The following is a 115,343-nucleotide window of genomic DNA, read 5'->3' as shown; positions in this document are numbered from 1 at the left end:
TCGCGCCCGTGCCTGCAGTACCAGATCGGGCGCTGCAGCGGGCCGTGCGTGGGGCTGGTGGAAGAGGCGGACTACGCGGAATCGGTACGCCGCGCGGCATTGTTCCTGGACGGGCGCAGCGACGAACTCACGCGCGAGCTCGGCACGGCGATGGAGCAGGCGAGCGCGGAACTCGAATTCGAGAAGGCGGCCCGCCTGCGCGACCTGGTGGCGTCGATCCGCACATTGCAGGCGCGCCAGTACGTGGACGGGCATGCCGCCGACCTGGACGTGCTCGCCTGCGCCATGCAGGGCAGCCACGCCTGTGTGCTGCTGCTGGCCTTCCGCGACGGCCGCAACCTGGGCACGCGCACGTTCTTCCCGAAAACCAATGGCGAGGACAGCGCGGAGGAGGTGCTGGGCGCGTTCGTGTCGCAGTACTACGCCGAACAGCCCGCGCCGCAGGAGATCGTCCTCGATCGCGAGATTGCGGAAGCGGAACTGATCGAGCATGCGCTGGCCTCGGCGGCGGGTCGCAAGGTCCAGTTGAAGTGGAGCGTCCGCAGCGAACGCGCCGGTTACCTGGATCTCGCGAAGCGCAACGCCGAAATCGCCCTGGTGACCGAGCTGGGCAGCCGCAACGCCCAGACCGCGCGCAGCGAAGCGCTGAAGGAGCTGCTCGCGTTGCCCGACGTCGCCAAGCGCATCGAGTGCTTCGACATCAGCCACACGATGGGCGAAGCCACGGTCGCTTCATGTGTGGTCTTCGATGCCAACGGTGCGGTGCGTTCCCAGTACCGGCGCTACAACATCACCGGCATCACGCCGGGGGATGATTTCGCGGCCATGCACCAGGCCATCGAGCGCCGTTTCCGGCGTGCGGTGGAGGAGGGCGGGGTACTGCCCGATGTCCTGCTCATCGACGGCGGAGCGGGTCAGCTGGCCCAGGCCCAGGCCGCGCTCGCCGACCTGGGCGTGGACGGGGTGGTGCTGGTCGGTGTCGCCAAGGGCGTCGAGCGTCGGGCCGGCCACGAGACGCTGGTGCTGCCTGATGGCCGGGAAATACGGCCAGGCGCCGCGTCGCCGGCGTTGCAGCTGATCCAGCAGGTGCGCGACGAGGCGCACCGTTTTGCGATCACCGGTCATCGCGGCAAGCGACAAAAGGCGCGCATGACCAGCAAGCTGGAAGACATTCCCGGCATCGGTCCGCGGCGGCGCGCCAGCCTACTCAAGCATTTCGGAGGATTGGCGGGCCTCAAGGCCGCCGGTGCCGACGAGATCGCGCGCGTGGAAGGCGTGAATGCCGCACTGGCCGAGCGAATCTACGCTAACCTGCACGGGCTGCCGATGCCCGAGGCCGGAACCGAGTAAGCCTGCGATGAAGTTGACCGTCCCCACCTGGCTCACGTTGCTGCGGATCGTGCTGATCCCGGTGCTGGTGCTGGTGTTCTACCTACCGTATTCGTGGACCAACTTCGCGGCTGCGTTCATCTTCGTCCTGGCGGCGGTCACCGACTGGCTGGATGGCTGGATCGCGCGCCGCTACCACCTGTACTCGGCCTTCGGCGCGTTCCTCGATCCGGTGGCCGACAAGCTGATGGTGGCGGTGTCGCTGTTCCTGATCGTGCAGGACAATCCGACCATGTGGATGGCCATCTGGGCTGCCGTCATCGTCGGTCGCGAGATCGCGGTGTCCGCGTTGCGTGAATGGATGGCCGAACTCGGCCAGCGCGCCACGGTGAAGGTGGCTGCCCTCGGCAAGATCAAGACCATCGTGCAGATGGTGGCGCTGTCCTGCCTGCTGTATGCGTCCACCCCCGGCAAGCAGGTGCTGGGCGACATCTGGATGGGCCGCTGGGTGTTCCTGCTGGGCGACTGGTTGCTCGCCATTGCGGCCCTGCTGACACTGTGGTCGGGCATCCAGTACCTGCTCGCGGCGTGGCCCATCCTGCGCGACGGCGAGGAAAAGAGTGTTGACATGCCGAAACAAGACGCTACAATTTCGACCTTCTCGACGCGGGAATAGCTCAGTTGGTAGAGCACGACCTTGCCAAGGTCGGGGTCGAGGGTTCGAGTCCCTTTTCCCGCTCCAGATTTCGTCCTGAGAAGGATGGTTCCCAAAGCCCCGTTCGCGGGGCTTTGTGTTGCAGGACGCTTGAAAAGGCGTCGTGATTGCGCCAGTCTGGTGCGGTCGCCACCGGCCTGGTGGCAGAGTGGTTATGCAGCGGACTGCAAATCCGCGTACGCCGGTTCAATTCCGACCCAGGCCTCCAAATCCGGAGATCGCCACGATCTCCCAACGCGGGAATAGCTCAGTTGGTAGAGCACGACCTTGCCAAGGTCGGGGTCGAGGGTTCGAGTCCCTTTTCCCGCTCCATATACGCTCCCTGGTGAGCACGGAAGAAGCCCCGCATGCGGGGCTTCTTCTTTTCCGGTCTGTCCATCGGCACATTCGGGCGCTTTCCAATGCGGCGTGACTGAGGCAGGCTATCCGCATGCCCGGATGGCGAAACTGGTAGACGCATCGGACTTAAAATCCGCCGGCCGCGAGGCCATGCCGGTTCGATTCCGGCTCCGGGCACCATCGCGCCGCTGTTGCCTCAGCGCTGCCGCTTCTTCTCTTCCTCGCGCACCTTGCGGCGCACGAACAGCGCCACGAAGACGCTGATGCCCACCATGATGATGCTGCCGCCGATGGCCAGCCAGCCCACCGGCTCCATCAGGATCTCGCGCAGGATCGGATGCATGTCGTGTTCTCCCCGGTTGTGGTGGCGCCAACGTCGCACCGTGCGTTTCGGCCGGCATTGATCCGGATCAACCCTGCGCGGTGGCTGCGGCATGCGGTCGCAGGGCATGGCATAGAATCGTGGCTGGCCCACGGGAGACTGCCGGATGCAGCGTTACCTCGCCTTTGCTGTCTGCGTGTTGCTGGCTGCCGCTTCACTGGCGTTCGCGTCGATGTGGCCGGGAGCGTGGTGGGGTGTCGCGGTGTTCGGTGCGCTGGCACTGCTGGGCACGTGGGACGTCCTGCAGACGCGCAGCACGCTGCGGCGCAACTATCCGGTGCTGGCGCACTTCCGTTACGGGCTGGAATCGGTCGGTCCCGAGATCCGCCAGTACTTCATCGAGGGCGACACGGCGGAAGTGCCGTTCTCGCGCCAGCAGCGCGCACTGGTCTACCAGCGCGCGAAAGGTGTCAGTGACGTGGTGCCGTTCGGCAGCCAGCAGGACGTCTACGGCGTCGACTATGAATGGATCAATCATTCGATGGCGCCGGCGCACGTGGATTCCCACGACTTCCGCGTGGTGATCGGCGCCGGCACCGCGCAGCCGTATTCGGCCAGCGTGTTCAATATTTCGGCGTTGAGTTTCGGTTCGTTGTCGGCCAATGCCGTGCGCGCGCTGAACGAAGGCGCGCGACGCGGCAATTTCTACCACGACACTGGCGAAGGTTCGATCTCGCCCTATCACCGCGAGAAGGGCGGGGACCTGGTGTGGGAAATCGGCTCGGGCTACTTCGGTTGCCGCGACGAGCAGGGGCGCTTCAGCGAGGCGCGCTTCATCGAGAACGCGCATTCGCCGCAGGTGAAGATGATCGAGCTGAAGCTGTCCCAGGGCGCCAAGCCGGGTCACGGTGGCGTGTTGCCGGCGGCCAAGGTCAGCGCGGAGATCTCTGCGACACGCGGGGTGCCGATGGGGCACGACTGCGTCTCGCCAGCGAAGCACTCCGCGTTCTCCACGCCGGTCGAGCTGCTGCAGTTCGTCGCCCGCCTGCGCGAACTTTCGGGCGGCAAGCCGACGGGTTTCAAGCTGGCGATCGGCCACCCGTGGGAATGGTTCGGCATCGCCAAGGCCATGCACGAGACCGGGCTGCTCCCGGATTTCATCGTCGTGGACGGTGCGGAAGGCGGTACCGGCGCGGCCCCCGCGGAGTTCATCGACCACGTTGGCGTGCCGATGCACGAGGCGCTGCTGCTGGTGCACAACACGCTGGTCGGGCTGAATCTGCGTGACCGCATCCGGATCGGCGCGGCAGGCAAGATCATCAGTGCCTTCGACATCGCCCGCACCATGGCGATGGGTGCGGACTGGTGCAACGCCGCGCGCGGCTTCATGTTCGCGCTGGGCTGCATCCAGTCGCAGAGCTGCCACAACGATCGCTGTCCGACCGGCGTGGCCACCCAGGATCCCGCGCGCTGGAAGCACCTGGACGTGGGCGACAAGTCGGTGCGCGTGCAGCAGTTCCACGACAATACCTTGAAGGCGCTGCGCGACATGCTGTGCGCGGCGGGGCTGGAGCATCCCCAGCAGCTGGGGCCGGAGCACATCCTGCGGCGGGTGTCGCCGATCGAAGTGCGGTCGCTGGCGGCGCTGTACCGCTTCCTGGAGCCGGGCGAACTGCTGGGCCGCGTGCCGTCCCATGCGGTGTTCCGCGATTTCTGGCCGGAGGCGCGCAGCGACGCCTTCGCGCCGCCCAGGCGGGTCAGTGCGCTGTGCGATACCAAGGATCGCTGAAGGCGGGCGCGTTGACCGGGCGCCCGGTCCGCGCTTATCATTCGCGCCCCGATGATTTCGGGCGGTTAGCTCAGCGGTAGAGCACTGCTTTCACACGGCAGGGGTCACAAGTTCGAAACTTGTACCGCCCACCAGTTCCATCGGAAAAGCCCGGCCTTGGCCGGGCTTTTCCGTTTCCGGTCCGCCACGGTCCGGGCAGTCGTCGCCCCGGTGCTCCCGCGCGCCGGCAGGTGCAGCCATAAGTGCTTGTTTCTCTGGGTGAAACGGTCCGCTGGATGGGGTGTCTGTGATACACTCCGCAGGCTGCAGAACCTGCCGGAATCCCCGCCCGATCCTGCCCCGCCGGACTTGTCCCGGCCGGGAAGGTGTGGGCCCGGATTCGGGCCCGAGACAACCAAAGAAACACGGAACCCGAATGGCCGATACCGCCAAGGAAATCATCCCCGTCAACCTCGAAGACGAGATGCGACGCAGCTATCTCGATTACGCGATGAGCGTGATCGTGGGGCGCGCGCTTCCGGATGTCCGCGACGGTCTCAAGCCTGTCCACCGGCGCGTCCTGTTCGCGATGAACGAACTGGGCAACCACGCCAACAAGCCGCACGTGAAGTCCGCCCGTATCGTCGGCGACGTGATCGGCAAGTACCACCCGCACGGCGACCAGTCGGTCTACGACACGCTGGTGCGCATGGCGCAACCGTTCTCGCTGCGCTACATGCTGGTCGATGGCCAGGGCAACTTCGGTTCGGTCGACGGCGACTCCGCGGCCGCCATGCGTTACACCGAAGCCCGCATGGCCAAGCTCACCCATGAGCTGCTGGCCGACATCGACAAGGAAACCGTCGATTTCCAGCCCAACTACGACGAGAAGGAACAGGAGCCGACGGTCCTGCCGACGCGCTTCCCGAACCTGCTGGTCAATGGCTCGGCCGGTATCGCGGTGGGCATGGCGACCAACATCCCGCCGCACAACCTGTCGGAAGTGGTCAACGGCCTGATCGCGCTGATCGACAATCCGGAACTGGATGTCGACGGCCTGATGCAGTACATCCCCGGCCCGGATTTCCCCACCGGCGGCATCATCAATGGCACCGCCGGCATCATCGCCGGCTACCGCACCGGCCGTGGCCGCGTGCGCATGCGCGCCAAGGCCGATATCGAGGTCAACGACGACAACGGCCGCGAGTCGATCATCGTTACCGAGATCCCGTACCAGGTGAACAAGGCACGGCTGATCGAGAAGATCGCCGAGCTGGTGAAGGAAAAGAAGCTCGAAGGCATCAGCGAGCTGCGCGACGAGTCCGACAAGGACGGCATGCGCATCTACATCGAGGTCAAGCGCGGCGAATCCGCCGAGGTCGTCCTCAACAACCTGTACCTGCAGACGCCGATGGAATCGGTGTTCGGCATCAACATGGTCGCGCTGGTCGATGGCCGCCCGCAGCTGCTCAATCTGAAGCAGATGCTGGAAGCGTTCGTGCGCCACCGTCGCGAAGTGGTGACCCGTCGGACCATCTTCGAACTGCGCAAGGCGCGCAACCGCGCCCACATCCTGGAAGGCCTGACGGTCGCGCTCGCCAACATCGACGAGATGATCGAGCTGATCAAGACGTCGGCCAATCCGCAGGAAGCGCGCGAGCGCATGCTGGCCAAGACCTGGGAGCCGGGCCTGGTCGGTGCGCTGCTGGCAGCCACCGGCGCCGAAGCCTCGCGTCCGGAAGACCTGCCGGCCGCGATCGGTTTCGTCGACGGCCGCTACCAGCTCAGCGAGGCGCAGGCCACGCAGATCCTGGAAATGCGCCTGCACCGCCTGACCGGCCTGGAGCAGGAAAAGCTGACCGAGGAATACCGGCAGTTGCTGGAGGTCATCGCCGGCCTGATCCGCATCCTGGAAAACCCGGACGTGCTGCTGCAGGTGATCCGCGACGAACTGCTGAACGTCAAGGCCGAGTTCGGCGACGAGCGCCGCAGCGAGATCCGCCACAGCGAAGAAGACCTGGACATCCTCGACCTGATCGCGCCGGAAGACATGGTGGTCACGCTGTCGCATGCGGGTTACGCCAAGCGCCAGCCGGCCAGTGCCTATCGCGCGCAGAAGCGTGGCGGCCGTGGCCGCAGCGCGGCGGCGACCAAGGAAGAGGATTTCATCGACCAGCTGTGGCTGGTCAATACGCACGACACGTTGCTGACCTTCACCAGCAGCGGCAAGGTGTTCTGGCTGCCGGTGTACCAGTTGCCGGAAGCCGGCTCCAACGCGCGTGGCCGTCCGATCATCAACTGGATCCCGCTGGAAGCAGGCGAGAAGGTGCAGGCGGTGGTGCCGGTGCGTGCCTACGAAGAAGGCCGCTACGTCTTCTTCGCCACCAGGAACGGCACGGTCAAGAAGACCCCGTTGACGGAATTCGCCTTCAAGCTGGCGCGCGGCAAGATCGCGATCAACCTCGACGAAGGGGACGCGCTGGTCGGCGTGGCCCTGACCGACGGCGAGCGCGACGTGATGCTGTTCGCGTCCAACGGCCGTGCCGTGCGCTTCTCCGAGTCGCTGGTCCGCGCGATGGGCCGCACTGCGACCGGCGTGCGTGGCATGCGCCTTGCCGCGGGCGTCGATGCCGAAATCGAGGGTGAGCAGGACGAAGGAGAGGCGGGCGATGCCGATGGCGTGCCTGCGTTGCCCGAGGCCGGCTCCGAGGTCGTCAGCCTGGTCGTGGTCGATGGCGAAGGCGATATCCTGACCGCCAGCGAGCGCGGCTATGGCAAGCGCACCCCGGTGGCCGACTACCCGCGCAAGGGGCGTGGTACCCGCGGCGTGATTGCGCTGAAGACCACCGAGCGCAACGGCCGCCTGGTCGGTGCCATCCAGCTGTCCGACCACCACGAAGTCCTGCTGATCTCCGATGGCGGCACGCTGGTGCGTACGCGTGCGGCGGAAATCTCGCAGGTCGGACGCAATACCCAGGGCGTTACCCTGATCCGCCTGTCCGATGGCGAGACGTTGCAGGCGGTGGAACGCCTGGATGCCTCGCTCGACGAGGATGAGGTCATCGACGGCGTCGGCATCACACCTGCCGCGCCGGACGCCACCGAGGCGCCGCCGGAAGCATGATCCGGCGGTGAGTCATGGAGACGCGCGGCATTGACCCCGCCGTCTCCATTCCCGCGTTCTATACTGCCTGTACGACCAAGGCAGGGAATGGCACATGGGATCGCTCTATCGGAACTGGACGAACGCGCGCGGCCACTGGGTGCGCGCGTTTTTTGTTGTCTTGCTGGCGGCAGCGGCGTTGGCCGGCTGCAAGCGCAACGAGACCGGGCAACTTCCCGACATCAGTGGCGAACCCATCAAGGCGAAGGCCGAGAAGGTGGAAGGCTTCGCGCTGGTCGGCGCGTATCCAGACCAGCATGACGGTGACCTGGCCATCGCGCTGGAGTTCAGCCGGCCGCTGGTGAGCTCGCAGGATTTCGACACGCTGCTGGTGGTGAAGGACGCCAACGGCGCGGCCGTCAAGGGCAGCTGGGTGCTGGACGACAAGGGCCTCGTCCTGCGCTTCCCCTCGGTGGAAGCCGCGAAGGACTACGAGGTCACGCTGAAAGCGGGTCTTTCCGCTGCGGACGGTACGCGACTTGGCAAGGACGACACGCGCAAGGTGCATACCGGTGAACTCGACCCGGCGGTGGGCTTCGCCTCGCAGGGCAGCGTGTTGCCGGCGCGCGAGAGTCGCGGCTTGCCGGTGGTGTCGATCAATGTCCCGGAAGTGGACGTGGAGTTCCTCCGGGTCAGCGAGAAGCAGCTGCCCAAGTTCTTCGCCGAGTACCAGCGCGGCGGTCGCCGTGGCAGCTGGGACCTGGACAGCGACTACGGCGACAGCACGCCGCTGGGCCAGCTGGCCGAACCGGTCTATCTCAACCGCTTCGTGCTGGGCGGCAAGCCCAACGAGCGCGTGCTGACCTACCTGCCGATCCAGGACATCCGCGAACTGCAGGATCCGGGCCTCTACTTCGCGGTGATGAAGCGTACCGGCAAGTTCGCGGGCGAGTTCGAGACCGCCTTCTTCACCGTCAGCGACATCGGCCTGCATACGCGCGCCTACAAGGACAAGCTGTTCGTCCACACTGCGTCGCTGCAGGACGGCACCGCCACCGGCAGCGTCGAATTGAAGGTGCTGGATGCGCGCGGCGAAAGCATCCTGGCTGGCAAGACCGACGGCAATGGCAATGCGCTGCTGAACTACACGCTGGACGCCGGACACGTGCTGGTCGCCACGCGCGGCAAGGACGTGTCGATGCTGCCGTTCAACCAGCCGGCGCTCGACCTGTCGGAGTTCGCCGTCGCCGGTCGCGAACAGGCGTGGTTCGACGTGTTCGCGTGGTCCGGGCGCGACCTGTACCGCCCCGGTGAAACGGTGCGGATCTCCGCGCTGCTGCGCGACAACGACGGCAAGCCCGTGCCTGCACCGAAGCAGGGCGGCGGACAATCCGTGTTCCTGCGCCTGAAGCAGCCGGACGGCAAGGTGTTCCGCGAGACGCGCTTGCAGCCAGGCGCGCAGGGCTACTTCAACTTCGAACAGGTGATCCCGGTGGAAGCGCCGACCGGGCGCTGGCAGGTGGAGTTCCGTACCGACCCGGCCAGCAAGGAAGCCGTGCAGGGCATGACGCTGCGCATCGAGGAGTTCCTGCCCGAGCGCATGAAGCTGGACCTGGACACCGCGCAGTCCGTGCTGAAGCCGGGAGAGCCGTTCAAGCTGAAGGCGACGGCCGCCTACCTGTACGGGGCGCCAGCCAGCGGCAACCGTTTCACCGCCAAGCTGGCGGTGGCGGTGGAACAGCACCCGCTGGAGCAATTGCCCGGTTACTTCTTTGGCGACCCGACGCTGGAACTGCCGAAGGAGGCCAAGGACGTCATCGATACCACGCTGCCCGAGAGCGGCGTGGTGCAAGAAGACATCGCATTACCGGCGGAGGCCAAGCCGCGCAGCACCATCGCCGCCATCGTATCGGGCAGCGTGTACGAGACCGGTGGTCGCACGGTGAACCGCACGCTCAAGCGCGTGCTGTGGCCGGCCAACGCACTGGTCGGCATCCGCCCACTGTTCGACGACAAGGACGGTGCCGATGCCAACGCCAACGCCGGATTCGAACTGGTGCGCGTGGATGCCGCCGGCAAACCGCAGCCCGGCAAGGGCCTGAAGGCGACGTTGGTTCGCGAGCTGCGCGACTACCACTGGAACTACGACGAGGATGGCGGCTGGGACTACGACTTCACCCGTCGGTTCGAGAACAAGGACACGCGCACGCTGGACGTGGGCGCGGGCGCGTCGAAGATCGATTTTCCGGTGGAATGGGGCGAGTACCGGCTGGATGTGTTCGATCCGGCCACCGGCCTGACCACGCGCTATCCGTTCCGTGCCGGCTGGAGCTGGGACGACCAGAACCGCGGCCTGGATGCGCGCCCCGACAAGGTCAAGCTGGCGCTGGACAAGACCGGTTACAAAGTCGGCGATACGCTGCAGGTCACCATCACCCCGCCGCACGCGGGCAAGGGCCTGCTGATGGTGGAGAGCGACCGCATGCTGTACGTGCAGGCGATCGACGCCAAGCCGGGCAGCACGTTCTCCATCCCGGTGACCAAGGACTGGGAGCGGCATGACGTCTACATCACCGCGCTGGTCTTCCGCGGAGGGTCGGCACCCAGCAAGATCACGCCGGCGCGCGCCGTGGGCGTGGCCCACGTGCCGATGGACCGCCGCGAGCGTCGCGTCGCCGTCGGGTTGTCGGTGCCGAAACAGATGCGCCCCGAGCAGAACCTGCCGGTAACGGTCAGTGTTCCCGAGCTCGCGGGACAGGCCGCGCACGTCACCGTGTCGGCGGTGGATGTCGGCATCCTCAACATCACCCGCTTCCCCGTGCCCGACGCGAACGCGCAGTTCTTCGCCCAGCGCCGGTTTGGTGTCGATGCCTACGACATCTACGGCCGCGTGATCGAGAGCTTCGAAGGCGGCAGTGCGAAGATGCGCTTCGGTGGCGACATGGCATTGGCGGCCTTGCCGCAGGCCAAGCGGCCGACCTCGCGCGTGCAGACCGTGGACCTGTTCTCCGGTCCGGTAAAGCTGGACGGCAAGGGCAATGCACGCATCGCGCTGAAGGTGCCGGACTTCAACGGCACGCTGCGCGTGTCGGCGCTGGTCTACTCGGACACGCGCTACGGCAACCGCGATCGCGAGACCGTGGTGCGCGCGCCCATCGTGGCCGAAGCCAGCCTGCCGCGCGTGCTGGCGCCTGGCGACAGGAGCACGGTGACGCTGGACGTGCAGAACTTCACCGGCAGGACGGGCGCCTTCAAGGTGCTGGTGAGCAATGAAGGGCCGCTCGCCATCGGCGAGGGCAGCAGGACGGCCGATCTTCCGGTTGATGCCAAGCGCACCCTGACGTTCCCGATCACCGCGGGTGAGGGCTACACCACGGCGCAGGTGCGCGTGCGCGTGGAAGGCAATGGCTTCAAGGTCGACCGCCGCTACGACGTGCCCGTGCGTGCCGGCTGGCCGGCGGTGCTGCGCTCGCGCACGCAGGTGCTGGACAGCCTGGGGCCGGTGGAAATGGGCGCGGGCTTCGCGGATGGACTGATGCCCGGTTCGGTCACCGCGCGCATGACAGTCAGTGCGCTGCCCCCGATTCCGTTCGCCAGTGCGTTGAAGGGCGCACTGGAGTATCCGTACGGCTGCGCCGAGCAGACCACCAGCAAGGGCTACGCCGCGCTGGAACTGGATGATGCGACGGCCAGGCTGTTGGGCATCGATGGGCTGGAGGCGAAGAAGCGCCGCGAGCGCATGGAGGGCGCCTTCGGGCGGTTGGCGTCGATGCAGGTGGCGAACGGCCACTTCTCGATGTGGGGCGACGACGACTACGTCAACCCGGGCCTGACGCCCTACATCGCCGAGTTCCTGCTGGATGCGCGCGAAGGCGGCTTCGCGGTCCCGGATGCGGTGCTGCAGAAGGCGCTGGCGCGCCTCAACGAAGACCTGCTGGCCGGCGGCGCGCAGTTCTACGGCTACGACCGGCGCGATCACCTCAAGTTCGCCAACCAGGCCTATGCAGGTTACGTGCTGGCACGCGTGAACCGGGCGCCGCTGGGTACGCTGCGTGCGTTGTACGACAACGAGCGCGGCAAGAGCCTGACCGGCCTGCCGCTGGTGCACCTGGGTATCGCGTTGTCGCTGCAGGGCGACAAGAACCGTGGCGCCAAGGCGATCACCGAAGGGTTCGCCAAGACGGGCGACCGCCCGGAATACCTGGGCGACTACGGGACGAAACTGCGCGACGACGCCTTGATGATCGCGCTGGTACACGAGCGCAAGCTGGCCAAGCCGGAGTTCGACCGTCGCGCCATCTCGCTGGGACGCGAACTGGACGCGCGCCGCAACAGTGGCTGGCTGTGGTTGAGTACCCAGGAGCAGGTGGCGCTGGCAAGGCTGGGCAAGGCGTTGATGGTCGACCAGAAGAAACTGGTCTCGGGCCAATGGAGCATCGGCGGCGATGCGCAGGCGGTGGCGCCCGTGCGCCTGTTCGGGCGCAGCGTGGACCATGCCGCGCTGGCGCGCGGCGTGCGTTTCGTACCCGAGGGTTCGCCGCCGCTGTACGCATCGCTCGACGTGGCCGGCATCCCGCGCAGTGCGCCAGCGCCGGACAACCGCCAGATCGGCATCGAGCGTCGCTACTACACGACCGATGGAAAGGAATGGAAAGGCGGCACGCTGAAGGAGGGCGAAGCCTTGATCGTGCGCGTCGGCATCACCGCCAATGTCGCCATGCCGGATGCATTGTTCACCGACCTGCTGCCGGCGGGGCTGGAGATCGAGAACTTCAACCTCGGCGATGCCAAGCAATGGGCCGAAGTGGTGGTGGATGGCATCTCGATCAGCGACCGTGGTGGCGCGGCCGACGTGAAGCACGAGGAGTTCCGCGACGACCGCTACGTGGCCGCACTGAAACTGGATCGCGGCGACACCGCCAAGGTGTTCTATCTGGTGCGCGCGGTGACGCCGGGCACGTACACCGTGCCGCCCTCGCTGGTGGAGGACATGTACCGTCCGGACATCCGCGGTGTCGGCAAGGCGTCGCCGGCGACGATCACGGTGGTGCAGCCGTAGCAAGGTCGGTCTTCTTTCGTCATCCCGGCGCGAGCCGGGATTCCTCCTGGTCTTCAGCCGTTTCCGGTCAATGACGCTGCGGACCGGGACCCAATAGGATTCCAGCATGCGCTGGAATGACGATGTGGATCGAGCGGGAGTTCGTCCGGCCGTCATCCCGGCGAACGCCGGGATCCATCTTGATCTTCAGCCATCTACGGCCAATGACACAGCGGATCAAAAGCAGAATGGATTCCAGCGTGTGCTGGAATGACGGGGTTGGAGTTGGCGAGAAGTTTCCCGGACGTCATCCCGGCGAACGCCGGGATCCATCTTGATTTTCAGCCATCTACGGTCAATGACACAGCGGATCAGAAGCGAAATGGATTCCAGCATGCGCTGGAATGACGAAGGTCGGAAACGACGCTGGTTGTCCTGCCTGCGATGGTCGACGGTGGTCCTGCTCGTCGCGCTGCTGGTGGCGGATCTTGCATTCCCACCGCCGCTGCCAAAGACCCGTGACACCAGCACGCTGGTGGTCGCACGCGACGGCACGCCGCTGCGCGCCTTCGCGGACCGCGACGGCGTCTGGCGCTATCCCGCATCACCCGACACGGTATCGCCGCTCTACCTGCAGGCGCTGCTGAACTACGAAGACCGTTGGTTCTGGAGGCATCCCGGCATCAATCCGTGGGCCCTGGTGCGCGCGGCAGGCCAGTTCGTCAGGCATGGACGCGTGGTCTCCGGCGGCTCCACGCTGACCATGCAGGTCGCGCGCATGCTGGACCGGCATTCGCGCACGCCATGGGGCAAAGCCAAGCAGATGCTGCGCGCGCTACAGCTGGAAGCGCACCTGTCCAAGTGCGAGATCCTGACGCTCTACCTGGAGCGCGCGCCGTTCGGCGGCACCATCGAAGGCGTGGATGCGGCGAGCTGGGCCTATCTCGGCAAGCCTGCAGCACGGCTTTCGCATGCCGAGGCGGCGCTGCTCGCGGTGCTGCCGCAGTCGCCCAGCCGGCTGCGCCCGGATCGCCATCCTGAGGCGGCACGGGTGGCACGCGACAAGGTGCTGCAGCGCATGGCCGATCTCGGCGTCTGGTCGAAGGCCGAGGTCGATGATGCGCGTGTCGAGCCCGTCGTCGCCCGTAGCCTGCAGGCGCCGTTGAGCGCCGCACTACTGGCCGAACGTCTGCGCCGCCAGCAACCGCGAGCATCGCGTATCACGTCCACCTTGGATGCCGGCCTGCAGCGCACACTGGAAGAGCGCGTACAGAGCTACTTCTCCACGCTGCCTGCACGGACATCCGCGGCGCTGCTGGTGATCGACAACGCCACGATGGAAGCGCGCGCCTATGTGGGCTCGGTGGCGTTCGGTGACCGCGAACGGCTGGGACATGTCGACATGGTGCAGGCATGGCGTTCGCCTGGTTCGACACTCAAGCCGTTCCTGTACGGCCTGGCGTTGGACGACGGACTGATCCATTCCGAGAGCCTGCTGATCGACGCGCCGCAGTCCTTCGGTGGCTACCGGCCCGGCAACTTCGACGCGGCCTTCAATGGACCCGTCAGTGCCGCTGATGCGCTGCGCCTGTCGCTCAACGTGCCCGCAGTGGACCTGCTGGACCGCGTCGGACCGGCGCGTTTCTCAGCGCGTCTGGCGAACAATGGTCTCGTGCTGCGCTATCCGCGTGGTGCGCAGCCCAACCTGTCGCTGATCCTCGGCGGCACGGGTGCGCGCCTGGAGGATCTGGTGGGCGCATACGCAGGATTGAACCGTGGCGGACTGTCGGGCCGCGTGCGTTACACCGCAGAGGACCCAGCCTCCGATCGGCGCCTGCTGTCGCCCGGCGCGGCATGGATCATTCGCGAAGTACTGGAGGCGCATCCGCGTCCCGGTTACGGCAGTGGCGTGCTCGACACCGCGAACCGCCCGCGCGTAGCGTGGAAAACCGGCACCAGCTATGGCTTCCGCGATGCGTGGGCGCTCGGCAGCACCCGTCGCCATACCGTCGGGGTGTGGGTGGGCAGGCCCGACGGCACGCCGCTGCCTGGCCAGTACGGCGCGGTCACCGCGCTCCCGTTGATGTTCGAAGTGATCGACAGCCTGCCGCGTGCGCAGGGCGATGCGGGTCCGATGCCGCCACCTGCCGACGTGGCGGAACAGGCGATCTGCTGGCCGCTGGGCACCCGGGCGGAAGCGGAGTCACCGCAGCTGTGCCAGCGCAAGCGCGCTGCATGGACGCTGGGCGGAAACGTGCCGCCGACATTCGCCGAACGCGATGCTCGCCTGTGGAATGCAGGCCGCGAACGTTTCGAGGTGGACGCGCGCACCGGTCTCCGGCTGTCGAGTGAATGTGCCCGTGCACATGAAGCAAGAAGCACGGAGATCGCACGCTGGCCCGCGTTGGCTTCGCCCTGGCTGCCTGCACGCGAGCGGATCGCTTCACGGCTGCCGTCGCTGTCGCCCGATTGCCAGCCCGACGGCCGTGATGCCGCCGAGGAACTGCGCATCGACGGCCTCAATGACCTCGCCACGCTGGCCCGTGCTCCCGGCAGTCAACATGGCGTCCGGTTGCAGTTGCGCGCACTGGGCACGGATACCCGCGTGCAGTGGCTGCTCGACGGTCGCTGGATCGCGGAAACGCACGGTACACAGGCGTTCCAGCAGGATTTCACCGAGACGGGGGAGCACCAGCTCACCGCACTGGCCGACAGCGGCGCGTGGGCAAGGGTTCGGTTCAACGTACTGAGGTGACTGCGATGCCTGCAGGAGGGGCTGAAGCCCCTCCTGCACTGGTGTCAGGGCATCCGTCAGCCGATGTGTTCCAGCACATGCTCCGCGCCGGAGACCTTGTACTCGCCGGGCGCTTCCACGAACACGTTCTTCACCACGCCGTCTTCCACATACAGTGCGAAGCGCTTGGCGCGGATGCCCATGCCGTAGGCGCTGGCGTCCATCTCCAGGCCCAGTGCCTTGGCCAGGTCGGCATTGCCGTCGGCGAGCATCTGCAGGCCATCCGGCACGTGCTGGGTCTTGCCCCAGGCCTGCATGACGAAGGGATCGTTGACCGACACGCAGAAGACCTCGATGCCGCGGCTGCGGAAATCGTCGAAGTGCTGCACGTAGCTGGGCAGGTGCTTCTCCGAGCAGGTCGGGGTGAAGGCGCCGGGGACAGCGAACAGCACGGCCTTGCGGCCATCGAACAGGGTGACGGTGTCGACCGTCTCCACGCCCTCGCGGATCCGCTTGAGAGTTACTTCGGGAATGCGCTCGCCAACCTGGATGCTCATGGAAATGCCTTGTGTGGAGGGAAACTGAATGCAGTTTAGCGTGTCGGTGTGGTGTGGCCGTGACGGTCTTGAAATGACCTGGCAAGCGCCTATTTCCGGGGCATCGGCGCCCGGCAGGACCGGCGCCACTTCCAGAGGAGCTACCGACATGAGCATCGTGCAGTACAACCCTTGGGGCAATGCCCGCGGCCTGCAGGACGAGATCAAGCAGGTCTTCGACCGTTTCCTGGGCGAGGCCGACGCCGACCAGTCCAACGTGGTGACCAGCCAGTGGGCGCCGCGCGTGGACATCCGCGAGGACAACGACCGTTTCGTGATCCTGGCCGACATTCCGGGCGTGGATCCCAAGGACATCGAGATCCACATGGACAAGGGCATCCTGACCTTGCGGGGCGAACGGGTGTCGGAGAAGGAAGAGGGGGCGCGCTATTCCCGCATGGAACGCGTCCACGGCACCTTCTACCGCCGCTTCTCGCTGCCGGACAGCGCCAACGCCGACGGCATCACCGCCACCGGCAGGCATGGCGTCCTGCAGATCGACATCCCCAAGAAGCCTGAAACCACGCCACGCCGCATCCAGGTGCAGTAAGCCGTGCCGGGGCCCCGCCGGTCGACACGGCGGGGCAGCGGGCGGAGCGATAGAATCGGCCCGTGGCGCCCGCGTCGCGGGCCTTTTCTTTTTTCCGGATGCCTCCCCGCCATGGTGGATGGCATTCCGCGTGATCGTGCGGAGATTCCATGCAGTTCAAGGACTATTACGCGGTACTGGGCGTCGAGCCCACGGCCGGCGACGCCGAGATCAAGACGGCGTACCGTCGTCTGGCCCGCAAGTACCACCCGGACGTCAGCAAGGAGTCCGGCGCCGAGGATCAGTTCAAGGCCGTCAACGAGGCTTACGAAGCGCTGCGCGACCCGCAGAAGCGGGCAGCCTACGACCAGCTGCGCGCGCGCGGCTATCGGCCCGGAGAGGAGTTCCGCCCGCCGCCTGATTTCGGGCGCGGCGGGCCGGGATCGCAGGACTTCGATTACGAGGAGATCTTCGGTGGTGCGGGCGGGGGCACTGGCGGGTTCAGTGATTTCTTCGAGGGGTTGTTCGGCAGGCGCGCCCGCGCGGAGCAGGCGCAGTCGCGCGGACCGCAGCCGATGCGGGATTCGCGCGCGAAGCTGTCGGTGCCGTTGCAGGCGGTGCATGACGGCGGCAGCGTGCGGGTGAACGTCAACGGACGGCAGCTCGATGTCCGCGTGCCGACAGGGGTGAAGCCGGGGCAGGTGATCCGGCTGGCCGGGCAGGGTACGCAAGGTGGAAACCTGCTGCTGGAAGTGGAGTACGCGCCACATCCGCAGTTCGAGGTGGACGGCCGCAACATCATCCATGTGCTGTCGTTGACGCCCTGGCAAGCGGCGCTCGGCGCAACCGTCAGTGTCCCCACGCTGGGTGGCGCAGTGGACCTGAAGATCCCGGCGGACTCGGATTCCGGCCGCAAGCTGCGCCTGCGCGGGCGCGGCCTGCCCGGCACGCCACCCGGTGACCAGATCGTGGAACTGGAGATCACGGCGCCGCGTGCGGAGACCGATGAGCAGCGTCAGGCCTACGCGGCACTGGGCAAGGCCTTCGACGCCTGATCCCATCCGCGAAACGTAGGGTGCGCCCTGGCGTGCCACGCTCTCGATCAACCTCAAGGCATCGAGGGCGCCGTGATGGTGCGCCAGGGCACATCCGATGTTCGGCAGTGCGGAGTGGCGAAATTTTCGCCACCCGTCTTGACATGTCCGCCGCACAAGGCGGCCAGAGGGTTATCCACAGTTTCGTGCAGGTTCCATCCACACGCATTGTGGAAAACCCTGCGCGTCACCCGTGGATTCCAGCCCCCTGAAAGCACCACGCCACCCGAAGGTGGCGTGGGAAACATCATGCAACCTGGCAGGTCCGCTTACTTGACCTGCTTGGCCGCCGGCGCAGCGCTGGCGGGTGCCGTCAGGCCGCGCTTCTCCAGCAAGGGCTCGATCCTGGGATCGTGGCCGGCGAAGTCGCGGAACAGCTTCATCGCATCCTGGCTGCCGCCCTGCGACAGCAGCGTCTTGCGGAAGTGGTCGCCGTTCTCGCGCTTCAGGCCGCCGTTGTTCTTGAACCATTCCACGCTGTTGGCGTCCAGCACTTCCGACCAGATGTAGGCGTAGTAGCCGGCCGAGTAGCCGCCCATGATGTGGCTGAAGTACGGGGTCTTGTAGCGCGGCGGCACCGGCTTGTAGTTGATTCCGTCGGCGGTCAGCGCGGCGGCTTCGAACTTCATCACGCCCGCGGCATCCGGCACCTGGTCGGCAGTGATCTGGTGCCAGCGCTGGTCCAGCATGGCGGCGCCCAGGTACTCGGTCGTGGCGAAGCCCTGGTTGAACTTGGACGCAGCAATCACCTTGTCCAGCAGTGCCTGCGGCATCGCCTCGCCGGTCTTGTGGTGCTTGGCGTAGTTGGCCAGGATCGACGGCCAGTCGGCCCACATCTCGTTGACCTGCGACGGGTATTCCACGAAGTCGCGCGGCACGCTGGTACCGCTGAAGTACGGGTACTTCACGTCGGAGAACATGCCGTGCAGCGCATGCCCGAACTCGTGGAACGTGGTGGTGACTTCATCCCACGTCATCAGCGTGGGCTCGCCGGCCGGCGGCTTCGGTACGTTCAGGTGGTTGGCGACCACCGGCTTGTCGCCGGTCAGGCCGGACTGCGACACGTACGAGTTCATCCACGCGCCGCCGCGCTTGGAGTCGCGCGCATACGGGTCGAAGATGAAGATCGCCAGCTGCGAACCGTCGGCGTTGAACACGTCGTAGGTCCAGGTGTCGGCGTGGTACTTCGGCAGGTCGGTGCGTTCCTTGAACGTCAGGCCGTACAGCTGCGTCGCGGCGTAGAACACGCCGTTTTCCAGCACGTTCTTCATCTCGAAGTACGGCTTGAGCTGCGACTCGTCGAAGTTGTACTTCGCCGCGCGTACCTTCTCGGTGTAGAACGCCCAGTCCCACGGCTCAAGCGCGAAGGTCGGCTGGCCCTTGGCCTTCTGCTCCTGGTCGATCATCGCCTGCAGGTCGGCGGCCTCGCGCTTGGCGTTGGCCACGGCGGCCGGCGCCAGCTTGCCGAGCATCGCGTTGACGGCTTCCGGCGTGCGCGCGGTCTGGTCTTCCAGGCCGTACGCGGCGTGATTGGGGTAGCCCAGCAGTTTCGCGCGGTCGGCGCGCAGCTTCATGATGCGCGAGACCAGCGCGGTGGTATCGAACTCGCCACCACGGCTGCCGCGCACGACGGAGGCTTCGTGCAGGCGCTGGCGCAGGGCGCGGTTGGTCAGCTGCGACTCCGGCGGCTGGCCCGTGGTGTTGAGCAGGGTCAGGACGTACTTGCCTTCGAGGCCACGCTTCTTGGCGGCTTCGGCAGCGGTGGCGATCTGGCCATCGGTCAGGCCGTCGAGTTGCTTCACGTCGTCAACGACGACGGCCGAGGCGTTGACTTCCTTCAGCACGTTGTCGCTGAAGGTGGTGCCCAGCGACGCCAGTTCACCGTTCATTTTCTTCAGCGTCGCCTTGTCGGCTTCGTTGAGGTTGGCGCCGGAGCGCACGAAGCTGGTGTGGTAGCGCTCGATCAGGCGCACGCCCTGCGCGTCCAGGCCCAGGTCGTTGCGCTTGTCGAACAGCGCCTTGATGCGGGCGAACAGCTTCGGATTCAGGCTGATGGCGTCGCCATGCGCGGCGAACTTCGCCGAGTAATCGGCGCGCAGCTTGTTGCGCGCATCGTTGGTGTCGGTGCCCACCAGGTTGAAGAACACGGTGGTGGCGCGGTCCAGCACCTGGCCGGATTTCTCCATCGCGATGATGGTGTTCTCGAAGGTGGGCGCGGCCGGGTCGTTGGCGATGGCGTCCATCTCCTTCAGCTGCTCGGCCATGCCGGCGTCGAAGGCGGGGGCGAAGTCGCTGTCCTTGATCTTGTCGAACTGCGGGTAATGCAGCGGCAGCGGGCTTTCGGCGAAGAAGGGATTGGCGACCTGGGCGGTCTGGGTGGCCGGGGTGGCGGCTTGGCTGTAGGCGGGCATGGCGAGTCCGAGGGTCGCGGCGAGCGCGATGGCGAGGCGGGTGGTCATGTAGCGCAACGTCCTGACAGAGTGGATTCCCAAGGGTAACCCAGGGGGGCGGACCGGACCCATGACGAAAGGCATGGGCGACGGACCCGGCGGGGCCTCAATCTGCGGGAGAATCGCATCGTGCGTCCCTTGCCGGAGAGTCCTGTGAAGCCTGTCCTTGCGTTCTGCTGTGCGCTGCTGCTGGCCCCGTCGGCGCTGGCCGCCGAGACCCTGAAGTACATCGCGCTGGTCGATGGCGGCAAGAAGGCCGGGGAACAGACCGTGACGGTCGGGAATGACGGCGTCACCCGGGTGGACTTCATCTTCAAGGACAACGGGCGCGGGCCGGAGCTGAAGGAAGAGTACCGGCTCTCGGCCGACGGTACATTCGAGCGTTACCAGGTGAAAGGCGTATCCACGTTCGGTGCGCCGGTGGACGAGACGTTCACCCGTGACGGCGATCGTGGCCAATGGAAGAGCACCTCCGACGCAGGCACGCATACCTTCACCGGCACGGCGCTGTACACGCCACTCGGTGGCACGCCCGCCACGACATCGGTGGCGCTGGCGGCGCTGGCCAGGCAGGCGGATGGCAAGTTGCCGCTGGTTCCCAGCGGCACGCTGACGCAACGCAAGCTCGCGTCGATGGACATCCGCACTGGCACGCAATCGCGCACGGTCGACCTGCTGGCGCTGACCGGCATCGGCTTCACGCCGAGCTTCGTATGGGTAACGCGTGATGCCGAGCCGCGCTTGTTCGCTTACATCTATCCGGGCTTCCTGCAGCTCATCGAAGACGGTTGGCAGGGCACGGCCGACACGCTGGAAGCCCGCCAGAAGATCGCCGAGCGCGAGGCACTGGTGGCACTGCAGCAGCGCCTGGCGCATCCGTTGCCAGGTACTACGCTCATCCGGAATGCGCGCGTCTTCGACAGCGAAAAGGCCGTGCTCGGGGCTTCCTCCGACGTGGTCGTGCGCGATGGCAGGATCGTGTCGGTGTCGCCGGCCGGACAGGTGACGGTGGAGGCGCAACAGGTCGTCGACGCCGGCAACCGCGTGCTGCTGCCGGGGCTTTACGACATGCATGTGCACGCCGGCAGCTGGGAAGGCGGCCTGCACCTGGCGGCGGGCGTCACCAGCGCACGCGACATGGGCAACGACAACGCGACGCTGCAACAGCTGATGGCCGAGGAGAAGGCCGGCACGCTGATGCATCCGCGCGTGATTCCCGCCGGCTACATCGAAGGCCAGAGCCCGCATTCCTCGCAGGGCGGCTTCGTGGTGAAGGACCTGCCCGGCGCGAAGCAGGCCATCGACTGGTACGCCGACCATGGTTACCCGCAGATCAAGATCTACAATTCCTTCCCGAAAGAGATCCTGCGCGACACCGCCGCCTACGCCCACCAGCGCGGCATCCGCGTCAGCGGCCACGTGCCTGCCTTCATGCGGGCGCAGGACGTGGTGGAACAGGGCTATGACGAGATCCAGCACATCAACCAGGTGATGCTGAACTTCTTCGTCACCCCGGAAACCGACACGCGCACGCTGGCGCGTTTCTACCTGGTCGCCGACAAGACCGACGGGCTGGATTTCGACAGCAAGCCGGTACAGGACTTCATCGCCGAACTGGCGGAGAAGCAGGTCGTCGTCGATCCGACGCTGGCGACGTTCGAGTTCCTGCACCAGCGCGAGGGCCAGTTGTCGCCGATCGTCGCCGACGTGGCCGATCACCTCCCGCCGGACGTGCAACGCGGCCGCCGCGCTGCGGAACTGAACATTCCTGACGACGTCACCGGCGCCCGCTACAAGCGCAGCTTCGACAAGCTGGTCGACTTCACCGGGCGCATGTATCGCGCAGGTGTCCCGCTGGTCGCGGGCACGGACGAACTGCCCGGCTTCACCCTGCAGCGCGAGCTGGAACTGTATGTGCAGGCGGGGCTGACGCCCTCGCAGGTGCTGCAGGTGGCGACCTGGAACGGCGCGAAGTACAGCCGCACGCTGGACGACGCCGGCTCCATCGCGCCCGGCAAGCGCGCCGACCTGGTACTTGTGGATGGCGACCCGACGGAGAACATCAGCGACATCCGCAAGCTCGCGCTGGTGATCAAGGACGGGCGTGCGTACTACCCGGCCGAGATCCACGAAGCGCTGGGGATCAGGCCGTTTGCGCCTGCACTGAAAGTGCAATCCGCTCGCTGACCCAGCTGTTGTAGGAGCGACGTCAGTCGCGACCGCAGACTGGGAATCCTCAAGGTATACGGTCGCGACTGACGTCGCTCCTACAGGAGGACAGGGCTACGTCAGGATCTCGTAACGCCGCCAGATCCACGACAACTCGTACAGCAGTGCCATCACCGCGAACGTGCCGTGGAAGCGCGGGTTGCGCGTGGCGATGGCCACCAGGCTGCCGGCGACATACACGGTGTTGCGCACCCAGTACTCCGGTCCCAGCTGCTGGGCATAGGCCGTGCCCTTGATCAGGGTGTCGCCGATATCGACGACGAACATCAACGCCAGCAGACCGAAGAACCAGTGCCGTCGCCCGTAGTAGTACTCGCGGTAGCCACCGCCTTCCGGCAGCGATTCCGGGAACACCAGCGCGCACAGCAGGTACAGCAGCAGCGCGTACAGCGTGACGTACAGGTAGAGGTTGAAGTTCCAGTGCGCCTGGTGGGACAGGCTGAATTCCCACCACCAGAAGTGCAGGAGGTAGACGAACATGAAGGCGACCCAGACAAGGTGGACGCCATGGATGCGGTGAGCGTTCGGTCGCTCCACCAGACGCGCGACGTGGCGCAGCAGGTGGGTCAGGCCTAGGCCGACGATCATGCCCAGCAGGATGCGGACATGGATGTAGAGGCTGGCGTGGCTGGCGGGATCGGCAGCTTCTTGCATGGGCAGCATCCTGGACCGGGTGCGCGGCCACGTTAGCCGATCATCGGAGGCTTGGACAGCCGCCGGGCGCATGCCTTGCCCTGCGCGCGCGCGCGGTGTCTGATAGCGTCTTTCCCGGAGCGCGCGCATGACCACCGCCTACGACTTTTCCGCCCAGGACCTCGATGGCCAGGAGCGTTCCCTGTCCGAGTACCAGGGCAAGGCCCTGCTGATCGTCAATGTGGCCTCCAAGTGCGGCTTCACGCCGCAATACACCGGCCTGGAGGCGCTGTGGCGCGAGTTCGGACCGCAGGGGCTGGTGGTACTGGGATTCCCGTGCGACCAGTTCGGCCACCAGGAACCGGGCGATGAAGCCGAGATCCGCAGCTTCTGTTCGTTGAATTACGACGTGACGTTCCCGATGTTCGCCAAGATCGACGTCAACGGCGAGGGTGCGCATCCGCTGTGGAAGTGGCTGAAGCAGGAGAAGAGCGGGCTGCTCGGCATCAGTGCGATCAAGTGGAATTTCAGCAAGTTCCTCGTAGGCCGCGACGGCAAGGTGATCAAGCGTTATGCGCCGACCGATGCGCCGGCGTCGCTGGCGGGCGACGTCCGCGCTGCATTGGCCTGAAACAGTGGGCGAGGGCGTGGACAACCGGCTGTTCCATATCGAGTTCGCCACCACCGACTACGGATTGCGCGCGTGGGTGACCGGCGTCAATGGCACGCTCGAGACCACGCTGGCCTACTGGCAGGTCATCGCGGGAGAGATCCGCCGGTTGACGCCACGTGCACTGCTGGTGGTGGATGACATGGAAGGCGAGCCACCGCCGCCGGGACAACTGCTGGAGTTCGTGCAGGCGATGCAGGGGCAGGGCATGGAGGCCGTGCGTATCGCCTACGTTGAACGGCATGCGGACCAGCTGCCACAGGTGGAATTCGCGGGCCTGCTGGCCAACGAACACGGGTTCAACGCGCAGGTGTTCGCGGATGAGGCGGCGGCCGTGATCTGGCTGCGCTACGGGGGAGGCTGAGAGGGGACGCGCCGTTGCAGCGCCTCTTCGGGCAGCAGCGCGAGCAACTCCCGGGAGAAGGATTCCAGCACGGCCTCCGAGTAACCTCGATGGGTGCGCACGATGAGGCCATCCTGGCCGATGACGAACATGTTCGGCAGCGCAGTCACGCCGTAACGGTCCGTCACCACGCCGCGGACGTCGTGGACGAAGGTCAGGTCCAGATCCTTGTTGGCACGAAGGACGCCGAGGTAGTCGCTGCGCGGTTCCTTCATGTTGATGGCGATGACTTCCAGGTGCTCCCGGCCGACGATCTTCTGCATGTGGCCGAGCATCGGCAGCTCGCGCCGGCAGGGGCCGCACCACGATGCCCAGAACGTCACCACGACCACTTTGCCCTTGAGGGCATCCAGATCGACGGGATTGCCCTCGCGATCCTTCAGTGTGATGGGGGGCGGCACGTCGCCCACGCCAGGCTGCCGGACGGCATCGGCGGCGTGCACATGCGGGACAGCGGCCAAGAGCATGGCCAGCAGCAGATTCCGGATCACGGCTCGTCCTCCCCAGGACCTCGTGTCGGCAGCGTAGCAGCTGACGGCGCGATCGTCCCGCGTGGCCTGTTCCCGATGCGCGCCGGGCGTGGCCCGGGCGCGCGCCTCGCGCCTATTTCTCGACGAAGGCGCGCTCGAACACATACTGCCCGGCGGTGCCGATGCGTGGTGCGGCGGTGAAGCCGCGACTGTCCAGCAGGGTGCGGAAATCGGCCAGCATCTGCGGGCTGCCGCAGATCATCGCGCGGTCGTGCTCCGCATCCAGTGCGTCGATGCCGAGGCTCTCCATCATCCTGCCGCTGGCCATCAGGTCGGTCAGGCGGCCCTGGTGGGGGAAGTCCTCGCGGGTGACGGCAGGGTAGTACAGCAGCTTCTCGCGGATGGTCTCGCCGAGGAATTCGTGCTGCGGCAATTCCTTCTCGAAATAGTCGCGATAGGCCAGGTCTTCCGCATGGCGCACGCCATGGGTCAGGATGACTTTGTCGAAGCGCTCGTAGGTCGCCGGGTCCTTGATGATCGACAGCCACGGCGCCAGTCCGGTCCCCGTGCCCAGCAGATAGAGATTGCGGCCGGGGTGCAGGTCGCTGATCAGCAGTGTGCCGGTGGGCTTGCGCCCGATCAGCACGCTGTCGCCCGGCTTGATGTGCTGCAGTCGCGAGGTCAGCGGACCGTTCTGCACCTTGATGCTGAAGAACTCGAGCTGTTCTTCCCAGTTCGCACTGGCGATCGAGTAGGCGCGCAACAGCGGCTTGCCTTCGACTTCCAGCCCGATCATGACGAACTGGCCGTTCTCGAAGCGGAAACCGTCGTCGCGGGTGGTGGTGAAGCTGAAGTAGGCGTCCGTCCAGTGACGGACGTCGAGCACCGTCTCGGTGCCGAACGCAGAGGACATGGGGGAGTCTGGGCTATCGAATCAACGGCGCATTGTAGCCGACCGCCGCGATGCGGCCTTGATCGTGCTCAATCCGCGCGCTCCGGGTCGGGCATCGGACCGCCACGCCGATGGAAGCAGAGTTGCTCCACCATGCGACGCATGGGGCGCGCGGTCAGCAGCAGGTTCACCGGGGCATCGAACTGCGCGTGGTCGAAGGCCCATCGCAGCATGCGCTTGAAGGCGAAGGCGGGTACGGCAGGCGTGGCGGGGGGCATGGGCATGGCATCGTCCTGCAGCCGATGGGCGAGCATGCGCCCGATCGTCGCACCGTGCCGCAGGCCCGCGTGTATGCCACCGGCCGAGAGCGGGGACACCATGCCGGCCGCGTCGCCCGCCAGCAGCACGCCATCGCGCTGCCAGGGCTGCACGGGGCCGCCGCAGGGGATCAATCCAGCGCGAATGCTGTCCGGTCGACGTCCGCCCGGCAGTCCCGTCATCGGAGCGACATGCCGCAGGAAGCCTTCGATGTCGGGCGGTGAGCGCGTGCCGGCATGGTGCCGCACGGCGAGTCCGGCCTGTACGCCGGTGGGCGTCTGCGCCACCCAACCCAGGTAGCCAGGCGCGAACCGTTTGCTGAGGAAGCAGTGCAGGGCATCGGGTTCGCGCAGGGCGACGCCATCGAATTCGTGCTCGACGCCGTAAAGGAACTGGCGTGCGCGACCCAGCCCCATGCGTTCTGCGACCCGTGAACGCGCGCCATCCGCGCCGACAAGAAAGCGCGCGTGTCCCATACCCGGCACGTGCCACCCGTTGGCGGTCCGCACGGCATCGCGGAAGGCCCGTCCCAGCCGCAGGTCGATGCCGGCAGCCCGCGCTTGTTCGCCCATCCAGCGCATCAGGGCGGGCGTGTCGGTGGTGTAGAACCGGTAGTCTTTCGCACCCAGCCGCACGCTGCGCAAGTTCGGCGCGTACAGCCGGATGTGCGGTACGGCGCGCACCAGCGCTGCCGGCAAGCCGGCGAGCAGGGGGGATTCGCAAGCCTCCTTCACCAGGATGCCTGTCGTATGCAGGCGTTCGCCGAGATCGTGCTTGCGATCGATCACGCACACACGCAAGCCGCCGGAGGCCAGCTCGCGCGCGCACGCAAGGCCGGCGAATCCCGCACCCACCACGATCACGTCATAGCGGTTGTCCTGCATGGTGGGGCAAGCGCTCCGTCATCGGTCTGGAGGCGCAGCGTGCAGACCGAGCAGGGAGTGACGATGAAGTCGCGATGAAGTCGTCTGGTCGCGAACCGGCAACCGGAAAAGAAGAAGGCGCCGAGGGCGCCTTCTCCGTGTTGCTTCAACCGTGGCCGCCGCCGCCGCGAGGGCCACGCTGCCCGCCGCCGCCACCGGGCCGGCCACCGGGCCCACGCCCGCCGGCCGGGCGACCACCGGGGCGCGGACCCGCCTGCTGCGGACGGTTGCCACCGCCACCGGGACGTCCCTGCGGACGCGGACCGCGCGGCTGCTGGCCGTAGGGACTGAACCCTGGATTGGCGTGATCGGAGGGGAAGCTAGGTGCGCTGGCGGGGTGGCCGTACGGGCGCGCTGCGCGCTGCGGCTTGCCCGCACCTTGCGCACCGCGCGGACCACGTTCGGCACCCGGGCCGGCGCGGTCACTGCCGAAGCGGTCGCCACCGAAGCCACCGGGACCACCGCCCGGGCCGCGCTTGCCCATGCCGCCACCCGGCTTGCCACCGGCACCCGGACGACCGCCCGGCTTGCCGCCGTAAGGCTTCTTCGGGCCACCGGGGCCGGCGTTGCGGTGTCCGGCCGGGCCGGTATCCACGCCGTCCGGCACGTACCAGCTGCGGAACGCCGCCGGATTGCCGTCCGGCAACGGCTTGGGGCCCTTCTGCGTACGCTGCTTGAACGGCCGCTGCGACTGCTTCGCGGCTTGCTCGCCACTGACGGTCAGCCCGCCATGCGGCTTCTTGCCGCGACCACCGCGGCCACGGTCTTCACGGACATGATCGAAGCGGCGCAGTTCGCGGCCTTCGTCGGCGCTGTTGTGGCCGTTGACGTAGGCGCTGCCGCTGCGTCCCCCGCCCACGTGCACGGTGGACTTGGATGCCTTGCGCTGGCCGATGACCGGCTGCAGCGTCAGCGCGGCGGGCGTGCCGTCTTCAAGGCCCAGTTCCTTGCGCAACGCCAGCACCTGCGCGTCGGGCAGTTCCTGCGACTGGCCGCGCAGCAACGGCTGCGGCAGGCTGACCTTGCCGTAGCGCACGCGCTTCAGGCGGCTGACCTGGCAGCCCTGCGATTCCCACAGGCGGCGCACTTCGCGGTTGCGGCCTTCCTTGACCACCACGCTGAACCAGTCGTGCGAGTCGGTGCCGCCGATGCGCTCGATGCTGTCGAACTTGGCCGGGCCGTCTTCCAGCGCCACGCCGCGGCGCAGGCGGTCGACGACGTTGTCCGGCACGCTCTCCTGGCCTTCCGGCGCACGCACGCGTACCACGTACTCGCGTTCGACTTCGTAGGACGGATGCATCATCGCGTTGGCGAGTTCGCCATCGGTGGTCAGCAGCAGCAGGCCGGTGGTGTTGATGTCCAGGCGGCCGATGGCGATCCAGCGCGCGCCCTTCAGGGCCGGCAGCGCTTCGAAGATCGTCGGGCGGCCTTCGGGGTCTTCGCGGGTGGTCACTTCGCCTTCCGGCTTGTTGTAGATCAGTACGCGGGAAGGCTCGGTCAGCGCGCTGGCAACGAAAGTCTTGCCGTCGAGCTCGATGCGGTCGCCGCCCTTGACCGACATGCCGGTCTGCGCGATTTCGCCGTTGACCTTGACCAGGCCGTCGGCGATGCGCTGTTCCAGCGCACGGCGCGAACCCAGGCCGGCCTGCGCCAGTACCTTGTGCAGTCGCTCTTCAAGGCGTTGGGTGTCGGGGGTTTCGGCGCCTTCGCCGCGCTTCAGCGACAGCTTGCCGAGGGAGGGTTTTTTCGGGGTGTTGCTCATTGTTTCTGCTCCGACGGTGCCTGGTGTTCCTCGTCGGAAACTGCGGCGTCGTCATCTTGGGGTTGAGGTTCATCGCTGGAAGCGTGTGCGGCGTCATGGCCGGCTTCCGTCGGGGTGTCGTCATTGGCGGCATCGTCCTGCGACGCGTCCGCGTGGTCCTGCGTATCGGTATCCGTTCCGTCGTCCCTGTCGCCTGCGTCGTCGTCCGACGGCGTGGCCTGCTGGTGTTCGTCCTGTGCCTCATCCACGGCATCGCCGCTTGCGATGCTGACCGGCAGCGGCGCGCCGTCCAGCGGCAGTTGCGGCTCCAGTTCGCCGATGTCCTTGAGTTCGGACAGGGGCGGCAGTTCGTCCAGGCGCTTCAGGCCGAAATAATCGAGGAAGCCCTTGGTGGTGCCGAACAGCGCCGGTTTGCCCGGCACGTCGCGGTGGCCCACCACGCGGATCCATTCGCGCTCTTCCAGGGCCTGGATGATGTTGCTGCTCACCGCGACGCCACGGACCTGCTCGATCTCGCCACGCGTGATCGGCTGGCGGTAGGCGATCAACGCCAGGGTTTCCAGCGTGGCGCGGGTGTACTTGGTCTTGCGTTCCGTCCACAGCCGGGCGACCCAGGCATGCACGTCGGCCTTGACCTGGTAGCGGTAGCCGGAGGCGACTTCGACCAGTTCCACGCCGCGGTCGGCGCAGGCGTCGGCAAGCTGTTGCAGTGCCTGCTCGACACTGCCTTCCGGTGCCGGCTCGTCCTCGGGGAACAGGCCGTGCAGCTGCGCGAGTGTCAGCGGCTGGGTCGCCGCCAGCAGGGCGGCTTCCACGATGCGGTTGATGAGCGATTGATCCATGCGGTCCTGTCGTTCGGGCATGCGGCGCGGGCGGGTCGGCCCGGCTGCGTCAGGGGGTGTCGTTGGCAGCGTCGCTGTCGTCGAACTCGCTGTTGAACTGCAGCGGTTCGTTGGTGTTGTTCAGCGCCAGCGACTTGATGTAGATCGGTGCCAGCGGGGCTTCCTGCACGATGTCCAGCAACTGTTCCTTGGCCAGTTCCAGCATGGCCAGGAACGTCACCAGCACGCCCAGCTTGCCTTCCTCCGGCGTGAACATGCTTTCGAAACGGTGGAACTTGCCGTCCTCCAGCCGCGTCAGCACATCGCCCATGCGCTGGCGCACGCTGAGCGCCTCGCGCTTGATCGCGTGGCCGCTGAACAGCTCGGCGCGCTTGAGCACATCGTGCAGCGCCAGCAGCATTTCCTTCAGTTCCACCGGCGGCGGCAGCCTGACCGCCGCCCGGTCCGGAACGTCCGCGCTGACCGGCGTGGTGTCGCGGTCCTGGCGTGGCAGGGCGTCCAGGTCCTCGGCCGCCTGCTTGAAGCGTTCGTACTCCTGCAGGCGACGCACCAGCTCGGCGCGCGGATCGCCTTCCTCGCCATCCTCGCTCACCGGCCGGGGCAACAGCATGCGGGACTTGATCTCGGCCAGGATGGCCGCCATCAGCAGGTACTCGGCGGCCAGTTCGAACCGCAGCTCCTGCATCACGTTGATGTAGTCCACGTACTGCCGGGTGATCTCGGCGACGGGGATGTCCAGGATGTCCAGGTTCTGCCGGCGGATCAGGTACAGCAGCAGGTCCAGCGGCCCCTCGAACGCGTCCAGGATGACTTCCAGCGCATCCGGCGGGATGTACAGGTCCTGCGGGATCTGCAGTACCGGCTGGCCATGCACCATCGCCAGCGGCATTTCCTGCTGCTGCGGATGCGTGGACGGGGATTGTGGGTTCGCGTCGGACGCGAGTTCTGGGCTCATCAAGAAACAGTCATCGTGCTAACCACCGATCCATCCTGCACGCGGCAGGGCCGGCTTGGTGCCGTCATTCCGCAAACCAACATCATGCGTCGCAGGGCGAACGCTTCCCTTGAAGCAACCAGCAAAGCACACCGCAGAATGCGGCGGTGGACAGCGAGAGGTCGTCGGGCGCGGGCGGGTATGGGCAGCGAATCGAACGTCCCGGTGGTCCCCGTGCCGGGGATCGGGGAGGGCGGCGTGGCCGGGTCTTCCCCTGGACGGGCCGCTGCTTCCGGCCGTGCAATGAATGACAGGGTAAGGCTTGGCCGGGAGCGTGTCCAGCACCCGCCCAGGGGAGGGCACGTACAATTCAGGCTCAGCCCCAGGAGTGAACAGCATGTGGTATGCCATTGAAGGGCATGACGCCCCCGACGCCCTTCCCAAGCGCCTGGCTTCGCGGCCTGCGCACCTGGCCCGCCTGACCGCGCTGCGCGACGAGGGTCGCCTGCTGCTGGCGGGCCCGTGTCCGGCCATTGATGCGGAGGATCCGGGTCCGGCCGGCTTCAGCGGCAGCATCGTGATCGCCGAGTTCGACTCGCTGGAAGACGCCCGCGCCTGGGCCGATGCCGATCCCTACGCAACCGCCGGCGTGTACGTGCGCACGGACGTCCGGCCCTTCCGCAAGGTCCTGCCGTGAACCGGATCGAGCGCATCCGGGCAGCCCTCGAGTCCGCCCTGCAGCCGGTGTCGCTGGATGTTCTGGACGACAGCCACAAGCACGCGGGCCATGAGGGGGCCCGTGATGGGCGAGGGCACTTCACGGTTCGCATCACCAGCGCCGCCTTCGCCGGCAAGCCCCCGCTGGCCCGCCATCGTGCCGTCTACGCCGCCCTGGGCGAGATGATGCAGACCGATATCCACGCCCTGGCCATCGACGCGCGGACACCCGACGAGGCCCGCTGAGCACCGCCGGCCTTTCCGGCGCTGCCGCATGCAGTCGCCGATGAAAACGTTTACATTCGCGCCCTTCGCTATGCCGGGAGGGCGCCATGAAGCATCACAATCCCCGAATCCCCCACGCACTGCTGGCCGGACTGGTGGCTACCCTGCTGGCCGGGACCGCCGCCGCCAGGCCGCCGGTCTACGCGACGCCGGCCGAAAAAACGTTCGTTGACGCCCTGCTGGCGAAGATGACGGTGGAGGAGAAGCTCGGCCAGCTGAACCAGCCGCCCGGCGTGGGCAACAACACGGGGCCGGCCGCGATGGCGGGCAGCGAGGACCAGATCCGTCGTGGCGAGATCGGCTCCTACCTCGGCACCCAGGGCGCGGTGCTGACCTGCCGCCTGCAGCGCATCGCCGTGGAGCAGTCGCGGCTCGGCATTCCCCTGCTGTTCGGGTACGACGTCATCCACGGACACCGCACGGTATTCCCGGTGCCGCTGGGCGAATCGGCGAGTTTCGACCCGGCCGAAGTGCAGCACGCTGCCCGCGTCGCGGCGATCGAGGCGTCGGCGCACGGCATCCACTGGACCTACGCTCCGATGGTCGACATTTCGCGCGATCCACGCTGGGGCCGCGTCGTGGAAGGCGCAGGCGAAGACCCGTACCTGGGCTCCGTGCTGGCTGCGGCACGGGTGCGGGGCTTCCAGGGCGAAGACCTGCGCGCACCGGATGCGGTGCTCGCCACCGCCAAGCATTTCGTCGCCTACGGTGCAGCGGAGGCGGGACGCGACTACAACGTCGCCGACATCTCCGAGCGCACGCTGCACGAACTCTACCTGCCGCCGTTCAAGGCTGCCGTCGATGCGGGCGCGCAATCGATCATGGCCGCATTCAACGAGATCGCCGGCGTGCCGATGCACGCGCACCAGCCGCTGATCGAGGATCTGCTGCGCAAGCAGTGGGGCTGGGACGGCCTGCTGGTCAGCGATTACACCGGCGTGATGGAACTCATGCCGCACGGCGTGGCCGCCGACCGCGAACAGGCCGGCATCCTCGGCCTGCGCGCGGGCGTGGATGTCGACATGGTCAGCCAGATCTACGTGAAGGATCTTCCGGCAGCGGTGAAAGCGGGGCGTATCCCGATGGCGCAGCTGGATGCATCGGTGCGTCGCGTGCTCAACGCGAAGTATCGCCTGGGCCTGTTCGATGATCCCTATCGCTCCTGCACCGACGACGGCGCCCGTGAGCGCGCGCTGACCCTGACGCCGCAGCACCGTGCCGACGCACGCCGGATGGCGCAGAAGTCGCTGGTGCTGCTGGAGAACGACAACCAGGTGCTGCCGCTCTCCAAGGCGGTGCGAACGCTGGCGGTGATCGGGCCGCTGGCCGACCATCGCCGCGCCATGCTGGGCAACTGGGCGGTGGCAGGGCGCGAGGAAGATGCGGTCACGCCGCTCGAAGGCTTGAAGGCCGCGCTCGGCGACAGGACGCGCCTTGTCGTGGCGAAGGGTGCCGACATCGACAGCCAGGACACCCGTGGTATCGCCGATGCGGTCGCCGCCGCGAAACAGGCCGACGCGGTGGTGATGTTCCTCGGCGAACACCCGGACATGAGCGCGGAGGCGAACAACCGCACCTCGCTGGACCTGCCGGGCGTGCAGGAGCAGCTCGCGCTTGCGGTCGCGGCCACCGGCAAGCCCGTGGTCGTCGTGCTGTTGAATGGCCGGCCGCTGTCGATCGGCGGGCTGAAAGGCAAGGTGCCGGCGATCCTGGAGGCCTGGTTCCCGGGCATCGAGGGCGGGCACGCGATCGCCGACGTGCTGTTCGGCGACGTGAATCCCTCCGCGAAATTGCCGATCACCTTCCCGCACAACGTGGGCCAGGTGCCGATCTACTACGCACACAAGAACACCGGCCGCCCGCCGCGCACGGAAGAGAAGTACACCAGCAAGTACCTCGACGTCCCGTGGACGCCTTTGTACGCCTTCGGCCACGGCCTGAGCTACACCACGTTCCGCTATGACGTACCGGTCGTGTCATCGGCGACGCTGAAGCCGGATGCCCTGGAGCAGCAGGTCAGCGTGCGCGTCACCAATGCCGGCAAGCGCGCAGGCGACGAAGTGGTGCAGCTCTACGTGCGCGACGATGTGGCCAGCATCACCCGGCCGGTGAAGCAGTTGCGCGGGTTCCAGCGCGTGGCGCTGCAGCCGGGTGAATCGAAGACCGTGACGTTCACGCTCGGCTTCGATGACCTGGCCATGTACGACGCGCGCATGCAGCAGGTCGTGGAGCCGGGCACGTTCACGGTCTTCGTGGGCGGCAGTTCGGACCGTACGCAGCAGGCCACGTTCACGGTCGGGGCGCGCTGAGGCGAGCCGGCCGCACCCCGTCATCGATGCTGCGCCGCAATATGTTTCGCGGGCAGCGCGAGGCGTGCAAGTCGTTGAAAGAGAAATATTTTTGCCACCAACTAACGCGCGCTTTACACGTTTCCGTGAAAACGGTTACAGTCCGCGCCACTTGCAGCAGTCATCACCGCGGAGGGGCGGGGAATGGCGCGAACCTCGGTCACCATCAAGGACGTCGCACGTGAGGCCCGGGTATCCGTGGCCACCGTGTCGCGTGCCTTGAACGGGCACGAGAACGTGGCCGAATCCGTGCGCCAGCAGGTCCTGGCCACGGCAGACCGCCTGCGCTACCAGCCGCACGCCGCCGCGCGCAGCCTCAGCAGCCGCCGCACCCAGACCATCGGCGTGGTGCTGCCCGACCTGTATGGCGAGTTCTTCTCCGAACTGATCCGCGGCGTCGACCAGGTCGCCCGCGCGCGCCGCCAGCACCTGCTGGTGTCCAGCTATCACGGCCACCCGGAAGAGCAGGGCGAAGCCCTGCGTGCGATGCGCGGCCGCGTGGACGGACTGCTGGTGCTGTCTCCCTACACCGACCAGCCGGGTTTCCTGGTGGACAACCTGCCGTCGTCGTTGCCTGTCGTGCTCATCAACAGCGACGTGCAGGACGCGACATATCCCACGCTGACCATCGACAACTACAGCGCCGCCGTGGCGATGGTGGAACATCTGGCACAGGCTGGTCACGCCAGGATCGCGTTCATCGGCGGCCCGGAAGGCAACTTCGATGCGCGCGAACGCCTGCGGGGGTATCGCGATGCATTGGCGCGTTTCGTGCCGGATGCGTCGCCCTTGGAGTTCCGCGGTGATTTCAGTGAATCCACCGGCTATGAGGCCGGCAAGCGCATCGCGCAGATGGCCGAGAAGCCGCAAGCCGTGTTCGCGGCCAACGACATGATGGCGCTGGGTTGCCTGTATGCCTTCAACGAGGCCGGCGTGCGTGTACCGCAGGACGTCGCGCTGGCGGGCTTCGACGACATCCCGCTGGCGCGATTCGTTCACCCGACCTTGACCACGATGCGCGTCAGTATTGCCGAGTTGGGTGGTCAGGCCATGAGCCGCCTGCTGGATGCCATCGACTCGGATGGCGCGCGCGTGGCGCCATCGGCGATGTTGACCCCCGAATTGATCGTCAGGGCTTCGAGTGTGGGAGAGGGCCGCCACGCGAAAAGATAGGCAATGTTCGACCGCTTTTTTTTGAGCGGAGATGTAATCGATTACAAGCGGCACCAATGCCGATATGCAGTACATCAATCTTTGGAGGGAGAGCCAATGAAACATCGCAACCGCACCACGTTCCAACCCAATCGCAAGTTGTTGTCCTGCGCCCTGGCCAGCTGCCTGGCCATGGCGGCACCGCACGTGATGGCGCAGTCCACGTCGGCCACGCTGCGTGGCGTTGTCGCACAGGACGCAACGGTCACTGTCACCAACGTGGACACGGGCCTGACGCGTACATCGAAGGCTGCCAATGGCAGCTACAACATCGGTGGCCTGCCGCCGGGCACCTATCGCATTGAAGTGAACGCGGGTGGCCAGACCAGCAGCCGCGCCGTGACACTGGCCGTAGGCCAGACCGCCACGCTGAACCTGCAGGATGCACCGCCTGTCGTTGCACCCACGGGTGATGCGACGACGCTGGAAACCATCCGTGTCACTGCACCGATACTGGTGGAGACCAAGACGTCGGAAGTGGCGACGTACGTCAGCCAGAAGCAGATAGATTCGCTGCCGCAGAATTCGCGCAATTTCCTGGCGTTCGCAGATACCGTGCCGGGCATGCAGTTCATCTCCAGCGTCAACGGAGACGAGTCACAACTGCGAAGTGGTGCGCAGGGTTCCAGCCAGATCAACGTCTTCATCGATGGCGTTGGGCAGAAGAACTACGTGACACCCGGCGGTATCACTGGCCAGGACGACAGCCGCGGCAACCCGTTCCCGCAGTCGGCGATCGGCGAGTACAAGGTCATCACATCCAACTACAAGGCCGAGTACGACCAGATCAGCAGCGCGGCGGTCACTGCCGTGACCAAGTCCGGCACGAACGAGTTCACCGGTAGCTTCTTCTGGGACCGCACCTCCGACGACTGGCGCAAGTCCACGCCGCGTGAAGATGCAGCAGGCGCCAAGACGCCCGAAACGACGGAGCAGTACGGTGTGTCGTTCGGTGGCCCGATCATCAAGGACAAGCTGCACTTCTTCGTGTCGTATGAGGCGAAGGACTTCGTGGTCCCGGCGGACATCATTCCACCCAACCAGGTCAATCCCGCCACACTGCCTGCCGCCATCACGTCGCAGTACGTCAGCGCCACTCGCCCCTTCAATCAGGATCTCTACTTTGGCAAGTTGAGTTGGCAGGCGTCGGATGCCCACCTGATCGAGCTCAGCATTCGCCAGCGCGACGAAACAGGCACGCTGGACATCGGTGGGCAGAATTCCGTCAGCCGCGCTACGCAGCTTGTGAACGACGAGACGCGGTACGATCTGCGTTCGGTTTATTCGGCCGAAAACTGGATGAACGATGCACACATCACGTTCGAAGAGTCGGCGTACAACCCGCAGCCATTGACCAACGCACCGAGCAACGCCTACACCGTCGTCGATCCCAGCAACCCGGGCAACCTTTCGTTGATCGTGCTGAACACGGGTGGCGGCGGCAACTTCCAGGACAAGGGCCAGGAAGGCTGGGGCATCCAGAATGACTTCACGTTCTATGGTTGGGACCGCCATACGATCAAGGCAGGTGTTAAGTACAAGGACGTCGAACTGAAGGCTTTCCAGCAGTTCCCCCCGTATCCACGCTACTGGTACGACGTCAACGAAAGCATGACCCAGCCATACCGGGTCCAGTACACGACGCCTTTCACCGGCCGCACGCCGTTCGTGGAATCCAACAATCGTCAATTCGGCATCTACGTGCAGGATGACTGGGAAGTCACCGACAAGTTGACGCTGAACCTCGGTATCCGCTGGGATTATGAGCAGACCCCGAGCTATACCGATTACGTCGTGGACCCGGGCATTGCCGCGGCACTGCGTGGATGGACCAACATCCAGAACACCGATTTCGATGTCGAGGACTACATCAGCAATGGTTCCAACCGCGACGACGACAAGGATAACTTTGCGCCGCGTTTCGGCTTCTCCTACGATCTCAATGGCGACCAGCGCCACGTGATCTTCGGCGGCGCCGGCCGGGCGTACGACCGCAATCTATTCGACTACATGGCCAGCGAATACTACGCTGGTGCGTTCACCACCTACGAGCTCAATTTCGCCACGCCGATCCACGGCTGCAGCGGCACCAACTGCATCCCGTTCAATCCGGCTCTGCTCACGCCGGAAGGTCTGGCAGCCTACGCTGCGGCCAACCCGCGCTCGGGTGGTGAGGTCCGCCTGCTGAACAATGATCTGGAGACGCCGTATTCCGACCAGTTCAGTCTGGGTATGCGTAATGCGGTGACATTGTGGGGCCAGGAGTGGAATACGTCGGTCGCCCTGTCGCACATCCGTGGACATGACGGCATCTACTTCCGTCTGGGTAACCGCTACTCCGACGGTCGTTACTACAACGTCCCGGGCGCAACGTGGGGTGGACAGCCGTGGGGCCAGGCGATTCCCGGCTACGGTTCCCTCATCCTCGGTGACAACGGCATCGAGACGCGGCTGAATTCACTGCTGTTATCCATCGACAAGCCGTTCACCGAAGCCTCGGGCTGGGGCGCCACCCTGGCATACACGTATAGCGATGCCGAAGAGAACCTGATCGATTCTGCACAGAACAATGGCAATTTCGTGGGCGACTATCCGGTCATCCCCGACACGTTGATCACGTCGACGGGCGTACCCAAGCATCGCCTGGTGATGTCGGGCATCGTCGATCTGGGATGGGACGTGACGCTGAGCAGCAAGCTGACCCTGGCCAGCCAGCGTCCGCGTTACGCCATCAATTGCAACGACGCACCGAGCAGCAACAATTGCTTCTTCGATCCCTTCGAGCCGGAAGGCACGCTGGGCTACAAGCAATTCGACCTGGCCCTGGAAAAGCGTTGGAGCACGGGCACCGACATCGGCTTCAAGGTGCGGGCTGATCTGATCAATGCATTCAACTGGCGTAACTGGAACCAGTACACCGATTGGCGAGGCGGCGCAGGCGAAGTCCAGAATCCGAATTTCGGCCGCCGCAACGGCAACGAGATTCTGTGGCCCACGCGCACATTCAAGCTGTCTTTCGGCTTCGACTGGTAATACTCACCCGCCCTCAGGCGGCGCCTCGTGCGCCGTCTGACCGGCGGGTTTGTTTCATGTGGTCCTGTAAACGATTACAACGGAACGACGTTTTGAAAAAGATCACCCAAGCCTCGCGTTCGTCCTGGTTCACCGGCGTAGCGCTGACTCTGTTGATCGCGGGCTGCCAGAAGGCACCCGAGCAGGTTGCGGCGCCTGTCGCCAAGCCTGCCGCGCCTGCGGTCGCCGCCAAGCCCGAGCCACCCGCGAAGCCGGAACTGCCCCCGCTGTTCCGCGACATCGAACGCCGCACGTTCCAGTTCTTCTGGGACACCACCAATGAAGTGAACGGCCTCACGCCGGACCGCTATCCGTCGCGTCCGTTCGCCAGCATCGCGTCGATGGGCTATGCGCTGACCGCGTATCCGATCGGCATCGAGAATGGCTGGGTGAGCCGTACCCAGGCAGTGGACCGCACGCTGACCACGCTGAAGTTCCTGCGCGACGTGCCGCAAGGTCCGCAGAAGGAAGGCAAAGGTGGTCACAAAGGCTTCTACTACCACTTCCTCGACATGCAGAATGGCCACCGCTTCGACAGCTGGGTCGAGCTGTCCAGCGTGGACACGTCGCTGCTGTTGATGGGCGTGCTGTTCGCGCAGTCGTACTACGACCGGGACGACGCGCGCGAGAAGGAGATCCGCGACATCGCCGACACGCTGTACCGGCGCGTGGACTGGACGTTCCTGCAGAAGAACAAGCCGCTCATCTCGATGGGCTGGTTCCCCGAAAGCGGCATCATCCCGCATGACTGGAAGGGCTACAACGAAGCCATGCTGGTGTACGTATTGGCGATGGCGTCGCCCACGCACCCGGTCGGACCCGAGGCGTGGGAAGTGTGGACGCGCAGCTATGGTGAGCTGTGGGGCGTGTTCCAGGGCCAGGAATACCTGACGTTCGCACCGCATTTCGGCCACCAGTACAGCCACGTCTGGATCGACTTCCGCGGCATCCAGGATGCCTACATGCGCGAGCGCGGCATGGATTACTTCGAGAACAGCCGCCGCGCCACGTACGCACAGCGCGCGTATGCGATCGAAAACCCAATGAAGTGGAAGGACTACGGCGAGAACGTGTGGGGCCTGACCGCGTCCGACGGTCCGCAGCAGACCACGCAGGAGTATCGCGGCGAACAGCGCCAGTTCCGCCACTACTCCGCACGCGGGGCCGGCTTCCGTGAAAACTTCGACGACGGCACCATCGCACCGACCGCTGCCGTGGCCTCGCTGCCGTTCGCACCGGAGGTCGTCATCCCGGCCACCGAGGAAATGCACCGTCGCTACGGCGACTATCTGTATTCGAGCTACGGCTTCCTGGATTCGTTCAATCCGAGCTTCGACTACGACATCCCGCTGAAGACCGGACGCATCGTGCCGGGCAAGGGCTGGGTCTCCAGCGACTACATCGGCATCGACCAGGGTCCGATCCTGGCGATGATCGCGAACTACCGCAGCGATTTCGTCTGGAGCGTGATGAAGAAGAACCCCTACATCCGCGAGGGCTTGCGGAAGGCGGGGTTCCAGGGCGGCTGGCTGGATGCGAAGACCGACAAGGCGGTTGCCGCCGCCACCACAGAACCGGCAGCGCCGGCGGATCCCGACGCTGCGGCCGCACGTGCGCTGGGCTCGGCGGAGTCGCGTGCCAACCAGGCCGCACAGCCTGAGGCGGCGCGTCCGCAGCAGCCAGAGTAAGCTGCGCACATGGATGAGCGTGCGCCAGCATGGGTCTCTCCAGCACGCATCAGGGTCTTCTCCGGTGGAAGGAGGGCCCTGGTGCGCTGCTGTTCTCTGGCGTTCCTGCTGTTCGCGATGACCGTCGCCGGCTGCGCGGACACGCGGGACGAGCGCACGGTGGTGCGCTTCTGGGTGATGGGGTACGAGGGCGAGGTGGTGGCGAAGCTGCTGCCGGAGTTCGAACGCCAGCACCCCGATGTCCATGTCGACCTGCAGATCGTGCCCTGGCTGTCCGCTCATGAAAAGCTGCTGACGGCTTTCGCGGGCGAATCGCTGCCGGATGTCAGCCCGATCGGCAATACCTGGATACCCGAATTCGCCGCGCTCGGTGCACTGGAGCCGCTGGACGACGAGATCGCCGCGACACCGGGTTTCGATCAGGGCGATTTCTTCCCCGGTGTCTGGGATACCGGCGTGATCGAAGGCCGCGCGTACGCAGTGCCGTGGTATGTGGAGACGCGCCTGCCGTTCTATCGGCGCGACATGCTGGCCAAGGCCGGCGTGGAGACCTTGCCGGCGAGCTGGGATGAGTGGCGCGTGGCGCTGCGGCAGGTGAAGCAGGTCGCGGGGCAGGGCAACTACTCGATCCTGCTGCCGCTCAACGAATTCGAGCCGCTGCTCAGCCTCGCCATCCAGCAGCCCGAACCGCTGCTGCGCGATGGCGGCCGTTACGGCAACTTCCGCAGCGAGGGCTTCCGCCAGGCGCTCGGTTTCTACAAAGAGATGTTCGAACAGGGATGGGCGCCGATCGTCACCAACAACCAGATATCCAATGTCTGGGACGAGTTCGGCAAGGGGTTCTATTCGTTCTACATCTCAGGCCCCTGGAACATCGCCAAGTTCAAGGAGCGCCTGCCTGCCGCGCAGCAGGACGACTGGATGACGATGCCGCTGCCGGGTCCCGAAGGTCCCGGTGCCTCGCTGGCCAATGGCACCAGCTTCGTCGTGTTCAAGGATTCGCCGAACAAGGCGGCGGCGTGGAAGCTGATCGCATGGTTGTCGTCGCCGTCGGTGCAGGCGGAATTCCATGCGCTGACCGGAGATCTGCCGCCGCGTCGCTCGCCGTGGCAGACACCGGCGCTTGCGGGTGATCCGTATGCCCGTGCATTCCGCGAGCAGCTGGAACGTGCCGTCTCCACTCCCAAGGTGCCGGAGTGGGAGCGCATCGCCACCGAGATGCGGCTGGTCGGCGAGCAGGTGGCGAACGGCCGCATGACCGTGGACCAGGCGGCCGAGGAACTGGACCGCCGCGCCGACCGGATCCTCGAGAAGCGTCGCTGGATGCTGGATCAGGCCGCGAAGTCCGGAGCGGCACCATGAGGTCGTCGCATTCGCTTGCGGGCTGGCTGTTCGCCGCTCCCGCCATCATCGTGATCGTGGTGTTCTTCGGTCTGCCGGTGCTGGCCGCGCTCGCGCTCAGCCTGACCGATTTCGACATCTATGCATTGGCCGATCTCGACAACCTGCGCTTCGTCGGCGTGGACAACTATGTCGGCCTGCTGCAGAACCCGCTGTTCTGGAAGTCGCTCGGCAATACGGTGTACTTCGTCGCCGCAGGCGTGCCGTTATCGGTGGCGCTGTCGCTCGGCGCCGCGCTGCTGCTGCATTCGAAGCTTGGCCGCTTCAAGGGCTTCTTCCGTACCGCCTTCTTTGCGCCGGTGGTCACGACCGTGGTCGCCGTCGCGGTGATCTGGCGCTACCTGTTCCACACCCGATACGGGCTGGTGAACTGGGCCCTGTCCTGGGTGGGCATCGATCCGGTCGACTGGCTGGGCGATCCGGCCTGGGCCATGCCGACGATCATCCTGTTCGCGGTCTGGAAGAACTTCGGCTACAACATGATCATCTTCCTCGCCGGCCTGCAGAGCATCCCGGAAGACCTGTACGAAGCCGCACGCATCGACGGCGCTTCGCGCTGGGCGCAGTTCCGCCACATCACCCTGCCGCAGCTGGGCCCGGTGCTGCTGCTGGTCGGCATCCTGACCATGGCCGGCTACTTCCAGCTGTTCGCCGAACCCTACGTGATGACGCAGGGTGGCCCGCTGGAGAGCACCAAGAGCGTGCTGTACCTGATGTATGACGAAGGCTTCAAGTGGTGGAACCTGGGCAACGCGTCCGCCGTGGCATTCCTGCTGTTCGTGCTGATGACGGCGGTCACCAGCGGGCTGCTGTGGTTCGCACGCAGGCGGGGTGTCGAATGAACACGCGCGTCGCCGCCGTGGCCGTCAATGCGCTGCTGGTCGCGCTGGCCATCGTCAGCCTCGGCCCGCTGCTGTGGATGCTGTCGGTGTCGTTCATGCAGACCGGCGAAGCGGGGCATTTCCCGCCGCCGTTGCTGCCGGCGGCCCCCACGCTCGACAACTATCGCGAACTGTTCGTGCGCGCGGGCATGGGGCGTTACCTGGTCAACAGCTTCATCGTCTCCACCTGCGTGATGCTGCTGTCGCTGCTGTTCAACACCATGGCCGGCTACGCCTTCGCCAAGTTGCGCTTCAAGGGGCGCGACCGCACGTTCCGCGCGCTGCTCGCGGCGCTGGTCATCCCGGCGCAGGTGGCGATGATGCCGCTGTTCCTGCTGTTGAAGCAGATGGGGCTGGTGAACACCTATGCCGGCGCCATCGTGCCGGGCATGGCGGCGATCTTCGGCATTTTCCTGGTGCGGCAGTACGCGCGCTCGATCCCGGACGAACTGCTCGAGGCCGCACGCATCGATGGCGCCGGCGAGGTGCGCATCTTCTTCCAGATCGTGCTGCCGGGCCTCAAGCCGATCCTCGTGACGCTGGCCATCTTCAGTTTCCTTGGCGCCTGGAACGATTTCATGTGGCCGCTGATCGTGCTGAGCGATGACGCACTGCAGACCCTGCCGGTGGCACTGGCAGGACTTTCGCGCGAGCACGTGATGGATTACGAACTGATGATGGCGGGCTCGGTCGTCACCATCCTGCCGGTGCTGCTGCTGTTCCTCGCATTGCAGCGCTACTACATCCAGGGCTTGTTGCTGGGCAGCGTGAAAGGCTGAGCCTGTCGCCTTGCAGCCCCTTGTCGGAGACGAAAACATGGTGTCGACCCATTTCCGCGCTGCGGCCGGTTTCCTGCTGCTTCCCCTGGTCGCGTTCAGTGCCGCAGCCGCCGAACCGGTGCGCGTGCTGGACGGTTTCGACGACGTCGCGACTTGGCGGGTGGTCACGTCGAACCAGGTGAGTGCCGCCGTTCGGCTCGTCGATGGCGTGGAAGGCAAGGCGCTCTGCCTCGACTACGATTTCAATGGCGTGTCCGGGCATGCGGGCATCCAGCGTGACTTGCCGCTGGAATACCCGGCGAACTACCGGTTCGGCTTCCAGTTGCGCGGCGATTCCCCACGCAACGACCTGCAGTTCAAGGTTATCGACGCGAGTGGCGACAACGTCTGGTGGGTCAACCGGCCGAAGTACGACTACCCGACGACCTGGACACCGGTGCGCTACAAGCAGCGCCACATCGACAAGGCCTGGGGACCGGACCCCGACCGCGTGCTGCGTCGGAGCGCGAAGCTTGAGTTCACGGTCTACAACAATGCAGGCGGCAAGGGCGCGATCTGCTTCGACCAGCTGACATTCCAACCCTTGCCGGTGGATGACGGAGCCCCGCTGACAGGCAAGGCAAGCGCCACCGTGGCGTTTCCTGCAGGGACACCGACGATGGCCGTGGACGGCAGGCGGGAGACGGCGTGGTCGGCCGATCTGCATGGCGACACGGATCCCCAGCTGACGCTGGACCTGGGCAAGGTACGCGAGTTTGGGGGCTTGGTACTGCGCTGGAAATCCGGGCAGCACGCTTCGGACTATCTGGTGCAACTGTCCGACGATGGCATGCGCTGGCGTGACGTCCGCACGGTGGTGGGCGGCGATGGTGGCAACGACTATCTGGCGCTGCCGGAATCGGAGGCGCGCTATGTGCGCGTCAATATCGGCGATGGTCCCGGACGTTCGTTCTCGCTGGCCGAGCTGGAGGTGAAGTCGCTGGCGTTCGCCGCGCACCCCAACGACCTGATCAAGGCGATGGCGGCCGAATCGCCGAAGGGCTGGTTCCCGCGCGGATTCAGCGGCGAGCAGCCGTACTGGACCATCGTGGGCCTGGATGGCGGGCGCGAGCAGGGATTGATCGGTGAGGACGGGGCGATCGAGATCGCGAAGGGCGGCATCAGCGTCGAACCGTTCGTGCAGGTCGATGGCCGCTGGATCGGCTGGGCGGACGTGCAGGCGACCCAGTCGCTGCAGGATGGCTATCTGCCGATTCCGACCGTCGCCTGGAAGCATGCCGCCTTCGCGCTTTCCACCACGGCTTTTGCCGCAGGCAGACCCGGCGACTCGCGCGTCGTCGCCCGCCATCGCCTGACCAACACGGGTGTCGCCCCGCGAGACTACGTGCTGGCATTGGCCGTACAGCCCTGGCAGGTGAATCCCCCCAGCCAGTTCCTCAATACGACGGGCGGCTTCAGCCCCGTCAACGCGCTGGTGCTGCGTGACGGCGTGGCCACCGTCAATGGGCGCGACAGCGTGCGGTTCGCGCAGCCGGACGCGGTGCTGGCCTCCCGGTTCGATGAAGGGCTGGTCCGCGAGCGGCTTGACGTGGTCGATGCCGGGGGCGAACAGGGCAGCGCGCACGTGACGGGCGACGCGACCGGCCTCGCGTCGGGCGCGATGCTGTACCGGTTCACCCTGGCGCCGGGCGAGAGCCGCGACATCGACTGGGTCGCGCCGCTGGAAGGCGATCTGCCGACGCGTATCGATGCCACGCGCGACCGCGATGCGACGGCCGCCATGTGGCGCGGCAAGCTCGGTGAAATGAAGCTGCAGGTGCCTGCGGAAGGACAGCCCGTCGCCGACACCCTGCGCACCGCACTGGCCCATATGCTGATCTCGCGTATCGGGCCGCGCCTCCAGCCGGGCACGCGCTCCTACTCGCGCAGCTGGATCCGCGACGGCGCGATGATCTCGGAAGGGCTGTTGCGCCTCGGTCGTCCGGAAGTGGTGAAGGAGTACGTCGAGTACTACGCGCCGTACCAGTTCGAGAACGGCAAGGTGCCGTGTTGCGTCGACGACCGGGGCAGCGACCCCGTGCCGGAGAACGACAGCCATGGCGAGCTGATCTTCAACATCGCCGAGTACTACCGCTATACCGGTGACAAGGCTTTTCTGAGGAAGATGTGGCCGCACGTGCAGGGCGCTTTCGCCTACATGGAGGAACTGCGTCTGAGCGAGCGCACCGAGGCCAACCGCGCGGTCAATGCGGCCTTCTACGGCATGATGCCTGCCTCGATCAGCCACGAAGGCTACTCGGCCAAGCCGATGCATTCGTACTGGGACAACTTCTGGGCATTGCGGGGTTACAAGGATGCCGTCGAGGTCGCCGACGCGCTGGGCGAAACCGCAGCGTCCAAGCGCATGGCGGCGTCGCGCGACCAGTTCCGCGATGACCTGTACGCGTCCCTGCGCGCGGCGACGCGCCTGCACGGCATCACGTACCTGCCGGGTGCGGCGGAAATCGGCGATTTCGACCCCACCTCGACCACCATCGCGCTGGCGCCGGGCGGGGAACAGGGCAAGCTGCCGGCCGACCTGCTGCACGGGACGTTCGAGCGCTACTGGACCGAGTTCGTGCAGCGCCGCGATGGCAAGCGCGAGTGGAAGGATTACACGCCCTACGAATGGCGCAACGTGGCGGCCTTCGTCAGACTGGGCTGGCGCGACCGTGCCTGGGACGTGCTGGACTACTTCTTCAAGGATCGCGCACCGCAATCCTGGAACCAGTGGGCGGAAGTGGTGTCGCGCACACCGCGCAAACCGTTCTTCGTCGGTGACCTGCCGCATGCATGGGTGGCGTCGGATTTCGTGCGCTCGGCGCTGGACATGTTCGCCTACACGCGCGAACTGGATGACAGCATCGTGCTGGCGTCAGGCGTTCCCTCCCGTTGGCTGGATGGCGAGGGCATCGCCATCGACGGCCTGCGGACACCGAATGGCGTGCTGGGCTACTCGCTGCGTCACGCTGGGAACGAGGTCGTGCTGGAAGCGAAGGCCGGGCTGAGATTGCCGGCGGGCGGACTGGTGCTGCCGTGGCCCTACGGAACGACGCCGGGCGAGACCCGCATCAACGGCAAGCCGGCGCAGTGGAAGGATGGTGAACTGCGCATCACCTCGCTGCCCGCCCGCGTGGTGGTGAAGATGCCCTGACCGGAGCAGCGCAGCTTGCTCCGCTGCCCTGCCGTGGAGCGGAGATCCGCACGGCGGCCTGCAGGGGCCGGGCAAACTCCGGCGCTCTGCGCCGCATCGCGGGTCGGAGTACATTGCCCATGTGACGTATCGTCCCGTCGCCGCCATGCCCGCCGACACCACCCGCATCCCGCTCTGGCCGTTACCGTTGCTGATCACGTTGTTGTTCGTGGTCGCCGCGCACGCCGCTTACCTGTTGTCGATCCAGGGCGGCCATGTGCCTGCCTGCATGCCCTACACGGAAGGTTGCGTCTCGATCAGTCGTGCGGCTCGGCACGGACTCGGCAATCACCTGTTCCGCCTGATGGTGATCCCCTGCGCGGTGCTGCATGCGCTGGTGTGGTGGCTGTCGGTGCGCTGGTTGCACGGCGGGCGTGCGATGCTGCTGCTGGGTGTCCTGTCCGCGTTCGCACTGGCGGTCTACGCCACCTTCCTTGGCACCGAAGGCGAGACCTACCGTTTCCTGAGGCGCTACGGCGTGGTCGTCTACTTCGGATTCGGCTATCTGGCGCAGTTGGCGCTGATGCGGCGTGCCTCACTCTCGCATGCACTGCCGGCAAGCACGATCGCAGGAATGTCGTGGATCGCGCTGGCGATGCTGTTGCTCGGTGTGGCGAATGTCGCCGCCGGTTTGTTCGTCGCCGACCCGGCAGCGAAGGACCGGTGGGAGAACGTCTTCGAGTGGTGGCTCGGACTGCTGATGGTCGGCTGGTACGCCGTGCTCGCCTGGGGATGGAGACGGCAGGGCGTGTCAGTGGACCTCAAGCCCCATGCTCCCATGTAGGAGCGACGTGAGTCGCGACCGCACGGCAACAGCCACCTGTAGCACCGGGGCAAGCACGACACCTTCCTGGCCCTGGCGAGCGGGCTGCGTTCCGATATCAGGACGCCTCATTCTTGCGGTCGCGACTCACGTCGCTCCTACACACGGCGGAGATGTCAGCCGCGCACGCGCTGCACGATGCCGGCGGCCTTGGCCGAACTCTCGGTGACCTTGTCCCACTCGCCGTTGTCCAGCCAGCCTTTCGGGACCATCCACGAGCCGCCGATGCAGACCACGTTGGGCTGCGACAGATAGTCGGCGGCGGTGTCTTCGGTGATGCCGCCGGTGGGACAGATCTTCAGTTCCGACATGGGGCCGGCGAGCCCTTTCAGCATCGCCAGACCGCCCACGGCGGTGGCGGGGAACAGCTTGCACACGCGGAAGCCGCGCGCCATCAGCGACAGCAACTCGGTCGGCGTGGCGGCGCCGGGCACCACCGGGATGTCCGCGGCGGCCAGCGCTTCCGCCATGTGCGGCGGCGTGCCGGGTGTCACCAGGAAATCCGCGCCCGCCGCGATGGACTGCTCCATCTGTTCGACGGTCAGCACCGTGCCCGCGCCGATCACGATGTCCGGCAGCTCCTGCTTCAGCATCGCCAGCGCTTCCATCGCCACCGGCGTGCGCAGTGTCAGCTCGATCGCGGGCAGGCCGCCTTTCAGCAATGCTTCGGACACCTTGCGCGCTTCATCCAGCGTGTGGACGGTGACGACCGGCAGGATGCCGGCGGCGCGGAGGAGGGATTCGGCTTTCTGCTGGCGGGCTTCGATGGTCATCATGTATCGATCAGTTGGAGTGGGCCCCTCTCGCATCGGGAGAGGGGTTGGGGAGAGGGCGACGAAGGTCAGGGCAGTTCACCATCACGATGACACCCACCCTCATCCGCCCTTCGGGCACCTTCTCCCGAGGGGAGAAGGGGAAAGCTCATGCATCCTTGGCTTCATGCGGCGCTTCGGCGGCATGCGCGGCGTCGCCCAGTTCGTACTCGGCATCGTATTCCCAGGTGCCGTCGTGGTACGGCAGGCCGCAGGAAATCGACATCGCGCCGCGATCCGCAGGGGTGACCACGTCGCGACTGACCGCGAACAGGTTGCGGCCCATGTCCAGCGCGGCGGGCGAGGTGTTCGGTGCGATCTCGCGCGCCGCCCATTCCGCCGCATCGACCAGGGCTTCCAGCGTGCCGGCTTCCGCATCGAGACGCACGATGTCGCCTTCGCGCAGCTTGGCCAGTGGACCACCGCGGGCGGCTTCCGGGGTCAGGTGGATGGCGGCGGGAATCTTGCCCGAGGCGCCGGACAGGCGACCGTCGGTCACCAGTGCCACGCGCCGGCCCTGGTTCTGCAGCAGGCCCAGCAGCGGTGCCAGCGAATGCAGTTCCGGCATGCCATTGGCGCGAGGGCCCTGGTAGCGGACCACGGCCACGAAGTCCTGCGGCAACACGCCGGCAGCGTGCAGCTTGTTCAATGCGCGCGGATCATCGACGACCACCGCAGGCGCTTCGATGTAGCGGTACTCCGCCTTCACCGCCGATGTCTTGATCAGCGAACGGCCCAGGTTGCCGCGCAACAGGCGAAGCCCACCCTGCGGCTCGAACGCACGCGAGACGGGACGCGCGACCTCCTCGTCGGCACTCTCGGCTACGCCGGGTGCGTAGGCCAGCTTGCCGTCCTGCAGGCGCGGTTCATCGCAGAACGCGCGCAGCCCGCCCGGCACGATGGTGGTGATGTCGTGCATCAGGCCGGCATCCAGCAGTTCGCGGAACACGAACTGCGTGCCACCGGCTGCCGCGAAGCGGTTCACATCGGCTTCGCCATTGGGATAGACGCGGGCCAGCAACGGCACGGTCTGCGCGATCAGGTCCATGTCGTCCCAGGTCAGCACGATCCCGGCCGAACGCGCCACCGCGATCCAGTGGATCGTGTGGTTGGTGGAGCCGCCGGTCGCCATCAAGGCCGCCATCGCGTTGACGATGGCGCGCTCGTCGATCAGGCGGCCGATCGGACGGTAGTCGTCGCCCAGCGCGGTGATGGCCAGCGCGCGTTCGGCGGCGGCGCGCGTCAACACGTCGCGCAGGGGCTGGTCGGGATTGACGAACGAGGTGCCCGGCAACTGCAGGCCCATCGCTTCCAGCAATACCTGGTTGGAGTTGGCGGTGCCGTAGAACGTGCAGGTGCCGGCGGCGTGATAGCTGGCGGCCTCGGCTTCCAGCAGTTCCTCGCGCGAGGCTTCGCCGGCGGCGTAGCGCTCGCGTACCGCCGCTTTTTCCTTGTTGGGGATGCCTGGCGACATCGGGCCAGCCGGCACGAACACCGCCGGCAGATGGCCGAACGCCAGTGCGCCCATCAGCAGGCCGGGCACGATCTTGTCGCACACGCCCAGGTAGAGCGCGGCGTCGAACATGTCGTGGCTCAGCGAAATCGCCGTGGCCTGCGCGATCACGTCGCGCGAGAACAGCGACAGTTCCATGCCGGGGCGCCCCTGGGTCACGCCATCGCACATGGCGGGCACGCCGCCGGCGACCTGCGCGGTGGCACCGAGGTCGCGCGCCACCTTGCGGATGATCTCCGGGTAATGCTCGAACGGCTGGTGCGCCGACAGCATGTCGTTGTAGGCGTTGATGATGCCGAGGTTCGGCGTCACGTCGGCGCGCAGCCGGCCCTTGTCGGTGGGCCCGCAGGCGGCGAAGGCATGCGCCAGGTTGCCGCAGCTCAGGCGCGAGCGTTGCGGCCCGTCGCGGTGCGCGGCATCGATGCCGTCGAGATAGGCACGGCGCAGGGGGGCGCTGCGCTGGCGGATGCGTTCGGTGACTTCCTGGATGCGGGGGTGCAGGCTCATGGGCGTAGGGCTAGGCTGCAGAGGGATGCATTCTGCATGGCGTGGCGAGATGAGGCCGTGAGGCGCAGCCTTCCGGCATCTCCAGCGCGTGGAGGGGAAGGGCGGGGAACGACGGCGACGGCATGATGCTTTCTACCGCCTTTGACGCAGGTGCGAAAGCGACCAAAGGCAGACCAGTCCCTGCATCGAAGCATTGCGCGTGTTGCATTGCAGCGCGCATCTGCGCAAAACCTCAGGTGCGCGCGGGTGTCTTGGGGCCGAACAGTTCGACCGCGTACGCCGCCGCACCCAGCAGGCCCGGCCGCGGATGCACGTTCGCGAGCGTCGGCACGCGTCCCATCGCGGGCGAGAAGCGCCCCTTGTGCTCGAAGCGCTGGCGGAAGCCGGAATGCTGCAGCGACGCCAGGAGTTTCGGCACCAGTCCGCCGGTGAGGAACACGCCATCCCACGCGCCCGTGGTCAGCACGAGATCGCCGGCGATGGCGCCGAACACCGCACAGAACACATCCAGCGTACGCACGCAGCGCGGATCGCCTGCCGCGGCGCGTGCAGTGACATCCTTCGGTTCCAGCGGGCCGCCCGGATCCTCGCCCGCGATCTCGCTGAGCGCGCGATACAGGTTCACCAGGCCGGGGCCGCAGATCAGGCGCTCGTTCGATACCCGGCCGAACTGCGCGGACAGGATCTCCAGGATGCGGATTTCTTCCGGCGTGCCGGGCGGGAAGCTGACGTGCCCGCCTTCTGTTTCCAGCGGATACGCACGGCCGTCGCGGATCACCAGCGCCGCCACGCCCAGGCCCGTGCCGGGCCCGATGACGGCGTAGGTGCGCGGCACCGACAACGGCGCAGGCTGCCACTGCGCGGCGCCGATGGCGACCACGTCGCGTGGCGTCAGCAGTGACACCGCCATCGCCTGCGCGGCGAAGTCGTTGACCAGTTTCAGGCCCTGGAATCCCAGTGCCTGGCGCGTGCGGTTCACCGAGATCACCCACGGATGATTGGTGATGCGGGCTTCATCGCCATCGACGCGCCCGGCAACGGCGAAGACACCGTTCTGCGCCGTGGCGCCAGTTTCATCGAGGTAATGCTGCGCGGCCTCGGCGAGCGAGGGGAAGTCGGCGACCACGAACTCGCGCACGCTGTCGTCCAGCAGCGGAACGGCAGCGGCCGCATCGGCAAGCGCGAAGCGCGCATTGGTGCCGCCGATATCGGCGAGAAGGACGCGCTCGGCGTTGCTCATGCGGCAAACATCCTGTTCGATGCGGGGTGGCTTCCAAAACGGGTCCGCTGCATTCGCCTGGTCGATCCTGTGCTGCCGGAGAAGGGCCACATCGCGTGGGCGGCGCATGATAGCGCGCACCTGCACCGACGGGATGCCGGCATGCGCGTCCATGCGGCATCCGTATACGTATGCGCCATTCCGGAATAGGAGGACGTGCGGTCGGAGGCGCAGGGAGGCATGACGGACATGGCGTGCGTGGGCAGTGCGACCCGCCCGCGCACACCAGCATGCAGGGGACGGCTTGCGTTGTGAAAACGGTTACATGGCAGAATAGCCGAACTTCCCCGCCTGCGGAAAGGGAAGCCGAACGCATCGCCCGCGAGGGCATGCCTGCCATCGGGAGGGCCCGGTCGCAGCGAATACAACCCATGGGCGTCGCCCGACCGGAGCAATGATGGCCAGTGTCCAACTCGACCGCGTGCGCAAGGTGTACGACAACGGCCAGGTGGCCGTGCACGGGGCCAGTTTCGAGATCGCCGATGGCGAGCTCATGGTGCTGGTCGGCCCGTCCGGCTGCGGCAAGTCCACGCTGCTGCGGATGATCGCCGGCCTGGAGGAGATCTCCGACGGCAACCTGCTGATCGGCGAACGGCGCGTCAACGACGTGGCGCCGAAAGACCGCGATATCGCGATGGTGTTCCAGAGCTACGCGCTGTACCCGCACATGACGGTGGCCGAGAACCTGGCCTTCGGCTTGAAGCTGCGCGGGGCGCCGCGTGCCGAGATCGACCGGCGCGTCAACGCCGCTGCCGAGACCCTGGGCATGACGCACATGCTGGGCAAACTGCCGCGCGAAATGTCCGGTGGCCAGCGCCAGCGCGTGGCGCTCGGGCGTGCGCTGGTGCGCGAGCCTTCGGTGTTCCTGCTCGATGAGCCGCTGTCGAACCTGGACGCCAAGCTGCGCCATTCGGTGCGTACCGAGATCGGCCGCCTGCATCGCCAGCTGGGCGCGACCATGATCTACGTGACGCACGACCAGGTGGAGGCGATGACCCTGGGCCAGCGCATCGTGGTGCTCAAGGATGGCGAGATCCAGCAGATCGACACACCGATGGCCTTGTACGAACGGCCAGCCAATCTGTTCGTCGCCGGTTTCCTGGGCAGCCCGGCGATGAACGTGCTGCATGGCACGCTCGACCAGGCCGACGGCCTGCATCTGTCACTCGACGACGGGACACGGCTGCCGCTAGGCAACGCACCGGTCGCCGATGCATGGAAAGGACGCCGCGTGGCGATGGGCGTGCGGCCGGAGCACCTGCAGCCGGCAAGCATCGGCAAACCGGCCTTCGAGGCGCAGGTGGAATTGATCGAGCCGGTGGGCAACGAGGTTTTCGTCAACCTTGCGTACGCGGGCCAGGCGCTGGTCGCGCGCGTGCCGCCGCAGCGCCTGCCGGAACCGGGCCAGGCGTTGCGCGTGACCGTCGAAGGGGCTGCGCTGCATTTCTTCGACCCCGACAGCGGGCTGCGCCTGTAAACACTGCGCCCGGGGGCGCTCATGCAAAGACGCTTTGAGAAAGGGAGGCCGCAGCCTCCCTTTTTTCTTCATGCGGCTGGAAGCGCGGCCTCAGCCGCGACTGACCGTGCGGACCGCTTCCGCCACGTAGCCCAGGTTCTGCTGGTTCAGCGCGGCCACGCAGATGCGGCCGGTGCCCACGGCATAGATGCCGAACTCGTCGCGCAGTCGATCCACCTGTGCCTTGCCGAGCCCCGAGTAGGAGAACATGCCGGCCTGCTGCTGGATGAAGGCGAACTCGGGCGCGCCGAGGGCGGCCAGCTTGTCCACCAGTCCGGCGCGCAGGGCATGGATGCGCTCGCGCATGCCGCCCAGCTCGCTTTCCCAGACCGCACGCAGTTCGCTGCTCGCCAGCACGCCGGCCACCAGCGCGGCACCGTGCGTGGATGGACTGGAGTAGATCGTGCGGATGATGCGCTTGACCTGCGACTGCACCGCCTTGGTGGCGTTGGCGTCCGGCCCGACCACCGACAGCGCGCCGACGCGCTCGCCGTACAGTGAGAACGACTTGGAGTACGAATTGGCGACGATGAAGCTGTCGATGCCGGCCTCGGCGACGATGCGTACCGCGGCGCCATCTTCAATGATGCCCTTGTCGAAGCCCTGGTAGGCCATGTCGATGAAGGGGAACAGGCCACGATCCTTCATCAATGCAGCGACCTGCTTCCACTGCTCGACCGTCAGATCGGCGCCGGTGGGGTTGTGGCAGCAGGCGTGCAGCAGGACGACGGTGCCCGGCTTCAGCTGGCCCAGGTCGGCCAGCAGGCCGGTGAAGTCCAGGCCGTGCGTGGCGGCATCGAAGTAGGTGTAGTCGACGATGTCGAAGCCCGCCGCGCCGAACACCGCGCGGTGGTTTTCCCAGCTCGGGTTGCTGATCGCGATGGTGGCGTGCGGCAGCAGCTTCTTCAGCAGGTCCGCGCCCACGCGCAGCGCGCCGCTGCCGCCGACGGTCTGCGTGGTGGCGACGCGGCCGGCGGCCACCAGCGCCGAATCCTTGCCGAACACCAGCTCGCGGGTGGCGGCGTCGTAGGCGGCCAGGCCATCGATCGGCAGATAACCGCGCGGTTTGGCGGCGTCGGCCAGCGCCTGTTCCACCTGGCGGACGCAGTCGAGCAGGGGGATGCGGCCCTGTTCGTCGTAATAGATGCCGACGCCCAGGTTGACCTTCTGGGTGCGGGGATCGGCGTTGTAAGCCTCGGTCAGCCCCAGGATGGGGTCGCCGGGCACCAGTTCGACGGATGCAAAAAGAGACACGGAGTGGGGACCGTTGATGAGTGAGGGAGGAGGGGTGAAGCGGCCTGCGATGCTAACAGGCGCCGGCCTCTCCGTACGCCCGCAGTGGCCGGGAGTACGGCGCCGAAAGGCCCGGGCATCCCATGGCAGGGGCGGCTATACTCATTCGTTGGCACGCCTTCGGGCGGGTCGGATTGTCATACGAATCAACAGGTTGGCAGTCCTAGCTGATCCCACTTCACACTTGCGGCAGCGCGCCGGCCCGGTCCGGTCGCGGTGCCCGGAAGACACCGCCGCATGCGCCTTTCCACCATCAAGCTGTCCGGTTTCAAGTCCTTCGTCGACCCCACGGTGCTGCACCTGCCGACCAACATGACCGGCGTGGTCGGTCCGAACGGCTGCGGCAAGTCGAACATCATCGATGCGGTGCGCTGGGTCATGGGCGAGAGTTCGGCCAGCCGCCTGCGCGGCGATTCGCTGACCGACGTGATCTTCTCCGGCTCGGCGGCGCGCAAGCCCGTCTCGCAGGCCTCGGTCGAACTGATCTTCGACAACAGCGACCACACCATCAGCGGCGAGTTCGCCGCCTTCAACGAAATCTCGGTCCGGCGCCTGGTCAGCCGCGACGGCCAGAGCAACTACTACCTCAACGGCACCAAGTGCCGCCGTCGCGACATCACCGACCTGTTCCTCGGCACCGGCCTGGGCCCGCGCAGCTACTCGATCATCGAGCAGGGCATGATCAGCCAGATCATCGAGGCGCGGCCGGAAGACCTGCGCGTGTACCTGGAAGAGGCGGCCGGCATCTCCAAGTACAAGGAGCGCCGCAAGGAAACCGAGACCCGCATCCGCCATACCCGCGAGAACCTCGACCGACTCAACGACCTGCGCGAGGAAATCGGCAAGCAGCTCGAGCACCTCAAGCGCCAGGCCAAGCAGGCCGAGCAGTACAAGGCGCTGCAGGAAGAGCGCCGGGTGAAGGACGCCGAGTGGAAGGCGCTGGAGTACCGCGGCCTGGACGGCAAGCTGCAGGGCTTGCGCGAGGCGCTGTCGCAGGAAGAAACCAGGCTGCAGCAGCTGATCGCCGAACAGCGCGAAGCCGAGCGCCTGCTCGAGACCGACCGCGTGCGCCGCGAGGAAGCCGCCGATGCCCTCAACAAGGCGCAGGGCGAGGTCTACCAGGTCGGCAGCACGCTGGCCCGCATCGAACAGCAGATCCAGCACCAGCGCGAGCTCGGCGACCGCCTGAAGAAGGCCCGCGACGAAGCCCACAACGCGCTGCAGGAACTCGGCCAGCACATCAGCGGCGACGAGACCCGCCTCAACGTGCTGCGCGAGTCGGTCGCCGATGCCGAACCGCAGCTGGAGCAGTTGCGCGAGGAGGACGTGTTCCGCCAGGACGCGCTGCGCGAAGCCGAGACACGGCTGTCCGACTGGCAGCAGCGCTGGGAAACCCACAGCCGCGAATCGGCGGAAGCCTCGCGTGCCGGCGATGTCGAGCGCACGCGCGTGGACTACCTCGACCGCCAGTCGCTGGAAGCCGAACGCCGTCGCGAGGCGTTGGCCAACGAACGCCTCGGGCTGGATCTGGACGCACTCGCGTCCGCCTTCGAACAACTGCAGCTGCAGCACGACACCCAGAAGGAATCACTGGACACGCTGGCCGAGCAGGTCGAGGCGCGCAAGCAGGGCGCCGCCGACATGCAGGAACAGCAGCGTGGCACCCAGACCGAACTGTCCGACGTGCGCAAGCGCACGCAGGAAGCGCGTGGCCGCCTGTCCTCACTGGAAACCCTGCAGCACGCCGCGCTGGGCCAGGAACAGGGTGCCGCGATGAGCTGGTTGAAGGCGCGCGGCCTGGACAGCGCTTCGCGTGTCGGCGAGAAGCTGACCGTCGAGCCGGGCTGGGAGAACGCCGTCGAAGGCGCGCTCGGCCAGCTGATCGAAGGCGTGCTGGTCGATGCGCCCGAAGCCCTGGTCGATGCGCTCGGTGAACTGGGCGACGGCCGCATCGCCCTGGTGTCGGACGACCGTGGCGATGTCGCGTTCGCACCGACCTCGCTGGCCGCCAAGGTGCAGGGCCCGGCGGCGATCCGTCGCCTACTGGCCCGTCTGCACGTGGCCGAGGACCTGGGCGAAGCCCGCCGGCTGCAATCGCAGCTGGGCGAGGGCGATTCCGTCATCACCCGCAATGGCGAACGCCTCGGCGCCGGCTGGGTGCGCGTGCTGCGCTCCGGCGCGGCCAAGCAGGGCGCGTTGCTGCGCGAGCGCGAGATCCAGTCGCTGCGCGGCGAGATCGAAACCCTGCAGGCGCGCGAAGCCGAACTCGAAGAGCGCCTGGCCCACCTGCGCGACCAGCTGCTCGCCGCCGAGCAGCAGCGCGAGGATGCGCAGCGCACGCTCTACATGGCGCATCGCGGTGTCTCCGAACTGGCCGGCCAGCTGCAGAGCCAGCAGGGCAAGGTGGAGGCCACCCGCACCCGCCTGGAACGCATCGACGGCGAGATCGCGCAACTGGTCGAAACGCTGGATGCCAGCCGCGAACAGGCGCGCGAAGCCCGTTCCAAGCTCGAGGATGCGGTTACCCGCATGGGCGACCTGGAGTCCGCACGGCAGGCCCTGGAAGGCGAACGCCGCCAGCTGGTCGAGGCCCGCGACCAGGCCCGCGAAGCGGCCCGCAGTTCGCGCGACACCGTGCACGCGCTGGCACTGACCTTGGAATCGCAGCGTGCCCAGATCGTATCGCTCAGCCAGGCGCTGGACCGCATGGGCGGGCAGCGCGGGCAGCTCGATTCGCGACTGGAGGAGCTCACCCTGCAGTTGAACGAAGGCGATTCGCCGGTCCAGGAGCTGGAAACCCAGCGCCAGGTCGCGCTGGAACACCGCGTCACCGCCGACCGCCAACTTGCGGAAGCGCGTTCGCTGCTCGAGGGCATCGACAACGAGCTGCGCCAGTACGAGCAGACGCGCCAGCAGCGCGACGAACAGGCACTGGCCCAGCGCGAGCGCATCTCGCAGCGCAAGCTCGACCAGCAGGCACTCGCGCTGAAGGCAGAGCAGCTGTCCGAGGCCGTGGTCGCGGACGGTTTCGTGCTGGACGACGTCATCAACACGCTGCCCGAGGTCGCCGACCTGCGCGAATGGGAACAGACCGTCACCCAGATCGACGGCCGCATGCGCCGGCTGGAGCCGGTCAACCTTGCCGCCATCCACGAGTACGGCGAAGCCAGCCAGCGTTCGGAGTATCTGGATGCGCAGAACGTCGACCTGACCACCGCGCTGGAAACGCTGGAAGAAGCCATCCGCAAGATCGATCGCGAGACCCGTGGCCGCTTCAAGGACACCTTCGACCGCGTCAATGCCGGCGTGCAGCAGTTGTACCCGCGCCTGTTCGGCGGCGGCCACGCCTATCTGGAACTCACCGGCGAAGACCTGCTCGACACCGGCGTGGCGATCATGGCGCGTCCGCCCGGCAAGCGCGTATCCAACATCTCGCTGCTGTCCGGCGGCGAGAAGGCGATGACCGCCGTGGCGCTGGTGTTCGCCATCTTCCAGCTCAATCCCGCGCCGTTCTGCCTGCTGGACGAAGTCGATGCGCCGCTCGACGAGGCCAACGTGGGCCGCTTCACCAACATGGTGAAGGAGATGAGCGAGAAGGTGCAGTTCCTGTTCGTGTCGCACAACAAGGCCACGATGGAAGCCGCACACCAGCTCAGTGGCGTTACCATGCGGGAACCCGGTGTCAGCCGGCTGGTGTCGGTGGACCTCGAAGAGGCCGCCCGCCTGGCCGGCGCCGCCTGACCCTGATCGATCCCACCCTGCCGGAGAAACCCCTGTGTCCGACATGGCCATGCTTCGTATCGGAATCGTTGTTGCCGGCGTCCTGCTGGTGGTGGCGATCTTCCTGTTCGGTCGTCCCAAGAAACCCAGCCAGGGTCGCCGGCTGGAACCCGCCGAGCGCGACACCGCGCGCGTCGAGCCCAGTATTGCCGGCGACGACACCAGCGAGCAGGTGCAGGACTACAGCGACGATCGCGTCAGCCAGCCCGAGTTGGGCCTGCCCGGGGGTACGCCGGTCGCCGGCGTGGAAAGCGATCTGGGCAAGCGGCCCAGCCAGGATTTCGACAAGATCGTCTCGCTGTATGTCGCGGCCAAGGCCGGGCAGGTGCTGCGCGGCGAGGACATCGTGGTCGCGGCCGAGAAGACCGGCCTGACCTTCGGCCACATGAACGTGTTCCACCGTCTCGTGGAAGGGCACCCCGAGCGCGGCCCGGTCTTCAGCATGGCCAACATCATGCAGCCCGGCAGTTTCGACATGGCCAACATCCGCACGCTGGAAACCCCGGCCATCGCGTTCTTCCTGACCCTGCCGGCACCGATGACCGCACTGGAAGCGTGGGAGAAGCTGCTGCCCAACGTCGAACGCATGGCCGAACTGCTCGGCGGCGTGGTCCTCGACGACAGCCGCAACACCCTCGGCCGCCAGCGGATCCAGCATATCCGCGAAGAATTGCGCGCGTATGACCGCCAGCATGAAGCGCCGCCGCTGACGAAGGCGCCGCGGTGGTGAGTGGGCTCTAAATAATTTCGCAGATTGTCGGAGGCCAGGTTGGCAAGGAAGAAGCTTTCGAAGCGAGCTCCTGACGTTCTGCGTGGTTGGTTGGAGCCTGCTAACGTTATCGCAGCGGTCGCAGTCGTTATTTCTATCCTCGCGTTCTCGTCTTCTGTAAAGAGTTGCAGCGTCAGTCAGCAGGCGCTTGAGCTCGCGAAAGAGGATCGAGCGGCAGAGCGGTCGCTTGTTCTCTCTGGCACGGTTGATTCTGAGAATCGTAAGGTCAGGCTTGTACCAGTCGATTCAAGCTTCGTGCTCCAGAGCGCGAAGTTTCGATTTCCGGAAGCATTTGGAGGCGTGGATCGATCCGTGCTTCCTCCTGATTTCACTATGTATTTGTCCTCTGAAGTGGCTCGACTCGAGGAAATGGTGGTAAGACGGGTGCCAGCTAAAGAAGGCTTTGTTCAAATAAAGCCACAGGCAGCAGTTCCATTCATTCTCCAGTCGAGCGCCGTTTCCAAAGGTCGAGTCGTCGAGGATAGAAGTCTCTACGCTTTTGTTTTTGGCTTTAGCGTTCAGGACAATCCGGCAGTCCGCCCTGAGATCCACCTCCTAAGCATTGCGTTTGTGGAAAGGCTCGGAGATGAAGTTGATGGGGAACAAGCGCTTGCTGCGGCTTGGCTGCAAACACAGAGTGAAAGCTTCTGAAAGTTTCGGCATTGCTGGTTAATGCGCATATGCTGGGCTGAGCGTAGCGAAGCCCAACATCGCCGGAGCCGCTTCCGTTTCTGCATCGGATAACGATCGCGTGTTGGGGTTCGCTATGCTCACCCCAACCTATGACGCCGACGTTTGGGTCAGGTCAGCGCGTAGGATGGGTTGAGCGAAGCGATACCCATCGCTTGCCGCTGAAAGATCGTGATGGGTATCGCCTCCGGCTCAACCCATCCTACGATTGCTTCAGATGACGTTGTCCCGGTCTACTGGAGTGCTCACGATGTCCGCTCACCGCATCTTCACCACCTCCTTCGCCAGCGTTTACCCGCTGTACGTGCAGAAAGCCGAGCGCAAAGGACGGACGCAGGCGGAAGTCGACGAGGTCATCCGCTGGCTGACCGGCTACGACGCGGCCGGGCTGCAGCGGCAGATCCGCGACAAGGTCGATTTCGACACGTTCTTCGCTCAGGCGCCGGCGCTCCATCCCAACGCCTCGTTGATCACCGGCGTGGTCTGCGGCGTGCGCGTCGAAGACGTGGGCGACCCGCTGATGCAGAAGATCCGCTACCTCGACAAGCTGGTCGACGAACTGGCGAAAGGGAAAGCCATGGAGAAGATCCTGCGGTGAGCGGATCCGGAGTCCATGCGTAGGCTTCCGCGCGCGCCGGACACGGCGATGATCCGGGTGGCAGGCCATGATCGTTGCCTTACCATCTCCTCCCATGGACAGAGAATTCCACACGCCCGCTGCCGCAGGCATCATCCGCCGAGGCGACATCTTCTGGGTAGCGGCCGACGAATCCCGTGGCTCGGTCCCCGGCGTGCCGCATCCGCATGTCGTCGTGCAGGACGACGTGTTCAACCAATCCCGGATCGGCACGGTCGTGGTCTGCGCGCTCAGCTCCAACCTCAATCGCATTTCGGAACCCGGCGTGGTGCTGCTGGATGCCGGCGAAGGCGGGCTCGCCAAACAGAGCGTGGTGATCGCGTCGCAGATATCCTCCCTCTACAGGCACCGCCTGCAGGACCACATCGGCCGCCTGAGCGACGCGCGTGTCGACCAGGTAATCGCCGCACTCCGGTTCCTGCAGGCGTCCTATCACCGCTGACCACCATGCCCCGCCACGTCCTCTTCATCTGCACCCAGAACCGCCTGCGCAGCCCCACGGCGGAGCAGGTGTTCGCCGACTGGCCGGGGATCGAGACGGCCTCGGCGGGACTGGGTCATGAAGCCGAAGTCCCGGTCTCGCCCGAGTTGCTGGCATGGGCGGACCTGATCTTCGTGATGGAGAAGGTCCACCGGGCCCGCCTGTCAGCGAAGTTCGCCCGCCACCTCAACAGCAAGCGCGTGGTCTGCCTGGACATTCCAGACAACTACGACTTCATGGATCCGGCACTCATCCAACGGTTGAAGGAGAAGGTGGTGCGGTTCCTGCCCACCGGAGCCGCGCACCCGGGTTGAGCTTCCCCGTGTTGCGCGTGTGCAGTACCTTGCGCTGGGTCGCCCCTTGCAGGATCCACCATGCCATTGCCCGTCAAGATCGGCTTGTTCCTCGCCTTGTGTGGCGCATTGTGGCTTTTCATCCGATGGCGTTCGCCGCGTCCCGAGTTTCCACCGTTGCAGACGGACCCGGACGATCCCCTGCTGCTGGCCGCGATGGAGCGCGCCACCGCCACCCTGGAGGCATTCCGCTCGCACCTGGCAGGGCCGCGCGAGAGCGCCCTGGTCAAGCTGCGCTTCGTCAGCAGTTCCGGGCAGGTGGAGCACCTGTGGGCCGAGGTCGTCGAAGTGCTCGGGCCAGGCGAACTGGGCGTGCGCCTGGTCACGCCGCCCGTGACCCACAACGGCACGCCGGACCGCCTGCATCGCTGCGCCTTCGAGGACATCGAGGACTGGCAGGTGCGGGACAGCGCCGGAAAGATCCATGGCGGCTTCACCCAGCGTGCGATGTTCGCGATTGCGCGACGCGACGGCATCGCATTGCCCGAGCAGCTCAGGGCGCACGAAGCCGAGTACGCCGACACCTGATCACGCGGCCCGGCGTACACGCAGCACAAACGAATCCTCTGCTTGAGACACCAGGATATGCCCACGCTCGACCTCTGCGTCACCGATGTCCGTCCCTTCATCGGTGCGAAGGACTTCGACATCTCCCGTGCCTTCTACGAAGCCCTCGGCTGGACGACGGACTACCTCGACGACCAGCTTGCCCTGATGACGAACGGCGCGCACCGCTTCTACCTGCAGCGCTACTACCAGAAGGACTGGCTGGAGAACACGATGCTGCACCTCACCGTGGCCGATGCCGCGGCCTGCCATGCGCAGATCGCCGCGGTGCTGGCGAATGGCGCGTACGGCGATGCCCGCGTGGCGCCCCCGAAGCACGAGGACTACGGCGCCCGGGTGACCTATGTCTGGGACCCGGCGGGCGTGCTGCTGCATCTGGCTGAGTGGGACGCCGCATGAGCCGCCCCCTGCAAACCTGCATCGGCAGCTGCCACTGCGGCGCCATCCGCTTCGAGATCGACACCGACTTCCCCGAGCTGACGCAGTGCGATTGTTCGATCTGCCGCAAGAAGAACGCGCTGATGGTGAAGGTGCACGAGAGCGCCTTCCGCCTGCTGGCCGGGACGGAGGCACTGGCCGAATACCAGTTCCACACCCACACCGCGCGCCACCACTTCTGCAAGGTGTGCGGCATCTATCCGTTCCACCGCAAGCGCGTCACCCCGGATTACTACGGCGTCAACGTGTTCTGCCTGGAAGGCTTCGATCCGGCGGGCATCCCGGTGCGGATGACGGTCGGGGCGGGCATGCCGTGACCAACGGAGTGGTGCTCAGCCGCCGGGACAGCTGTCACATTGGAGGCCGGGGATCGGGCTCGGAGCCCCATCGATGGCCCTCCGAGCGTTGCGTGCAAGGCTCGGATTCCCAACGGTGGGGCACGGAAGGCCATCGGATGGCTTTCGGAGAGCCATCGATCGCACTCAAAGACCCATCGATCGCTTTCTGAAACCCATTGACGGAGCACCCGAGCCCCAGCGATCACATTCCGGGAGCCATCGATGGCTCCCGGACACCCATCGATGGCTTTCAACGGGCGATCGATGGGGCTCTGAATGCCATCGATGGGGCAGGTGAGCCTTGTGCTTGGGATTCGGAGCCTTGCGGATGGGGCGTCGAGGGCGATGGGCTGCTGGCGGCCGCCACGACGCGACGCGATGGAGGGCAGGGGGCGGCCCTCAAGGCGCCGCCACTGCACCTCCCGTCACGGCGCCCGGCCTTAGAATTCACGTATGACGACCCCTGCCGCCCGCATCGCCGACCTCCGCCACCAGCTGGAGGACGCCAACCACCGCTACCACGTCCTCGACGAGCCCAACATCCCGGACGCCGAGTACGACCGCCTGCTGCGCGAACTGGATGAACTGGAAACGGCCCACCCCGAGCTGGTCACCGCCGATTCGCCCACCCAGCGCGTGGGCAACGCCCCGGCGGGCAAGTTCGCCGAGGTGCGCCACGCCATCCCCATGCTGTCGCTGGGCAACGCCTTCAGCGACGAAGAGGTGGAGGACTTCGTCCGCCGCATCGCCGACAAGCTGAAGCGGCCCACGCTGCTGTTCTCCGCCGAGCCCAAGCTGGACGGGCTGGCCATCAGCCTGCGCTACGAAGGCGGTGCGTTCGTGCAGGGCGCCACGCGCGGCGACGGCGCCACCGGCGAGGACGTCACCCTCAACCTGCGCACGGTCAAGGCCATTCCGCTCAGGCTGCGGGGGAAGGGCTGGCCGGACGTGCTGGAAGTGCGCGGCGAGGTGTACATGCCGCGCGCGGATTTCGAGACGTACAACGAACACGCCCGCCTGCACGGCGGCAAGGTGCTGGCCAATCCCCGCAACGGCGCGGCCGGTTCGCTGCGCCAGCTGGACCCGCGCATCACCGCGCAGCGGCCGCTGGCGTTCTTCGCCTACGGCACCGGCCTGGTGGAAGGCGGCGAACTGCCGGATTCGCATTCGGCCACGCTGAAGCAGCTGCGCGCGTGGGGCTTCCCTGTCAGCAGCCTCAGCGAGACCGTGGAAGGCGTGGACGGCCTGCTGGACTATTACCGCCGCATCGGCGAACGCCGCGACGCCTTGCCCTTCGACATCGACGGCGTGGTCTACAAGCTGGACGACGGGGAAGGGCAGCGCACGATGGGGTTCGTCTCGCGTGCGCCGCGCTGGGCCATCGCGCACAAGTTCCCGGCGCAGGAACAGATGACCGTGCTGGATTCCATCGAGGTCAACGTGGGCCGCACCGGCGCGGTGACGCCGTGGGCGCTGATGCAGCCGGTGCACGTGGGCGGCGTGACGGTGACGCGCGCCACGCTGCACAACGCCGACCAGGTGGCGCGCCTGGACGTGCGCAACGGCGACACCGTGATCATCCGCCGCGCCGGCGATGTCATCCCCGAAGTGGTGGGTGTGGTGCTGGAACGCCGCCCCGCCGGCACGCAGCCATGGCAGATGCCGACGGCGTGCCCGGTCTGCGGCTCGGAGATCGTGCGCGAGGAAGGCGCGGCGGTGTGGCGCTGCAGCGGCGAGTTGACCTGCCCGGCGCAGCGCAAGGAGACGATCATCCATTTCGCCTCGCGCCGCGCGATGGACATCGAAGGCCTGGGCGAGCGGTTCGTCGAAGACCTGAGCGACCTCGGCATCGTGCAGCGCATCGCCGACCTGTACACGCTGACCGTGGACGACCTGCTGGAGATGAAGCGGCGCGTGGACGAGCGCGATGGCACCACGCCTGAGACCGTCAAGTCCGGCAAGGTCGCGACGAAGTGGGCCGAAAACCTGATCGAGGCCATCGACCGCAGCCGGCACACCACGCTGGAACGCTTCCTGTTCGGACTGGGCATCCAGCATGTGGGCGAGAGCACGGCCAAGGCGCTGGCGCAGTGGTTCGGCGACCTGCAGCTGATCCGCCGCCTGCCATGGCCGCTGTTCAAGCGCGTACCCGACATCGGGGGCGAAGTGGCGCGTTCGCTGGGTCACTTCCTCGACCAGCCGGGCAACCAGCAGGCCATCGACGACTTGCTGGCGCGTGGCGTGGTGATCGGCGACACGCGTCCGCCGTCCGGCAAGCTGCGCGCGGGCTTGGACCTGGCCACGCTGCTGGTGGACCTGGAGATTCCCAAGGTCACCCGCGTGCGCGCCGAGCAGCTGGCCTCGGCGTTCCCGTCGGCGCAGGCGCTGCTGGATGCGCCGGTGCACAACTTCGTCACCGCCGGCCTGCCCAGCGATTCGGCCAATGCCTTCGCCGCGTGGCTGGAAGACGAGGCCAACGCACAGCTGCTGACGCGCAGTGGCGCGGCGCTGGAGGAACTGCTGCGGGTCACGCCGGAAGACGTCGCCCTCTCTGCCGGTCCGCTGGATGGCAAGACCGTGGTGCTCACCGGCGGACTGGCGGCGATGAGCCGCGATGAAGCCGGCGAAAAACTCGAAGCCCTCGGCGCCAAGATCGCCGGCAGCGTGTCGAAGAAGACGCATCTGGTGGTGGCCGGTGAAGCCGCCGGTTCCAAACTGGCCAAGGCGCAGGAACTGGGCATCGAGATCTGGGACGAAGCCCAGCTGCTGGCGTTCCTGGAGCAGCACGCATGAGGAGCCGCCCGCTTCCCTGTAGGAGCGACGTAAGTCGCGACCGCACGCCGACAGTGCCATGGACCTTCAACAGAAGCGCGGTGAGGACGCTGCACGGGAGGCGAGGTCTTCCGGTCGCGACTTACGTCGCTCCTACAAGGTGCATGCGATGAACTGGCAACCTTCCGCGTCGATGGACGCCCTGCGCCTGCGTGCGTCGCTCAATCGCCTCATCCGCGAGTTCTTCCATGCGCGCCATGTGCTGGAGGTCGAGACGCCGATGATGTCGCGGGCGGGCAACACCGACCCGAACATCGCTTCGTTCGCGCTGGAATTCTCCGGGCGGATCGAGGGTGGGTCGCGTACGCGCTGGCTGCGGACCTCGCCCGAGTTTCCATTGAAGCGCCTGCTGGCGGCCGGCGTGGGCGACTGCTACGAGCTGGGCCGCGTGTTCCGGGACGGCGAAGCGGGCGGGCGGCACAACCCTGAATTCACCATGCTGGAGTGGTACCGCGTGGGCTGGACGCTGGCGCCACTGATCGATGAAACCGTCGCGCTGGTGCAGTCGGCGCTGGCACTGGTCGGCCGCACGGCCACGGCGTCGCACATCGGTTTCCGCGACCTGTACCTGCAACGGCTGGGATTCGACCCGATGACCGCCGACCTGGACACGGTGCGCAATGCGGCCAGCGGCATCGCCATCGACGGCGAGGGCCTGACCCGCGACGATTGGCTGGACCTGCTGATGACGCACCGGATCCAGCCGGACTTCCCGCGCGACCAGTTGCTGGCCGTGTACGACTACCCGGCCTCGCAGTGCGCGCTGGCGCGCATCCGCCACGACGCGGTGCCCGTGGCCGAGCGTTTCGAGCTTTACCTGGGCCCGCTTGAACTGGCCAACGGCTACCACGAGCTGGCCGACGGCGCCGAACAGGCACAGCGCTTCCAGCGCGACGTGGCCGCGCGTGCCGCGCGCGGCGTGCCGTCGCCGGCGATCGACGCGCACCTGCTGGCGGCGTTGTCGCATGGCTTTCCCGATTGCTCGGGCGTGGCGCTGGGCGTGGACCGGTTGTTGATGGCCCTGCAGGACACCCCGCGCATCGCCGATGTGCTGGCGTTCGATTTCGCGCGCGCCTGAAAGCCAGCCAAACACGTCATGAGCGGATTGATTCCTGCAAACGGTTTCGTGGGTTCACGTTCATGATGGCTGCGTAGATTTCAATGCAACACACACGAGGATGCATGCCATGGAACGTCGACTTCTTGCTTCGCTGACGCTGGGCGCCGCCGCGCTGCTCGGCACCGCCGCTGCCCACGCCGCGCCGCAGTACGGCAGTGATGGCTACGGCCACGACGGTCAGGTGATCCGCTGCGAATCCAACGATGGCCGTTACCGGGAATGCCGCATGGACACGCGTGGCCGCGTGCAGGTGGTGAGGCAGTTGTCGAAGACGCGCTGCGATGAAGGCAGTACCTGGGGCCAGACCCGCGATGGCGTGTGGGTGAATCGCGGTTGCCGTGCGGAGTTCGCCAGCGGTCGTGGCGGATGGAATGGCGGCAACAGCGCACAGCGCATCCGCTGTGAATCCGACAGTGGCCGCACGCGTACCTGCGCGGTTTCCACGCGTGGCGATGTGCGCCTGGTGCGCCAGCTTTCCAGCGCGCGCTGCGTTGAAGGACAGAGCTGGGGCCAGGACCGCAACGGGATCTGGGTGTCGCAGGGCTGCCGTGCGGAGTTCGAGGTCCAGGGTCGCGGCAACGGGTGGGGCGGTGGCGGCTGGAACAACGGAGGGGGCTATGGCCAGGTGTTCCGTTGCGAGTCCGACCGCGACCGCACCCGTGTATGCGACGTGGACGGCCGGGGCGGTGTGCAGCTGGTACGCCAGCTGTCCAGCGCGCCCTGCATCGAAGGCCGCACCTGGGGCCGCGATGGTCGTGGCGTGTGGGTCACGGCAGGCTGCCGGGCGGAGTTCCGCAGCCGCTGATGTCGCGGCCGGGAGGGGCTTTCACGGCGGGCCGTTACAATGGCGGCATGACCAACGCCATCGACTACGCCCGTTACGACCACGTCCGCCCGATCCGCTGGACCGGCAGCGCCCTGGAGCTGCTGGACCAGCGCAAGTTGCCTTTCGTGGTGGAGTACCTGAGCTGCACCACCAGCGACGAAGTGGCCACCGCCATCCACGCACTGGCGGTGCGGGGGGCACCGGCCATCGGCATTGCTGCGGCGTGGGGCGTGGTGCTGGCGTCGCGTGACGTCATGGCGGCTACGTCCGCCGACGCACTCGGGAAGCTCGAGCCCGCGTTGCAGCGCCTGAACGATGCGCGCCCCACCGCCGTCAACCTCGCGTGGGCACTGGCCCGCATGCGCGCGGCGCTGAAGACGGCGGGCACCGACTGGCGCGGCGTACTGGAACTGGAAGCCCTGGCCATCGCCGAGGAAGACCTGGCCGCCAACCGGCACATGGGCGAACTGGGGGCTGCACTGATTCCCGCGGGCAGTGGCGTGTTGACCCATTGCAACACCGGCTCGCTGGCCACGGCCGGCTTCGGCACCGCGTTGGGTGTGATCCGTGCCGGCGTGGCGCAGGGCCGCATCGGCAAGGTGTATGCCGGCGAGACGCGGCCCTGGCAGCAGGGCGCGCGGCTGACCGCATGGGAACTGCTGCAGGATGGCATCCCGGCCACGCTGATCGCCGACTCCGCCGCCGCCCACCTGATGAAAACCGGTGCCGTGCAATGGGTGGTCGTGGGAGCGGACCGCATTTGCGCCAATGGCGACACCGCCAACAAGATCGGCACCTACCAGCTGGCCATCGCGGCACGCCACCACGGCGTGGGCTTCATGGTGGTGGCACCCTCGTCCACCGTGGACATGGCCACGCCGAACGGTGATGCCATCCACATCGAGGAACGCGACCCGGCCGAACTGCTGGGGATCGGCGGTACGCGGACGGTGGCCGAGGGCGTGCCGGCGTGGAACCCCGTCTTCGACGTGACCCCGGCGACGCTGATCGATGCCATCGTCACCGAGAAAGGCGTGATCGAACAGCCGGATGAAGCACGCATGCGGGCCGCGTTCGGCGGATGAAGCGGGTCACGCGCATGCGCTGGCCGGCGGAAAGCGCCCCCGTGCGTCAGTCCGGCAGGCCTGCGGGCAGGGGCGGGGCACGCGCTGCGTGAGACGTTGCAAGCGGCGGCCCCGCGCTGAACAGGCGGTGGCACGGGAGTTGCATCGTGATGGTCATTCCGCCCAGGAACCGAGCATGCGCGCCCGACTCCTCAACGCTCCGATCGCCGCCCCGGGCTTGCTGCACAGCCTGCGCGGACTGCTGTCGCGCCATTCCACCCGCGCGCTCAGCATCGAGGAACGGGAAGACCTGACGCTGGCGCAACTGCGGGCCACCCGGCCCATCGTCAGTGGCGTGCTGCTGTGCGGTGCCGTGCTGCTGGCGATTACCGCGCTGTTCGACATGGCGGGCGTCACGCCGTCGATCGGATATCCGGTGTGGTCGCAGTTGCTGGCATCCACCGTTGTCGCGGGCTGCGCGGCAGGCGTATCGCGGATGGTGAGCTGGCAGCACCGTCTGCTACTGATGCTGCTGGCCACGCTGATCACCGGCATCTTCATGAGCATGCCGCTGCCCGGATCGACCGGCCAGTTGGCGCTGCGCACGGGTCTTTTCCAGCTGTTGCCGCTGGCCTTGATGGCGCTGATGGTGCGCCCGGTATCGCTGTTCGCGCTTGCCCTGCTGATCGTGGTGATGGCGCTGCTGCGTATCGTGCTGTACGGGGCCCCGGGCACCGGCAGCGCGCTGTACTGGCTGTACACGCTGACCACGATCGGCTTCGGCCTGGTGCTGGCGGGTTATCGCACGGACTTCGCGGTGTCCGCGTGGCAGATGCGTCGCCGGCTGGTGCGGCAAGCGCATACCGATGAGTTGACCGGCCTGCTCAATCGCAACGGATGGAACGAGCACGCCGTGTCCGCGCACGCGCGTGCGGTCGCGGCGGGCGTCCCGGTGGCGGTTGCGGTTCTGGACATCGATTACTTCAAACGCATCAACGACCGCCACGGCCACGACGGCGGCGATGCCGTGCTGCAGCGACTGGGCGACATCATGCGTGCGCGCGTCGGTGCCAACGGATGCGCGGCGCGCATTGGTGGCGAGGAGTTCGCGGTACTGCTGGAGGGCGAGGATGCGCTGTCGGCGCGCGCATTCGCCGAGCGCGTGCGCGGCGAATTCGGCAAGGAGCAGGGGGGTGTTGTCGCCACGCTGTCCGCCGGCATCGCCGAGCACCGGCCCGGCGAAACCCTGCGCGACCAGATGCGTCGTGCCGACGGAGCGCTGTACGACGCCAAGCGTGAAGGGCGTGATCGCGTGAACGTCGCGGACGTTTCCTGAACGCCTGAATTTCATTCCAAATGTGACATGGCTGCGATAGCATCTTCGGATGCCGACGTGGCAGGGCGCGCGATACGCGGCTCCGCCCGTCACCCATGGATGCCAGGGGATCATGAACGACGACGACAGTGCCCGTACCAGCTGGGGTGGATGGCGACTGCCGCTGTTGGGTCTGGCCATCCTGCTGATCGTGGTCGGGCCCGTGGTGCTGCTGCAGCGCCTGTCGCGGGCCAACCTGGAAGCCGCCGATGCCGTGGCGCATACGCATCAGGTGGAAGCGGCCGTGATGGCGATGGCCGTCGAGGTCCGCGAGATCGAATCCTCCGGCATGATGATCGCGCTGGGCGCGGACCATCCCCTGGCCCGCGAGCGACTGGTCTCCGGGCGGAAGGCGCTGCCAGGCCGGTTCGAGACGCTGGCCGAATTCACGGCCGACAACCCGGAGCAGCTCGTGCTGATCGGCCGCCTGCGTGAACTGGTCGAGGCGCGCGTTGAAGTCATCGATCAGTTGATCGAGGCTCCCGAAGCCTACCGGGGTTCCGTGGTGGCGCCGTTGGCCACGCGTTTCCCCATCCGCGGTCTCCTGACCCAGATCCTGGACAACGAGCGCCAACTGCTGGCCCAGCGCAACTACGACGCACAGCGCCAACGGCAGCGCGCGGAGTGGTTGGCGCTGGTGGCGATGGGTGCCCAATTGCTGCTGCTGGCGCTGGTACTGCTGTCGCTGGGGCGCCAGGTGGCGCGCCGGCTGAATGCGGAGAAGCGGATCGCACAGGCCAGCAAGCGCGCGCTGGTCATGCTGGACACCGTGCGCGAACCCATCGTGCTGCTGGATGGCGAGCAGCACATCAAGATGCACAACATCGCTTTCGGCGAGCTGTACGGCATGGGCAAGGACACGAAGGCGGGCAGCCTCGATGAACTGGGCATGGCCTGGCAGGACAAGGTGATGCGGCAGCGCCTGGACGATGTGCTCGCGCGCGGGCGCGAACTCTGGGACTACGAACTGCAGCAGGACACCGTCGATGGCGTGCGGCGTACCGTGCTGCTCAATGCGCGCCGCATGCCACTGCCGGGTGAGGACGAGCATGCCGTGCTGATGACGGTCAGCGACATCTCGCTGCAGAAAACCGCGCAGCAGGAAATCGCGGCGCTGAACCGCCAGCTGGAAGGCAAGGTGGAGCAGGTGTCGGAAGTGAATCGCGAGCTGGAAGCCTTCAGCTACTCGGTATCGCACGATCTGCGTGCGCCGCTGCGGCACGTGGCCGGCTTCTCGGACAAGCTGGGCCGCCATCTTGGCGAAGACATCGACGACAAGAGCCGTCATTACCTCGACGTGATCGGCAGTTCCGCGCGCCGCATGTCGCAGTTGATCGACGACCTGCTGGTGTACTCGCGCCTGGGCCGGAACGCGCTGCGCCTTCAGGCCGTGGACATGCAGTCGCTGGTAGCCGAAGCGCGCGCCATGCTGGATGCCAACGAGGCGAACGAAGGCCGCGCCGACCGGGTGGAATGGCGCATCGCGCCGCAGCCCATCGTGCTGGCCGACGAGAACATGATGCGGCAGGTATGGAGCAATCTGCTGGGCAACGCGCTGAAGTACAGCAGCCAGCGCGAGCGCTCCATCGTCGAGGTGGGCCATCAGCTGCAGAGTGACGGCAGCCACCTGTTCAGCGTACGTGACAACGGCGCAGGGTTCGATATGGCGTACGCCGGCAAGCTGTTCGGCGTGTTCCAGCGCCTGCACAAGGCCAGCGATTTTCCCGGCACGGGCATTGGCCTGGCCAGTGTCCGGCGTGTGCTCGGCCGGCATGGTGGCCGCATCTGGGCCGAGTCGGTGCCCGACCAGGGCGCCACGTTCTATTTCACCCTTCCCGCGGCGCTCGACGCTCCGCTTTCCAGAGAGAGAGACGCATGAGCGCCATCCGCACCATCCTGTTGGCCGAAGACAGCCTGGCCGACGCCGAAATGGCGATCGACGCGCTGCGCGAGGCCAACCTGGCCAATCCCATCGTGCACGTCGAGGACGGCGTGGAAGCACTGGACTACCTGCTGCGCCGCGGCGCGCACGCCCAGCGTGAAGACGGCCTTCCGTCGGTGCTGCTGCTGGACATCAAGATGCCGCGCATGGACGGGCTCGAGGTGCTGAAGACCATCCGCGGCGACGAGAAGCTCAAGCACCTGCCGGTGGTGATCCTGTCGTCCTCGCGCGAGGAAAGCGACCTGGCGCGCAGCTGGGACCTGGGCGCGAACGCCTACGTGGTCAAGCCGGTGGACATCGACCAGTTCTTCCAGGCGGTCAAGACGCTGGGCACGTTCTGGGCGGTCATCAACGAAACCCTGCCGCGAGACTGATCCGTGCCGCAATCGGGAACACCGCTGGGACCTGTCCGCATCCTGCTGGTCGAGGATTCCGAACTCGATGCCGAACTGCTGATGGAGCAGTTGCACGAGGCCGGACTGGATGCCGAATTCGTGCGCGTGGATGCAGCCGAGGACCTGCGCACGGCGCTGGCGGGCGCGCCATTCGACCTGGTGCTCTCGGACATGGAGCTGCCCGGCTTCTCCGGTTACCAGGCCCTGGAAATCCTGCGCGCGCATGATCCGCGGCTGCCGTTCGTGTTCTTCTCCGGCACCATCGGCGAGGAAGCTGCGGTCAAGGCGTTGCAGGAAGGCGCCAGCGACTACGTGCTGAAGCACACGCCCGCACGGCTGCCGTCGGCGGTGGCGCGCGCCATCCGCGAGGCGCGCAGCGAGCGCGAACGCGAACATGCCGAGCGCGAACTGATGCGCTCGCAGCGGCTGGACTGCCTGGCCATGCTGGCGGCGGGTCTGAGCCACGATCTTCGCAACATCCTGCAGCCGCTGCTGATCGTGCCCGACCTGCTGTCGACCTACAGCGACGATCCGAAGATCCTGCGCCTGGGCGCGGTGATCTCCGAAAGCGGCAAGCGCGGGCACGAGATGGCCGATTCGATGCTGTCGTTCGTGCGCGGTTCGCGCAAGGCCAGCGAGACCATCAGCGTGGCGGCGCTGTTCAGCGCGGTGCAACTGCTGCTGCAGGGCAGCCTGTCGCGGCAGGTCCGGCTGACGGTGGAACTGCCGCCGGAGGACCTGCTGATCGAAGGCAACTACACCGAATTCCAGCAGTGCCTGATCAACCTCTGCTTGAACGGCATCCAGGCCATGGCCGAACGCGGCGGGCAGTTGACCCTGTCGGCGACGCAGACGGTGGGCACCGACGGGCAGGACTACGTGGTGCTGCGTGTCTCCGATGAAGGCAGTGGCATGGACGAGGCCACCCGCCAGCAGCTGTTCACGCCGTTCTTCACCACCAAGGCCAGCGGCACGGGCCTGGGCCTGATGTCGTGCAAGCGCATCGTCGAATCGGTGCGCGGGCGCATCGAGGTGAACAGCACGCATGGGCAGGGCACCGCGTTCGAGCTGCACCTGCCGGCTCCGGCTGTCGACGACTGGTCGGGAACGGAAGACGCGGCGTTCCGGGATGGCGAGGGTCGCCGCATCCTGTTGGTCGATGGCGACGCCACGCGCCTCTCACTGCTGGGCAACGCACTGGCCAGCCAGGGCTACGATCCGATCATGGCGCCTGACGGTGCGAATGCATTGCAGCAGATTGCGCGTGACGGGTTGCCGCAGCTGGCAATCATCGACGACGACATCCTGCTGCTGTCCGCCGCGGACGTGCTGGCGGTATTGCAGGAAGCCGGCTTCGACGGTCCGGTGATCCGCCTGCGCGAGCCGGGCACGCCGGACGGCGGCCACGACTGCGCGGCGACACTGACAAAGCCGGTGCAGATCCAGGCCTTGTTCAACGCGATCGAGCACGCACTGGGCCTGCGCAGCTAGGCGCCCCTGCCCATGGGCAGGGGCGTGTCGAGGATCAGGCGTGGCCCATCGCGACGGCAGGCTTCAGCCGTTGCCATACCGCGCGCATGATCGGCTGCGCACGGTACCAGCCGATCGGCGTATCCGGGCAGTAGCGCTGCAGGCGGTCGCGCAGTGAGGGCGCGATGTCGTCGAAGTCCTGGCGATGGTGCAGCAGATAGGCGTCATAGCCGACCTTCAGGCACTGCTCCAGGTCACCCACCGTGGCTCCGACCACCTGGAACGTGTCTTCGTTGAGACGCGTCTTCCAGTAGGCGAGTTCGGCGTCGATGTCGACGATCTGAGCGGTGGCGTGGGCGTTGCGATGATGCAGGCTGGCCATTGGTGATCCCCGGTCGGCGTGGTGGTGGCGACGAGGATTTTTTGTTCCGCGCGGTGATGCTTAAGTGAAATAAAGAGCGTTTTAACCCGTGTTTAACCGCACAACGTCTTTTACGTTCACCTTTGCATTCGCTGCGTGATGGTACGGGTGCCCGCTTTGTTCATCGCCTCTGCCAACAAGGCGCGCTCGTCCACGACGGTTGTCGGTGGCGGGGCGAACAGCGGCGCATCTTCTTCCAGCGGCGCATTGAGCCGCTCCCATACGCGTGCGATGACCGCATGCGCCAACGGCCAGTCCAGCCGGACGCCACGCACGATGCCCGCCTCATAGCGGGAGGGCAGCGAAGGCAGCAGTTCTTCGAGCGATCGTCTGTGCGACAGCAGATAGATGTCGTAGGCGAATTTCAGCGTGGGCACGTAATGGCGGAACGGGGTCCCCGGGCGGTGGAAGCTCTGGCGCGCGTAGGTTTCTTCCCAGAAGCGCAGTTCCGAGTGGATGTCGATGACGGCACAGGGCATCGCATCATCTATCCACGCGGGCGCGGACGGATCAGGCAGGCAAGACATGAGGTCCCCTCCATGGCGCAAGACCATGGCCGAGCGTGGACCTTGTGGATGAAACGCGGCTTACCTGTACATGACAGCCGTCTGCGCGACCCCGTCGCGACAGTCCCTGACTGCGCGCGGCCCCTGTGGCAACGTGTCACCCCATTCCCCGAAGGAGATGCGTGGTCCACGACCCTGCCGGATCTTGTCGTTATTGTGCCCCTGCGTTGTTGAAGACGGCGGGTCGTGCCATGGCCGGCCTACCGTTCGTCGTCTCCTGCAATGCGGGGGATGATTCAATGCATGCGGGTCGCACCCGCGCCGTGTTCATCCAGCCAGCGCCACGTCTCGCGCAACAGCGTACGCGCGACCGGCCAGTCGGGACCGGCATCGCCACGCAGGCGTTCCCAGTGGTCCTCGAGTTCGAGTTCCGTGTCCAGGTCGAGCTGCCCGGCATGGTCCGCATGCGAGGCCGCCGCGAACGCGTAGGCACGGCAGGCATCTTCCCACGCGACATCCGGATGCAGGCGGCGGCGACGGCCGTAGTCGTAGGCCGTGAATGCGGTGAATGCATCGTCGGCCATGGTGCTGGCATGACGGGGTGCCTGCCGAAGCGTGTCGAGCTGTTCGCGATAGAGGTGGCGGTTCATGGGCGTCTCCGGTTCACGGTGACGTGGTATCGCGGGAGACGTTACCCACGGGTGAGAAATGCCTTCAAACTCCGATCACAAAGCTGAGGCAGGGGCCACCTGTCAGCAGGCAGTCAGTCTCAGGGATTGAGACGCGGCGCGGTTCTGATGGCGCACACGCCGCCGAGAGACCGCCATGCCCGCCCAGACATCCCTGATCCGCCAGCACGCCACCGATGCAGCACTGCTGCCGGTGAACGCAGCCGATGGCCGTGCCCTGGCAGAGCGGCTCGCGGGCAAGTACCACGATCGCGTGACCGGGCAGTTCGTCATTCCGGGGCGTGAAGGGCGTTACGAGCCGCTGCCGCCGGATCTGCCCGTGGAACTGGCCGAGGCGCTGCGCGCGCGCGGTATCGGGCGTCTGTATTCGCACCAGGCCGAGGCATGGCGGCACGTGCAGGCGGGTGGACATCTGGCGGTCGTGACGCCGACGGCATCGGGAAAATCGCTGTGCTACACGCTGCCGGTGGTGGCCTCGGCGCTGGAGCGCAGGGGCAAGGCGCTGTACCTGTTCCCGACCAAGGCACTGGCGCAGGACCAGGTGGCGGAACTGCTGGACCTGAGCAGAGCCGGCGATCTTGGCCTGAAAGCCTTCACCTTCGACGGCGACACGCCGGGCGATGCGCGCCAGGCGATCCGCCTGCATGGCGATATCGTGGTCAGCAATCCCGACATGCTGCACCAGGCCATCCTGCCGCACCACACCAAGTGGGCGCAGTTCTTCGAGAACCTGCGCTACGTGGTGATCGACGAAGTGCACACGTACCGCGGTGTGTTCGGCAGCCACGTGGCCAACGTGCTTCGGCGCTTGAAGCGTGTATGCGCGTTCTACGGCGCCACGCCGCAGTTCATCATCTGCTCGGCCACCATCGGCAATCCGCAGGCGCACGCGGAGGCGTTGCTGGAGCTGCCGGTGCATGCGATCACCGAATCCGGCGCGCCGACCGGAGAGAAGCACGTACTGTTGTGGAATCCGCCCGTGGTGAATCCAGATCTCGGCCTGCGGGCATCCGCGCGCTCGCAGAGCAACCGCATCGCGCGGCTGGCGATCAAGGCGGGCCTGAAGACGCTGGTGTTCGCGCAATCGCGCACGATGGTGGAGGTGCTGACGAAGTACCTGAAGGACGTGTTCGACCACGACCCGCGCAAGCCGGCGCGCATCCGTGCGTATCGCGGGGGCTACCTGCCTACCGAGCGCCGCGACGCCGAACGCGCGATGCGTGATGGCCGCGTGGATGGCATCGTCTCCACCTCCGCGCTGGAGCTGGGTGTGGACATCGGCAGCCTGGATGCGGTGGTGCTGAACGGGTATCCGGGTTCCATCGCGGCGACCTGGCAGCGCTTCGGCCGCGCCGGGCGCCGCCAGCAGGCATCGCTGGGCATCCTGGTGGCCAGTTCGCAGCCGCTGGACCAGTACGTGGTGCGGCATCCGGAGTTCTTCGCCGACAGCCCGCCGGAGCACGCGCGCATCGCGCCCGACCAGCCGATGATCCTGCTGGACCACGTGCGCTGCGCCGCGTTCGAACTTCCCTTCCTTGGGGGTGAACCGTTCGGGCCGGTCGATCCGGCACCGTTCCTGCAGTTGCTTGACGAAGACAACGTGGTCCACCGCGAAGGCGACCGCTACGAGTGGATCGCCGACAGCTACCCGGCCAACGCGGTCAGCCTGCGCTCGGTGGCGGACGGCAACTTCGTGGTGGTGGACCGCACCGACGGCCGCCAGGTGATCATCGCCGAAGTGGATTTCAGCGCCGCGCCGCTGACGCTGTACGAAGGCGCCATCCACATGATCCAGTCAACGCCGTACCAGGTGGAGCGACTGGACTGGGAAGGGCGCAAGGCCTACGTCACCCGTACGCACGTGGACTACTACACCGATGCGATCGATTACACGAAATTGAAGGTGCTTGAGCGCTTCGATGGAAGCATCGCGGGGCAGGGCACCTGCCATCACGGCGAAGTGCACGTGGTGCGGCGCGTGGCCGGCTACAAGAAGATCCGCTACTACACCCACGAGAACATCGGCTACGGGCCGGTGAACCTGCCGGACCAGGAGATGCACACCACCAGCCTGTGGTGGCAGCTGCCGCCGGCACTGCTGGAGTCGACGTTCGAATCGAGGCAGGAAGCGCTGGATGGCTTCCTCGGTGCCGCCTACGCCTTGCACATCGCCGCCACCGTCGCCGTGATGGCCGAAGGCCGCGACCTGCAGAAGGCGGTAGGCGATGGCGACGGTGCGTGGTTCGCCTTGCCCGACACGCAGGGCCGCGGACAGTTGCGGGGAACGGAAAGCCAGGTGCTGTCGCCAGTGTCGGGCGAACGTTTCGTGCCCACCGTGTATCTGTACGACAACTATCCCGGCGGCATCGGACTGAGCGAACCGCTGTGGCGGCGACAGCGCGAGCTGGTCCAGCGTGCCTCGCAGCTGGTGGCGGCTTGCGACTGCAGGGCCGGCTGTCCCGCCTGCGTGGGGCCGGTACTGGCGAACGACGAGCACGCCGAAACCACGCCGCACGCGCTGGCGGCACGCGTGCTGCGGATGCTGGATGCCGCATGAGCGTCAGCCTGGAGAAGCTGCAGCGGCTGCGACGGCAGGCCGGGCATGACAGCCCCGGGGCGCAGTCCAGCAAGGCGCCGCCGGTGCACGATCCCTTGCCTGGGTTGCGCCGCATGCTGGGCATTCGCGAACGCACACGTCCGCCGATCGGCGTAGGTGCATGCGATCGCGCCTTGCCGGGCGAGGAGATCGCGCCCGGGTTGCTGCGACTCGAACAGATCCTGCCCTTCGACGGCGTGATGCCCCATGTCGACGGTACGTTCGCGCGGACCGGCCCCCTGTCGACGCATGGCATGCTGTTCTTCGACACTGAAACCACCGGCCTGTCCGGTGGTACAGGCACGCGAGCCTTCATGATCGGTGCGTCGGATTTCGTGCCCGGGGGATTGCGTATCCGCCAGATGCTGATCACCCATCTGTCCGCCGAGCCGGCGATGCTGCGCGCGTTCGCCGGCTGGCTGGGCGAAGAGACACGACTGGTCAGTTACAACGGCCGCTGCTACGACGCACCGCTGCTGGCCACGCGCTACCGGCTGGCGCGACTGGGCGCGCCGCTCGCCGGCATCGAGCATCTCGACCTGCTGTTCCCCACGCGTCGCCGCTATCGCGGGGTGTGGGAGAACTGCCGGCTGGCCACCATCGAGCGCAATGCGCTGGGCATCGTGCGGGAGGACGACCTGCCGGGCTCGGAAGCACCGGCCGCCTGGCTGCAGTACCTGCGCGGTGGCGACGCGGGCCTGCTCAGGCGCGTGCTGCTGCACAACTTCCAGGACGTGGTGACACTGGCACACCTGCTGCTGCATCTCGCGCAGCCGGATGCCGGGACACCGGCCGTGGGGCCACCGTTCGCCTGCGATCCTCCGTGATCGCCCCCTCGCCGGACGGATGCTGGCAGGGTCGGCGTGTCGGCGATGAGGCCATGCCTGTCCGCTTTGCCGCAGGAGCCGCCCCATGCGCCACCCCTTTTTCCTCTGCTTGCTGGTCTGTGCAGGATCGGCTTTCTGCGGTGGATCGCTTTTCCAGGGACGAATGGCCCCATGCTGCGCGTCGAGTATGCGCGGTCGCTGTCGGGACACGGGCGACGCGCTGGCGTACACAGGGAAGGACAGTGGCAACGTCACCGGCGACGCGATGGAAGCGCAGGTGGAAGTGGAGTACTTCCCCTGGAAGTATTTCGGCTTCTTGTAGCGCTACAACGACAACGACGTGGACTCGATTTCGAGCGCACGCGTTTCGATGGCAACCTCAATCTCGACAATCGCGGGCCGCAGCGCTGGGCACGTTCCGCTTCCGAGTCGCAGCGCTGTCGGGAATCCACCGACAGCGGAATGTGAAGGACTGCGCATTCTCCGCATCGCGATTCAAGAACTCCCGGCCGCGGCCGACATCCTTGCTAGATTTCATCCGGTCCGCGCCTCCGCAAGCAGGGGGTGCGCGTTGAAGCTTGCAAGAACGATCCAAGGGGAAGTGCTTTGCGCATTCTGTATGTTGGCGACACCGCCTGCCTGCCTGACGACCTGGCCGATTACATCGGCGACATGGGGGACGAATGGACCGTGGAGGTCGTCGCCGACGCCAAGTCGGCGATGTATACCGTCGCCAATGGCCCGGTGGACGTGGTGATGGCGGGCCCGGCGCTCGTCGACCTGCCACCGGCCACGCTGCTCGGCCAGATCCGCACGCTGCGTCCGGAGACCATCCGCATCGCGCTGCTGGAAGGCGCTGCGGAGAGCCTGGCGGCGCCGATCAAGCTGATCGGCGTGGCACACCGCTTCCTGCCGCTGCCGCTGTCGTCGGAAACCGTGCTTGAGGCGATCCACAGCCTGGAAGAACTGCGCGACCTGCTGGACAGCCCGCGCCTGCGCCGCGCCATCGGCCGCGTCGAACACCTGCCATCGCCGCCGCACCTGTATTTCGCGCTGACGCGTGCGCTGGAAGAGGACGAAGGGACCGCCAACGACATCGCCACGCTGGTGGCCGGCGATCCCGCCATCGCAGCCAAGGTGCTGCAGCTGTGCAACTCGGCCTATTTTTCCAACGGCCGTTCCATCACCGACCTGCGCGCTGCGGTCACCCGGCTGGGCCTGGGCACCCTGCGTGACCTGGTGCTGGCCAGCGAGGTGTTCTCGATGAAGACCGCCTCCAACGTCGATCGCAGTGTCCTGCAGCAACGCGCTTTGCTGGCTTCGCGGCTGGCGGCGAAGATCCTGCCGCGCACCAGTTCCGAGCTCGGCGCAACGGCGGCCTTGCTCGCCGACATCGGCCTGTTGCTGCCGGGCGTGCGCGACGAACGCGATACGCCGGCCGCCGAAGACGACGACCGCCCCGGCCACACCGAGGCCGGTGCCTACCTGTTGGGCCTGTGGGGCCTGCCGATGCCGATCGTGGAAGCGGTGGCCTTCCATCGCCAGCCGCAGCGCTCCAGCCTGCGCAGCTTCTGGGTGCCGGGCGCCGTGCATGTGGCCGGTGCCCTGGCCAGCAACGAGCCGGTGGACGAGGGTTACCTGAAGTCGCTGGGCGTGCTCGACCAGCTGCCCAGTTGGCGGCAGATGGCCGAGACCATGGTCGAGCGTGCCGAAGAACAGGCTGCCTGACGTTTCATCCGATGCCACGTGCGCTCCTGCGCACGACATGACCGCCTGCGGCTCCATGCGTCCGTCACGTGGAACGCGGCCGTTTGGAGGTCTTGGCCGTCCTTTCAGCGCAAACTGGAATCCATTGCCCCTCAGTGATGTCCGTCCTTCCCGCATGTCCGGGAAGGCAACGGCAAGGTGGGTCCCAGCTTTCGCTGGGACGACGGCGAGTGTGCGTCGCCGTCAGGGGCTGTAGGCGGGAGAGGGCTCCTGCACTTTGCCTGGGGATCTGGCGATGATCCGCGGACGCAGCCACGCGGCGAATTCGTCCTCGCCGAGGCTGCCTTCGGACAAGCCGAGGTACTGCGGATACAGCTCGTGGTCTTCGGCCGATAGGGTGGCGCCATTGAGCACGATGAAGACTTCGCAGGCCACGGCCGCCATGCGTTTGTTGCCATCCAGGAAGGGATGGTTGCACGCCAGGCCGAAGGCAGTGGCGGCCGCCAGATCGGCCAGGTCCGGCACAGGCTGCCCGTAGGCGTGCAACTGCTTGGGGCGTGCGAGCGCCGATTCCAGCAATCCCTCGTCGCGTATGCCGGTGGCGCCGCCATGCTCGGCCAACTGGCGGTCATGGATGGCCAGGGCCAAGGCCCGGCTGATCCAGACGATCATGAGCGCCGCGTCACTGGGCCAGCTTGTTGAGCAGGGTGCGGCGGCGACGCATCACCTGCTCGGCCACGTCCATCTGCTCGGCCAGGGTGGGGTCGTAGACGGTCAGGCGGATGCCGTCGGGCGTCTCGAGCGCGTGGAGTTCATCGCCTTTGTCCAAGCGGAGGCGCGACAGGAGCTCCTTGGGCAGAATGACACCGGCAGAGTTGCCGACCGTGGTGATCTTGAGCTTCATGGCTGCCTCCTTGACGTTATAACTGGAGTTATATTGAGGCGTATGAGGCTTGCAGGCAAGCCGCACCTCTTTCTCGCCATGTGAGACCTTAAGGTGTACAAATGTACACCCATGAACCCCGTCGACCTGCCTCCCCAACGTGCCGCCGTCCTGGCCTTCCTGCGCCGGGAACTGGCGGCCGGGCGCGCGCCGAGCCTGGCGGACATCGCCGACGCGTTCGGCTTCGCCTCGCGCAATGCCGCGCAGAAGCACGTGCAGGCGCTGGTGGCCGATGGGCTGCTGGAGCAGGCGCCCGGCCAGAAGCGCGGCCTGCGCCTGCCCGGCGGCACCGCCGACCTGCTGCCGCTGCCCGTGCTGGGCCGGGTGGCCGCGGGCCAGCCGATCGGCGCCGACATCGGCCTGGATGAGCAGCTCTGGCTGGACCGCCGGCTGTTCTCGCCGCAGCCGGATTACCTGCTGAAGGTGCAGGGCGATTCGATGATCGACGACGGCATCGTCGACGGCGACCTGGTCGGCGTGCACCGCACCCCCGACGCGCGCGACGGGCAGACCGTCGTGGCCCGCATCGACGGCGAACTGACCATCAAGCGCCTGCAGCGCGAACGCCGCCGCATCCGCCTGCTGCCGCGCAATCCCGCGCATGCGCCCATCGACGTGCAGCCCGGGCAGGACTTCGCCATCGAAGGCGTGTACTGCGGCCTGGTAAGGCGCGGCTGACATGGGCGCGGTGGTCGCCCTCGACACGCTGCTGGCCGCGCGCACGCTGTGGCACGCCGGCCGCAGCGCGGCCATCGCCGCCGATGGCGAACCCACCGGCCACGCAGCGCTCGATGCCTTGCTGCCGCAGGGCGGCTGGCCACGCCGCGCGTTGACCGAACTGCTGCTGCCCGCCGACGGGGTGGGCGAACTGGCATTGCTGCTGCCCACACTGGCGCGAATGACGCAGGCGGGCAGCACCGTGGCGGTGATCGCGCCGCCGTATATCCCGTATGCGCCCGCATGGCAGGCCGCGGGCGTGGATCTGGCCTTGCTGGAGATCGTCGAGGCAGCGCCGCGCGATGCGCTGTGGGCGTTCGAACAATGCCTGCGCAGCGGCGCCTGCGCTGCCGTGCTGGGGTGGCCGGTGCAGGCGGATGGACCGGCGCTGCGTCGCCTGCAGGTGGCGGCCGACAGCGGCGAGTGCCTGGGCTTCGCGCTGCGTGACCGTCGCCATGCCGCCAATCCCTCGGCGGCCGCGCTGCGCCTGGAAGCCACCCGCGATGCGCGGGGCGACACGCGCTGGCAGGTACGCAAATGCCGCGGCGGCCCGGCGCCCGCGCAGCCCTTCGCGCTGCTCGCGCATTGAGGCCTGCGCATGCTCTGGGCCTGTGTACTGCTGCCGCAGCTGGCGCTGGACGCCGTCCTCCGGCGTTTGCCTGATCCCGACGCGCCGCTGGCGCTGGTCGGTGGCGCCGCGCAACTGCGCATCCTGCATGCCGTGAATGCGTCGGCCGCGCAGGCGGGCCTGCGGGCCGGCATGCGCCTGACCGCCGCGCACGCGCTGCTGCCGGACTTCGCGATGGTCGAACACGACCCGCCGGCCGAAGCGCGCTGGCAGCGTTTCCTCGCCGCATGGGCGTACCGCCACAGTTCGCTGGTCAGTGCGGAGTGGCCGGGTTGCCTGGTGCTGGAGGTGCGCGCCAGCTTTCGCCTGCTGGGACCATGGCCACGCATCGAGGCGCGGTTGCGCGAGGAACTGGGGCTGCTGGGTTTCCAGCATCGCCTCGCGTTGGCACCCACGCCGCGCGCGGCGCATGTGCTCGCCGGCCTGCGTGATGGCCTGGCGGTGATGCAGCCCGCGGCGATGGCCGAGATGCTGGACCGCGTGCCGGTGCGGCGCGCGCGCCTGCCGGACGACGCCGGCGAGCGCCTGCACCGCATGGGCATCCGCGACCTGCGCACGCTGCGCGGCTTGCCGCGCGACAGCCTGCGCCGCCGCTTCGGCCTGCCGATGCTGGAACACCTGGACCGCCTGTACGGCCAGACCGACGATCCGCTGGCGTACTACGCACCGCCGGACCACTTCGATGCGCGCATCGAACTCGGCTACGAGGTCGAGAGCCACATGGCGCTGCTGTTCCCGCTGCGCCGGCTGATCGGCGACCTGTCCACCTACCTGTCGATCCGCGATGGCGGCGTGCAGCGTTTCGTCCTGCGGCTGGAGCACGAGGAAGGCCACACCGATGTCGAGGTGGGCCTGCTCGCCGCCGAACGCGAACCGGCGATGCTGTTCGAACTCACCCGAAACCGGCTGGAGCGCGTGCAGATCGCGCAACCGGTGGTGGGCGTGCGCCTGCTCGCGCGCGAGTTGCCACCGTTCGTGCCGGCGGCGCGCGACCTGTTCGATACGCGGCCGCAGCAGCAGCTGCCGTGGCCGCAACTGCGCGAACGCCTGCGTGCACGCCTGGGCGACGAGGCGGTGCATCGCGTAGCGCCCGCCGGTGATCCGCGCCCGGAGCGCGCGTGGCGGCGCATGCAGGGCGATGGCGGTCGGATCGGGCAGGCGCCGGTGCGTCTGCCGCGTCCCGCCTGGTTGCTGCCGCAGCCGGTGCCGCTGCGCGATCCGCATCCGCGCATCGTCTCCGGTCCGGAACGGCTGGAGAGCGGCTGGTGGGACGGCGAGGATGCGCGCCGCGACTACTACGTGCTGGAAACCTCGCAGGGCCAGCGTGCCTGGGCGTTCGCGCCGCCGGGCGAGCAGGGCGGGTGGATGCTGCACGGGTGGTTCGCGTGAGCCGCGACGAAGAGCGCGGCGATTACCCGGGCGCGCATGTGCCGCGCGCCTGGGAGACCGCGCATCGGCTGCGGGCGCATGCGGCCGCCAATGACGACGCGCTGGTCGACGACGGCCTGCCGGCTTACGCCGAACTGCACTGCCTGTCGGATTTCTCTTTCCTGCGCGGCGCATCCAGCGCGGAAGACCTGTTCGTCCGCGCGAAGCACTGTGGCTACGAGGCCCTGGCGATCACCGACGAGTGCTCGCTGGCCGGCATCGTGCGCGGACTGGAGGCATCGCGCGCCACCGGGCTGAAGCTGATCGTCGGCAGCGAATTCACCCTGGCGTGTGGGCTGAAGTGCGCGCTGCTGGTGGAAACCCTGCACGGATACACGCGCCTGTGCGAACTGATCACCACCGCACGCCGTGCCGCACCCAAGGGCACGTACCGGCTGACGCGTCAGGATGTGGAACGGGTATTGGGGAACGAGGAACCGGAGGTCGGCGGCCTGTTCGCGCTGTGGTTGCCGTGCCGCACGCCGGACGATGCGCAAGGGCGCTGGCTGCAGCAGGTGCTGGGTACGCGCGTGCACCTGGCGGTGGAACTGCACCGTGAGCAGGACGACGCGGCGCGCCTGCAGCAGTTGCTGGATCTGGCCGGACGGATGTCGATGACGACCATCGCCAGCGGCGACGTGCACATGGATGTGCGTCGACAACGGGTGCTGCAGGACACGATGACGGCGATCCGCCATACCTTGCCGCTGGCGGAGTGCGGAGAACATCTGTTCCGCAACGGCGAGCGCCATCTGCGCACGCGACGGGCACTGGGCAACATCTATCCCGCGGCATTGCTGGAAAACGCCGTCGCCCTGGCGCAGCGCTGCACGTTCTCGATGGAGGAGGTGAAGTACCGCTATCCGGCCGAACTGGTGCCGGCCGGTCATACGCCGGCCAGCTGGCTGCGCGCGCTGACCGAGCAGGGCATGCGGGAGCGCTGGAAGGACGGCGTCCCGCCGGCCATCGTTGTGCAGATCGACGAGGAACTCGCCCTCATCGCCAAGCTCAACTACGAGGCATTCTTCCTGACGGTCGAAGACATCGTCCGCTTCGCCAAGTCGCGGGACATCCTCTGCCAGGGGCGAGGCTCCTCGGCCAACTCGGCCGTCTGCTTCGCGCTGGGTATCACCGTGGTGGATCCCGCCGAAAGCCGGCTGCTGATGGCGCGCTTCCTGTCCGAGGAGCGCGGTGAGCCGCCGGACATCGACGTCGACTTCGAGCACGCGCGGCGCGAGGAAGTGCTGCAGTACGTCTACGGCAAATACGGCCGCCGCCGCGCGGCGTTGGCCGCGACCGTCATCCGCTACCGCGGCAAGAGCGCCGTGCGCGATGTCGCCAAGGCGTTCGGCCTGCCGCCGGACCAGATCGCATTGCTGGCCGAGTGCTACGGCTGGGGCAATGGCGAGACGCCGATGGAGCAGCGCCTGCGCGAAGCCGGCTTCGATCCGGAGAATCCGCTGATCCGTCGCGTGCTGGCGGTGACCACCCAGCTGCGCGGCCATCCGCGTCACCTGTCGCAGCATGTCGGTGGCTTCGTCATCAACGACGGGCCGCTGTCCGAGGTGGTGCCGGTGGAAAACGCCGCAATGGATGACCGCACCATCATCCAGTGGGACAAGGATGACCTGGAGACGATGAAGCTGCTGAAGGTCGACTGCCTGGCACTGGGCATGCTGACCTGCATCAAGAAGGCCGTGGACCTGGTGACGAAGCACCGCGGCTACACGATCGACCTGGCCGGACTGCCGCCGGGAGACAAGCGGACCTACGCGATGATCCAGGCCGCCGACACCATCGGTGTGTTCCAGATCGAATCGCGCGCACAGATGAGCATGCTGCCGCGGCTGAAACCGAAGAATTTCTACGACCTGGTGATCGAAGTGGCCATCGTCCGTCCCGGCCCCATCCAGGGCGGCATGGTGCATCCCTACCTGCGGCGACGGCAGGGCAAGGAACCGGTGACGTATCCGTCCGAGGGCATCGAGGCCATCCTGGGCAACACGCTGGGCATCCCGCTGTTCCAGGAACAGGTGATGGAACTGGTGATCCATGCCGGCTATACGCCTTCGGAAGCCGATGGCCTGCGCCGTTCGATGGCGGCGTGGGGCAGAGGCGGCGACATGACGCCGCATCGCGACAAGATCCGTCGGCTGATGGAGGAGAAAAATTATTCATCGGAGTTCATCGACCAGATCTTCGAGCAGATCAAGGGTTTCGGTTCCTACGGTTTCCCGCAGAGCCACGCCGCCTCATTCGCCAAGCTGGTGTACATCAGCTGCTGGCTGAAGCGGCATGAGCCGGCGGCATTCGTGTGCGCGCTGCTCAATGCGCAGCCGATGGGTTTCTATTCGCCCAGCCAGATCGTGCAGGACGCGCGGCGGGGCCATTCGGCGGGGCGACCGCGTATTGAAGTCCGTGCCGTGGATGTGGCCTGCAGTGACTGGGACAACACGTTGGAAGGCGGCCGGATGCGAAGCGATGCCGTTCGGGGAGGGCAAGCCGCGGTGCGTCTCGGTTTTCGCCAGGTCAGCGGGTTATCGGAAACGGTGGGCAAGGCGATCATGTCCGCTCGCGCACAGCGACCCTTTACCGACGTACGCGACCTGTGCCTGCGCGCCAGTCTCGACGAGAAGGCACGCAGTGCGCTGGCAGAAGCGGGCGCACTGCAGTCGCTTGCCGGCCATCGCCATGCTGCACGTTGGGCGGCGGCCGGCATCGAGCGCCAGCGCCCGTTGTTGCCGGGAAGTCCCGACGAGGACGACATCGTGCTCCCCGCGCCGAGCCAGGTCGAAGACGTGCTGTCGGATTACCGCGTCACCGGACTGACGCTGGGCGTGCATCCGCTGGCGTTGCTGCGGGAGCGCCTGCGCCAGCAGCGCGTGGTCGATTCGCGCCAGCTGCAGGACCTGCCGCACGGGCGTGGTGTGCATGTGGCCGGCATCGTCACCCAGCGCCAGCGGCCCGGTACGGCCAGCGGCGTCATCTTCGTCACCCTGGAAGACGAGCATGGCGTGGTCAATGTCGTGGTCTGGGCACGCATCGCCGAACGCCGGCGCAAGGCCCTGCTGGGTGCGCGCCTGCTGGGTGTGCGTGGTCGCTGGGAACATGTCGATGGCGTGCGCCATCTGATCGCCCACGACCTTCACGACTTCAGCCATCTGCTGGGCGAACTGCAGACCTCTTCGCGCGATTTCCACTGAGGCCGCCATGCACGCTCTGTCCACGTTGACCGACGATCTGTTCGCACCCGGCGTAGTGCCGCTGGTGGACGACGCCGAGGGAGGCATCCGCTACTGGCCCGGGGTGATCGATCCCGTCACGGCAGGGTGCTGGTTCGACATCCTCCTCGCCCAGGCCGCGTGGACGCACCTCCAGCGCCCGATGTACGACCGCATCGTCGACGTGCCGCGGCTGCTGGCGAACTATCCCGTGGACGCGCTGCCGGACGACCTGCCACTGGCGGCGCTGCTGGCCTGCGTACAGGCGAAGGCGCCGGCACCGTACTCGCGCATCGGCATGAACCTCTACCGCAACGGCGAGGACAGCGTCGCCATGCATGGCGACAAGCTGCACACCGTGGCGGCCGGTCATCCGATCACCCTGGTCTCGCTGGGCGCGCCGCGACGTATGCTGATCCGTGCCCGTGCGGGCAGGCGCGAGACGCTGGCGGTCGACCTCGCGCCTGGCAGCGTGCTGTCGATGAGCCATGCCTCGCAGAGCACGCACGAACACGGCATTCCAAAGACGCGACGTGCGCAGGGGCCACGGATCAGCGTGGTGTTCCGGGTGCGGCCGACGAGTTCCCCTCTCCCTGCGCAGCGGGGAGAGGGTGCCGAAGGCGGGTGAGGGGCGAACGGAGAAGTGAAGGTGGAGCGCCCGATGGCTTACAGCGCTCGACCCCTCATCCGCCCTCCGGGCACCTTCTCCCCGCAGGCGGGGAGAAGGGGACATACAAAAAAATCGCCGCGAGGGATCGCGGCGGGAGGGTCAAGGACTGCTTGAAAAGGGTTCGTGCGCCGCCGTCAGCCCATCAGCTTGAACAACGACAGCGACTGCATCTGCATGAAGACCGTCTGCGCGGCCTGCAGGGCGGTGTTTTCCATCTGGTAGCGGCCGATGGCTTCGGCCCAGTCCAGGTCGCGCAGGGTGGACAGCGTGCCCTGCAAGGTGACGTTGTTCGCCTCGCGCAGCGCAGCGGCGTCGTCGATGGCCGACAGCTGCGCACCGCCGCTGGCGCGCGCGTCGATCATCCTGCTCTGCGCAGTGGCGATATCGCGCATGGCCGCCTGCAGGCTGTTCTGCATGACGGCACGCTGGGTGTCGGTGGTGGGGCTGGTCTCCAGCGTGTCGATCAGGCCCTGCACGGTGGCGAAGATGTCGCGCGAGCCGGCCGGCCCCAGCGTGAAACTGTCGCCATTGGCGGGCTGGCCGTCGATCTTCATCTGCACACCGGCAAAGGCGATGCTCTCACCCTTGGCGTACGCACCCGTGGCGACCACGGCGCCGCCGCCATCGACCACCTGGTAGGTATTGCCCGCGCCGAAGCTGAGCGTGTAGGTGTCACCGTCCCAGGCCGTGGAATCGGTCACGCTGAAGCCCATCAGCAAGCCGGTGCCGGTGTTGCCGGCGGCCGGCTGGCCGTCGATGCGGCCGTCGCCGGTGCGCAGGCGCAGGAACACCTCGCTGCCGGGCAGGGTGTCGGCGACGAACATGTCCGGCGCCACTTCCACCTGCCGCTGGGTCTGGTCGCCGCTGTAGATCACGTTGCCGCCGGCGATGGCGAACGGCGCGCTGCCGTCGCTGGTGCCGCCGAACAGGTAGCGGCCCGCGCCGTCGGTGCTGTTGGCCAGATCCAGCAGGCCGGCGTAGATCGATTTCAGCTCAGTGCTGATCGCCTGGCGACTGTCGTCGCCCATGGCCGCATTGTTGGCCTGGATGACGAGCTCGTTGACGCGCGCCATCGCATCGCCAACCTGGGTCAGCGCGTTCTCCTGCAGGCCCAGGCGGTTCTGCACGGCGCTGGCGTTCATGCCGAAGCGTTCGAGTTCGGCCACCGCACGGTCCAGCCCCACGGCGGTGCCGGCGGCGACCGGATCGTCCTTGGCGGTGACCAGGCGCTGTCCGCTGGAGAGCTGTTGCTGTGTATGCGCCAGCTTCGCCTGCTTGGCCAGCATCGTGTTGATCGACTGCTGGTACATCATCCCGGTGGAGATACGGTAGTTCATCGGCGTGTGGCTCCCAGCAGCGCCTGGAACAGGGTGTCGGCGGTGGCGATGATCTGCGACGCGGCCTGGTACGCCTGCTGCAGGCGCATCAGGTCGGCGGCTTCTTCGTCCAGGTTGACGCCGGAAACCGCATCGCGTGCGGCCTGCGCCTGGTCATGGATGACCTGCTGCGCCTGCGCGGAATAGTCCGCCTGGCGCGCCGCCGAGCCGACCTGCGTGGTCAGCCCGCCAATGGCGCCATTGAGCGTCAGCGTGCCGCCGTTGAGCGCGCGTGCATCGTCCAGGTTCGACAGCAGCTTGGCGTTGCCGTTGTCGCTGGAGTTGGCGCCGGTGGGGCCGACACTGAAGGTGTCACCTGCCGCAGGCGCGCCATCCAGCACCAGGCTCCAGCCGTTCGATGCGATCGTCTGCCCCGGCGTGTAGGGGAACGGGCCAGTGCCATTGATGGTGTATTGCGTGGCGTCGATGAACTCGATGTCCACCGGCGCCAGCAGGCCTGCGTTGGCCGCGTCGGTCACCTTCAGTCCGCTCAGCTTGCCGCTGCCGGTGTTGGCCATGTCGGTCGTGGCCTTGACCGGCGTGGCGGCGGCGATGCGGCCGGGATCGGTAATCGCGACCCCCAGGTTGCCGGCGGCGCCGGCCGTGGGCTGCAGCAGGAAACGGTCGTTGGTCGCCGGCGCGCCGGACGCCAGCACCACTTCGATGCCGTTCACCACCAGCGGATCGGCGACGGTGCCGGTGCCGGTGGTGGCGATGGCCGCGCCGGTTTCCGGATGCGTCGCCACCCACGCGCCGCCATCGAAGCGCAACAACACGTTCTGCGCATTCAGCGCCGATACGCTGCCGACCGATGTCTGCAGCACCGCGTTGCCGGCATTGCCCGCATGCGACGAAATGCGGGGTGCGGGCAGGCTGAAGAAATCGCCTCCGATCTGCCCGTACTGGTCCATGCCGGTGCGATGTCCTTCATTGAAGGTCTGCGCCAACGAGGTGGCCACGCGCCCCAGTTCGGCCACGGCCGGGTCAAGCACGGTGGTACGGAATTCGATCAGGCCGCCGATCTGGCCACCGAGGGCGCGCTTGTCCAGGGTGATGCGCTGGCCGTTGGTTTCCAGCGCCACCTGCAGGCGCTCGGGACGGTACGCATCGGGCACGGTGACCAGCGTGCTGGCGCTCGCACCGACCACCAGCGGTTGACCACCGGCGCTGAATACGTTGACCAGTCCACCGTCCTGCGTCACCGCGTTGCCGCCGGTGAAGGCGACCAGTTCGCTGATGAGCTGGTCGCGGCGGTCCAGCAGGTCGCCGGAGGGATTCGTATTGCCGCCGATCTGGCCGTTGAGCTGGGCGATCTCCTTCGCCAGGCGGTTCACTTCGCCCGTGGCGGCGGTCAGGCCCGCATTGACTTCGGTATCCAGGCCGTCGAGATGCTGGTCGATCTGGCGGAAGCGGGTGACCAGCGCATTCGCCTGCGCCAGCACGCTTTCGCGGTCGGCGGAGCCGGCGGCATTGGAGGACAGCGCGCTGACCGAATCGAAGAAGCTGGACCACGGCGCACTGATGCCGGTCGCTTTCTCGGAGAACAGCTGGTCGAGCCGGGTGGAGAGGACCGACAACTGCTGCAGGCGCGAGAGTTCGCCGCCACTGTCGAGCAGGCGCGAGGTGGCCAGCGAGTCGGCCATGCGGCGCACGTCGACGATCTGCACGCCGTTGCCCTGGTAGCCCTGGCCGAAGAAGGTGCCGTCGCGCGCTTCGAATTCGGCACGCTGGCGCGAGTAGCCCGGCGTGTTGATGTTGGCGACGTTGTGGCTGACCGTGGACAGGGCGCGCTGGAAAGCGAGGAGGGCGCTGCTGCCGGTGGCGAGAAGGTTGGACATGCGTGCTCCCTGGATCAGCGCTGCAATGCGTTGCCGATGGCGTTGCCGACGAGGCCGCCGACCCTGCCGCCGACGGTGTCGCCGATCGCCGACAACACCTTGCCCAGCGTGGGCCCGTTGGCGATCGACGCGATCTTGTTGGCGTAGGTGGGGTCGGTGGCGTAGCCGGCGCGCTGCAGGCCGCGGGCGAAACCGGCGATGTCCTTGCCAGCGGCGAGGGCCTGCTGGTAGCGCGGATTGTTCTTCAACAGCCGCACGTAGTCGGCGAAGCTCTCGGCGGGCGAAGCGTACGCGCGGAAATCCGCCGTCTCGCTGCGCTTCACGCCGTTGCTGTACTCGTGCGTGGCGGTACGGGCGCGCTCGCCCTTCCAGCCGGTGGCCTTGATGCCGAACAGGTTGTGCGCGCTGTCGCCGTCGCCGGTCCTGATCTGGCGCTTGCCCCAGCCGGTTTCCAGCGCGGCCTGCGCGACCAGGGCGCGCGGATCCACGCCCAGCTCCTTCGCGGCCTGCTTGGCGTGGTCCCATATCTCGGCGACGAAGCGTTCCGGTGTATTGCGCGCGTATTTCGACGGGTTGGCCGACGCCACGCTCTCGACTTCGTCGCAGGCCGCATCGGGACGCACGGTGATGGTGTCCAGCGTGATCGTGGCCGGCATGCCGGCATCGTTGCGCACGGTGCTGCTGCCGATGCCGCGACCGGCGATGGCGTCGAGCATGGCGTCCGCTTCGGCCGTGGGCATCATGCGGCGATACGCCGACAGCGCGGTGTTGGTCGCGACGGGTGCCGGGGTGTCGGTGGCACCCAGCTGGCGCGCGATCATCGGCGCCAGTCCCAGCCCGCGCCCCTGCGACATCGCGGTGGCGATCTGCTGGTCGTACATGTCGCGGAACACCTGGTTTTCACCCGGGAACAGCGAATCCCCGAAGCCTGCCTCGCGCATGCACTTGATCATCATCTGCGCGAACTGGCCTTCCAGCTTCCGCGCGACATCGTGGATGCGGGCGTTGTCGGGCTTGCCATTGGCGTCGGCCAGCGGCAAGGGAGAATTCAGTACGCCGATGGGCATGCTGGCCATGTCAGATCACCTCGAGCTCTGCCCGCAGGGCGCCGGCCTGCTTCAGGGCTTCCAGGATCGCGATGAGGTCGCCGGGCGCGGCGCCGACTTCGTTCACGGCGCGGACGATTTCGTCCAGCGAGGTGCCGCCCTCGAACTTGAACATCCGGTTACCTTCCTGGCTGACGGAGACGGTCGACTGCGGTGTCACCACCGTGTTGCCGCCGCGCGAGAATTCATTCGGCTGGCTGACGTTGGCCGATTCGGTGATGGTCACCGTCAGCGAGCCATGCGTCACCGCCGCCGGCATTACCTGCACCTGCGCGCCGATCACCACGGTGCCGGTGCGCGCGTTGACGATCACCTTGGCCGGCGCACTGCCGGGCGTGAGTTCCAGGTTCTCGACCTGGGCGAGGAAGTTGATGCGGCGGGACACGTCGGCGGGCGCGCGCACGGCGACCGTGACGGCATCCAGCGCATAGGCGTTGCCCGCGCCGAAGTTCTGTTCCAGCGCGGCGACCATGCGCGAGACCGTGGTGAAGTCGGCGCGATGCAGGTTCAGCGTGATCGTGCCGTCGCCGGTGTCCAGGGCGTTGGGCACCGCGCGCTCCACCGTGGCGCCGTTGGGAATGCGGCCCACGCTGGGGACATTGACCGACACGCGCGAGCCATCGCGTCCCTGCGCGCCGAAGCCGCCCACCACCAGGTTGCCCTGGGCGATGGCGTAGACCTCGCCATCGGCTCCGCGCAAGGGCGCCATCAACAGGCTGCCGCCGCGCAGCGAGGTGGCGTTGCCGATGGAGGACACGGTGATGTCGATCGGCTGGCCTGGCTTGGCGAAGGCAGGCAGGTCGGCGTGGATCGCCACCGCCGCGACGTTCTTCAGCTGCGGATTGACGTTGGCCGGCACGTTGACGCCCAGTTCGCCCAGCATATTCTTCAGGCTCTGCACGGTGAAAGGCGCCTGGCTGGTGCGGTCGCCGCTGCCATCCAGGCCCACGACCAGGCCGTAGCCGACCAGCGGATTGCTGCGCACGCCACCGACCTGGGCGAGATCCTTGATGCGTTCGGCACGCGCGGCGGGGGCCAGGCAGAGCAGCACCAGCCCGATCCACGCCAGCAGCCCGAGCAGCGTATAGGTGTCGATGCGGCGCGGCTTCTTCGCGGGCGCGGGGTTCGAGCGTTCGGCGTTGGGCGTGTCCATGGCGCGATGCTCAGTTGGGGAAGACAGGCGAGTTGAAGAACCGGCCCAGCCAGCCCATCGAGTTGGACTGCGCGATGGCGCCGCGGCCGCCGAAGGCGATGCGGGCGTCGGCGACCTTGCTGGAGGCGATGGTGTTGTCGGTGCCGATGTCGGCCGGGCGCACGATGCCCTGGATCTGTACCAGTTCGTCGCCCTGGTTCAGGCGCATGTTCTTCTGGCCCTGCACGACCAGGTTGCCGTTGGGCAGGCGCTGGATCACGGTGACGGTCACGCTGCCCTGCAGGCGGTTGCTCTGCGCGCTGTTGCCGGCGCCGCTGAAACCGCGGTCGCCATTGACCGAAGCGCTGAGGATGTCGCGTCCGTTCCAGGTGACCGGGGCGCCGGCGATATTGGGCGCGGCCATGCTGATCTCGCTGCTCTTGTCGACCGAGGTGGTGGCCGAGGTCTGCGCGGCGGTGTTCTCCACCAGGTTGATCGTCAGCAGGTCGCCCACGTCGCGCGCGCGGCGGTCGGCGTAGAGGTTCAGGCCGGGGCCGGCGCGATAGATGGAGCCCGCAGTGGCCGGTGCCTGCGCGGCGACGATGGGCTGGATGGGTTGCATCGGCGCGTACGGGCGCACGTCGCCGTAGTAGCGTGCGCAGCCCGGCAGCAGCATCAGCGCGCAGGCGAGGGTGGTGGCGGACGTGGAGCGCTTCATGGCGATTCCCGGTATGCGTGGGTCAGACGTTGTTGTTGAGGTAGCCGAGCATCGAGTCGGTGGTGGAGATGGCCTTGGCGTTCATTTCGTAGGCGCGCTGGGTTTCGATCATGCTGACCAGCTCTTCCACCACGTTGACGTTGGAGCCTTCCAGTGAGCCCTGCACCAGACTGCCCAGGCCGTTGAGGCCGGGGGTGCCGTTCTGCGCAGGACCGGACGCGGTGGTCTCGACGTAGAGGTTCTCGCCCTTGGCCTGCAGGCCGGACGGATTGACGAAATCGGTGAGCGTCAGCGAGCCGATTTCCAGTGCCTGCGCCTGGCCGGCCATGGTCACGCTGACGGTGCCGTCATTGCCGATGGTCATCGACTGCGCACCCTCGGGCACCTGGATGCCGGGTTGCACGGGATAGCCGCTGTTGGTGACCAGTTCGCCTTGTGCGTTGATCTGGAACGAGCCGTCGCGCGTGTAGGCCGGCGAGCCGTCGGGCAGCAGGACTTCGAAGAAGCCGCGGCCGTTGACCATCACGTCCAGCGAGCGGCCGGTCTGCTGCGGGTTGCCCTGCTGGAAATCCTTGGAGGTGGATACGACGCGCACGCCGGTGCCCAGTTGCAGGCCGGACGGCAGCTGCGTCTGCGAAGAGGTGGAGCCGCCCGGCTGGCGGACCTGTTGGTACAGCAGGTCTTCGAAGCTGGCGCGGTCGCGCTTGAAGCCGGTGGTGTTGGTGTTGGCCAGGTTGTTGGAGACCACGGACATGCGCGTCTGTTGCGCATCCAGTCCGGTCTTGGCGACCCAGAGGGCCTGGTTCATGGCGTGGTTCCTCGCTGGTGGAAGGGGTGGAGCCGCGTGGTGCGGTTCCTCGCCTCCTCTCAGGCAAGTCCTGTGCCGGAATGGGTGTCGTGGTTCTGGCGCTTGGATTCGGGTCGAACTGGGACCGGGGTCATGGCCTTGGACCAGGCACCGGCACTTTTCTGGCGGCAGGGCCTGTTCAAGCCCCTCTCCCTGCGGGAGAGGGGTTGGGGAGAGGGCCAACGAAGTCCATCGCCTGTGTGGGCCTTGGGCGTGTCCAAAGGGCGCGCCTTTGTTTCAGGTTTCTGGGCCTGGCGGGATGGTTTTTTGGCGTGCAGGCATGGTGCTGCTCGCCGCAGAGGCCTTCTTTCTTTGCTTGTGCAAAGAAAGAAGCAAAGAAACACACCCCAGGCGGCACGCCCTCCGCGCTGTGCGCTCCGGGTTCGCGAGTGGGCCGGGAATTTTCGTAAGGCACATCCTGTGCCATACGAAAACGCCGCCATCCATGGCGGCGCCCTGCGGGTTTTACCCGGCCCACTTGCCGTGCCTCATGGGGGCCCGAAAGCAACAGCCACAGCAAAGCACTTTCTACGGATATGCCCGGCTCAGCTTCGGGGCCCCTTAGGTCCGGCAGTCACGGCGGGTCAAACCCCGTAGGGGCGGCGCACAGGAATGTGCGTCGTTTCCGGATGACACAGGATGTGTCTTCCGGAAATTCCCGCCGGGACTGCGAACCCGCCGCGAAGCGGCGGGCAGGCCGCCGGGGTGTGCTTTCTTTGCCTACTTTCTTTGCACAAGCAAAGAAAGTAGGGCCCCCGCGGCGAGCGGCACCATGCGTGACCTCAAGCAGACCCGCACCGAAAGATGCATGCAAAAGATTCGTCGCGCGTGAGTGCTTTCGGTGAATCGTAGATGTTGTCGGGCCGCCGGTTTATCGGGGCTGGGTGACTTCGTTGGCCCTCACCCCAGCCCCTCTATCCCACAGGGACTTCCTTCGGTCGCCGTGGGGAGAGGGGGCTTCCAGCGCAGAGAGAGGGACGGAACGAAGCGTCAACCACCCAACCGCAGCAGCTGGTTCGACGACTGCGCCATCTCGTCGCCGCTGCGGATCACCTTCACCTGCATCTCGAACTGCCGCTGCAACTGGATCATCTGCACCAGCGCACCGGCTGCATCCACGTTGCTGCCTTCCAGCACGCCCGTGGTGAGACTGTTGCCATTGGCGACCGGCAATGCCGGTGTCTGCGGATCGGCGGGCCGCATCAGGCCATCGCCACCCCGCGCCAACTGCTGCGGCGTCGCCTGGACCACGCGCATGCGCCCGACAACAGCCATCGTCTGCGGGCCTTCGCCCTGCGGAACGATGGATACCGTGCCATCGGCGCCGATGTCGATGGATTGCGCGGGTGGTACCGCAATCGGATTGCCGTTGTCGTCCAGCACCGCCCGACCGCCGGCCGTGACCAGCTGGCCGTTCGGGGTGACGCTGAGCTCGCCATTGCGCGTGTAGGCCGTGCCACCGTCGGCTGCCTGCACGGCAAGCCAGCGGTTCGGCTGCAGTGAGACGTCCAGGGAGCGACCGGTGACCATCTGCGAACCGGTCCGCGAATCGAAGCCGGGATCGATCAGCATCGCGTCCACGCGTGAAGGAAAGCCCTGTCCCTGGATCTTGAACGCCTCGGTGCCGGCCAGCGCCGCCTTGAAGCCCTTGGTGTCCACGTTGGCCAGGTTGTGCGACACCGTGCCCTGCGCCTGCAGCGAAGCGCGGGCACCGGTCATTGCGACATAGAGTGCCTTGTCCATGCGTCAGCCTCCGTCGGCCGTGCCGTCATCAACGGATGTTGATGACCGTCTGGGTGATCTGGTCCTGCGTGGACAGCATCTGCGAGTTCGCCTGGAAGTTGCGCTGCGCCACGATCATGTTCACCAGCTGCTCGGTCAGGTCCACGGTCGAGGCTTCCAGTGCGCCGGAGGCCACCTGGCCGAAGTCCGACGTGCCCGGCGCACCGATGCGCGGCTCACCGGAGGCGAAGCTGTGCGTCCAGGTGTTGTTGCCCTGCGATACCAGCCCCTGCGGGTTGGTGAAGTTGGCCAGCCCCACCTGCCCGATGGCGCGGTCCACGCCGTTGGAGTAGCGCGCATACACCACGCCCTCCGGCGAGACGCTGAACTCGTTGAGCTTGCCGGTGGCATAGCCGTCCTGGTTCTGGATGCGCTTGGCGAACTGTTCGCCGTACTGGGTGGTGCCGTTGATGTTCAGCGTCATGTTCAGCACGCCCGCGCCGGTGCTGGGCGTGAACGGCGACAGCGTCACCAGGCCATTGGCCGGCGCGGTCAGCGTGCCGTTGTTGTCGAACTGCACGTTGGTCGGCGCACCCATCGAGGTGCCGTCCACGTACACGTGCATCTGCCACTGGTTCGGGGTCGGCGTCTTCACGTAGTAGACGGCCTGCTGGTGCGCCACGCCGAGCGAGTCGTAGACGGTGACCGAGGTGGTCTCGTTGTAGCTGGCGCTGTCGGTGGGCGAGAACGGGGCGATCGTCGGCTGCGCGGCATTGCCGGGCAGGGTGACGCCGAGGTCGACGTTGGTGGTGGGCGCGGGTGCGCTGTCGGTGGTCAGCAACTGCAGGTCGACCAGGTTGCCGGTGTCGAAGCCGACGCCATCGGCGCGCGGCGGGAACACCTGCAGGCGGTAGCCGTCCGGCGTGGTGACGTAGCCGTTCGGATCGCGCTGGAAGTTGCCGGCGCGGGTATACACGTTCGTCCCGTTGTTGCTGACGGTGAAGAAGCCTTCGCGGTCCACGGCCAGGTCCAGGTAGCGTCCGGTCTGGTTGATGTCGCCCTGCGAGAACTGCTGGGCGACGTTGGTCACGCGCACGCCCGCGCCGATGCCGTTCTGCAGCAGGCCGTAGCCGGTGGTGGAGAACACCTCGGCGAACTCCGCGCGCGACTCCTTGAAGCCGGTGGTGTTGACGTTGGCGATGTTGTGCGAGGTGACGTTGAGGTCGGCGTTGGCCGCCCTCATGCCGGACAGCGAGCTGTTGAAAGCCATGGATGACTCCTTGCAGGATGCGGTGGGAGTGAGGGGGTCAGGACGCCGACTTGCCGATGCGCAGCACGTAGTCGAGCGGGGCGGTGCCCAAACCGGGCAGGTTGAGGTACAGGCCGTCGGAGCCGATGGTCACGCTGTCCACGGTAGCGTCGACGTAGGTGTTGAGCGCAGTGCCGGTGCCATCGGTGGCGGTGTGCGAGGCCTTGATGGAGTACGCACCGGCGGCGGCGCGTTCGCCGTTGGCCTTGATGCCGTCCCAGGTGAAGGCGGTTTCGCCCTTGCCGGTGGACTCGACGTCGAGGGTGTCGACCACGACGCCACTGGCGTCGGTGATTTCGAACGTGACCTTGCCTGCGCCGGGCGACATCACCAGGCCGCTGGCATTGCCGGTGGCCGGCAACGCGACCGAGTCGGAGGGCACCACGACGGAATGCCCCACCAATGCCGCGCCCTTCAGCACCTGGTCGCCGGTCAGCGCCGAGGTGAAGCCGCCGACGGTGGTGTTCAGTTCGCTGATGCCCTGCACGGTGGAGAACTGCGCCAACTGGGCGACGAACTCGCTGTTGGACAGCGGCTTGAGCGGATCCTGGTGGCTCAGCTGCTCGGTCATCAGGCGCATGAAGTCGGCCTGGCCCAGCGTGTCGGCCTTCTTGGTCGTGGCAGCGCCCGACGTGGCGTTGTTGATGGCGGCGAACGGATCGCCATTGATGGTGGTCATGTGCGTGGTCGCTCGGTGGGAGGGCGTCAGCGGCCCATGGTCAGGGTGGCCAGGGCGAGTTCCTTGGCGGTGTTCAGTACTTCCACGCCGGCCTGGTAGCCGCGTGATGCCGAGATCAGGTTGACCATCTGCGCGACTGGATCGACATCGGGCGCGTAGACGTAACCATCGCCATCGGCCATCGGGTGGCCGGGCTCGTAGCGCTTGATCGGCGGTGCTTCGCTCCGGGTGATCTCCTTCACCTGCACCGATGTCAGCGAGCCGTCCGCATTCAGCGGTCGCGCCTGGAAGATCGGCTCGATGGGCTTGTAGACCGCCTCGGGCGAGGATGCGATGGAATCCGCGTTGGAGAGATTGCTGGCGATGGTGTTCAGGCGCACCGATTGCGCCTGCAGCGCGGAACCGGCGACGTCGAAGATGGGCAGGTTGCTCATGGCGCGTCCCCCTACTGGCCGGTGATCGCGGTGAGCATGGTGCGCACCTTGGATTCGATGAAGCTGAGCGAGGCGCGGTATTCCAGCGCCGCGCGGCCGTAGGCGGCACGTTCGGTATCGGCGTCGACGGTGTTGCCGTCCAGGCTGGGCTGCACGCCGGCACGTTCGAAGATGCGCGGGGTGGCATTGAGCAGGGTCAGGTGCTGCTCGCTGGTGGTCAGCAAAGGGGAGGCCTTGGCCGCCGCGCTCTCCAGCGCAGCCTGGAAGTTCAGGTCCTTCGCCTTGTAGTTCGGCGTGTCCGCGTTGGACAGGTTGCTGGCGATCAGCTGCATGCGCTGCTCGCGCAGGGGCAGGGCCGCTCCGTGGACACCCAGGTAGTTGGAGATGGGATTGGACATGGCACCGCTCCGGCAGACCGTTGCCGGGGATGCTGCAAGGCGTGTGCCAGAACGGGGCAGGTCGGCATCCGGGCAGGCAGTGATTCCCGGTGCCGTCATCCCAGCGAACGCCGGGATCCATCTTGATCCCGCCCTTTGCCTCTTACCTCTTCCGTGGGAAAAGCAAATGGGTCCCAGCGTTCGCTGGGACGACGATCAGGCCGCCATCTGCGCCGCAACCACCTGGTTCAGGCGGAACAGCACGTGCTCGGCCAGTTCGTGCGGGCTGTACTTCGCCACGAAGGCATTCGCGCCCACGCGTTCCACCATGGCGTTGTTGAACACGCCCGACAGCGAGGTGTGCAGCAGCACGTACAGGCCGGCCAGGCCCGGGTGGCGACGGATTTCCGTCGTCAGGGTGTAGCCGTCCATGGCCGGCATCTCGATGTCCGAGATGACCATGGCGTAGCGCTCGGCCGGATTCTCGCCGGCGGCGTGCACCTGCAAGAGGTGGTCCAGCGCCTGGCGGCCGTCGGACAGCAGGGTGGTGGTCACGCCCAGTTGCTCCAGCACGCTGCGGATCTGCGAGCGCGCCACGCGCGAGTCGTCCACCACCAGCACCTGCAGCGGCGGTGCGTCCGCGGGCAGGGCCATCTCGGGCGCCAGCGTGGCGTCCATGCGCGACTGGCAGATGTCGGCCAGCACGCTTTCCACGTCGATCACCTGGATGAGTTCGCCCTGGAAGCGCGTCACGGCGGTCAGGTAGCTGTTCTCGGCGCCGAGTTCCGGAGGCGGGTGGATGTCTTCCACCGCGATGTTGACGATGCGTTCGACGCCGCTGACCAGGAATCCCTGCACGGAGCGGTTGAATTCGGTGACCACCAGGTAATTGGGGGTGTTCTCCGGATTCGGGTCGCGTTCGGGGTGGCGGATGCTCAGGCCCAGGTCCAGCACCGGCACCGAGCGGCCGCGCACGTCGGCCACGCCGACGAATTCGGTGGGCAATCCGGGCAACTGGAACAGATCGGGCCGGCGCAGGACTTCCTGCACCTTGAATACGTTGACGCCAAAAAGCTGACGCCCGCCCAGGCGGAACAGCAGCAGGGCGAGGCGGTTGTGGCCGGCCAGGCGGGTGCGCTGGTCGATGCGGTTGAGCAGATCCTGGGTCATGCACAGCATATCGGCCTCTTCGAGGGGCGCTTGAGCGTCGTTGCTTGTTCCTTCTTCCCGCTTGCGGGGAGAAGGTGCCCGAAGAGCCTGCCCCCGCACGTGATGCGGGGGCGGATCAGGGGCAGAGCGCGGTGCTGGGGCGGCGCCAACGCAGCGCTGGCTTCGTTCGCCCCTCACCCGCCTTCGGCACCCTCTCCCCGCATGCGGGGAGAGGGAGAGGGGCACTCCTTTTCCCATTGAAGTCCCCTTCTCCCCGTTTACGGGGAGAAGGTGCCCGGCGGGCGGATGAGGGGCGAGCGGAGTCAGGGCATCGTCCAATCAAGAAACATCGTCCACATGCGTGCGCGTTCTTTCCCAAACTCGATGCGCCTTGCGACGCCAGTGAATGCGGCTCTGGCACGCCCCTTGCAGCTTCCCGGCCGATGAACCTCCGGATCCCGCCCATGCTGCGCCTGACCCTCGCCCTGATCGGCGGCCTGACCGCATGCACCGTGCTGGCGGCCGACTTCCACAGCGTGGACAGCATCAAGGCCGCCGCCCTGGGCGCCCTGCCTGCCGGCAGCGAGGCCGAGGCCACACTGGACTCCGCCTTGCGCCTGCCACGCTGCGACGCATCGCTGGTGGCACGCGTCCAGGGTAGCCACAGCGTGGAAGTCAGCTGCCCGGATGGCTGGCGCCTGTTCGTGCCGGTGCGGGTACGACGCAGCCAGACCGTGCTGGTGCTGAGCCGCGGCATCGCACCGGGCGAAACGATCACCGCCGACGCGTTCATTCCCGAAACCCGCGACGCGTCGCGCATCGTCGGCGCCGCCGTCGCTGATCCATCCCAGGCCCTGGGCCGCGTGGCACGGCGCATGCTGTCGGCAGGCACGGTACTGTCGGCCACCGATCTGGTCGCCCAGCGCCTGGTCCGCCGCGGCGACAACGTGGCGCTGGTGTCCCGTCGCGGCGGGGTGGAAGTGCGCGTGGCCGGCAAGGCGCTGGCGGATGCCGGCGAGAATGAGCGGGTCACCGTGGAGAACCTGTCCTCGCGCCGGGTGGTGCAGGGCGTGGTGGGCCCGGGCGGCGACGTCTGGGTCAACCGATGAAGAAATGTGGAACATGGCCCTCAAGTTGTTCCGGGGGCGGCCGATACCGAACGCGGGTGGAAGGAAACCGGGCAGCATCGGGTCCTTCCTCGGAAATGCGGCATCCGTCACTAAAGTCGGATCAGTCGCGGCCGATAACTCCCTTGAACCCTGTTACAGGTGAACCGACATGAGCCAGAAAATCGAAGGCACTCCCCCCGCCGCCGTACGCACCACCGGTCCCGTCAGCGGGCGTGTTGCCAACGCGGGTGCCGACCGTTCCAGGCCGGTGGAAGCCAGCGCCGGTGGTGACAGCCTGCGCCTGACCGGCGAGGCCGCCAGCCTCCAGGCCATGCAGCGCGAGCTGTCCACTGCGCCTGCCATCGACAATGCCCGTGTGCAGGCCGTGCGCGAAGCGCTGCAGGCCGGCACGTACAAGGTCAATCCCGAGGCCATTGCCGACGGGATGCTGCGACTGGACGACCAGCTGGGCGGTTGATCGCGATGACACCGGCCCCCCTCCAGCGACTGTCCGCGGCCCTGGGAGAGGAGCGTCGCGCCATCCTCGAGCATGACGTCGAGGCACTGGTGCGCGCCACGCAGGAGAAGCTGGAGGCATTGCGCGCGCTGGAGGCGGCCGCTGCCGGCTTCGGCTTTCCCGATGAACTGCAGGGGCGGCTCGCCGAACTTGCCGAGATGAACCACGCGAACGGCATCCTGCTGGCCCGGCGCCGCCGCGAAGTGAACTGGGCACTGCGTCATCTGGGCCGCACCGAGAGCAGCGGCGCCTACGACGCGCAGGGCCAGACCGCGACCCTTTCCGCCACCCGTCCGCTTGCGGTTGCCTGAGCCCGGTGCCGGATCCGCAAACTGCGACGCCGCAACTTGCCGCTCCAGCGGCCGCGCCGGATACTGGCGCCCCATCGCCGCCGCCCGATGCGTCCTTGGCCACCGCCCCTCCCTCGAACCCACCGTCCAGAGCCTGCACTGCGGATGACGTCCCGACCTTCGCCGATCTGAAGGCGTTGGCCGAACTGATGGACGACGGTTACCTGTTGTGCCGTGGCGACGCCCGTCCGTTGCACGCCAACGCAGCGGCGCGCGCACTGGTGCAGGATGCCCCCGATGTGCTCGGCGCCCTGTCGCGGCTGCTGCCGCCCGACGCCATTCCCACCGCGCGCCAGTCCGGCCGCTGGAACGGCGACCTGGCCCTCGACGACGGCCTGGTGCTGCAGGTACGCGCGTACTTCCATGACAACCCGGGCGGCGGCCACTGCCTGATCGTCTTCCACGACGTCAGCGAAGCGCACGCGCGCCAGCAGGAACTCCAGCGCCGGCACGCGCAGCTGCGGCAGACGCTGGTGCGCCTGGCCGGCACGCAGGAACAGCTGGTGCAGTCGGAGAAGATGGCCTCCATCGGCCAGCTTGCCGCCGGCGTTGCGCACGAGATCAACAACCCGATCGGCTACGTGCACTCCAACCTCGGCTCGCTGCAGGAGTACCTGCACAGCCTGTTCTCGCTGATCGAAGTCTACGAGCGCGCGCTGCGCCTGCCGGACCCGAAGGCGATGCTGCCCGAGATCGAGGACCTGCGCGCGCGCTACGACATCGACTTCATCACCGGCGACCTGCCGCAGCTGATGTCCGAGTCGCGCGAGGGCATCGAACGGGTCACCGCGATCGTGCGCAACCTGAAGGATTTCTCCTACTCAGGCCGCGACGACAGCTGGAAGTCCGCCGACCTGCATGCCGGCCTCGATTCCACCATCAACATCATCTGGAACGAGCTGAAGTACAAGGTCACCCTGGAAAAGCACTACGGCAAGCTGCCCCTGGTGCAGTGCCGGCCGTCGGAATTGAACCAGGTGTTCATGAACATCCTGCTCAACGCCAGCCACGCCATCGACGAGCGCGGCACGATCACCGTCGCCACGGGCGTGGAGGGCGACGAAGTCTGGGTCGAGATCCAGGACAGCGGGCATGGGATTCCCGACGACATCCTGCAGCGCATCTTCGACCCGTTCTTCACCACCAAGCCGGTGGGCAGCGGCACGGGCCTGGGCTTGTCGATCTCCTACGGCATCGTGAAGAAGCACAACGGCCGCATCGAAGTGCGCAACGAGCCCGGCTCCGGCGCCTGCTTCCGCATCATGCTGCCGATCCGGCAGCCGGCCGTCGACGCGGCGTGATGTCGCTCCCTTCTCCCCGCCAGGCGGGGAGAAGGTGCCCGGAGGGCGGATGAGGGGCGAGCGCAGGAGTACGCCTCGCGGCATACACTGCGATTGTTGCGATGGCGCCAAGTGTCCCGGCTCTGGGTCTTCGTTCGCCCCTCACCCGCCTTCGGCACCCTCTCCCCGCTTCGCAGGGAGAGGGGAATCGGTCGGCGCTTCGAAGAACGCCAGCTTCTTCGCGCGCGGCATCCGCTTGAGCTGTGCTTCCGCGCGCGACGCTGCGCTGCGATCCGGATAGTCGCGGCTCGCCAGCACGCGTACCGGCGGATTCGCGCGCGTGTACTTGGCGCCCGTACCCGCCACATGCGCGGCGTAGCGGGCGTCCAGCCGGTTGGTGATGCCGGCGTAGTACGCGCCGTTGCGGCACTCCAGCAGGTACACGCACCAGCCGTCCTGCGTTCCGGTGCGGGTCTCAGGCATGCGCGCGATGGTGCGGCTGGTGCTCGTAGGTGGTGAACGCCTGGCGGATGTGTTCGCGCAGGTCGTCGTCGTTCCACGGTTTGGTCAGGAAGCGGTAGATCTCGCCGCGGTTGATCGCCTCGGTCACCGTGGCCAGGTCGGTGTACCCCGACAGCACCAGGCGTATCGTGTCCGGATACAGCATGCGCACGCGGCCCAGGAACTCGGTGCCGCTCATGTCCGACATGCGCTGGTCGGACAGGATCACCTGCACGTCGTTGGTCGCCAGCAGTTCGAATGCGTCGGTGACGTTGCTGGCGGCCAGGATGCGGTAGCCGTCGCGGCGGAACAGGCGCACCAATGAACGCAGGATGTTCTCTTCGTCGTCCAGCAGCAGCAGGGTGCGATCGGGCTTGGTGGCGGCGAAGGCATCGGCGCGCAGGTAGCGGCGGCGCAATACCGCGCCGGCATCTTCGGCCGACATCGGTTCGCCGAACAGGTGCCCCTGGAACATGTCGCACTGGTTCCTGCGCAGGAATCCCAGCTGCACGTCGGTCTCCACGCCGTGCGCGATCACCTTCATGCCCAGCTGGTGGCCCATCGCGATGATGGCGCAGGTGATGGCCACCTCGCGGTTGCCGGACGGCACGCCCTTCACGAAGTTGCGGTCGATCTTGATCTTGTCCACCGAGAAGCGGACCAGCGAGTCCAGGTTGGAATCGCCCATGCCGAAATCGTCCAGCGTCAGCCGCACGCCTTCGTGGTGCAGTTGCGCCAGCGTGCGGTGGACCAGGTTCATGTCCTTGGCCAGCGCGTTCTGGCGGACTTCCAGCACCACCATCTGCGGCGGGATGCCGGCCTCCTGCATGGCCTCCAGCACTTCGGAAACGAAGCTGGGGCGCAGCAGCTGCAGCGTCGACACGTTCACCGCGATCTCGAAATCGTCGAAGCCCCAGTCGCGCCAGACGCGCGCCTGCTTGAAGGCATTGCGCAACACCCAGTCGCCGATCTGCACAATGACGCCCAGCTTCTCGGCCACGTGCATGAAGCGTTCCGGCACCAGCAGGCCAAGCGCGGGCGAGTACCAGCGCAGCAGCGTTTCCATGCCCACCACGCGGCCGTCGTGGGCGTTGATCTGCGGCTGGTAGAACAGGCGCAGCTCGTTGTGCTGGATGGCGTTGACGATCTGGCGGGCGATGATGCTGTCGCTGCGCGCGGTGATCGCGGCGCCGCGCCGGTACAGGCGCACCAGGTTCATGCCCTCGTGCTTGGCCTGTTCCATCGCGCTTTCGGCGCACTGCAGCAGGCCGGACGCAGTGTCCGCATGCTCCGGGCACAGCGCGATGCCCAGCGTGCCGGTCAGGAACAGCGTGTACGGCAGCACCGTCATCGGCAGCTCGATCTGCTCGCGCAAGGCATCGCCGAAGCGTTCCGGCGGCAGTGTGCCCGGCAGGCGCGGCACCGCCACGATGAATTCGTCGCTGCCATGGCGCCAGGCGCGTGCTTCCGGGCCGAGTGACCGCTGCAGCCGGTCGCTGAGGATCGCCAGCGCTTCATCGCCGACTTCCACGCCCATGTTCTCGTTGATCGAGCGGAAGTGGTCGATGTCCAGGTACAGCAGCATCAACGGCGTGCCGTCCGCATTCGCGGTGTCGACCATCCGCTGCAGGTCGGGTTCGCCGGCGCCGAGGCGGGGCAGGCGGGGCAGGTGGGCGTGCTCGGTGTTCAAGCGGTGTCGGTGGGCGTCACGGGTGCAGGCGCATAGGGTAGGCGAAGTTGCCATCGGCTGCCGCGCCCGCCGCTGCTGGATTCCAGCCCGCCGCCAAGCGTCGCGGCCAGGGCCTGCAGCAGCGGCAGTTCGGTGCATGCCGCGTGGACATCGGCATCCAGGGTGACGGCGAGTCCGCCCTCGGCATCGGCGTCGCCGGCCAGCTCCAGCGCCAGCCGGCCTCCCGCACCCGCCACCGCGCGCATGGCGACCTGCGCGATCCGGAACGCCACCAGCGCCGTATCGGCCGCAGGCATGTTCGGCAACGGAGCGAGTGTCACCGCGGTGCCGGGAAACACGCGTTCGTGCTCGGCGCGCAATGCGGCGTCCAGCCCGATCGCTTCCAGCTGGGGCGGGTGCAACGTGGCATGCAGGTCGCGCAGGATCGCGACGGTCTCGTCGCAGGTGCGGATGATGTCCTGCAGGTCTTCCTGCTGCTGTGCCGGATCATCCTCGGACTGCACCAGGTGCGCACCCATCTTGATCGCCGACAGTGCCTGCCCGACCTGGTTGTGCAGCGCGCGCCCCACCTGAAGGCGTTCGGCTTCCTGCAGCCGGAACAACTGCAGCAAGAACGGGGAGGGAAGCGGCGGGTTCGACATCGTCAGCAGCAGTGCGATCAGCCTGCAGTATGCCAGTGGCGATCCGCAGCCGGGCGGGCTGCCGTCCGGAACGCGACGGGGCGACCAGATCCTGGTCGCCCCGTCGGGATTCAGTGGTGTGCGGACGCTGTCGCGGTCAGAACAGTTCCACCGTGCCGGCGCCCATGTTCTGCTGTGCGACCGGCTTGTGCGGCGGGCGTTCCCACTCGGTGCGCTGGTCGCGCAGGCGGTTGCCGATCAGGCGCAGTGCGCTGAGCAGTTCGTTGTCGGTCGCGCCGCCGGAGCGATGCAGGAGTTCCTGCAGGGCGAGGGCTTCCTTGTTGATCGCGGTCAGGCGGTCAAGGTGGGTGTTCGCACTGCCCAGCGACTGGGTGGCGATGTCCTCGAACTGCAGCGAGCGGACGGCATCGGCCACGCTGGCATCGATGGCATGGCCGCACATCGAGACTTCGCGCATGCCATCGCCCAGCGAGGCGTTGATCGCAGCCACCTGGTTCAGCATGCCGGCGGCTTCCGAACGTGCCTCACGGGAGCGGTCCAGGTCGCGCGAGGCCATGTTGGAGACTGTGTCGCGCACCTTGGCGATGGATTCCTTGGAGCTGTGCGCCAGCTTGCGGATCTGTTCGTTGAACGCGGTGGAGCGCTCGGACAGGTTGCGCACTTCGTCGGCCACCACCGCGAAACCGCGACCGGCTTCACCGGCACGGGCGGCTTCGATGGCGGCATTCAGCGCCAGCAGGTTGGTCTGGTCGGCGATGGACTTCACGTCTTCCAGCAGCGAGAAGATGCCGTCCAGGTGCTGCGCCATGTCGTCGATGTGGTGCACGGTGGTGCCGCTCTGGCCGGCGACCTGCTCCAGTGCCTCCACCAGCTGTTCCATGCGCTGGCTGGCGTTCTGCGCGAAGCGCGCCACGTCCACGCCGGCACGGTCTCCCTCGCCATTGCGGTCGATGATGCGGGAGATCGCGGCACTCTGTTCGCGTGACTTGCGGTTCATCGCATCGAAGCTGCCGCCGAGGTTGCTGACGGCTTCGCGGATCAGCTCGCGGGCGCGGTCGATCTCGCTGCGCGAACCTTCGATCTCGTTGTTGACGAAGCGGCGCAGCTCGGTGAGCAGCGCATCCTGTTCGCGGATGACGGTGGCGTGCTCGGGCGACACCACGTGGCTGTTGACGGCCGTCAGCCAGGCGAAGATCAGCCAGGCCAGCGTCAGCGAAGTCAGCAGGGCCCACTGCAGCGCGTTCGGCCAGTCGAAGGCGACCGACAGCGGGAACAGCAGGGTGAGGATGAGGGGTGCCGCAAGACGAACCAGGATGCGCGAGTACATGGGTGCTCTCTGATGAAGCTCACTGTTGAGTATCGGCCGTAGGGATCGGCTCTTTAGGCGGGAAATCGGGTGGTTTTTCGATCCCCCGCGATCTGTGACGGGCGTTGCGACCTTCTGTAGGAGCGACGTGAGTCGCGACCGCCGCAGGGAGGGGCCATTGGCATTGACGGAGTGGGATGCTTGCCCGCCACAGCACCTTGCCTGTACGAGTCAGGGCAGCGTCGGCCGTGCGGTCGCGACTTACGTCGCTTCTACAACGGCGCCAGCGCCTCAGGCGATCGCTGCCGCCAGGTCCAGCAGGCGCTGCGCGATGCGTTCCAGCGGCAGGGCTTCCTTGGCGGCGCCCAGGCGCATGGCGGCGCCGGGCATGCCCCAGACCACGCTGGTGGCTTCGTCCTGCACCAGGGTCGGCGCGCCGGCCTGGCTCATTTCCAGCAGGCCGCGGGCACCGTCGTCGCCCATGCCGGTGAGGATGGCGCCCACCGCGTTGCCGCCCGCGCTCTGCGCGACCGAGCGGAACAGCACGTCGACCGCCGGCTTGTGCCGGTTCACCGCCGGGCCGTCGTCGATCCGGCAGCGCCAGCGCGCACCGTCGCGGATGACCCGCATGTGCTGGCCGCCAGGCGGCAGGTAGGCGTGACCGGGCAGGATGGCTTCGCCATCGCTGGCTTCGCGTACGGCCATGGCCGAATGACGGTCCAGCCGTTCCGCGAAGGCGTGGCTGAAACCGGCCGGGATGTGCTGGGTCAGCACGATGGCCGGCGCGTCGGCGGGCATCTGTTCCAGCACCACGCGCAGGGCTTCGGTGCCACCGGCGGAGGCGCCGATGGCGATCAGGCGGTCGGTGGTGCGGAAGCGCAGGGCCGGAGGGGATGGCAGCGCGGTGTCCAGGCCCACGCGGGGCGCGCCGGTGCGAGCCAGCGGGCGGACACGCGCCTTCGCGGCGGCCTTCACCTTGGCGATGATCTCGTCGGCATACGCCTGCAATCCACTGGCGACATCGAGTTTGGGCTTGGACACGAAATCCACCGCACCCAGCGCCAGCGCCTGCAGCGTGGTGTCGGCGCCACGCTCGGTCAGCGAGGAGATCATCACCACCGGCATCGGCCGCAGGCGCATGACGTTTTCCAGGAACGCCAACCCGTCCATGCGCGGCATTTCCACGTCCAGCGTCATCACGTTGGGATTCAGGCGCTTGATCTTGTCGCGGGCCAGCAGCGGATCGGCGGCGGAACCGACGACTTCGATGCCCGGATCGCGCGAGAGGATCTCGGTCAGCATCTGCCGCACGACCGCCGAGTCATCGACGATCAGCACCTTGCAGGAGGAAGGACTACTCATCAGAACAGCTCCACGCCTCCGGTGACCGGCGCCCTCGACAGACGGGCGCGGGCAGCGGATTCGGCGGCCAGGACCTCGGCATCATGGGCATGCGGCAGGCGCTGCACGACCACGCGGCCGGTGTTGGGGAAATACCAGACCTTGCGCGGATGGATGCCGCGCAGGTCTTCGGCGACCACGGGAATGCGTTCGGCATCCAGGTACTTGCGGACGAACTCGGCATTGCGCGTGCCGACCGGGTTGCTGGTGAAGCCTTTCAGCACGTTGGCACCGCCGAAGACCTTGGCCTCCAGGCGGTTGCGCGCGGCGCCCCGCTTGAGCAGGTCGTTGATCAGCAGTTCCATCGCGAAGCTGCCGTAGCGCGCGGGCGCACCGTCGCCCACGTTGCCGTCCGGCAGCAGGAAGTGGTTCATGCCACCCAGCTTGAGCAGCGGGTCGCGGATGCAGGCGGCCACGCAGGAGCCCAGCACGGTGACCAGCGCGGTGTCGTTGTCCACCACCAGGTACTGCGTGGGCAGCAGCTTGGCCGCTTCGGTCTTGAAGCGGGCGTCGTGGTAGCGCATCACGCTGCCGTCGGCGAACGAGGCGGCGGCTGAACTCATGCGCCGGTCCCGGCGCGGCGGTACAGCGTGCGACCGCAGGGCTGGATGATGTCGGCGGCGTGCAGGTAGTTTTCCGAGTGCCCGGTGTACAGCATGCCGTCTTCGGCCAGGTGCGGCACCAGGCGCGCCAGGATGCCGCGCTGGGTGGGCTTGTCGAAATAGATCATCACGTTGCGGCAGAACACCGCGGTGAACGGGCCGGCCACGTCGTAGCGCGCGGTCAGCAGGTTGAGCGGGCGGAACGCGATCAGCTGGCGCAGGGCCGGATGCACGCGGCACTTGCCTTCGTTGGGGCCGCTGCCGCGCTGGAAATAGCGCCGCTTCAGGGTGTCGTCCAGGCCGGCGATGCGCTCGACCGGATAGACGCCGCGTTCGCCGGTGGCCAGCACCTGCGTGTCCACGTCCGTGGCCAGGATGCTTACCGGCGGGGTCAGCGTGCCGTAGGCCTCACAGGCGGTGATGGCGATGGAGTAGGGCTCTTCGCCGGTGGACGCGGCACATGACCAGATCTTCAGCGGGCCGTCGTTCCGGCGCTTCGCCAGTTCTTCCTGCAGCCGCTCGAAGTGGTGCGGCTCGCGGAAGAACGAGGTGAGGTTCGTGGTCAGTGCGTTGGTGAACGCCTGCCACTCATCGCCACCATCCCGTTCCAGCTGGTCGAGGTAATCCTTGAAGCTGCGCAGGCCCAGCGCGCGCAGTCTGCGTGACAGGCGGCCATAGACCATGTCGCGCTTGCCGTCGGCCAGGGCGATGCCGGCGCGCTGGCGGATCAGGTCGACCACGCGACGGAAGTCGCGGTCGTCGAACTCGAAATCGCGTGCCGCCGATCCTGCCGCGCCGTCGTCGGCGGGAAGCGGCGCAGGGGTCCGTCGTGTCGTGGCAGCCGGGGCAGGGGAGCGGGTACTGACGGACATCGGATTCTCGACGGGACGGATGAGGCTAGGGGCGTGGCGGGACCCTTTCCCTGCCGCAGGGACAGGGAAAGGGAGCTGTTGCCGGGATGCGATGCAAACCGCGTGCCTCAGAATTCCTGCCAGTCGTCGCCATCGGCCAGGGCGGGCTCCAGCATCGACGGCGTGGCGGCGCGCGGCGCGGGCCTGGACGGAACCGGGGCTGCTGCCTTGGCCGGCTTGGCGACCGCGGCGGTCGGGGCGGTCGGGGCGGCGTGGGCATGCAGCTTGAACACCGACACCGACTCGCTCAGCGCCTGTGCCTGCTCTTCCATCGAACGGGCGGCGGCAGAGGCTTCTTCCACCAGCGCGGCGTTCTGCTGGGTGGTTTCGTCCATCTGGGTGATGGTCTGGTTGACCTGTTCGATGCCGGCGCTCTGTTCCTGCGAGGCGGCCGAGATCTCGGCCATGATGTCGGTCACGCGCTGCACGCTGGCGACGATCTCGCCCATCGTCGCGCCTGCCTGGTTCACCAGCTTGGAGCCATCGGCCACCTTGTCCACCGAGGTCTCGATCAGGCCCTTGATCTCCTTGGCGGCATTTGCGCTGCGCTGGGCCAGCGTCCGGACTTCCGAAGCGACCACCGCGAAACCACGACCCTGCTCGCCGGCACGGGCGGCTTCCACGGCCGCGTTCAAGGCCAGGATGTTGGTCTGGAAGGCGATGCCATCGATGACCGAGATGATGTCGGCGATCTTCTTCGACGACTGCTCGATGTCGCGCATCGTGGTGACGACCTTGCCGACCACTTCACCGCCTTGCGAGGCGACCCCGGCGGCACCGATGGCCAACTGGTTGGCCTGGCGGGCCGACTCGGCATTCTGGCGCACGGTGGAGGTCAGTTCCTCCATCGAGGCGGCGGTTTCTTCCAGGTTGGCGGCCTGCTGCTCGGTACGGCGCGACAGGTCGCTGTTGCCGGACGCGATTTCGCCGGCAGCGGTGTTGATGCTGGTCGACGCGTCCTGGATGCGGCCGACGATGTCGGTCAACTGGGCGACGGTGGCGTCCGCGTCATCGCGCATGGTGGCGAAGACGCCGTGGAAGTCGCCTTCCATCCGTGCGGTCAGGTCGCCGCGTGCGATGGCCTGCAGCAGTTCGGAGACCTCGGCGAGGTTGCCGTCGGTGGTTTCCATCAGCTGGTTCAGGCCGTCGATCATGTCGCGGAAGTCGTACTGGTACTTGTCCACGTCGCCGCGCTGGCTGAAATCGCCGGAGGAAGCGGACATCGCCAGGCGCTTGATCTCGCCGTTGATCGCCGACAGGTTGGCCTTGGTGGCGTCCATCGTCTCGGTGAGGTTGGCCTTCTCGCCCGGCAGCTTGGGCATGTCCAGGCTCAGGTCGCCGATCGAGTAACGCTGCATGATCTTCAGTGCGTCGCCGATGGCCTGCAGGTGCGAGGCGACCAGGGCGTTGGTGTCGCGCACCATGCGGCCGTACTCGCCCGGGAACGCACTGTCGTCCATGCGATAGCTGATCTGGCCCTCGTCGTGGCGCGCGGCCATTTCGCTCTGGGCGGAAATCACCGACTGCACCTGCGTCTGCATGCGCTGCATGGCGGTCAGCAGCTGGCCCACTTCGTCCTGGCGGCTGGTATCGATCTTGCCGTCCAGCTTGCCGGCGGACACATCATTGGCCACGCGCACGGCTTCGCCGACGGCGCCGGCGATGGCGCGGGCGAAGAACCAGGCCAGGGCCAGGCCGCCCACGATGCCCACCAGCAGCATGATGACCATCAGCGTGCTGGAAGCAGCGAAGGTGCTGTCGGCGCTGGCGCTGGCCGTCTTGGCCTGCTGGTCGACCACGTTGACCAACGTGTTCAGTGCCGCGACTGCCTTCCGGTGCTGGTCGCGCGTGGTGCCGATGAAGGTGTCCACGGCGTCGTCCGGCAGGCCGAGGTCCAGCATCTCCTGCACTTCGGCATACGACTGCTTGGCTGCCTTCCACTCCTTGACGAAGGTGTCGTAGGCCTTCTTTTCGTCCGGGCTGATGATCAGCGTGGCGTAGTCCTTGATGGACTGCTCGATCTTCTTCTCGGTCTGGGCGGCCAGCGTCTTGGCTTCCGCCTTGACGGCGTCGCTGGCGCGCACATGCTGCCGGTAAGAGGTCGTGCGGTATTCGCCGATCAGGTTCTGCAGGTCGCCCGCGGCCTTCACGCTGGGCAGGACGTTGCCGGTCACCTCGGTGGTGGCGCCGTTCAACGAGTTCAGGCCGACGAAAGCGGCGATGCCCTGTACCAGCATCAGCGCCAGCACGGCGCCGAAGGCGAGCATCATCTTCGTCGTCAGTTTGAGGTTCTTGATCCGCTGCATGGGATTCTTTTTCCTTTACCGGTGGCGTGCCGCGCCGCTCTCAGGTGCGACCAGGGCGGGCAGGGCGTGGCGCCCTGCCGTTGGAACGGATCAGCGGATCGTCGCCAGCTTCAGGTTGGCCGGCGAACTGACCACGATTTCGGCGCGCGAGTTGTCGCGCTCGATGGCGCCGATCACGCAGACGTCCTTGCCTTCCAGTTCTTCCGGGGCCGGCTTGAACTTGGCGCGGGCATCGCCCGGGATGCGTGCGGTGAAGGTATGGCGCGGGAAGTTGCCGCCCATGTACAGGAAGGTCGGCGTGCCTTCGGAATTCTCGGCGAAGCGGGCCTTGCCCACCTTGCCGCACACCGTGCCGTTCTTGCCCGCGAAGCGCGCGGCCATGTCGGCGGGGATCGCGTTGTCGACCTGCGACTGGCTGTTGGCCGGCGTCGCGGGCATCAGCAGGGCGGCGCCGACGACGGCGATGGACAGGGTCAGGGCGGATGCGATTTTCATTCCAGTAACTCCGGATGGACAGAAGAGGGGTAACGACTCACTGCCTGAGATCGGCCCGCCTTGGCCAAACTTGAGGCGAAGGCGTGGTGCGGGATCGTTCGTGTGTGCGACTGGGCGCTGGGTCACACTTTCCGGGTGGTCCGGGCGAACACCGGTCGCGCGGCATTGCACTTATCCGGGTGCGCCGGCTTCGGTTTCGACTTCGCGGGCTGCGGTGTAACCCTGTGTTTCCAGCCACTGTTCCAGCGGACCGGGTGGCAGCGGTGGTGAGAACAGATACCCCTGCAGCACGGGAAAGCGCTGCTCGGTCAGGAAGCGGTGTTGCGATTCGGTCTCCACGCCTTCGGCGACCACCTTCATGCCCAGGCTTTCGCCGATGCGCAGCACCGATGAGGTCAGCGTGCGCGCAATGGCGCTGGTGTCGATGTCGCGCACGAAGCTCTGGTCGAGCTTGAGTTCGCTGATGGGCAGGCGGTGCAGGTGGCTGAGGCTGGAGTAGCCGGTGCCGAAGTCGTCCAGCGACAGCCGCACGCCCAGCACGTAGATGGCCTCGATGTTCTCGAGCACGTCCGGGTCCGGGTCCAGCATGACGCTTTCGGTGATCTCCAGCGTCAGGTCGCCCGGCTCCAGGCCATGCTCGTCCAGCAGGTCGGAGATCTGCAGGGACAGCTCCGGATCGCGGAAATTGATCGCGGAGACGTTCACCGACACGCGCGGGATGTCGATGCCGCGCTGCCGCCAGTCGGCCATCTGCGCACACGCCTGGCGCAGGACCCACAGGCTGAGATCGGCGATCAGTCCGCATTCTTCGGCCACCGGCACGAAGCGCGCGGGCGGAATCACGCCGAGCTCCGCGTGGTGCCAGCGCAACAACGCTTCCACGCCATACAGCTGCCTGCCGTCGCAGCCGCCGACCTGGGGCTGGTACTGCAGTTTCAGCTGGTCCAGCCGCAGCGCCTCGCGCAGCGCGGTCTCCAGCGAGACGCGCTCCTGCGCCAGCCGGTTCATGTCGACGCTGAAGAAGCGGAAGCTGCCGCCGCCATCGGTTTTCGCGCGGTACATCGCCATGTCGGCATGACGCACCAGCAGGTCGATGTCGCGGCCGTCGTCCGGGAACATCGCCACGCCGATGCTGGCACTGGGGTGCAGGGTCATCAAGCCGGCGGCGGTCGGCGCCGCGATGGCCCCCAGCAGGCGCTCGGCCACGCTGCCGGCATGCTCGGTGCTGCACATCGGCAGCACCGCGACGAAAGCGGTCCAGGTCGATGAAGAGCACGGCGGCGGTGCCGTTCACCTGGGCGACGTTGGCCAGCGCCTGTTCGGCCTTGGCGCTGAACATGATGCGGTTGGGCAGGCCGGTCAGGGTGTCGTAGAACGCCAGCTGGTGCACGCGTTCGTTGGTCTGCTCCCGCTCCAGGGTCAGCGAGCACAGATGCAGGCAGGTATCGGCCAGGCGTTCGTGCAGCTCGTCGGGGCCCCGGTTCTCGCGGTAGTAGAACGACAGCGTGCCCAGCACGCGGCCGCTGCTCGACTTGATCGGATGGGTCCAGCAGGCGCGCAGCCCGAGCGGCGAGGTGAGGTGGCGGGTGTTGGCGCACAGCGGATCGCTGGCGATGTCCTTCACCAGCACCGCGCGGCCCCGCCAGGCGGCGGCACCGCATACGCCGGCACGCGGGCCGATCGCCATGCCGTCGATCTTGCGTGCCCAGGCTTCGGGCAGGCTGGGCGAGGCGAGGGCGTGCATCAGCCCCTCGTTGTCCACGGTGATGATGGAGACCGTCAGTTCCGGCGCGATGTGCTCCACCTCGCGGCAGATCAGCGTCATCACGTCGGCCACGCTCCATCGCGGCCGACAGCCACAGCGGGCGGCCCGACTTGGTGTACAGCAGCACTTCCGTCTGCAGGCCTTCGCCGGCCTTCATCGCCTGGCTGATGCGATCGTCCAGGGTGGCGTCGGTATGCGCGCCGGACAGCAGCTGCGAGGGCTTGATCCCGCGCAGCTCTTCAAGCCGGTAACCCAGCATGCGGGTGAAGCCGCTGTTGACGTAGACCACTTCGCGGTCTGGTGCGCTCACGAAGATCGCGTTGTCGCTCTTGTCCACCACGATCGACAACTGGCGCAGGCGCTCGAGCTGGCGCTTCTGGTCGCTGGTGTCGCGCACGAAGGCGGTGTGGAAGACCTGCGTGCCCAGTTGCACCTTCGACATGGAGACCGAACAGGCGACCTCGCTGCCGTCGGGCCGATGCAGCACGGCATCCCGATGGCTGCCGAGCAGTTGCGCCAGCGCGGCGTCGGCGGTGTTGTCCGCCTGGGGGCTGGACAGCAACCGGGTGAACGGCATGCCATGCACATCTTCGCGCAGGCAGCCCCAGAGGGCTTCCGCCGCCGGATTGAACAGCACCACCCGGTGGCGCCCGTCGATGACGAACGCGGCGTCGACGGACTGTTCCAGCACGTGCCAGAGGCTCTCCGTGGGGAGATCCGTGGACGCCTGTGTGTCGCGCACCGATGTCAGCGAAGTCAGCGTGCGGCGAAGCATGCAGTGTCCTCGCGGCGCACTTGCGTGCAGCGGCTGGCGTCGTCGGTGGCGGAGGGTGCGACGGTCATCGGGTGCCAGGGAAGAGGGCCTTCTGGTGACATATCGGCCGGAGTCCGGGTTACTTGA

At 66.9% G+C, this 115,343-nt stretch carries 92 protein-coding genes, 5 tRNA genes and 6 pseudogenes (1 of these 103 running past the window's edge); 60 read left to right on the top strand and 43 right to left on the bottom strand.

Annotation, left to right across the window (positions count from 1 at the left end):
• The 6 genes from uvrC to ACIPRS_RS17560 all read left to right on the top strand — a co-directional run.
• Positions 1–1,350, top strand: the 3' portion of a protein-coding gene (gene uvrC, locus ACIPRS_RS17585) for an excinuclease ABC subunit UvrC (RefSeq protein ID WP_446539471.1). The gene continues 498 nt to the left of window position 1, outside the view; the window shows 1,350 of its 1,848 coding nt (coding positions 499–1,848); the start codon falls outside the window, past its left edge; the stop codon is at positions 1,348–1,350.
• Between the two features lie 7 nt (positions 1,351–1,357).
• Complete coding sequence (pgsA, locus tag ACIPRS_RS17580) at positions 1,358–2,005, top strand: CDP-diacylglycerol--glycerol-3-phosphate 3-phosphatidyltransferase (protein ID WP_192202760.1); 648 nt, start codon at positions 1,358–1,360, stop codon at positions 2,003–2,005.
• Positions 1,996–2,071 (top strand) — tRNA-Gly (locus tag ACIPRS_RS17575). Before pgsA ends, ACIPRS_RS17575 begins: the two co-directional genes overlap by 10 nt.
• Before the next feature lie 107 nt (positions 2,072–2,178).
• Positions 2,179–2,252: transfer RNA gene (locus ACIPRS_RS17570), tRNA-Cys, on the top strand.
• Positions 2,253–2,280: 28 nt separating this feature from the next.
• Positions 2,281–2,356 (top strand) — tRNA-Gly (locus ACIPRS_RS17565).
• A gap of 120 nt (positions 2,357–2,476) precedes the next feature.
• Positions 2,477–2,563, top strand: a tRNA-Leu gene (locus ACIPRS_RS17560).
• Positions 2,564–2,579: 16 nt separating this feature from the next.
• Here ACIPRS_RS17560 and ACIPRS_RS17555 read toward each other — a convergent pair.
• The gene (locus ACIPRS_RS17555) at positions 2,580–2,726 is read right to left on the bottom strand and encodes a hypothetical protein (RefSeq protein ID WP_192202759.1); all 147 of its coding nucleotides are present in this window, start codon (positions 2,724–2,726) and stop codon (positions 2,580–2,582) included.
• Between the two features lie 145 nt (positions 2,727–2,871).
• On the opposite strand from ACIPRS_RS17555, the gene ACIPRS_RS17550 reads away from it, so the two are divergent.
• The 6 genes from ACIPRS_RS17550 (at position 2,872) to pbpC (ending at position 15,369) form a co-directional block, all read left to right on the top strand.
• Positions 2,872–4,494, top strand: coding sequence for an FMN-binding glutamate synthase family protein (locus ACIPRS_RS17550; protein WP_446539470.1), 1,623 nt, complete (start codon positions 2,872–2,874; stop codon positions 4,492–4,494).
• Between the two features lie 59 nt (positions 4,495–4,553).
• Positions 4,554–4,628: transfer RNA gene (locus tag ACIPRS_RS17545), tRNA-Val, on the top strand.
• A gap of 281 nt (positions 4,629–4,909) precedes the next feature.
• Positions 4,910–7,597 carry a DNA gyrase subunit A gene (gene gyrA, locus ACIPRS_RS17540; protein WP_446539469.1) on the top strand — a complete coding sequence of 896 codons (2,688 nt, stop codon included), beginning with the start codon at positions 4,910–4,912 and terminating at the stop codon, positions 7,595–7,597.
• A 94-nt stretch (positions 7,598–7,691) separates the two neighbouring features.
• A complete protein-coding gene (locus ACIPRS_RS17535) occupies positions 7,692–12,635 on the top strand; it encodes an alpha-2-macroglobulin family protein (protein WP_446539468.1) in 4,944 nt (1,647 codons plus the stop codon).
• 106 nt (positions 12,636–12,741) lie between these two features.
• Positions 12,742–12,888 (top strand): hypothetical protein, encoded by a 147-nt coding sequence (locus ACIPRS_RS17530; RefSeq protein WP_446539467.1) that lies wholly within the window; start codon positions 12,742–12,744, stop codon positions 12,886–12,888.
• Positions 12,889–13,008: 120 nt separating this feature from the next.
• Positions 13,009–15,369, top strand: coding sequence for a penicillin-binding protein 1C (gene pbpC, locus ACIPRS_RS17525; protein WP_446539466.1), 2,361 nt, complete (start codon positions 13,009–13,011; stop codon positions 15,367–15,369).
• Positions 15,370–15,425: 56 nt separating this feature from the next.
• Here pbpC and ACIPRS_RS17520 read toward each other — a convergent pair whose 3' ends face one another.
• Complete coding sequence (locus tag ACIPRS_RS17520) at positions 15,426–15,905, bottom strand: peroxiredoxin (protein ID WP_192202753.1); 480 nt, start codon at positions 15,903–15,905, stop codon at positions 15,426–15,428.
• A 148-nt stretch (positions 15,906–16,053) separates the two neighbouring features.
• On the opposite strand from ACIPRS_RS17520, the gene ACIPRS_RS17515 reads away from it, so the two are divergent.
• Positions 16,054–16,494 (top strand): Hsp20/alpha crystallin family protein, encoded by a 441-nt coding sequence (locus ACIPRS_RS17515; protein ID WP_142125015.1) that lies wholly within the window; start codon positions 16,054–16,056, stop codon positions 16,492–16,494.
• A gap of 149 nt (positions 16,495–16,643) precedes the next feature.
• Complete coding sequence (locus ACIPRS_RS17510) at positions 16,644–17,528, top strand: DnaJ C-terminal domain-containing protein (protein ID WP_337732190.1); 885 nt, start codon at positions 16,644–16,646, stop codon at positions 17,526–17,528.
• 308 nt (positions 17,529–17,836) lie between these two features.
• On the opposite strand, the gene ACIPRS_RS17505 is transcribed toward ACIPRS_RS17510, so the two are convergent.
• A complete protein-coding gene (locus tag ACIPRS_RS17505) occupies positions 17,837–20,026 on the bottom strand; it encodes a M3 family metallopeptidase (protein ID WP_446539465.1) in 2,190 nt (729 codons plus the stop codon).
• A gap of 144 nt (positions 20,027–20,170) precedes the next feature.
• Between ACIPRS_RS17505 and ACIPRS_RS17500 the strand changes: the two genes are divergently transcribed.
• Positions 20,171–22,204 (top strand): amidohydrolase family protein, encoded by a 2,034-nt coding sequence (locus ACIPRS_RS17500; RefSeq protein ID WP_446539464.1) that lies wholly within the window; start codon positions 20,171–20,173, stop codon positions 22,202–22,204.
• A 96-nt stretch (positions 22,205–22,300) separates the two neighbouring features.
• Here the strand turns inward: ACIPRS_RS17500 and ACIPRS_RS17495 are convergent, their stop codons facing one another.
• Positions 22,301–22,900, bottom strand: coding sequence for a hypothetical protein (locus ACIPRS_RS17495; RefSeq protein WP_446539463.1), 600 nt, complete (start codon positions 22,898–22,900; stop codon positions 22,301–22,303).
• Between the two features lie 127 nt (positions 22,901–23,027).
• Between ACIPRS_RS17495 and ACIPRS_RS17490 the strand changes: the two genes are divergently transcribed.
• On the top strand, positions 23,028–23,510 hold the full coding sequence (locus tag ACIPRS_RS17490) for a glutathione peroxidase (protein WP_446539462.1): 483 nt from the start codon (positions 23,028–23,030) through the stop codon (positions 23,508–23,510).
• Entirely contained in the window at positions 23,464–23,913 is a 450-nt protein-coding gene (locus ACIPRS_RS17485; protein ID WP_446539481.1) for a hypothetical protein, read from the top strand. The genes ACIPRS_RS17490 and ACIPRS_RS17485 overlap by 47 nt, the downstream gene beginning before the upstream one ends.
• On the opposite strand, the gene ACIPRS_RS17480 is transcribed toward ACIPRS_RS17485, so the two are convergent.
• The 6 genes and pseudogenes from ACIPRS_RS17480 to ACIPRS_RS17455 form a co-directional block, all read right to left on the bottom strand.
• Complete coding sequence (locus ACIPRS_RS17480) at positions 23,898–24,443, bottom strand: TlpA disulfide reductase family protein (RefSeq protein WP_337732184.1); 546 nt, start codon at positions 24,441–24,443, stop codon at positions 23,898–23,900. The two genes, ACIPRS_RS17485 and ACIPRS_RS17480, sit on opposite strands and share 16 nt — an antisense overlap.
• A 112-nt stretch (positions 24,444–24,555) precedes the next feature.
• Positions 24,556–25,335 (bottom strand): ferredoxin--NADP reductase, encoded by a 780-nt coding sequence (locus ACIPRS_RS17475; RefSeq protein WP_446539461.1) that lies wholly within the window; start codon positions 25,333–25,335, stop codon positions 24,556–24,558.
• Between the two features lie 68 nt (positions 25,336–25,403).
• On the bottom strand, positions 25,404–26,516 hold the full coding sequence (locus ACIPRS_RS17470) for an NAD(P)/FAD-dependent oxidoreductase (RefSeq protein WP_446539460.1): 1,113 nt from the start codon (positions 26,514–26,516) through the stop codon (positions 25,404–25,406).
• Positions 26,517–26,661: 145 nt separating this feature from the next.
• Entirely contained in the window at positions 26,662–28,317 is a 1,656-nt protein-coding gene (locus ACIPRS_RS17465; protein WP_446539459.1) for a pseudouridine synthase, read from the bottom strand.
• Positions 28,318–28,325: 8 nt separating this feature from the next.
• Positions 28,326–29,159: pseudogene (scpB, locus tag ACIPRS_RS17460) on the bottom strand (SMC-Scp complex subunit ScpB); the annotation flags it as partial.
• Between the two features lie 49 nt (positions 29,160–29,208).
• Complete coding sequence (locus ACIPRS_RS17455; RefSeq protein ID WP_337732180.1) at positions 29,209–30,114, bottom strand: segregation and condensation protein A; 906 nt, start codon at positions 30,112–30,114, stop codon at positions 29,209–29,211.
• 376 nt (positions 30,115–30,490) lie between these two features.
• On the opposite strand from ACIPRS_RS17455, the gene ACIPRS_RS17450 reads away from it, so the two are divergent.
• The 11 genes from ACIPRS_RS17450 (at position 30,491) to ACIPRS_RS17400 (ending at position 46,492) form a co-directional block, all read left to right on the top strand.
• On the top strand, positions 30,491–30,790 hold the full coding sequence (locus ACIPRS_RS17450) for a YciI family protein (RefSeq protein ID WP_446539458.1): 300 nt from the start codon (positions 30,491–30,493) through the stop codon (positions 30,788–30,790).
• Positions 30,787–31,056, top strand: coding sequence for a BolA/IbaG family iron-sulfur metabolism protein (locus ACIPRS_RS17445; RefSeq protein WP_192202742.1), 270 nt, complete (start codon positions 30,787–30,789; stop codon positions 31,054–31,056). The genes ACIPRS_RS17450 and ACIPRS_RS17445 overlap by 4 nt, the downstream gene beginning before the upstream one ends.
• A gap of 227 nt (positions 31,057–31,283) precedes the next feature.
• Positions 31,284–33,404 (top strand): beta-glucosidase BglX, encoded by a 2,121-nt coding sequence (bglX, locus tag ACIPRS_RS17440; protein WP_446539479.1) that lies wholly within the window; start codon positions 31,284–31,286, stop codon positions 33,402–33,404.
• A 183-nt stretch (positions 33,405–33,587) separates the two neighbouring features.
• Complete coding sequence (locus tag ACIPRS_RS17435; protein WP_446539457.1) at positions 33,588–34,616, top strand: LacI family DNA-binding transcriptional regulator; 1,029 nt, start codon at positions 33,588–33,590, stop codon at positions 34,614–34,616.
• 96 nt (positions 34,617–34,712) lie between these two features.
• Entirely contained in the window at positions 34,713–37,688 is a 2,976-nt protein-coding gene (locus tag ACIPRS_RS17430) for a TonB-dependent receptor (RefSeq protein ID WP_446539456.1), read from the top strand.
• Positions 37,689–37,780: 92 nt separating this feature from the next.
• Positions 37,781–39,415, top strand: coding sequence for a glucoamylase family protein (locus ACIPRS_RS17425; RefSeq protein WP_446539455.1), 1,635 nt, complete (start codon positions 37,781–37,783; stop codon positions 39,413–39,415).
• Between the two features lie 117 nt (positions 39,416–39,532).
• Positions 39,533–40,777 (top strand): sugar ABC transporter substrate-binding protein, encoded by a 1,245-nt coding sequence (locus ACIPRS_RS17420; RefSeq protein ID WP_446539478.1) that lies wholly within the window; start codon positions 39,533–39,535, stop codon positions 40,775–40,777.
• Positions 40,774–41,658, top strand: a complete 885-nt coding sequence (locus tag ACIPRS_RS17415; RefSeq protein WP_337732174.1) for a carbohydrate ABC transporter permease — start codon at positions 40,774–40,776, stop codon at positions 41,656–41,658. Before ACIPRS_RS17420 ends, ACIPRS_RS17415 begins: the two co-directional genes overlap by 4 nt.
• Positions 41,655–42,476 carry a carbohydrate ABC transporter permease gene (locus ACIPRS_RS17410; protein WP_446539454.1) on the top strand — a complete coding sequence of 274 codons (822 nt, stop codon included), beginning with the start codon at positions 41,655–41,657 and terminating at the stop codon, positions 42,474–42,476. The genes ACIPRS_RS17415 and ACIPRS_RS17410 overlap by 4 nt, the downstream gene beginning before the upstream one ends.
• A 37-nt stretch (positions 42,477–42,513) precedes the next feature.
• A complete protein-coding gene (locus ACIPRS_RS17405) occupies positions 42,514–45,669 on the top strand; it encodes a discoidin domain-containing protein (protein ID WP_446539453.1) in 3,156 nt (1,051 codons plus the stop codon).
• Between the two features lie 121 nt (positions 45,670–45,790).
• Complete coding sequence (locus tag ACIPRS_RS17400; protein ID WP_446539452.1) at positions 45,791–46,492, top strand: hypothetical protein; 702 nt, start codon at positions 45,791–45,793, stop codon at positions 46,490–46,492.
• A gap of 155 nt (positions 46,493–46,647) precedes the next feature.
• Here ACIPRS_RS17400 and ACIPRS_RS17395 read toward each other — a convergent pair whose 3' ends face one another.
• The 3 genes from ACIPRS_RS17395 to glk all read right to left on the bottom strand — a co-directional run bounded on the left by ACIPRS_RS17395 (position 46,648) and on the right by glk (position 50,603).
• Positions 46,648–47,304: a bifunctional 4-hydroxy-2-oxoglutarate aldolase/2-dehydro-3-deoxy-phosphogluconate aldolase gene (locus tag ACIPRS_RS17395; protein ID WP_337732170.1), complete on the bottom strand. Its 657-nt coding sequence runs from the start codon at positions 47,302–47,304 to the stop codon at positions 46,648–46,650.
• A gap of 148 nt (positions 47,305–47,452) precedes the next feature.
• Positions 47,453–49,363, bottom strand: coding sequence for a phosphogluconate dehydratase (edd, locus tag ACIPRS_RS17390; protein WP_337732169.1), 1,911 nt, complete (start codon positions 49,361–49,363; stop codon positions 47,453–47,455).
• Positions 49,364–49,595: 232 nt separating this feature from the next.
• Positions 49,596–50,603, bottom strand: coding sequence for a glucokinase (gene glk / locus ACIPRS_RS17385; RefSeq protein WP_192202731.1), 1,008 nt, complete (start codon positions 50,601–50,603; stop codon positions 49,596–49,598).
• A gap of 436 nt (positions 50,604–51,039) precedes the next feature.
• On the opposite strand from glk, the gene ACIPRS_RS17380 reads away from it, so the two are divergent.
• On the top strand, positions 51,040–52,119 hold the full coding sequence (locus ACIPRS_RS17380; RefSeq protein WP_446539451.1) for an ABC transporter ATP-binding protein: 1,080 nt from the start codon (positions 51,040–51,042) through the stop codon (positions 52,117–52,119).
• A gap of 90 nt (positions 52,120–52,209) precedes the next feature.
• On the opposite strand, the gene ACIPRS_RS17375 is transcribed toward ACIPRS_RS17380, so the two are convergent.
• Complete coding sequence (locus tag ACIPRS_RS17375; RefSeq protein WP_446539450.1) at positions 52,210–53,412, bottom strand: amino acid aminotransferase; 1,203 nt, start codon at positions 53,410–53,412, stop codon at positions 52,210–52,212.
• 276 nt (positions 53,413–53,688) lie between these two features.
• On the opposite strand from ACIPRS_RS17375, the gene smc reads away from it, so the two are divergent.
• The 18 genes and pseudogenes from smc (at position 53,689) to ACIPRS_RS17285 (ending at position 72,549) form a co-directional block, all read left to right on the top strand.
• Positions 53,689–57,192: a chromosome segregation protein SMC gene (gene smc / locus ACIPRS_RS17370; protein ID WP_446539449.1), complete on the top strand. Its 3,504-nt coding sequence runs from the start codon at positions 53,689–53,691 to the stop codon at positions 57,190–57,192.
• A gap of 34 nt (positions 57,193–57,226) precedes the next feature.
• Positions 57,227–57,961 carry a cell division protein ZipA gene (gene zipA, locus ACIPRS_RS17365; RefSeq protein ID WP_446539448.1) on the top strand — a complete coding sequence of 245 codons (735 nt, stop codon included), beginning with the start codon at positions 57,227–57,229 and terminating at the stop codon, positions 57,959–57,961.
• A gap of 39 nt (positions 57,962–58,000) precedes the next feature.
• Positions 58,001–58,651: a hypothetical protein gene (locus ACIPRS_RS17360; protein WP_446539447.1), complete on the top strand. Its 651-nt coding sequence runs from the start codon at positions 58,001–58,003 to the stop codon at positions 58,649–58,651.
• Between the two features lie 289 nt (positions 58,652–58,940).
• Positions 58,941–59,288, top strand: coding sequence for a DUF2200 domain-containing protein (locus ACIPRS_RS17355; RefSeq protein ID WP_446539446.1), 348 nt, complete (start codon positions 58,941–58,943; stop codon positions 59,286–59,288).
• A gap of 94 nt (positions 59,289–59,382) precedes the next feature.
• Positions 59,383–59,769, top strand: coding sequence for a type II toxin-antitoxin system PemK/MazF family toxin (locus tag ACIPRS_RS17350; RefSeq protein ID WP_446539445.1), 387 nt, complete (start codon positions 59,383–59,385; stop codon positions 59,767–59,769).
• Between the two features lie 5 nt (positions 59,770–59,774).
• Entirely contained in the window at positions 59,775–60,122 is a 348-nt protein-coding gene (locus ACIPRS_RS17345; protein WP_446539444.1) for a low molecular weight protein tyrosine phosphatase family protein, read from the top strand.
• Between the two features lie 60 nt (positions 60,123–60,182).
• A complete protein-coding gene (locus tag ACIPRS_RS17340; RefSeq protein ID WP_446539443.1) occupies positions 60,183–60,689 on the top strand; it encodes a DUF2314 domain-containing protein in 507 nt (168 codons plus the stop codon).
• Between the two features lie 57 nt (positions 60,690–60,746).
• A complete protein-coding gene (locus tag ACIPRS_RS17335) occupies positions 60,747–61,127 on the top strand; it encodes a glyoxalase (protein ID WP_446539442.1) in 381 nt (126 codons plus the stop codon).
• Positions 61,124–61,483: a GFA family protein gene (locus ACIPRS_RS17330; RefSeq protein ID WP_446539441.1), complete on the top strand. Its 360-nt coding sequence runs from the start codon at positions 61,124–61,126 to the stop codon at positions 61,481–61,483. Before ACIPRS_RS17335 ends, ACIPRS_RS17330 begins: the two co-directional genes overlap by 4 nt.
• Positions 61,484–61,957: 474 nt before the next feature.
• Positions 61,958–63,875 (top strand): annotated as a pseudogene (gene ligA, locus ACIPRS_RS17325) (NAD-dependent DNA ligase LigA); the annotation flags it as partial.
• Between the two features lie 173 nt (positions 63,876–64,048).
• Positions 64,049–64,297, top strand: a pseudogene (locus ACIPRS_RS17320) (BRCT domain-containing protein); the annotation flags it as partial.
• 148 nt (positions 64,298–64,445) lie between these two features.
• A complete protein-coding gene (gene epmA / locus ACIPRS_RS17315) occupies positions 64,446–65,414 on the top strand; it encodes an EF-P lysine aminoacylase EpmA (RefSeq protein WP_446539440.1) in 969 nt (322 codons plus the stop codon).
• A 109-nt stretch (positions 65,415–65,523) separates the two neighbouring features.
• A complete protein-coding gene (locus ACIPRS_RS17310; protein WP_446539439.1) occupies positions 65,524–66,261 on the top strand; it encodes a DUF3011 domain-containing protein in 738 nt (245 codons plus the stop codon).
• Between the two features lie 47 nt (positions 66,262–66,308).
• Complete coding sequence (gene mtnA / locus ACIPRS_RS17305; RefSeq protein WP_446539438.1) at positions 66,309–67,367, top strand: S-methyl-5-thioribose-1-phosphate isomerase; 1,059 nt, start codon at positions 66,309–66,311, stop codon at positions 67,365–67,367.
• Positions 67,368–67,542: 175 nt separating this feature from the next.
• Positions 67,543–68,682 carry a diguanylate cyclase gene (locus ACIPRS_RS17300; protein WP_446539437.1) on the top strand — a complete coding sequence of 380 codons (1,140 nt, stop codon included), beginning with the start codon at positions 67,543–67,545 and terminating at the stop codon, positions 68,680–68,682.
• A gap of 112 nt (positions 68,683–68,794) precedes the next feature.
• Positions 68,795–70,600, top strand: coding sequence for a sensor histidine kinase (locus ACIPRS_RS17295; RefSeq protein WP_446539436.1), 1,806 nt, complete (start codon positions 68,795–68,797; stop codon positions 70,598–70,600).
• The gene (locus tag ACIPRS_RS17290) at positions 70,597–71,037 is read left to right on the top strand and encodes a response regulator (protein WP_192202713.1); all 441 of its coding nucleotides are present in this window, start codon (positions 70,597–70,599) and stop codon (positions 71,035–71,037) included. Before ACIPRS_RS17295 ends, ACIPRS_RS17290 begins: the two co-directional genes overlap by 4 nt.
• 3 nt (positions 71,038–71,040) lie before the next feature.
• On the top strand, positions 71,041–72,549 hold the full coding sequence (locus tag ACIPRS_RS17285; protein ID WP_446539435.1) for an ATP-binding protein: 1,509 nt from the start codon (positions 71,041–71,043) through the stop codon (positions 72,547–72,549).
• Positions 72,550–72,583: 34 nt separating this feature from the next.
• On the opposite strand, the gene ACIPRS_RS17280 is transcribed toward ACIPRS_RS17285, so the two are convergent.
• The 3 genes from ACIPRS_RS17280 to ACIPRS_RS17270 form a co-directional block, all read right to left on the bottom strand.
• The gene (locus ACIPRS_RS17280) at positions 72,584–72,910 is read right to left on the bottom strand and encodes a hypothetical protein (RefSeq protein ID WP_192202711.1); all 327 of its coding nucleotides are present in this window, start codon (positions 72,908–72,910) and stop codon (positions 72,584–72,586) included.
• A 116-nt stretch (positions 72,911–73,026) separates the two neighbouring features.
• Positions 73,027–73,428, bottom strand: a complete 402-nt coding sequence (locus tag ACIPRS_RS17275) for a hypothetical protein (RefSeq protein ID WP_446539434.1) — start codon at positions 73,426–73,428, stop codon at positions 73,027–73,029.
• Positions 73,429–73,751: 323 nt separating this feature from the next.
• Positions 73,752–74,105, bottom strand: a complete 354-nt coding sequence (locus tag ACIPRS_RS17270; protein ID WP_446539433.1) for a hypothetical protein — start codon at positions 74,103–74,105, stop codon at positions 73,752–73,754.
• A gap of 175 nt (positions 74,106–74,280) precedes the next feature.
• Between ACIPRS_RS17270 and ACIPRS_RS17265 the strand changes: the two genes are divergently transcribed.
• The 4 genes from ACIPRS_RS17265 to ACIPRS_RS17250 all read left to right on the top strand — a co-directional run bounded on the left by ACIPRS_RS17265 (position 74,281) and on the right by ACIPRS_RS17250 (position 79,295).
• Positions 74,281–76,701 (top strand): DEAD/DEAH box helicase, encoded by a 2,421-nt coding sequence (locus ACIPRS_RS17265; protein WP_446539432.1) that lies wholly within the window; start codon positions 74,281–74,283, stop codon positions 76,699–76,701.
• Positions 76,698–77,567 (top strand): ribonuclease H-like domain-containing protein, encoded by an 870-nt coding sequence (locus ACIPRS_RS17260; RefSeq protein WP_446539431.1) that lies wholly within the window; start codon positions 76,698–76,700, stop codon positions 77,565–77,567. Before ACIPRS_RS17265 ends, ACIPRS_RS17260 begins: the two co-directional genes overlap by 4 nt.
• Positions 77,568–77,754: 187 nt before the next feature.
• Positions 77,755–77,889: a hypothetical protein gene (locus tag ACIPRS_RS17255; protein ID WP_446539430.1), complete on the top strand. Its 135-nt coding sequence runs from the start codon at positions 77,755–77,757 to the stop codon at positions 77,887–77,889.
• Between the two features lie 284 nt (positions 77,890–78,173).
• Positions 78,174–79,295, top strand: a complete 1,122-nt coding sequence (locus ACIPRS_RS17250; RefSeq protein WP_446539429.1) for an HDOD domain-containing protein — start codon at positions 78,174–78,176, stop codon at positions 79,293–79,295.
• 222 nt (positions 79,296–79,517) lie between these two features.
• Here the strand turns inward: ACIPRS_RS17250 and ACIPRS_RS17245 are convergent, their stop codons facing one another.
• Positions 79,518–79,946 (bottom strand): type II toxin-antitoxin system death-on-curing family toxin, encoded by a 429-nt coding sequence (locus ACIPRS_RS17245; protein ID WP_446539428.1) that lies wholly within the window; start codon positions 79,944–79,946, stop codon positions 79,518–79,520.
• Between the two features lie 10 nt (positions 79,947–79,956).
• A complete protein-coding gene (locus tag ACIPRS_RS17240; protein ID WP_192202705.1) occupies positions 79,957–80,178 on the bottom strand; it encodes an AbrB/MazE/SpoVT family DNA-binding domain-containing protein in 222 nt (73 codons plus the stop codon).
• 111 nt (positions 80,179–80,289) lie between these two features.
• Here ACIPRS_RS17240 and lexA point away from each other — a divergent pair, with 111 nt between their 5' ends.
• From lexA to ACIPRS_RS17215, 5 genes are read left to right on the top strand one after another with little or no spacing between them, the layout of a single operon-like run.
• Positions 80,290–80,895, top strand: coding sequence for a transcriptional repressor LexA (gene lexA, locus ACIPRS_RS17235; protein ID WP_446539427.1), 606 nt, complete (start codon positions 80,290–80,292; stop codon positions 80,893–80,895).
• 1 nt (position 80,896) lies between these two features.
• Complete coding sequence (gene imuA, locus ACIPRS_RS17230) at positions 80,897–81,523, top strand: translesion DNA synthesis-associated protein ImuA (protein ID WP_446539426.1); 627 nt, start codon at positions 80,897–80,899, stop codon at positions 81,521–81,523.
• A gap of 9 nt (positions 81,524–81,532) precedes the next feature.
• On the top strand, positions 81,533–82,951 hold the full coding sequence (locus ACIPRS_RS17225) for a Y-family DNA polymerase (protein WP_446539425.1): 1,419 nt from the start codon (positions 81,533–81,535) through the stop codon (positions 82,949–82,951).
• The gene (locus ACIPRS_RS17220) at positions 82,948–86,193 is read left to right on the top strand and encodes an error-prone DNA polymerase (RefSeq protein ID WP_446539424.1); all 3,246 of its coding nucleotides are present in this window, start codon (positions 82,948–82,950) and stop codon (positions 86,191–86,193) included. The genes ACIPRS_RS17225 and ACIPRS_RS17220 overlap by 4 nt, the downstream gene beginning before the upstream one ends.
• Before the next feature lie 7 nt (positions 86,194–86,200).
• The gene (locus ACIPRS_RS17215; protein WP_446539423.1) at positions 86,201–86,839 is read left to right on the top strand and encodes an alpha-ketoglutarate-dependent dioxygenase AlkB; all 639 of its coding nucleotides are present in this window, start codon (positions 86,201–86,203) and stop codon (positions 86,837–86,839) included.
• 176 nt (positions 86,840–87,015) lie between these two features.
• On the opposite strand, the gene flgL is transcribed toward ACIPRS_RS17215, so the two are convergent.
• From flgL to ACIPRS_RS17155, 12 genes are all read right to left on the bottom strand, one after another.
• Positions 87,016–88,218 carry a flagellar hook-associated protein FlgL gene (flgL, locus tag ACIPRS_RS17210; RefSeq protein ID WP_192202700.1) on the bottom strand — a complete coding sequence of 401 codons (1,203 nt, stop codon included), beginning with the start codon at positions 88,216–88,218 and terminating at the stop codon, positions 87,016–87,018.
• A complete protein-coding gene (flgK, locus tag ACIPRS_RS17205; protein WP_446539422.1) occupies positions 88,215–90,095 on the bottom strand; it encodes a flagellar hook-associated protein FlgK in 1,881 nt (626 codons plus the stop codon). Before flgK ends, flgL begins: the two co-directional genes overlap by 4 nt.
• Positions 90,096–90,109: 14 nt before the next feature.
• The gene (gene flgJ, locus ACIPRS_RS17200; protein ID WP_446539477.1) at positions 90,110–91,162 is read right to left on the bottom strand and encodes a flagellar assembly peptidoglycan hydrolase FlgJ; all 1,053 of its coding nucleotides are present in this window, start codon (positions 91,160–91,162) and stop codon (positions 90,110–90,112) included.
• Positions 91,163–91,172: 10 nt separating this feature from the next.
• Positions 91,173–92,354, bottom strand: a complete 1,182-nt coding sequence (locus ACIPRS_RS17195) for a flagellar basal body P-ring protein FlgI (protein WP_446539421.1) — start codon at positions 92,352–92,354, stop codon at positions 91,173–91,175.
• Positions 92,355–92,364: 10 nt separating this feature from the next.
• Positions 92,365–93,051 carry a flagellar basal body L-ring protein FlgH gene (gene flgH, locus ACIPRS_RS17190; RefSeq protein ID WP_192202697.1) on the bottom strand — a complete coding sequence of 229 codons (687 nt, stop codon included), beginning with the start codon at positions 93,049–93,051 and terminating at the stop codon, positions 92,365–92,367.
• Positions 93,052–93,073: 22 nt separating this feature from the next.
• Positions 93,074–93,859, bottom strand: coding sequence for a flagellar basal-body rod protein FlgG (flgG, locus tag ACIPRS_RS17185; RefSeq protein WP_185896369.1), 786 nt, complete (start codon positions 93,857–93,859; stop codon positions 93,074–93,076).
• A gap of 1,029 nt (positions 93,860–94,888) precedes the next feature.
• Entirely contained in the window at positions 94,889–95,641 is a 753-nt protein-coding gene (locus ACIPRS_RS17180; RefSeq protein WP_446539420.1) for a flagellar basal body rod protein FlgF, read from the bottom strand.
• A 28-nt stretch (positions 95,642–95,669) separates the two neighbouring features.
• Positions 95,670–96,890, bottom strand: coding sequence for a flagellar hook protein FlgE (flgE, locus tag ACIPRS_RS17175; protein ID WP_337732135.1), 1,221 nt, complete (start codon positions 96,888–96,890; stop codon positions 95,670–95,672).
• Positions 96,891–96,927: 37 nt separating this feature from the next.
• On the bottom strand, positions 96,928–97,608 hold the full coding sequence (locus ACIPRS_RS17170; RefSeq protein WP_446539419.1) for a flagellar hook capping FlgD N-terminal domain-containing protein: 681 nt from the start codon (positions 97,606–97,608) through the stop codon (positions 96,928–96,930).
• Between the two features lie 26 nt (positions 97,609–97,634).
• A complete protein-coding gene (gene flgC / locus ACIPRS_RS17165) occupies positions 97,635–98,042 on the bottom strand; it encodes a flagellar basal body rod protein FlgC (RefSeq protein WP_337732134.1) in 408 nt (135 codons plus the stop codon).
• Positions 98,043–98,053: 11 nt separating this feature from the next.
• Positions 98,054–98,440 carry a flagellar basal body rod protein FlgB gene (gene flgB, locus ACIPRS_RS17160; RefSeq protein ID WP_446539418.1) on the bottom strand — a complete coding sequence of 129 codons (387 nt, stop codon included), beginning with the start codon at positions 98,438–98,440 and terminating at the stop codon, positions 98,054–98,056.
• A 195-nt stretch (positions 98,441–98,635) separates the two neighbouring features.
• Positions 98,636–99,589 (bottom strand): chemotaxis protein, encoded by a 954-nt coding sequence (locus ACIPRS_RS17155; protein WP_192202692.1) that lies wholly within the window; start codon positions 99,587–99,589, stop codon positions 98,636–98,638.
• Positions 99,590–100,032: 443 nt separating this feature from the next.
• Here ACIPRS_RS17155 and flgA point away from each other — a divergent pair, with 443 nt between their 5' ends.
• From flgA to ACIPRS_RS17135, 4 genes are all read left to right on the top strand, one after another.
• Complete coding sequence (gene flgA / locus ACIPRS_RS17150) at positions 100,033–100,677, top strand: flagellar basal body P-ring formation chaperone FlgA (protein ID WP_337732132.1); 645 nt, start codon at positions 100,033–100,035, stop codon at positions 100,675–100,677.
• Between the two features lie 169 nt (positions 100,678–100,846).
• Positions 100,847–101,155, top strand: a complete 309-nt coding sequence (gene flgM, locus ACIPRS_RS17145) for a flagellar biosynthesis anti-sigma factor FlgM (RefSeq protein ID WP_192202690.1) — start codon at positions 100,847–100,849, stop codon at positions 101,153–101,155.
• Positions 101,156–101,160: 5 nt separating this feature from the next.
• Positions 101,161–101,505: a flagellar protein FlgN gene (locus ACIPRS_RS17140; RefSeq protein ID WP_192202689.1), complete on the top strand. Its 345-nt coding sequence runs from the start codon at positions 101,161–101,163 to the stop codon at positions 101,503–101,505.
• A gap of 188 nt (positions 101,506–101,693) precedes the next feature.
• Positions 101,694–102,845 (top strand): ATP-binding protein, encoded by a 1,152-nt coding sequence (locus ACIPRS_RS17135; RefSeq protein WP_446539476.1) that lies wholly within the window; start codon positions 101,694–101,696, stop codon positions 102,843–102,845.
• 141 nt (positions 102,846–102,986) lie between these two features.
• Here ACIPRS_RS17135 and ACIPRS_RS17130 read toward each other — a convergent pair whose 3' ends face one another.
• The 12 genes and pseudogenes from ACIPRS_RS17130 to ACIPRS_RS17075 all read right to left on the bottom strand — a co-directional run.
• A complete protein-coding gene (locus ACIPRS_RS17130) occupies positions 102,987–103,307 on the bottom strand; it encodes a GIY-YIG nuclease family protein (protein ID WP_446539417.1) in 321 nt (106 codons plus the stop codon).
• Positions 103,300–105,015, bottom strand: coding sequence for an EAL domain-containing protein (locus ACIPRS_RS17125; RefSeq protein ID WP_446539416.1), 1,716 nt, complete (start codon positions 105,013–105,015; stop codon positions 103,300–103,302). Before ACIPRS_RS17125 ends, ACIPRS_RS17130 begins: the two co-directional genes overlap by 8 nt.
• A complete protein-coding gene (locus tag ACIPRS_RS17120; protein ID WP_446539415.1) occupies positions 105,012–105,656 on the bottom strand; it encodes a histidine kinase in 645 nt (214 codons plus the stop codon). Before ACIPRS_RS17120 ends, ACIPRS_RS17125 begins: the two co-directional genes overlap by 4 nt.
• A gap of 136 nt (positions 105,657–105,792) precedes the next feature.
• Complete coding sequence (locus tag ACIPRS_RS17115) at positions 105,793–106,983, bottom strand: methyl-accepting chemotaxis protein (RefSeq protein ID WP_192202685.1); 1,191 nt, start codon at positions 106,981–106,983, stop codon at positions 105,793–105,795.
• Positions 106,984–107,253: 270 nt separating this feature from the next.
• A complete protein-coding gene (locus ACIPRS_RS17110) occupies positions 107,254–108,324 on the bottom strand; it encodes a protein-glutamate methylesterase/protein-glutamine glutaminase (RefSeq protein ID WP_446539414.1) in 1,071 nt (356 codons plus the stop codon).
• The gene (cheD, locus tag ACIPRS_RS17105; protein ID WP_192202683.1) at positions 108,324–108,926 is read right to left on the bottom strand and encodes a chemoreceptor glutamine deamidase CheD; all 603 of its coding nucleotides are present in this window, start codon (positions 108,924–108,926) and stop codon (positions 108,324–108,326) included. The genes ACIPRS_RS17110 and cheD overlap by 1 nt, the downstream gene beginning before the upstream one ends.
• On the bottom strand, positions 108,923–109,837 hold the full coding sequence (locus tag ACIPRS_RS17100; protein ID WP_337732128.1) for a CheR family methyltransferase: 915 nt from the start codon (positions 109,835–109,837) through the stop codon (positions 108,923–108,925). The genes cheD and ACIPRS_RS17100 overlap by 4 nt, the downstream gene beginning before the upstream one ends.
• Before the next feature lie 107 nt (positions 109,838–109,944).
• The gene (locus ACIPRS_RS17095; RefSeq protein ID WP_446539413.1) at positions 109,945–112,182 is read right to left on the bottom strand and encodes a methyl-accepting chemotaxis protein; all 2,238 of its coding nucleotides are present in this window, start codon (positions 112,180–112,182) and stop codon (positions 109,945–109,947) included.
• Positions 112,183–112,272: 90 nt separating this feature from the next.
• The gene (locus ACIPRS_RS17090; RefSeq protein ID WP_192202680.1) at positions 112,273–112,677 is read right to left on the bottom strand and encodes a hypothetical protein; all 405 of its coding nucleotides are present in this window, start codon (positions 112,675–112,677) and stop codon (positions 112,273–112,275) included.
• A gap of 171 nt (positions 112,678–112,848) precedes the next feature.
• Positions 112,849–114,130, bottom strand: a pseudogene (locus tag ACIPRS_RS17085) (putative bifunctional diguanylate cyclase/phosphodiesterase); the annotation flags it as partial.
• Positions 114,131–114,148: 18 nt separating this feature from the next.
• Positions 114,149–114,502, bottom strand: a pseudogene (locus tag ACIPRS_RS17080) (GAF domain-containing protein); the annotation flags it as partial.
• Positions 114,503–114,572: 70 nt separating this feature from the next.
• Positions 114,573–115,217 (bottom strand): annotated as a pseudogene (locus tag ACIPRS_RS17075) (PAS domain S-box protein); the annotation flags it as partial.
• Positions 115,218–115,343: the final 126 nt, after the last annotated feature.

The sequence above is a fragment of the Pseudoxanthomonas sp. LARHCG66 genome (genome assembly GCF_052871755.1).
This window is presented reverse-complemented; position numbering and strand designations above follow the sequence as displayed.

Coding starts and splice junctions, on each gene's coding strand:
- ACIPRS_RS17420 (WP_446539478.1), top strand. CDS start 39,533: ATGACCGTCGCCGGCTGCGCGGACACGCGGGACGAGCGCACGGTGGTG.
- lexA (WP_446539427.1), top strand. CDS start 80,290: ATGAACCCCGTCGACCTGCCTCCCCAACGTGCCGCCGTCCTGGCCTTC.
- ACIPRS_RS17265 (WP_446539432.1), top strand. CDS start 74,281: ATGCCCGCCCAGACATCCCTGATCCGCCAGCACGCCACCGATGCAGCA.
- ACIPRS_RS17295 (WP_446539436.1), top strand. CDS start 68,795: ATGAACGACGACGACAGTGCCCGTACCAGCTGGGGTGGATGGCGACTG.
- flgM (WP_192202690.1), top strand. CDS start 100,847: ATGAGCCAGAAAATCGAAGGCACTCCCCCCGCCGCCGTACGCACCACC.
- mtnA (WP_446539438.1), top strand. CDS start 66,309: ATGACCAACGCCATCGACTACGCCCGTTACGACCACGTCCGCCCGATC.
- flgC (WP_337732134.1), bottom strand. CDS start 98,042: ATGAGCAACCTGCCCATCTTCGACGTCGCCGGTTCCGCGCTGCAGGCG.
- ACIPRS_RS17520 (WP_192202753.1), bottom strand. CDS start 15,905: ATGAGCATCCAGGTTGGCGAGCGCATTCCCGAAGTAACTCTCAAGCGG.
- ACIPRS_RS17530 (WP_446539467.1), top strand. CDS start 12,742: ATGCGCTGGAATGACGATGTGGATCGAGCGGGAGTTCGTCCGGCCGTC.
- ACIPRS_RS17490 (WP_446539462.1), top strand. CDS start 23,028: ATGACCACCGCCTACGACTTTTCCGCCCAGGACCTCGATGGCCAGGAG.
- ACIPRS_RS17180 (WP_446539420.1), bottom strand. CDS start 95,641: ATGGACAAGGCACTCTATGTCGCAATGACCGGTGCCCGCGCTTCGCTG.
- ACIPRS_RS17155 (WP_192202692.1), bottom strand. CDS start 99,589: ATGACCCAGGATCTGCTCAACCGCATCGACCAGCGCACCCGCCTGGCC.
- imuA (WP_446539426.1), top strand. CDS start 80,897: ATGGGCGCGGTGGTCGCCCTCGACACGCTGCTGGCCGCGCGCACGCTG.
- ACIPRS_RS17485 (WP_446539481.1), top strand. CDS start 23,464: ATGCGCCGGCGTCGCTGGCGGGCGACGTCCGCGCTGCATTGGCCTGAA.
- ACIPRS_RS17260 (WP_446539431.1), top strand. CDS start 76,698: ATGAGCGTCAGCCTGGAGAAGCTGCAGCGGCTGCGACGGCAGGCCGGG.
- gyrA (WP_446539469.1), top strand. CDS start 4,910: ATGGCCGATACCGCCAAGGAAATCATCCCCGTCAACCTCGAAGACGAG.
- ACIPRS_RS17270 (WP_446539433.1), bottom strand. CDS start 74,105: ATGAACCGCCACCTCTATCGCGAACAGCTCGACACGCTTCGGCAGGCA.
- ACIPRS_RS17450 (WP_446539458.1), top strand. CDS start 30,491: ATGTGGTATGCCATTGAAGGGCATGACGCCCCCGACGCCCTTCCCAAG.
- ACIPRS_RS17345 (WP_446539444.1), top strand. CDS start 59,775: ATGCCCCGCCACGTCCTCTTCATCTGCACCCAGAACCGCCTGCGCAGC.
- epmA (WP_446539440.1), top strand. CDS start 64,446: ATGAACTGGCAACCTTCCGCGTCGATGGACGCCCTGCGCCTGCGTGCG.
- ACIPRS_RS17280 (WP_192202711.1), bottom strand. CDS start 72,910: ATGGCCAGCCTGCATCATCGCAACGCCCACGCCACCGCTCAGATCGTC.
- ACIPRS_RS17215 (WP_446539423.1), top strand. CDS start 86,201: ATGCACGCTCTGTCCACGTTGACCGACGATCTGTTCGCACCCGGCGTA.
- pbpC (WP_446539466.1), top strand. CDS start 13,009: ATGCGCTGGAATGACGAAGGTCGGAAACGACGCTGGTTGTCCTGCCTG.
- ACIPRS_RS17255 (WP_446539430.1), top strand. CDS start 77,755: ATGCGCGGTCGCTGTCGGGACACGGGCGACGCGCTGGCGTACACAGGG.
- glk (WP_192202731.1), bottom strand. CDS start 50,603: ATGAGCAACGCCGAGCGCGTCCTTCTCGCCGATATCGGCGGCACCAAT.
- ACIPRS_RS17380 (WP_446539451.1), top strand. CDS start 51,040: ATGGCCAGTGTCCAACTCGACCGCGTGCGCAAGGTGTACGACAACGGC.
- ACIPRS_RS17455 (WP_337732180.1), bottom strand. CDS start 30,114: ATGAGCCCAGAACTCGCGTCCGACGCGAACCCACAATCCCCGTCCACG.
- flgE (WP_337732135.1), bottom strand. CDS start 96,890: ATGGCTTTCAACAGCTCGCTGTCCGGCATGAGGGCGGCCAACGCCGAC.
- ACIPRS_RS17330 (WP_446539441.1), top strand. CDS start 61,124: ATGAGCCGCCCCCTGCAAACCTGCATCGGCAGCTGCCACTGCGGCGCC.
- edd (WP_337732169.1), bottom strand. CDS start 49,363: ATGAGCCTGCACCCCCGCATCCAGGAAGTCACCGAACGCATCCGCCAG.
- ACIPRS_RS17115 (WP_192202685.1), bottom strand. CDS start 106,983: ATGTACTCGCGCATCCTGGTTCGTCTTGCGGCACCCCTCATCCTCACC.
- ACIPRS_RS17290 (WP_192202713.1), top strand. CDS start 70,597: ATGAGCGCCATCCGCACCATCCTGTTGGCCGAAGACAGCCTGGCCGAC.
- ACIPRS_RS17470 (WP_446539460.1), bottom strand. CDS start 26,516: ATGCAGGACAACCGCTATGACGTGATCGTGGTGGGTGCGGGATTCGCC.
- pgsA (WP_192202760.1), top strand. CDS start 1,358: ATGAAGTTGACCGTCCCCACCTGGCTCACGTTGCTGCGGATCGTGCTG.
- flgL (WP_192202700.1), bottom strand. CDS start 88,218: ATGAACTACCGTATCTCCACCGGGATGATGTACCAGCAGTCGATCAAC.
- ACIPRS_RS17245 (WP_446539428.1), bottom strand. CDS start 79,946: ATGATCGTCTGGATCAGCCGGGCCTTGGCCCTGGCCATCCATGACCGC.
- ACIPRS_RS17510 (WP_337732190.1), top strand. CDS start 16,644: ATGCAGTTCAAGGACTATTACGCGGTACTGGGCGTCGAGCCCACGGCC.
- ACIPRS_RS17130 (WP_446539417.1), bottom strand. CDS start 103,307: ATGCCTGAGACCCGCACCGGAACGCAGGACGGCTGGTGCGTGTACCTG.
- ACIPRS_RS17135 (WP_446539476.1), top strand. CDS start 101,694: ATGGACGACGGTTACCTGTTGTGCCGTGGCGACGCCCGTCCGTTGCAC.
- ACIPRS_RS17335 (WP_446539442.1), top strand. CDS start 60,747: ATGCCCACGCTCGACCTCTGCGTCACCGATGTCCGTCCCTTCATCGGT.
- ACIPRS_RS17355 (WP_446539446.1), top strand. CDS start 58,941: ATGTCCGCTCACCGCATCTTCACCACCTCCTTCGCCAGCGTTTACCCG.
- ACIPRS_RS17310 (WP_446539439.1), top strand. CDS start 65,524: ATGGAACGTCGACTTCTTGCTTCGCTGACGCTGGGCGCCGCCGCGCTG.
- ACIPRS_RS17350 (WP_446539445.1), top strand. CDS start 59,383: ATGGACAGAGAATTCCACACGCCCGCTGCCGCAGGCATCATCCGCCGA.
- ACIPRS_RS17550 (WP_446539470.1), top strand. CDS start 2,872: ATGCAGCGTTACCTCGCCTTTGCTGTCTGCGTGTTGCTGGCTGCCGCT.
- ACIPRS_RS17555 (WP_192202759.1), bottom strand. CDS start 2,726: ATGCATCCGATCCTGCGCGAGATCCTGATGGAGCCGGTGGGCTGGCTG.
- flgA (WP_337732132.1), top strand. CDS start 100,033: ATGCTGCGCCTGACCCTCGCCCTGATCGGCGGCCTGACCGCATGCACC.
- ACIPRS_RS17240 (WP_192202705.1), bottom strand. CDS start 80,178: ATGAAGCTCAAGATCACCACGGTCGGCAACTCTGCCGGTGTCATTCTG.
- ACIPRS_RS17140 (WP_192202689.1), top strand. CDS start 101,161: ATGACACCGGCCCCCCTCCAGCGACTGTCCGCGGCCCTGGGAGAGGAG.
- ACIPRS_RS17170 (WP_446539419.1), bottom strand. CDS start 97,608: ATGACCACCATCAATGGCGATCCGTTCGCCGCCATCAACAACGCCACG.
- ACIPRS_RS17505 (WP_446539465.1), bottom strand. CDS start 20,026: ATGACCACCCGCCTCGCCATCGCGCTCGCCGCGACCCTCGGACTCGCC.
- ACIPRS_RS17195 (WP_446539421.1), bottom strand. CDS start 92,354: ATGGACACGCCCAACGCCGAACGCTCGAACCCCGCGCCCGCGAAGAAG.
- flgG (WP_185896369.1), bottom strand. CDS start 93,859: ATGAACCAGGCCCTCTGGGTCGCCAAGACCGGACTGGATGCGCAACAG.
- ACIPRS_RS17095 (WP_446539413.1), bottom strand. CDS start 112,182: ATGCAGCGGATCAAGAACCTCAAACTGACGACGAAGATGATGCTCGCC.
- ACIPRS_RS17515 (WP_142125015.1), top strand. CDS start 16,054: ATGAGCATCGTGCAGTACAACCCTTGGGGCAATGCCCGCGGCCTGCAG.
- flgH (WP_192202697.1), bottom strand. CDS start 93,051: ATGAAGCGCTCCACGTCCGCCACCACCCTCGCCTGCGCGCTGATGCTG.
- ACIPRS_RS17410 (WP_446539454.1), top strand. CDS start 41,655: ATGAACACGCGCGTCGCCGCCGTGGCCGTCAATGCGCTGCTGGTCGCG.
- ACIPRS_RS17090 (WP_192202680.1), bottom strand. CDS start 112,677: ATGAAAATCGCATCCGCCCTGACCCTGTCCATCGCCGTCGTCGGCGCC.
- ACIPRS_RS17225 (WP_446539425.1), top strand. CDS start 81,533: ATGCTCTGGGCCTGTGTACTGCTGCCGCAGCTGGCGCTGGACGCCGTC.
- ACIPRS_RS17100 (WP_337732128.1), bottom strand. CDS start 109,837: ATGTCCGTCAGTACCCGCTCCCCTGCCCCGGCTGCCACGACACGACGG.
- ACIPRS_RS17475 (WP_446539461.1), bottom strand. CDS start 25,335: ATGTCCTCTGCGTTCGGCACCGAGACGGTGCTCGACGTCCGTCACTGG.
- ACIPRS_RS17300 (WP_446539437.1), top strand. CDS start 67,543: ATGCGCGCCCGACTCCTCAACGCTCCGATCGCCGCCCCGGGCTTGCTG.
- ACIPRS_RS17430 (WP_446539456.1), top strand. CDS start 34,713: ATGAAACATCGCAACCGCACCACGTTCCAACCCAATCGCAAGTTGTTG.
- ACIPRS_RS17110 (WP_446539414.1), bottom strand. CDS start 108,324: ATGAGTAGTCCTTCCTCCTGCAAGGTGCTGATCGTCGATGACTCGGCG.
- ACIPRS_RS17405 (WP_446539453.1), top strand. CDS start 42,514: ATGGTGTCGACCCATTTCCGCGCTGCGGCCGGTTTCCTGCTGCTTCCC.
- flgB (WP_446539418.1), bottom strand. CDS start 98,440: ATGTCCAATCCCATCTCCAACTACCTGGGTGTCCACGGAGCGGCCCTG.
- ACIPRS_RS17120 (WP_446539415.1), bottom strand. CDS start 105,656: ATGTCGAACCCGCCGCTTCCCTCCCCGTTCTTGCTGCAGTTGTTCCGG.
- flgJ (WP_446539477.1), bottom strand. CDS start 91,162: ATGCCCATCGGCGTACTGAATTCTCCCTTGCCGCTGGCCGACGCCAAT.
- ACIPRS_RS17435 (WP_446539457.1), top strand. CDS start 33,588: ATGGCGCGAACCTCGGTCACCATCAAGGACGTCGCACGTGAGGCCCGG.
- flgK (WP_446539422.1), bottom strand. CDS start 90,095: ATGTCCAACCTTCTCGCCACCGGCAGCAGCGCCCTCCTCGCTTTCCAG.
- ACIPRS_RS17535 (WP_446539468.1), top strand. CDS start 7,692: ATGGGATCGCTCTATCGGAACTGGACGAACGCGCGCGGCCACTGGGTG.
- bglX (WP_446539479.1), top strand. CDS start 31,284: ATGACGGTGGAGGAGAAGCTCGGCCAGCTGAACCAGCCGCCCGGCGTG.
- ACIPRS_RS17415 (WP_337732174.1), top strand. CDS start 40,774: ATGAGGTCGTCGCATTCGCTTGCGGGCTGGCTGTTCGCCGCTCCCGCC.
- cheD (WP_192202683.1), bottom strand. CDS start 108,926: ATGAGTTCAGCCGCCGCCTCGTTCGCCGACGGCAGCGTGATGCGCTAC.
- ACIPRS_RS17495 (WP_446539463.1), bottom strand. CDS start 22,900: ATGCAAGAAGCTGCCGATCCCGCCAGCCACGCCAGCCTCTACATCCAT.
- ACIPRS_RS17395 (WP_337732170.1), bottom strand. CDS start 47,304: ATGACCATCGAAGCCCGCCAGCAGAAAGCCGAATCCCTCCTCCGCGCC.
- ACIPRS_RS17340 (WP_446539443.1), top strand. CDS start 60,183: ATGCCATTGCCCGTCAAGATCGGCTTGTTCCTCGCCTTGTGTGGCGCA.
- ACIPRS_RS17275 (WP_446539434.1), bottom strand. CDS start 73,428: ATGCCCTGTGCCGTCATCGACATCCACTCGGAACTGCGCTTCTGGGAA.
- ACIPRS_RS17465 (WP_446539459.1), bottom strand. CDS start 28,317: ATGAGCAACACCCCGAAAAAACCCTCCCTCGGCAAGCTGTCGCTGAAG.
- smc (WP_446539449.1), top strand. CDS start 53,689: ATGCGCCTTTCCACCATCAAGCTGTCCGGTTTCAAGTCCTTCGTCGAC.